Raw genomic sequence first — 115,343 nt, 5'->3', positions numbered from 1 at the left:
CCGACGCTCGTGCGCCACGGCCGCCCGGAAGGATTCCTGTGAGTCGGCGACCACATCGGGCAACCCGGCGCGGTTACGTACCTGATTGATGAGATTGAAGGCTTCGCCGCCTTGTTGAAAGCCCACTTCGTTTAGCGCTTCGGCCAGCATCAGCAACGCATCGCTATAGCGGTAGATCGGAAAATTGTTACCCGTCTGGTATCGTACGGCGTGGGAGCTCTGGTACTTTTTCACGTAGGGAATTACGTCACCACTGGCCGAATCGGTGTAAAAGCCGACGGAAGCTTCTTTGCGCAGGTCGCCTTCTTCGTACGAATCGAGCAGGTCCTGCGTCGGGATGTTCCACCCGGCAAATGCGCCACTGGCTACCGCAAACCCGGCGACGGCATCGCCCGAGTTGTAAGGGGCAAACGTGTAGATAAAGCCGCTGTATTCGCCGTTGGGGCCTTCCATGTACTGCACTTCGAAGATCGATTCGACGCCGTTTTTCATGGCAACGGAGAAGTTATCGGCATAAGAGGCATACAGTTGATACTGGTTTGAGGCTACCAGCGCCTGCAACTCGGTGACCGCATTGCTGAACTGCTGTTGCGTCACGTACACTTCCGCCAGCAGGCATCGGGCAGTCCCTTGCGTTGCACGTCCTAGGTTGGCTGCGTTGTAGCTGAGGGGCAAATTATCCCTAGCCTGCATCGCATCTTGTACAATGGCGGCGTAAACCTCAGCAACCGACCGGCGCTCAGCCGTGTTGAACGATTCAGCTACGCTTTGGACCTCTGCCAACACCAGAGGGACTTCACCGAACACACGCACCAGGTTGAAGTAGTAAAAGGCACGCAGGAAATGCGCCTCACCCAACACCTGTTGGCGGGTAGCGTCGTCGACCGGCGCGTCGGCTATACGTCCGATGATCACGTTGCAGCGCGAGATGGCCTCGTAACTGGCCGAAAAGAATGAACCGAGGTAGGTATTGTCGGGCAGCTCTCGGAACGTGTCGATCTCTTCCAGCGCAAAGCCGGAGCGGTCGCCGGTATTGTACTGGTACGACGTATTGTCCGAACGCATCTCGGCCAGCGCCCAGAACTGATTGTTGTAAATTCCCTGCAGGGGCTCGTATGCAGCATTAAGGGCCTGATTGAATTGCTCGGGCGTCTGGAAGAAGTTGTTGCCCGACTGGTACGTCTCCGGCTCAATGTCGAGGTAGTCGTTGCCGCACTGCCAGCAGAGTCCGGCCGCAGTAAACAGAAGAATATAAGTAAGTTTTTTCATGGCGGGTAGGGGTTAGAAACGTAGGTTGACACCGATTGTATACGTGCGCGCCACCGGGTAGCTGGTGTAGTTGACGCCGGGAGCGAGGGAGTTGCTGCCGTTGTAACTCACTTCGGGCCAGCCGCCGTGGTAGGGCGAAAACATCAGCGCGTTTTGTACACTCAGGTAAGCCCGGATGCTGCTGATCGCCTTGGTCGTGAGGGTGTAGCCCAGCGTCACGTTGCGTACTGATACGTAAGAAGCATCTTTCACCCAAAGTGAATTGACTTCCCGTGCCAGGGCCGTGCTGGCCACTGTCGTCGGCAGCAAACCATTGCCCGGTTGTTCTGGCGAACGGTAGCGGTCCATCACTTCCGCTTCCACATTAAATACGCCGTCCAGGTTGGTTGTAAAGCGTTTGTAGAGGTCCATGATCTGCGCCCCGTACGAACCGTTGGCCAGAACCGACAGGTCCCAGTTTTTAAACGTGACCCGGTTGGTCAGCCCGAAGGTGAACTTCGGGTACGGATTGCCGATTTGCGTACGGTCGAGGGTCGAGATGGTGCCGTCGCCGTTCACGTCGCGGTACTTGACCGTCCCGACAATCTGCCCCGACTGGTGCGGCGAATTGTCCAGCTCCTGCTGGTTCATGAAAATGCCTTCGAACTGGTAGCCATAGAACATGCCCATGGGGTTACCCACAGTCGAAATGTTGGTGCTTACGTCGCCGGAAATGATCTGCTCGCGGTCGCCCAGGTCGAGGACGGTGTTGCGGTTAAAGGCAATGTTGAAGTCGGTATCCCATTTGACCGCCCGTTCGGGCGTGTTGCGCGAGCTGATGGTGATTTCTACGCCCCGGTTCAGCACGTTCCCAATGTTGGAAATGATGCTGCTATAGCCCGACGAAGACGGAATGCTGATCTGTTGCAGCATGCTCTGGGTGTAGCGGCGGTAGTATTCGCCCACCAGCGAGACGCGGTTGTTGAAGAAGCTGACATCCAGCCCGATGTCCAGTTGCTTGGAGCTTTCCCAACCCAGGTTGGCGTTCGAGAGAGAGTTGAGGTAAAAGCCGTTGGCCAGCCCGCCGCCCAGCACGTAATTGTCGCTCACGATGCCCGGAATGTAGGTGTAATTCCCGATCGAGTTGTTGCCGGCCAGCCCATAGCTTGCCCGTAGCTTCAGGTCGCCAACCCAGGGGTTGGTCGGAAAGAAGCTTTCCTGCGAGAGGGTCCAGCCCGCCCCGATGGAAGGGAACGCCGCCCAGCGGTTGTTCGGGCCGAAGCGGGAAGAGCCATCGCTCCGAATGGCAGCGGTCAGGATGTACTTGCTCTGAAACGAATAGTTGACCCGACCCAGATAAGAGAGGAGGCGCCACGCCTGCACATCGGCCGTCGCCGTTACCTGATTGGCGGCGTTGATGGTCTGCACCACGTCGTTCGGGTAGCCCGTGCCCGAGGTCGTGTTCGACTCCATCCGCTCGTTCTGAATGGTGTAGCCCACCAGCGCGCTCAGTTCGTGCTTGCCGAACGTCCGGTCGTACGACAGCGTGTTTTCGTTCAGCCAGTTGAGGCGCTGAGAAGATCCTACGTTGCCGGTGGCCAGTTGGGGCGGTGGGCTGCGGAACGACCCGACGTAGGAAGGTAGGAAATAATTGGAGCGATCGGCATTCAGGTCGACATTGAAGGTCGACTTCAGATGCAGCCCGGTAAGGATTTCAACGTCCGCGTAAATGTTCGACAAAATGCGTAGTGAATTCTGGTTGTTGACTGTATTGACCAGCGCGTTGACGGGGTTAGAGTTGGCGAATACATCGGTCGACGTAATCGTGGGCGTAAAGCTTCCGTCAGGCTGGTACACCGGCGGCAGGGGACTGTTGAGCAACCCTTGTGTCAGGAGCGCACTGTTAAAGTGTCCTTCCGTATTGGCAATTTTCCGCAGCGTGTACGAAGGGTTCATGTTGACGCCTACCGTGACGCGTTCGTGCGGATGGCCCTCGAAGTTGACCCGGAGCGAGTACCGCTCGAACGAAGAGTTCAGTACGGTGCCTTGTTGGTTGAAGTACCCGGCTGAGACCAGCGTGCGCCATTTTTCAGTGCCGTTGGTCAGCGTCAGGTTGTAGTTCTGCATGGGCGCCACGCGCGTCATTTCTTCGAACCAGTTGGTGCCGGCCCCCAGGCTGGCGGGATTCTGGTATTCGGCCGGAACGGTGCTCGGGTCGAAGGGTACACCCTGGTAGGCCGCCATGTCTTGGCGGTGCTCTACACGCCATTGGGCAAACTGTTGGGCGTTCATCATCTTGATCTTGTTGCGGTCGGGAATTTGTTGCAGCCCGACGTACGAGGAAAACTCGATGGACGAGATCCCCGCTTTTGCTTTCTTGGTCGTAATGAGGATGACCCCGTTCGAGCCCCGCGAGCCGTAGATGGCCGTCGACGAGGCATCTTTCAGCACGGTAATCGATTCGATGTCGTCCGGATTGAGGGTGCTGAGTGGATTGGAAAACTGGCTGTAGTTGTTGGTGACCGGAAATCCGTCGATGACGTAAAGCGGATCATCGCCCGCCCCGATGGAACCCGAGCCCCGCACACGAATCACGACTCCGCCGCCGGGCGCGCCCGTGGCTTGTTTCACCTGCACCCCGGCCACCTGTCCGGAGAGTTTCTGGTCGGCGCTGGTCAGAGGAAGGTCTTTGATAGCGGCTGTTTTCACCGTAGCAATGGCACCCGTAACGTTCCGGCGCTCCTGGTTTCCATACCCGACGATGACGACCTCGTCCAGGGCTTTTACATCGTCCTCCAGCGTAACGGAAATTACCGATTGCTGGCCGACGGCAACCTCCTGCGCCAGGTACCCGACGGCACTGAAGACCAGTACGGCGTTTTCCGCCACGTTTAACGTAAAGTTGCCTTCTACGTCCGAGATGGTGCCGTTGCTGGTGCCTTTCTCCAAGATGTTGACGCCCGGAACGCCTTCGCCCGAGGCATCGACTACCCGACCACTGACCCGCGCTTCCGGTCGGTGCAGGACCGGCAGAGCAAACGCAGGCGGACGTTGCTGCAGGTTCAACTGTTCTTCGAACGACTGCCGCTGCGGATGTGGATACCGGTGTGGCGTCGAGGGCTGCGTCTGCCGCACAATGACGTAATAATGTTCGTCTACCTTGCGGTAGCTCAGGCCGGTTTCCTGCAGAAGTTCTTTCAGGATTACCTCCACGTTGTTTGACTCACGGGGGTGTACTTGAACTTTTCGCCCTTCCAACAAGTCGGACACGTAAGTGAATGTGATGTTAAATCGTCGCTCTAGCACCTGCAATTCGTCCCGTAACGATCGCGCATCGGGCTGTGCAAGCGGTGACGTGGTGGGCGGATGGGCATTGGCCATCACGAGCGACTGAGCGTGGAGGGGAAGGGCAGTGCTCATAAGCATGAGCAAGGCACAGACCTCTCTTGTGAAACACGGTAGTGCGTACTTCATGGTAGGGGTGTTTGAGATAAAAAGGAGTTTGCCGCTAATGCAGCAGAATCTGGTCTTTCTGTTGTTCGACCTGCAAGCCGGTGGAGGCCGAAAGAACGTCCAGGAGTTTCGTCAGTTCTCCGGTCGGAAAGGTGCCGGTCAGTTGCAGGTGAGCCGTGGCCGAATCGGGTAGTCGGACCGGCAGGCCGTACAACTCTTCAATCCGCCCGGCAATTTCCTGAAGCGATGTATTGTTTAAAATCCACTGATGTTGTTTCCACGACGAATAGCGTTCCGGATTCACGATGCGCTGCTGGACTTCATGGGTGCGCGGCAGCACCTCCACCAGATCGCCGGGCTGCATCAGAATCTCGTGCGGGTGTTCCTTCACGCGCAACCGGACCGACCCTTCTTCCAGCATCACCTGGGTCTGGTCACGACGCTGCCGGACGTTGAATTCCGTGCCCAGTACTTCGACGTGGACGTCTTCGGTATGCACGACAAATTTTACCCGTCCTGTGGCAGTTTGTTGCTTCCGCACAGAAAAGAACGCTTCGCCTTCCAGGTGCACTTCCCGCGTGGTGCCTTCTTCCCAATCGGCCGTGTAGGTCAGCGAAGAGTGGGCATTCAGAGTAACCCGGGAACTGTCGGGCAACCAGAATACTTTCGTTTCGCCAAAAGCCGTTTCGACGCGCACGGTTTGGGCGTGCAGGAGCCAGAAAAGCGCGCTGCCCACCACCATGATGCCTGCCAGTACGGCGGCCACGCGGGGCAGCCAGGGCCTCAGCGAGTGCGACCGGGCCGTCTGATCACGGCGTTGCCGAAGTTTCGTTTGCAGCCGGGCGACCTGCCGGTCGATTTCCGCGTCCGAAACCTCCCGGTCGGAGGGCAGCGCTTCCTGAAACCGTAAGCCGGCCAGCGGATCATTCGTGCGTTCTTCTTTCCGGCGTTTAGGGCGGAAGTCCCAAAATAGAGAACGGCGGGAAGAAGAGCGGTCGGCTTTCATCTGTGCAATAGGCTTTCAGAGAAGGGATACGGGGATCTTCTTTTTTACCCAGCTTTTCAGAAAAAAAATTAAAAAAGCTGTTTTAGTGCAAAAACCACCACAACAGGGGCAGCGCCAGACTGGAAAGTTCCAGGGCAATGCGCAGGGCCTTATCCTGGCGAAGCACGGCAAAAGCGCGTTGCAGGTGATTGGCCACCGACTGGTAGTTGATGGAAAGGGCCTCGGCAATTTCAGGCAGGCTCAAGTCGCGGTAGTAGCGCAGGTAGATGATTTCGCGCTGGCGATCGGTCAGTTGGTTAATGGCCTGCACCAGCCGTTCTTTCTTGGCCTGGTCGTGTTCTTCGTCGATCAGAAAATCCTCGGGCGAAAACGTAAAACCCAGTTGCGGCAGGGCGGTCACTTCGTTCAGGCTTTTCAGCGGATATCGTCGGGCCGTATCCAGAAAACGCAGGATGCGGTGGCGGTATGCTACCAGCAGGTAGGCCCGGACCGAGTGGACGCTGGATAGCTGAGCACGCTTGTCCCAGAGGTCCAGAAACAGTTCGTGAATAAGATTCTGGGCTTGGTCGTCGTCGTGCAGAAGACGGCAGCCGTACTTGAACAGATCACGGTAAAAGGCTCGGTAAAGGCTTGTGAACGCGACTTCATCACCCGCTAAAAATGTCATCCACAGCGCTTCGGGACTGGCGGTACTCATGGTGGTGGGAGGGAATAGGTAAGCTTTGCCGCTCAAGCTAGAAAATTCCTGCCCGTTCTCCAAAACCCCCGATAGACTTCCGGCACCAGGCGTTATCCCAGCGCCGACGTGGGCGGCTTCACTTCCGCCAGAAGTCGCTCGGTTACCTGATCGGACAAGATGCCCTCGGCTTCGGCCTTGAAGCTCATCAGCAGGCGGTGGCGCAACACGGGGTAAGCCACATGCCGAATGTCCTCGGGCGTGACGGCGTAGCGTCCGTGGAGCAAGGCACGTGCTTTGGCCGTCAGAATCAGGGCCTGGCCTGCGCGTGGCCCCGCGCCCCATTGCACCCAGTCGTGTACGAACGCCACCGCCGTCGTGGTCGGGCGCGTGGCGCGGACCAGGTGCGTCACCCAGCGGATCAGGTCCGGACTGATGGTCACGTCGCGTACCAGTTGCTGCAGTTGCATCAGGTCTTCGCCGGAAAGGACGGAGCGGACGTCGACCCGGCGGCTGCCGGTGGTTTGGTGCAAGATGTTGAACTCTTCTTCTTCGCCGGGGTAGTCGAGGCGGATGTAAAGCAGAAAGCGGTCGAGCTGGGCCTCTGGCAGCGGAAACGTACCCGACTGTTCGATGGGGTTCTGCGTCGCCAGGATGAAGAACGGCCGGGGCAGGGGGTAAGTCTGTCCGCCATAGGTTACCGAAAATTCCTGCATGGCCTCCAGCAGCGCCGACTGCGTTTTGGGCGGCGTCCGGTTGATCTCGTCGGCCAGGATGATGTTGGCAAACAGCGGCCCCCGGTTGAATTTGAAAAAGCGTTTGCCCGTCGTCGCGTCCTCTTCCAGCACCTCCGTCCCGACAATGTCGGTCGGCATCAGGTCGGGTGTGAATTGAATGCGCCGGAATTCCAGGTGCGTCGCCTCCGCCAGCGTGCGGATCATGAGCGTCTTCGCCAGTCCCGGCACGCCCTCCAGCAGCGTGTGCCCCCCGGCCATAAACGTGATGAGCAGTTGCTCGATGACTTCTTCTTGTCCTACGATCCGCTTGCCGATTTCCTGCCGCAGCATCGCCAGTTTTGAGATCAGTTCCTGGATGGTTTGTTCTGTGGTTTCCAGTGGGTTACAAGTTTAGGGTAGTAGTGATCGTGGATGGGTGCAGTGGTTACTAGGTTGCAGGTGTAGAACGTTGGAAGGTTAAGGAGTTCAGACCGGGCCGCCAGGCAGTTTAAACCTCAAACGCTCTGCTCTCCGCTCCATGCGCTCTGCGCCCTCATTCACTCATTCTGTAATTCACTCATTCGTTCATTGTCACGCCCCGACCATTGCGTACATCACGATGTTGACGCCGAAGCGGGTGTTGTCGACGGCCAGCCAGCGTTTGTTCCGAAAGTCGTAGTCCCACTCGCAGCCGTAGTCCTTGTTGCTGTACAGCACGCCGATGCGGCCGTTGATCTCAATTGCCTTCAGGTAGTCGTGGACGAGGTCGTCGCCCCAGCCGTTCAGCTCTACGGACGTGTTGGGCGGCCCATCTTCGAACTCGAAAAAGGCACGGTAGAGGGGATGGGAATTCGGGATTTTCTTCAAGGCGTTGGGACCGAAGATTTCCGCCATTTCCGCCTCGAACGACTTGGCAAACAGCCCGTCGATGTCGTGGTTGCAGTCGTCCACGAACACAAACCCTCCCCGGTCCACGTACTGCTTGAGATTCCGGCGCTCCTGCGGATCGAACTCCACCAGCTTGTGACCGCTCAGGTAACAGAACGGTGCTTCGAACAGCTTCTCACTGCTGAGCGGAATCACGTTTTCCTGCGTGTCGACCGGCACAGTCGTGTACTCGATCAGCGAGTTCATCAGGTTGGAGGGCATGCGTTGGTCCGTGTTCCAATCGCCCGAATTGTACTGCAACCGCGTGAAGAAAAACCCCCGCGGCGGGACGAGGGCGTGTGTGGCCCCCCGCGCGAAACGTTGGTAATTCCCCAATTTCGGGTTGATCGTACCGGCCATACGTGACAGGTGTGAAATGGCAAAGTGGTGAAATGGCGAATGCAAAAGAAGTGCGTGGTCATCGGCAACCATCACTCCATTGCCACACCACCACCTCACCACATAAAATTAAACTGCGTCGGAGAGGCTGGTGAAGGTAAAGTCACGGATTTTCATGACCGGCACCAGGTTGCCGTCCACACGGTACTGCTTGCCGAGGGCCTCCAGGTTGTTGAGCATGATGACCGGACTCTCGTTGAAACGGAAGTTTTTCAGCGGATACTGAATTTTGCCGTTTTCGACGTAAAACAGCCCGTCGCGGGTCAGGCCCGTGTAGAGGAGCGTCTGCGGATCGACCGTGCGGATGTACCACATGCGCGTCACCAGAATGCCTTTCTGCGTATCACGAATCAGGTCCTCGATGGTGCCCGAGCCCCCTTCCATGATGAACGAACGCCCGAAGGCGACTGGTTCAACGCCTTGTTGCTGAGCCCAGTACCGGTCGTAGAACAGGTTTTTTACCACCCCGTTGCTGATCAGGTCCATCTTTTTGACCGGCAGGCCGTCGCCCGACCACGTGGCGGTCGGCAGGTCCGGATTCTGAGGATCGATGTAAATGTGGACGCGTTCGTCTAACAACTTTTCGCCCTTCCGGTTTTTTCCGGGCTCGCCCTTTTTGCTCAGGAAGCTGCGGCCTTCGTCGGCGGTGCGAGCCGACATGTTGAAGACCATGTTTTGCAGCAGATCGACCGAGGCGGCCGGTTCCAGAATCACGGTGTATTTGCCCGGCTCGATGGCCTTGGCGTTGCGCGATTGCAGCGCCTTTTCGATGGCGATCTGCGACGCCTCGGCGGCGTTGAACTTACGGACGTCGTTGTAATCGCGGCTGACCCAGCCTGAGCCGGTGCCGTCGTTGGTGCGCATCGTGACGGTGAAGTCCATGCCCGTCTCCTGGTTGTAAGCAAACAGCCCTTTCGAGTTCATCATCGACGAGAACCCGGCGGAATCCTGCAGGAAGCCGGCCGCCGTGACGTCTTTTTTCCGGGCGGGCTCGATGCTGCTGGCCGCTACCTGCGCACGGTAGTCGGGCGTAATGTCGGCTGTGGCCTGCACGAACGTCGGCGACTTCTGGTACTGTTGCGGCCCCAGCACGGGCATGTACTCCGGATTTTCCGGAGCCAGCTGCGCCAGTTCCTCCGAGCGGCGGACCGCTTTTTCGAGCGAAGCATCGTCGAATTCGTTCACGGTAGCGGTGCCCGCTTTCTTGCCGAAGGCCGACTGCACTACCAGCGACGTGTTGGTTTCAGAGCCACTGGTCGACACCGTGTTGCGGGCGTAACGGATGTTGCCCTGCGTGCTGCCGTTGAGGTTGGCTTCGCACTCGTCCGCCTTCGAAAAGCCGATCACTTTCTGAAGAATCTGTTTCGCTTCTGCTTCTGATAATATTGCCATGATAGAAAAGTATTCGAATGGTAAAGAGGTGAAGATGAATGACTTGGTTGGCGTTGGTTTCGCCGTTACTGGAAGTTAAATCCTCCGTTCGGTGTTGATCACGTTGACGCCGTCGAAACGGGCGGTCGAGCTGCCGTGCGAAACCGAACTCGACTGGCTGGGCTGGCCCTTGCCGTCGAAGAACGAGCCTCCCATCCGGTAGTCGCTCTCGTCACACACCTGCGAAAGCGAGTTCCAGAACTCTTTCGTGTTGGCCTGATAGGCCACGTCGCGCAGCATGCCGGTGATCTGTCCGTTCTTGATTTCATAGAACAACTGGCCACCGAACTGAAAGTTGTAGCGTTGCTGGTCGATGGAGTACGAACCATCGCCGATGATGTAGATGCCGTTCTCGACGCCCTTGATCATGTCGGCGACCGAGCGCGTTTCCGCGCCAGGGGCCAGCGAGACATTGGGCATGCGCTGAAACTGCACGCTCGACCAGGAATCGGCATAGCAGCAGCCGTCGGATTCCCGTTGGCCCAAAATGTGCGCCTGATCGCGGATTTTCTGATAATCGACCAGAATGCCGTTCTTCACCAGATCCCAGCGTTTCGTTTTCACGCCTTCGTCATCGTAACCGACGGCCCCGAGTGAGCCGGGCTGCAGCTTGTCGGCAAAAAAGTTAACCAGCTTGCTGCCGTATTCGAACGACTTGGTTTCCCACTTGTCGAGCGTAGCGAACGAGGTGCCGGCGTAGTTGGCTTCGTAGCCCAGCACGCGGTCCAGCTCCAACGGGTGGCCCACCGACTCGTGGATCGTCAGCCAGAGGTGCGACGGATCGAGCACCAACGTGTATTTGCCCGGCTGCACCGTTTTGGCCGTCAGGGCTTCGCGCGCCTGTTTGGCCGCGGCCACGGCATCGTCCACCAAATGGTACGTGTCTTTGTACACCACCACGCCGCCGGGCAGGGCCAGCCGATCCTGTGTCCGTCCGTCGAGGTATTCGTAGCCCATGCCGACCGGGTTGCCCAGGCTCTGGCGGGTCTTGAATTTCCCTTCTTTCGGGTCGATGCACGTCACCGTGAAACTGGGCCAAGTGCGATGTACGTCCTGGTCAATGTAGCTGCCGTCGGTCGAGGCGAAATACTTCTGTTCGTTGACGAGGAACAGGCGGCTGTTGACGTAGTTCGCGCCCGCTTCCATGGCTTTGGCATTGGCACTCAGCAGCAAATCGGCCTTCTCCTTAACCGGTACTTCAAAGGCGTTTTTCTGAATCGGGGTTTTCCAGCTCACTTCACCGTAGCCTTTGACGGGCACAAGTTGCACTGGCTCTTTCTGGATTTTGGCGTTGGCCTTGGCAATGGCGATGGCCTGTTGCGTGGCTTTCTTCAGCCCGTCGGGCGTTACGTCGTTGGTGGCGGCAAACCCCCAGGTGCCGTTGGCGATCACCCGAATCCCCGCTCCGAACGACTCGGTATTCACCACATTTTGCACTTTGTCCTCCCGGGTAATCACAAACTGGTTCAGGTAGCGCCCGATGCGGCAGTCGGCGTAGCTGGCGCCCATGCCTTTGGCCTGGTTGAGCACCACGTCGGCCAGCGCCTTTTTCTGCGTTACGTCCAGGAGGGGTTCTAGTAACGCTTCCGGTGCCACCGATTGCCCCATCACGGGCCAGGGTACGAAGGCCGCTCCGGCCCCAAATCCCGCCAGGCGGGTAAAATCGCGTCTATTCATGGTCTAAATTTTACGGGCCGTGTTGATGACATTGATAGCGTCGAAGCGCGAAGTCGGGCTGCCGTGCGAGACCGAGCTGATCTGCGAAGGCTGGCCTTTTCCGTCGAAAAACGAACCGAACAGACGGTAATCACTCTCGTCGCACAGTTGCGTGAGTGAGTTCCAGAACTCTTTCGTATTGGCCTGATAGGCTACGTCTTCGAGCATGTTGGTGACTTCGCCGTTCTTGATTTCGTAGAACAACTGGCCACCGAACTGAAAGTTGTAGCGTTGCTGGTCAATGGAGTAGGAGCCGCGTCCGGCGATGTAGATGCCGTTCTCGACGCCCTTGATCATGTCGGCGACCGAGCGCGTTTCCGTGCCGGGGGCCAGCGAGACGTTGGGCATGCGCTGAAACTGCACGCTCGACCAGGAGTCGGCGTAGCAGCAGCCGTCGGATTCCCGTTGTCCCAGGATGTGCGCCTGGTCGCGGATTTTCTGGTAGTCGACCAGGATACCGTTTTTGATGAGGTCCCACCGCTTGGTTTTGACCCCTTCGTCGTCGTAGCCTACTGCACCCAACGAACCCGGTTGCGTTTTGTCGGCGAAGATGTTGACCAGCTTGCTGCCGTACTCGAACGACTTGGTTTCCCACTTGTCGAGCGTAGCGAACGAGGTGCCGGCGTAGTTGGCTTCGTAGCCCAGCACGCGGTCCAGCTCCAGCGGGTGGCCCACCGATTCGTGGATCGTCAGGCCCAGGTGATTCGGCTCCAGCACCAGCGTGTATTTGCCCGGCTGCACCGATTTGGCGGTGAGTTTGGCTTTGGCCTGTTGGGCCGCCGCGACCGCATCTTCCACGATATCGTACGAGCGATTGTAGAGAATCAGGCCGTTGGGTCCGGCAATTTTATCTTCCGGTTTTACGTCGAGGTATTCGTAGCCCATGCCCATCGGGGCGCTGAGCGCCTGCCGGGTACGGAAACCGTCTTTGCCCGTCGCCGTGGCGGAAAACGTTGGCCAGATGCGATGGATGTCCTGGTCGATGTAGCTGCCGTCGGTCGAAGCAAAGTACTTCTGTTCGTTGACCTGGAAGAGGTTGCTGTTGATGAAATTAGCACCTGCCTCCATGGCTTTGGCGTTGGCGTTCAGCAATAAATCGACCTTCTCCTTAACCGGCACTTCAAAGGCGTTCTTCTGAAGTGGGGTTTTCCAGCTGACCTCCCCGTAGCCTTTGACGGGCACGAGTTGCACCGGTTCTTTCTGGATTTTGGCGTTGGCTTTGGCAATAGCGATGGCCTGTTGCGTGGCTTTTTTCAGCCCGTCGGGCGTTACGTCGTTGGTGGCGGCAAACCCCCAGGTGCCGCTGGCGATCACCCGAATCCCCGCTCCGAACGACTCAGTGCTGACGATGTTCTGGACACGATCTTCGCGCGTAGAAATAAATTGATTCAGGTAGCGCCCGATGCGGCAGTCGGCGTAGCTGGCCCCTAGGCCTTTGGCCTGGTTGAGCACCACGTCGGCCAGCGCCTTTTTCTGCGCCACGTCCAGGAGGGGAACCAGGGCCGCGGCCGGATCGATGGCGCGGCTAAACGCAGGGAGTGGCACCATGAGTGCGCCCAGACCAAAACCGGTCAACTGTACAAAATCTCGTCGATTCAAGGGAAAGAAAGGTTAGCGTAAAAAATTGACCACGTAATATAAATAGTACATTTAATCAAAACTACACACGGCGGCGAAGTTCTGCAGGCTGAGTGGAAAGTTGATTAGCGGCGTGTGGTAGAGGTGCAGGTGCCGGTCATCGGGAAACGTGGTGGAACCCGTTAAAAATAGCGTAACTTTTCCGTAATAAACTTACGCCTCCGAAAATAGTACGAAAGCCCAAGTCAGGCAAGATGGCGTCTGAACTTTTGTGCACTTGAGCAAAGGCATCTCTCTTTTCCGCAAAGAATTCTACTTTACGTCGCATGCACCACCACCCTCGCCATTTCTTCCTTTTTATCCTGTTGACAGGTTGCCTTTGGAGCGGCTGTCAATCAAGTCAAAGTGTTGATCATCAGCGAGATATATCGGGTGACTCTATTTCTCCTTCAACCGCGTCCCGCTACCACATCCTCTGGATTACGGCCGAAGACATGAGTCCGCACCTGGCGGCGTACGGCGATTCTACCGCGCATACGCCGAACCTCGACCGCCTCGCCGCTGAGGGGGTGCGGTATACGAATGTGTTTTCGGTATCGGGTGTGTGCGCGCCGAGCCGGTCGGCGTTGATTTCGGGCATGTACCCGACCTACATGGGAACCGACAACATGCGCACCATGCCCGTAACGGACGATACCGACCTGGAAGCGTACCGGGCGGTGATTCCGGCCGAGATCCGGTTGTACCCGGAGATGCTGCGGGCGGCGGGGTGGTACACCACCAACAACAGCAAAGAGGATTACCAGTTCGATGCGCCGCCTACGGTGTGGGACGAGAGCAGTCCCCGGGCCCACTGGCGCAACCGCCCCGTAGGTGCGCCGTTTTTTGCCATTTTCAATGCGATGGTGACCCACGAGTCGCAGATCTGGGCACGGAAAGACTGCACGCTCTACGTCCAACCCGACCAGGTGCCCGTCCCGCCGCTGTACCCCGACAACCCTGTAATTCGGCAGGACCTGGCCCGCAACTATTCCAACATCGTGGAACTGGACCGGTTTGTGGGAGAGCGCCTGCGCGAGGTGGAGGAGGCGGGTCTGCTCGACAGCACGATCATCTTCTTCTATACCGACCACGGCTCGGGACAGGCGTATTACAAACGCGAGGTGTACGACCGGGGGCTGCGCGTGCCGATGATCATCCGTTTTCCCGGAAAAAAGAACGCCGGTTCGACCGACGACCGGCTGATTTCGTTCGTGGATCTTGCACCGACAGTGCTGTCGCTGGCGGGGTTGCCGGTGCCGGACTGGATGCAGGGACAGGCTTTTCTGGGGCCGCAAACTGCCGCCCCGCGCAGATATATCTATGCCGCCCGCGACCGCATGGATTCCGAGTACGACATGGTGCGCACCGTGCACGACGGACGCTACCAGTACGTGCGCAACTTCCAACCCGAAAAGCCGAACCTCCAGAACATTGCCTACCGGGAAAACATGCCGATGATGCGCGAGATGCTGCGGTTGCATCGGGCGGGCCAGTTGAACCCTGAAGCGGAGCGGTGGTTCCAGACCAAGCCCGAAGAAGAACTCTACGACTATCAGGAAGATCCCTTTGAGCAACACAACCTGGCGACCGATCCGGCTTATGCCGAGAAGCGGGCGGAGTTGCGGGGTGCGCTGTACCGCTGGATGTTCGCGACGGGCGACAAAGGATTTATTCCGGAAAAAGAGCTGCGCGAAATGATGTGGCCCAACGGGCGCCAGCCCGTTACGGCGGCTCCCACCTTTGCGCAAGAAGATGGACGGTGGACGCTGACGTGCGCCACGCCCGGTGCGTCCATCGCTTACCGACCTACGGGAGAAGCACGCTGGCGCGTCTACCAGCAACCCTTTGCCGCGGCCGAACCTGCGGCGTGGGAAGCTGTCGCGCTGCGCATTGGCTATACCTTGAGCGATACTACCCGATTCCGCTAACTTTGAACGCACCGATGCACCCGCGCATCTCCATTTTTAAACCATACCGATGAAAAAACATTTCACGTCTGGCCTCGCCCTCTGCCTGTTGGCAACCCTGTGGTTTGCGCACTGCGCTCCCCGGCCGACACAAACCGCTTCCACCCAAGCAAATGCCGTCGCCAAAACGACGGGAGAACCGGCTCCGGCCGACCCCGCACGGTTCGAAGGCGAAGTGGCCGCTTACGAAGCCATTGACCAACAGACTGACGCTACCGGCGGCATTATGCTGGTGGGGAGTTCGAGCATTCGGAAGTGGGAGACGATGGAACAGGACCTGGCCCCGTTGCCCGTCATTCCGCGTGGCTTCGGGGGATCGACGTTCTACGACCTGCTGCATTTTTACGACCGCCTGGTGGTGCCCCGTCGGCCGGACATCCTGGTGGTGTACGAAGGCGACAACGACATCGCGCGCGGCGAATCACCGGCCTATGTGCTGGAAAATGCCAGAAAGTTTACGGCCCTGACCAAAGAAAAATTACCGGATGCGGAGATTTACTTTCTGGCCATCAAACCGTCGGTGGCGCGCTGGCAACAGTGGCCGCAGATGGAAGAGGCCAATCGGCTGATCGAAACGTTTACCAAATCGGACCCGGCGTTGCACTACATCGCCGTCGACGAAGTGATGATGCAACCGTCGGGCAAAAAGGTGCGGGACGATATTTTTATCGAAGACAACCTGCACATGAACCCCACCGGCTACGTGCTCTGGACCGATAAAATTAAGCCGGTGCTGGAAAAAGCGTATCGCGACGTGGCGCACTAACGACCCTATTTCGTCGGAAAACAAAAATCCCCGTCGCAGTGCCACGGGGATTTTTGTATAAAAGAAGGTTTGCTTCTTAGGCTTGCGTGCCGCCAAACAGCCTGCGTTTCAGGAAGTAAAACACCCCGGCCACCCCGGCCGCCAGTACTTTCCAGAATTTGAGGAGCAGCGCGAAAAAGCCGGCTTTTGCCAGAATTTTTCCGGTGATCAGTCCCCCGATGCCGTACGCAGCCACTTTGTCGAGTTCCGGATTGAAATCGGCGTACCGGTTGCCCTCCGTAAAGTCGACGCTGGCCAGAATTTTATCGGCGTCCTGTTGCACGGCCGGCAACGCATGAATGTTGCCGATCGCATTGAGGACCAGATACCCACGACGGCCCAGCACCCGAATGTTGTAGTTCAATGTATTTTGGTCCATTCCTTCGAAGCGAAGTTCTTTGGCCCAGTGTAGCTTTTTGTTGGCCAGATCGTAAAATGGCGGCGCGGCCCAACCGACTAGCTCTACCGTAGGGTAACCCGCTTCCTGGCGTTGCTGATTTGCGGTTCGGGCGTCTTCCTGCATCTCTTCCAGCAGGTCTTCGTAATCCAGGTCTTCGGCGTCTTCGTCCGAAATGTAACCTTCCTCCGAATACGAAATTTCCACCGCGAACGGCATGTCGTCGCTGGCCGGGCCGTAGCCGTCGGGGACCAGCATGCCGAGCGTCGACTCGTCGGGCGGATTCCCCCACAGGTCGCTCAAGACGTACTTACTTTGCTCGGCGTCCAGAAAGCGGTAGCCCTCCGGCACCTGAATGCGGGCGAGGTCGTCGCCGATGGTGACTTCGCCGGTTTCGTAGCGAAACGACTCGTTGATCTGCGCGATCTGCAGGGCGGTTGAATCGACCTCCGGGACGTCCGGTTCGGCGAAGCCATAGGCCGAAAAGCCACCGGTGCACAACACCGTCGCGAAAAGGCCCGAAACGAACATGCCCGTGCGGGAATGTGTAGAAAATACCATACGAATTTGTTAAGCGGTTAAAAGATGAACACAGATGAGCGTATGTAGTAACTTTCGAATATAGTAGTTTTTTAGACAGATGCTGCAAGATTGCCCGCGTACGCATTGATTTTTTCGATGGGTAAGTGCTAACTGACTCACCCTAAGGCACAACAAAAAAGGACGCTCTCAGAGCGTCCTCGTGACCTAAATGTAAAATCTATGGGTAATTAGTGTTCTTCTACCTTGCGTTCCGGACCGCGCGGGCAGTTCGGCTCGTGTGGCTTTTTGCACGCCTGCAACGCGTTGGCTTGACAACGGGGGCAGGTTCTGGGCGTTTCCCGAACACTCTTGTCTGTCGTTTTCATGATCGTGAAAGCTTGGTTATGGTTGATTGTAAGAGACTTAGGGGATTTTGGTTTCAAAAAAGCCTTAATTTAAAATCGATCTGAATAATTTCAGGAACGTTTGCAAGCCGATCCGGCTTGTAGGTCGGGAGCCTTTTTGGGGTAATATTGTGGAACTCTGTATGCAGCCCTATGCACGACGACCCGGTCTGTAGGGCACATGATCAATTCGTATGTTCAAGAAACTCAAGCAACTTTTTTCAGGGGAACGGCCGCAGCACCACTTCCCCGAAGTGGTCGTCAAGCGCATTGTGCGGGAAACGTCCGATACCATTAGTTTGTATTTCGACCTGCCCGAAGGCTATACCTATAAGCCGGGGCAGTTCATCACGTTCGTGTTGCAACTGGACGGCAAAGAAGTGCGTCGCTCGTATTCGCTTTGCACGTCGCCGCACGTCGATGCCGAAGCCGGCGTCACGGTGAAACGCGTGGACGGCGGGTTGGTCTCCAACCACCTCAACGAACACCTGAAGGAGGGAGACCGCCTGCAGATCATGGCGCCCGACGGGAAGTTTACGTTGGCGCTGGAGGCCTCCAACGCGCGGCACGTGGTGATGTTTGCCGGAGGAAGTGGCATTACGCCGCTGATTTCGCTGACCAAATCGGTGCTGGCCCAGGAGCCGCAGAGCCGGGTGACGCTCGTGTACGTGAACCGCGTGCCCGACGCCATCATTTTCCGCACGACGCTGGACGAACTGGAGGCCATCTACGCCGACCGGCTGCAGGTCATCCACGTGCTGAGCCGCAGCAACGACCTGGAAGGCCTGACCCACGCCGTAGCGGGTCGCCTGTCGGGCGACGTGTTGCGGGAGGTGCGGGCGCGCATGGCCCCTCGTCCGGAGACAACGGAATATTTTGTTTGCGGACCCGACGGCATGATGAAAACCGTGCTGGAAGAATTACAGGCGTGGGGTGTTCCGAAAACGCAGATTCACCGCGAAAGCTTCGTGACCAAAACCGACGAAGTGGCCCTGGCCGCGGCGCAAAAACAAGCCGGTGCCGCCCATGCGGGGCGACAGCCGTACGTGGTGAAGGTCATTTTGGAAGGCGAGGAGCACGTCATCGAAGTGGCGGCAAACCAGAGCATTCTGGAAGCGGCGCTGGACCTGAACATCGACATGCCCTACTCGTGCCAGAGCGGCATGTGTACGGCCTGCCGGGGGCGCTGCCTGTCCGGCAAAGTTTACCTCGACGACGTAGAGGGCCTGTCCGAACAGGAGATGGCCCAGGGATACGTGCTGACCTGCGTGGGGCATCCGCTCAGCGAAGACGTGGTCATCGAGATCGGCTGATCGCGGTCGGAAGACAACAACGAGTTTACGCTACTGTGCGCAACGCTAACCGCTACTTATCACTCTCATGAGCGTTTTGAAAGACCGACACGTCGTCCAGAAGCGGCGTCATTACCTGCCGTCCGATTTTGAGATTACGTCCTGGAAGTCGGTAGAGTCCTTTTTTCAGGAACTGGAAGCGCGCACGATCGAATCGGGTGCGCAGTTGCGCCACTGGCTGCGCGATCGCAGTGAACTGGAGGCCGCCCTGTCGGAAGAGCTGGGCTGGCGTTACATCCACATGACCTGCGATACCAATAATCCGGAAAAGCAGAAGCGCTTTCACGATTTTGTCGAGCACATCGAGCCGAAGGTCGCACCCTGTGCCAACCGGCTGGACCGTAAGCTCTTAAACAGTCCGTTCGCGCACGAGCTGGAAGAAGAAGCGTTTCAGGTGCTGTTGCGCAACGTCAAGAAAGACTGCAACCTGTATCGGGACAGCAACATCGAGCTCAACATGCGCATCCAGATGGAGCAGCAGCAGTACGGAGCCGTGGTGGGGGGCATGACGGTGATGATCGGGGGGATCGAGAAGACCTTGCCGCAAGCGTCGGATTTGTTGCAGTCGACCGACCGTGCCGTGCGCGAGTCGACCTACCGGCAGATTATGGAACGGCGGGCTGCCGATTCCGACCGCCTCGACGAATTGTTCAGTTCGCTGATCACTATGCGGCACAACCTGGCGGTCAATGCCAACTGTCAGGACTACCGGGAGTACATGTTCCTGGCCTTGGGGCGCTTCGATTACTCCATCGACGACTGTTACCGTTTCCACGAGGCCGTGGCCGAGGTGGTGGTGCCCATGATGGACAAGATTCGCGCCCGGCGGAAAAAACGGCTGGGCCTGCAACAGCTTCGCCCGTGGGATCTGGCCGTCGACGAGCTGGGACGCGAGCCGCTGCGGCCTTTTCATTCGGTTAAAGAACTGGTCGACAAGGCCATTACTACCTTCGGGGACATCGATCCTTACTTTGCCGAGTGCCTTTTCACCATGAACAGCATCGGCCACCTGGACCTGGACTCACGAAAGGGCAAAGCACCGGGCGGCTACAATTACCCCCTCGACGAAACGGGCATTCCGTTCATTTTCATGAACGCCACCTCGAGCCTGCGGGACCTGACCACGTTGATGCACGAAGGCGGCCATGCGGTGCATTCGTTTCTGACGCGCGACCTGGAACTGACCTTCTTCAAACATCCGCCTTCCGAAGTAGCCGAGCTGGCCTCCATGAGCATGGAGTTTCTGAGCATGGACTACTGGCACCACTTTTTCGACGCGTACGATCTGCGCCGGGCGCGCCGTCAGTTGCTGGAGCAGGTCTTCGAAACGCTGCCCTGGGTCGCAACGGTCGACAAATTTCAGCACTGGATCTACAGCCACCCCGACCATCAGCCGCAGGAGCGCACCGCCGCGTGGCGCGACATCTTCGGGCAGTTCGACGGCGACGTGGTCGACTGGACCGGCCTGGAGCATTACCGCGACCTGATGTGGCAGAAGCAGTTGCACATCTTCGAAGTGCCGTTCTATTACATCGAGTACGGCATTGCTCAACTGGGTGCGGTGGCCATCTGGAAAAATTACCGGGAGCGTCCCCGCGAAGCCATGCGGTGTTACAAAGAGGCCCTCTCGAAGGGCTACACCATGCCCATCGGGAAGATCTACGAAGCGGCGGGCATCCGCTTCGACTTTTCGGTCGACTACATCCAGGAACTGATTGACTTCCTGTGGGAAGAACTGGAGCGTGACGACGCCTGATCTTTTTGGAAAATGTAAGCCGGGGGACAAAACAAATGTCCCCTTTTTTCTATTCTAGCACTTGAACCACATCGCTACTTTTATGAACAACACGTACTACAACCCCGCCGACCTGAGCAAGTTTGGCAACATCACCGAGTTTCAGGAAACGCTGGGGAAGAAATTTTTCGACTATTACGGCGAGGTATTCAAACCGGGGGCGCTTTCGGCGCGCGAAAAGGCGCTGATTGCCCTCGCGGTGGCACATGCCGTGCAGTGCCCGTACTGCATCGACGCCTACACCACCGATTCGCTAGAGAAAGGCGCCGATGAGGCACAAATGATGGAAGCCGTCCACGTAGCCGCGGCAATTCGCGGGGGCGCTTCGTTGGTGCACGGTGTGCAGATGATGAACAAAGCCAAGGAAGTAAGCATGTAGCGTTGGGCAGTGGGCCGTCTGCAGTGGGCAGTTGGCGGTGTACAGTTTGCAGTAAACAGTGCTTGCCGGAATCTCTGAAGCACGCGCCATTGCTTGCCAGAAAGCAGTAGGCCGCTTGTCTTGCGTACCAAGGCGTGTCAAACGCTCCGCTTACACCGTACGCTATACGACGCGCGGCCTGGCTTCACCTCGGAACTTTTAGCGCTCAACTTTTAACTCTCAACTCCTCACGCCTCGTTCAACCAATTTATGGCCAAGTCACTTCTTGCCCAGCAGCACGCGCTGGCCGATACCCATCATCAGCGGCAGATTCTGAACCGTCCTGATCCGGAGGGTGCATTTCCGTCCTTTGGCGAGCGGCTGGCGGCGGTGGGACATGCGCCGTTGCGCCCGGCGCGGACGGAGATTTTTCAGGTGAACCTGGGGAAAATGTGCAACCAGACCTGCAAGCACTGTCACGTAGATGCCGGACCGGACCGGAAGGAGATCATGACGCGCGAGACCATGCAACTCTGTCTGGATGCACTGGCGAAGTCCGATCTGCAAACGGTAGACCTGACCGGTGGCGCACCGGAAATGAATCCGGATTTCCACTGGTTCGTGGAGGAGATTCGTCGGCTGGGCCGGCGGGTGATGGTGCGTTGCAACCTGACGATCATCGTGGCCAATCCGAAGTACCACGACCTACCGTCGTTCTTTCGGGAACACGGCGTAGAAGTGGTATCGTCGCTGCCTCATTTTTCGGCCCGCCGTACGGATGCGCAGCGGGGCGAAGGCGTTTTCGAGCGCTCGATTCGGGCGTTGCGAATGCTGAACGAAGTCGGCTACGGCAAGGAGGGAAGCGGCCTGCGGTTGAACCTGGTCTATAACCCAAGCGGTGCTTTTTTACCAGGTGATCAGGAGGAACTGCAGCAGGAGTTCAAGCAAAAGTTGAAGCAGGAGTGGGGCGTCGAATTCAACCAGTTGTACGCCATCACCAACATGCCCATCAGCCGTTTTCTGGAGTATCTGTTGCGGAGCGGCAATTACGACGCCTACATGCACAAGCTGGTCGCCGCTTTCAATCCGGCGGCGGTGCCCGGCGTGATGTGCCGCAACACGCTCTCGGTCGGTTGGGATGGCTTTCTATACGACTGCGACTTTAACCAGATGCTGGACCTGACCACCGCTGACGGAAGTCCCCAGCACGTCCGGGATTTTGATGCGGCGGCCTTAGAGACTCGTCCTATCGTCGTGGGGCAGCACTGTTACGGGTGCACCGCCGGGGCGGGATCAAGCTGCGGCGGTACCACGACCTGAGTATTATCAGGATCACGCGTGAGAAGGGGGGACGAATGCAGGAGGTCTGCAGCGGATTCCTACTTTTGCAGATATCACCCGGCCTTGCAAACGTTCCGCTTATGAAAACCAAACGCATCGTTTTACTCAGCCTCGTCGCCCTGCTGGTGCTCATCCAGTTCATCCGTCCGGAAGCCAACGCCGGTGAGGAAAATACGCCGCGGGACATTACGCACGCCGTGGAGGTGCCCGACAACGTGATGGTCGCTCTCAAAACTTCGTGTTACGATTGCCACTCGAACCACACGGTGTATCCCTGGTATGCGCAGATCAATCCGGTCAGCTGGTGGCTTAATCATCACATCGAAGAGGGGAAAGAAGAGCTGAATTTCTCGGAATTTGCTTCGTACGCGCCCAAGCGCATGGACCACAAACTGGAAGAGATTGTGGAAGAAGTAGAAGAGGGGCACATGCCCCTTCCGGCCTACACGTGGCTGCACACCGATGCCAACATGACCGACGAGAAGATTGCGCTGATCAAGTCCTGGGCTAGTGCACAGCGACAAAAGCTGGGCGTGAGCGCTACTAACAAGTAAGCGTGCGTTATTTGGCCTTGCCGAGGCCGTGGCGGTCCAACAGATACACCAGCGAAGCCATGGCGGCGGCGCCTAACTCCAGTTCGCGTCGGTTGACCGCCTCGAACGTGTCGATGTTGGTGTGGTGGTAATCGAAGTACCGTTGCGGATCGGGCAGGTATTCCATCAGCACGGTTCCCTGCGCTTCCAGCGGCCCGATGTCGGCCCCGCCGCCCCCCGCAATCATCTCGTGAAGTCCGTAAGGTGCCAGCAGAGTCACCCAGCCCTGCATGCGTTTGAGTTGCGCCGGTGAGGCGTTGGTTTCAAACCCGCGGGGCGTAAACCCACCCCGGTCCGATTCGATGGCAACCAGGTGCTTTTCGCGGTTCGCCTGGGCGACTTCGGCGTACTTTCGTCCCCCACGCAGGCCGTTTTCTTCGTTCATAAACAGCACCGCCCGGATGGTGTGTTTGGGCTTGATTCCCAACGATTTAAGGATACGTAGTACTTCCATTGCCTGCACGCAGCCTGCCCCGTCGTCGTGCGCGCCTTCGCCCAGATCCCACGAGTCGAGGTGCCCACCCACCAGAATCACTTCGTTCGGAAATTGAGTGCCTTTGATTTCGCCGATCACGTTGTAAGACAAGACGTCGTCCAGCATCTGGCAGTGGGTTTCGAAATAGAACTTCAGGTCGGGTTCCAGCGTCAGTTGCCGACTGAGCCGGTCAGCGTCGTTTGTGCTGATCGCCACGGCCGGAATTTTGGGAACATCGGCTGCGTAGCGCAAGCTGCCGGTGTGGGGAACGTCGTCGAGGCGCGTGGTCATGGAACGGACCACGACTCCCACCGCGCCGTATTGGGCAGCGGCCGAGGCGCCTCCGCCCCGTTGGTCGACCGCGCCGCCGTAGGCTTCAAAGGTGTTGACCAGCGCAGGATCGAACGGCCGGTTGAAAAACACAATCTTGCCTGCCAGTTGCGCACGACCCAGCGCATCGAGTTCTTCCAGGCCGTGTACTTCGACCACTTCGCCAACCACGCCTGCCGGACCCGTGCCGATAGAATTCCCTAACGCACAAAGGTTGACCTCCTGACCCGCGCCGGAGCGCTGCGAAAGGATGCGCCCCTGTTCCCGCGCGCCCCGCACCCAGTGAGGCACCATCACTTCCTGTAAATACACCCGATCCAGGCCCAACGTATCCATTACCTGGCGTCCCCACTCAACGGCAGCGGCGGCTTGGGGCGAGCCACTCAACCGGGCCCCGATCTCTTTGGTCAGGAAGCGGAGGTTCTCGTAGCTCTGGCCGTTTTGCAAAGCCTCGTTGTAAATTTTTTGGATGGTGGCGGCGTCGTCGGTTTGCGCAAAGCTTGCGGTAACAAGTACAAAGAAGGAGAGGAGCCAGTAAAAACGAATCATAGTGAAAGGAAAACGTGGGTTAAAGCGCGACGAAGGTACCCATTGTGTGCAGAAAAATGGCAGGAGGAAGCGAAGTAGCTCTGCAGAGAATACCTGCGGCCTAACGGAGTAGGTCAGAGGGATGGAAAGCAAAAAGCCGCCGCGGAACCCGCGGCGGCTTTTTCGTGGGAAAAGCAGGAGTGCCTTTCCGTCATGCTAACCCTATTTTATCACCTTTAGCTCAACTCTTCGGTTCCGCTGGCGGCCCGCTTCTGTATCGTTCGAGGCTGCCGGGCGGGTTTCCCCGTAGCCTTCGGTCAGGATATGCGTGGCGCTGACACGCTTCTGCACCAGATACAGCTTGACAGCTTCGGCGCGGTCGCGGCTCAGTTTCAGGTTGGCCGCGTCGCTGCCCACGTTATCGGTGTGGCCGTCGATGCGCAGGCGATAGGCGCTTTTCTTGATCAGGATCTTGGCCAGATCGTCCAGGTTGGCTTTCGAATCGGCGCGGATCACGGCTTTGCCAGATTCGAACTCCAGGTGTTCGAAGGCGGCGCGCAACGTCTCTTCTTCATCCTGAGTCAGGTCGGCCAGCTGATCGGTTTCGGCCACTTTCACGAGCGGACATCCGTTGTTTTCCGGCGAACCGAATTGCGACGGACACTCGTCCTCGTGGTCGACTACGCCGTCGAAGTCTTTGTCGGGGCAGCCGTTCATCTTCGCCGAGCCGCGTACCGTTGGGCAGGCATCGATGTCGTCCGGCAGGCCGTCGAAGTCGGTATCCGGACAACCGTTCCACTTCGCAATACCCGGCAACTCAGGACACTTGTCGTCTGGATCGGGCACTTTGTCGCCGTCGGTATCGGGGCAACCCTGGTATTTCTCCGGACCGGCCAGCGTCGGGCACTTGTCGTCCTTGTCGGCTACACCGTCGCCGTCGCTATCGGGGCAACCGTTGGCCGTAGCCGAACCAGCCACGTCGGGGCAGAGGTCGTCGTGATCGTTGATGCCGTCGCCGTCGGTATCGGGGCAGCCGAACAGTTCAGCACTTCCCGGGATGTCTTTGCAGCGGTCTTTCGAGTCGATTACGCCGTCGCCGTCGCTGTCCGGGCAACCGCCCAGGTTCGCAGGACCTGCCAGGTTCGGGCAGCGGTCGTCGCGGTTCAGCACACCGTCGCCATCGGTATCGGGGCAGCCGCCGGTTTCCCAGGAACCCGCCGCTTCCGGACATTGGTCTTTGCGGTTCGACACGCCGTCGTTGTCGCGGTCTTTCTTACGCAGGTTGACGCGCCCGATCGGAATGGAAGCGCCCATGTAGAAATCCATGCCGTGCGAGCGACTTTTGCCCATCAGGCCCGCCAGGTTGTCCGAGCCGGCAAAGACGGGACCGAGGCGTACCATCGGACCGAAGTTGAAGTTGAAGAAGTTGTTGGTCAGCGACATGGGGAACGCGATTTCCAACCAACGGAATTCTACGCGAGGAGTCACGGCAACGTAGGTGTTTTCGCGCATGCCGACAAAATTGCGTCCCCGCAGGCTTTGCATCCAGGTCGCATTGATGTACAGGCGGTTGGCGACTTTAACGTCGGCCTGTAAATTCAGTGCCGTAGGCAGTCCTGCGTTAAAACGCTTTTCGCCGGGTGTGATGCCCAGCAACGAATCCACGTACGTTTTTACATCTTCGAAATCCTCAAACTCTTCGCCTTCCATGTCGGTCATGTAAGCCGAAGAAAGCATGCCCGTCTGGGCGGTGTAGGTCCGGACGTGGTCGCGGTTCGAATAAGAGATATTGCCGACGTCGAGCAACGCGGCGCTGAGCCGGAGGGTATACTTGTTTACTTTTCCATCGGTACGGGGTTGCCCATCCAGTTTAAACTGGTGGTCTTCAAAATCCGGGCGGTACTCGTACACCAGCCCGAGGTCGGCTCCGAAGCCACGCCCCGACGGAGAACGGAAAAACGAGTTGCCGTCGATCGTCTGGTTCTCGCTGGTATAGCCCATCGCCAGGTTGGCCTGATGGATTTCCAGCGAATCGGCCGAGTAGACGGTCAGGTCGGTACCCTGGTTGTGCATGTAGGCTGAGTAGACGCCGTTCAGCAACTTGAGGGTAACGCCCGATTTGATGAAGTGCGGACCTTCTTCCATGTACACGCGCGCGAACGTCACGCCATATTCGGTGTAGGCATTGACATTCGCCATGTACTGCGTATTCTCTTGTTTTACGCCAAACAGGTCTTCATGATCCATCTGGTAGCGGAGGGTACGCGCGAGGCTTTCCGTCATGTTGTTGACCTGGAAGGCGGTGCGCAGCCGCGTAGACAGGCCGATGCTGTTGCGCTGGTTCCAGGCAATGAGCAGCGAAGGGCCACGCACGTCTGCACCGAGGTGCATCATCTTGCTCCGGCCATTGATCTTCTCGATCAGGAACGTGTTCTCAAATTGTACTTTTCCGTCAGCGTTCAGGTACTGTTCCGGGACGCGATCGCGCAAAATCGCCCAGGGCGAGAAAGGCGCATTGTACTGGAAATAGTTGTTCGACAGGTTCACCCCGGCGGTGCCAAGGTTGAAGTGAACGAGATACCGCGAGTCGGCGGCATTGGCGGGATTCATGTAGATCCCGTTGGTACCTGCGTAGTTACTGTTCGCAATACCCAGGTAACTCTGGCCGTATAGCGGACCTCCGAGCAAGAGTGCCGCTCCCCAGAGCCATTGGTACAATCGTTTCATGCGTTAATCTTCAGGTGAAAATAGCGTCAGAGAATCAAGCAGATGATTCCGGAAACGAAAGTAGCAAGGCTTAAGAGTCTAGTTTTTATAATGTTACAATAATTGGTACATGACTTTGGTAACCCCGGAATGTAGGCTGAAAACACGCCGGTAGGCGTGGCGAACCACTAGAGTATAGCAAAGTTGCGGCAACAAAATGTCACCAATTCGGCAGGGTGCCGGTCCCAGCAAGGGGAGACGGGCGCTACTCGCTGAGCTCGAAAATGGGCAGCGGCTGCCAAGTGGTATACGGCTCGCCCAGCACCTGCAGATCGTCGCCGTGCTGCTTCAGGAACAGATTGTAAGACTTGGCCCATTCGTCGTACTCGTTGCGGTAGAGCAGAATGCTGTCGTCAGCCTGTTTGATCTCCCGCGCCAGGTCAGCTCCGTTCTTGTAGTTTTCGAAGCCTGGCGTCGTGGCGGCCAGCTGAAAAGCGCTCCGCAGCAGCGAGTCGGTCGCGGCGTCGTACCGGTCGATGGCGGCCGATTCTGCCATCGATTGCCGGTCGTACCGTTTCGACAGGATAGCTTCCTGTTGCATGCGTACCCGTTCCAGGGCAATGGGGTCGGCGCTGTCCGCGTAGGAAAGCTCCTGCAACAGTCGACCGACGTTGTAGGCCTTCACGTCGTCCGAAACCATCATCACCTGCCAGTAGTGGTCAAGGCTGTCGCGCAGCGAATCGGCCTGCGTTTGCAGTTGGGCCAACTCGGCCGGCGAAGAGGTCTTGTTACAGGAAGCGGCTCCCAGCAAAAGGGCGAGCATTAGAATGGAGAAGGTACGCATAGCACTGAGTTTGAGCTTCGAAAGTACCAAATTTGATCTAACCATACGCTTTTGAGAAGAAAGGAAGCGGGCCGAACAGGGCAACTTCTCTTCTTGTACGGACAAACGAAGCGATTATTTTACGTCGGCGAGCGAAATGAGTTGGGCGGAGGGTTTCAGGTGGACCTGGGCCATCAGCTCGCGGTTCAGTTCGAAGCGGACCCGGTCGGACTCTTCGTCCAGAAAGATGTGAATCATGCTGCCGGTTTGCTTGAGCGATCCCCAGCCGTTGCTGACCAGCAGCACCGGATCGTGTTCCAGTTGAGCGGCGATGGCTTTGAGGGAGCGTGTTTCGCGTTCGGCCACAAACAACAGGTGACAGGCGCGGATGGCCTCCAGTTGGCTGGCGTCGCCGATCTCCCGGATTTCGATTTGCCGTGCGCCCAGCTTGCGCGAGGCAGCCAGCAGATGCAACTCCGGCGTTACGTCGGTTTTGCCCAGTACCCCGATCACAAAATTGCCGTTGCTGGCCTGCGGCGGCCACTGAATATACTTGGCAAAGCTAAACACGAACACCGTCGTGATTTTGCTGTTAATCTCCTGTGCCTGAGCGTATCGGGTCTGGCCGAAGAGGGCGATGAGCATGGCCAGGAAGAGGGCGCGGTAGAGCTTGGTCATGGTGGCGGCTAGTTGAAATCCAGGGTGTACGAAAGGCGAACGACCCACTCGCGGGCGGTGCCGGGCAGGGGCGCGTGCCCACCGTCGTAAGGTTGCAGAAACGTGTAGCGCTGGTTAAACACGTCGTAAACGCCCACGCCGGCTTCCAGGCCTTTGGTAAGGAAGTGCTGACGTTGTACGAACACGTTCGCCAGGTAGGTGGGGGCAAAGCGGGCGAGCGATGCGTCGGCCAGGTAGGCGTAGCGCGCGCTCGACACGGAGGCCGTGGGGCTGAGCCGCCAGTCGCGGAACAGGCGAAAACTACTGTTCAGGTTCACCCGGTGCACCGGAAACGCCAGCCGGGCGTGTGGCTGGTCCGCTACCTCGTACGCTTCGGTCTGCTTTCTGCCGGCGGCCGAGTAGAACGCGTAGTTGAGGTGAATAAAACCCCACTCGGTCTTCACGTTGTATTCCACTTCCAGGCCCCGGCTGCCGGTCCGCTCGTAGTTGGTGTACCCTTCCGATTCAGTGGCTTCGTCGTAGAAATAAAAGATGGGGTCTTGCGTATTCATGTCGAACAGGTTGGCGGTCAGGAACATCGACTTCGACAGTTGCAGGCCCGCTTCCAGTTCGATCACCCGGGTACGCTCCGGCAGAATGTGGCCGTCGAGGCTCAGGTTGACGTTTTCCAGACCGGGGGCCCGGAACGAATTCCCGTACAACAATTTGCCGTGGAAGTTGCCCCACTGGCGGGTGATGCCCAGCCGGGGCACGAACGCCGATCCAAAGGCATTGTTGTGGTCGTAGCGGGCGCCGATCGTCACGTTGGCCAGCCGGTGCCGCAACAGCGCCTGGCCGAACAACGCTTCGTTGGTAAAGGCCAGCGTCGGTTGCTCGTTGTAAAACACGTCGCCTTCCAGACGACTGAGGGCGCGGTCGCGAAAAAACTCACCGCCCATGGTCAGGGCAATCTGCCGCGACGGTGCGTACGAAACGAGCACCTGCCCGCGTAACCGTTGCGCCGTGCGGTCGTAGGCGGTGTATTCGTCGGTTTCCTGGCGGTTGCGGTATGGCGTCTGCTGTTTGAAGTTCAGGCGCGGAACAATCTTGAGCTTGGACGTCACCGCCCAGTTGTACTTCAGTTCATGATAAAAACTGACAAAATCGTTGCGGTACGGGCGACTCAGGCTCACGCCGTAGCCGTCGCGTGTGGTAGAGCGGTAGTGGTCGGCAAGGGTCCGAAACTGCAATCCTTTGTAGTGAAGCGACAGATTCAGGTTCAGCGGATCGAGCCGGGCCTGGTCCATCATCGCAAACGTACCGGGGTGGTACAGCGTATCGAACCTGATGCTTTCGTGTTCCAGAATGGTGTCGATGCGGGCAATGGACCCTTCCACGCCCTGAAAAACGCCGTCGCTGCGGTGGCTCTGGCCCGCAAACAGCGCCACCTGCACGCCCACGTCACCCCACTGTTGCCCGCCGGATACGCTCACGTTGCGCCTGGCCGTGCCGCCACGGATGTGTCCGTAAGTGGTAGTGACCCGGAGGCCGTGCAGGTCAGCGGCGTCGTGGGTGATGATGCTGATCACGCCATACTCGGCGTAGCCCCCGTAAAGTGCCGAACCCGGCCCGCGGATGATCTCGATGCGTTTGATCTGACTGACGTCGAAGTGGTTACCCAACTGAATGGTGGCGTACAGGGTTTCGTTCATCTCCTGCCCGTCGAGCAGCAGCAGAATTTTGCCCTCGGCCGCCCAGTTACCGCGAATGCCCAGCCCCACCGTGTTCTGCACGTCGACTCCGAAGTCCATGCCTGGGACGAGCCGCAGGACGTCGATCAGGTCGCGGGCACCGGAAGCGGCGATTTCTTCCTGCCGGATGACCGTGATGATGCCCGGCGTGTTGCGGAGCGCGAGTGGTTTCTGCGAGGCCACTTGCGTCATGGCATTGAGCTGCTTTTCCAGATCGCTGGCCAGCGCCGAATTTTTCATGTCGGCCAGCTCTTCCAGCGGCATGGAGAAAAGGTCGGTCGTGTCGGCCGATTGGGCATACGCCAGCCCGGGTACGGCAAGAAGCGTTATCCAGAGTTGGAGGGCGCGTAAGTGGCTCATAGCAAGCGAGATGTGATGGCTTGTGTGGACAGTTGCTACAAATGTTGTCTTTCTGCAGAGCATTAATCTGTCGATTCTCCGAACGAAGCGTCATATGTACAGAAACGGTTGGGTTCAGCAAGCACAACAAAAAGGACGCTGGCAGAGGCCGGGAAGGTGCACAACTTGCTTGGGCGAGGGGAAGGAGAGTAAAAGGTTGATTACTAGCAAATTAACCTGCGTGATTTTCAGAGAGAGTTTCGGCCGGACCCACGAGGGAGTGGAGTGGCCTGCGTTACAGAAACCAGAGCGCGGGAGAGGAAAAGCGAGCTAAACCGTAGTAAATCAGCCACAAAGCGAACAGGCGATGACGCCAAAAGGGCTGGCAGCAAAGGCGTGCTCGCATCGTGTGCCGGCCGACATACTTACTTTTTTTCCGCACCTTCGTACCAAAGAAACAGCAACCGCTATTTGTATGAGTTCTTCTTCCGATGCTTCCGCTACTTTTCTAAACCGGCTCAACCTGATTTACTACGGCCTGCTGTCGATGTCTTTGATCGTCTTCATCTACAGCTATTTGGAGAATCAGGAGATGGCGCGGGTGACGGTGATCAATTACGAAAACGATCCGCACATGGCGTGGATTCTGCGGGCCACCATCGGCATCACGTGCCTGGTCGACGCCATTGCGGGCTACCGGATGTTTCGCCGCATGATCGGCCAGGTACGACCGGAGGCGCCGTTGCCCGAAAAGCTGGCCCGCTACCGTCGGGCTTTCCTGATTCGGATGATGCTTTACATCGCCGCTTCGCTGTTGCTGGCCATCTTCTACTACTTCAGCGACGACGGCTTCTTTGCCGTGCTGTACGTCATTCTGTTCGTGATCATCGCGGCCTGGCGGCCTACGTTGCAGGACATGCACAAGCGACTCTCCCTCACCGACGAAGACCTCGCGCAGTTGTCGCCGAGCGATGTCGTGACGTAAGAGCTACGCATCTTCCTCAAAACAAAAAAAGGCAACCTCCGCAGAGGTTGCCTTTTCAGCATCAGAAATACAAGGGGGTATCGTTAAAAGCTCAGGCGGATGCCACCGCTGATTGCCTGGAGGTCAGGACCAAACCCTTCGTTGAAAAGCGGGTTGAGGTCGTAGTTGGCAAACAACGTCAGGTCGCGGAACCCGATTTCGCCGGCCACGCCGTAGCGCCAGCTGTTCAGGTAGAAGTTGGTATGTTCCTTATCTTTTTCGCTTCTGCCGTTGTCGCGGTCGTATTTGATTTTGGAGTGGCTGCCCAGCCGGTAGCCGATGTAGCCTCCGGCGGCGATGCGGAATCCGCGGCCGAATTTCAGACCGACGCTGGCCGGTACGTTCAGGTACGAGGCCGTCAGCTTACTTTTCTGCAGGTTGCGTACGGTATCGACCGGGAAAGTCACCATCCGGGCCGCCGGATCTTTGATGATCTGCACGTTGTCCTGGAACATAAAATTGTACCAGCTTACGGAGAGGCCCGGTTCGAAGTACAGCGGGCTTTTCGGTCCTCCCATCCGTACGCGCCAGGAGTAGCCCAGGGCCACGTAGCGTGATCCCAGCGGCCGCAGGCCGTACGGTTGCCCCGTGGCGTCGGGCGTTTGGCCGTTTTCCAGGTAGTTATTCAGGCCCAGGTCCAGGATAAAATCTGAGTCGACCCGGTGGTTGCGCCGTTTGGCGTGGCGGTCATGATCATGGTCGTCGTCATCATCGTCGTCGTTGTCGGAGCGGTGGGCGTGATGAGATTCCTGGTACGTATCGTCATCGTCGTCATCATCGCTCAAAACCACGTCGTACTCGATGCGGACGCTGCCGTTGCCAAAGGTTTTGATGACTGTCCGGCGGCGCATGGACGTGGAGTCTTCGTCGTAAATCACTTCCGTGTCGTTGTTATCTGCGTAGAGAAGCGAATCGAAACGTTCGACCAGTTCGTCCATGTCGTATTGCCGCAGTTGCTCGAGGTCTTCGCGGCTTTCGACGTAGATGACCATTTTGCTGTTGTCGCCGAACTTTACGATGACGGTGTCGGTGTAGGGCTCAGAGAACGCCCGCGCGGGGGCCGAGAGGCTCACCAGGGCCAGAAGTGCGAAAATTATATAGCGTTTCATGGGTTTAAGCTTGGTTTAGTCTTGGTGTTTTTCTTTCCGAAACGGGACGTGCGCCAGCAAGTCTTCTTTGTCGATCGGAATGATTTGGTTTAGTTCAACTTTTTCGCCGCGAGCGGCTTTTTTCAATTGCCGGAACACACCGCCCAGGCCTTGCGCGGTGGCATCCTCGTCAGGAGCCGCCTGTGCTAACAAGCCAGCGTTTTCGCTCCGGCTCGGCCGCACCTCGATTTCCAGCGTAGTGCCGGTGGCGCGGGGTTCTACCGGAGCACGTTCGGTCGTGGCCGGGGCCGACGCTTCTTCCGTCAGGGCGAGGGCTTCGGGCTCCCGCGCCGGCATTTCGAACGGTTGAAGGGTCTTTTCCGGAACGGTGACCGGGGCGTTTTGCTGCCTTGTGCCGGCCGAGCGCTGTGCCAGTGTAGGTGCCGCCGCCGCCGCGGGCGCAGTGGCCGGTTGCGGCGAGGGAACCGCCGCGGGTACTGTGGTCTGGACCGCTACCGTCGGGGCGGTTTGGAGCCGGGGGCGCAGGGCCGTCGCTACCGTATCGCCGGGCAACACGGCATGGGCCAGCCCCGTGGCGGTGTCCGTCATTTCGGTAGGAGCGGTTGTGCCCGCCAGCCGATCGCCGTCCGACGCGTTTTGGTACGTCTGTACGCCCACCCAGACACAGAAGGGCAACAGCACGGCGGCGGCGGCGGCATACCACCAGCGCGGGTGCTTCCCGGCGGTCATCACTGGGGCCACGGCTGCCGATTTCTCATCGGCCAGCGTAGCTTCCAGGCGATTCCACAGGTGGGGAGCGGGCCGACGCGTGTGGTGGGCTAGCTTGTCGGCAAACAGCCGATCCAGTTCTTCGTCACGATTCTCTTGCATGGCTAGCTTTTTTTTTAGAGTACAGGTCGCTTTTCCGCAGGTATTCCTGCAACAGAACGCGCGCCCGACTGAGTTGCGATTTTGAGGTACTTTCCGAGATGCCGAGCTGGTCGGCAATCTCTTTGTGCGAATAGCCTTCGATGGCGTACAGGTTGAACACCGTGCGGTAACCGTCGGGCAACTGGCAGACCAGGTTCATCAGGTCTTCGGCTTCCAGCGAGGTGTCGACTGTCCGGTAGTCCGGCTGGTACTGTAGGGCTTCTACTTCTGTATGGACAAACATCAGGCGGCTTTTGCGCAGTTGCATCAGCGCTTCGTTTACCATAATCCGGCGGATCCACCCTTCGAAACTGCCGTTCCCTTCGTACTGATGCAGGTGTTGGAACACCTTCGTAAACCCCCGCACCAGCGCGTCTTCGGCTTCGTAGTCGTCGCGCAGGTAACGTTGGCAAACCACCAGCATCTTCGGCGCGTAGTGTTCGTACAGGTGCCGTTGGGCGGCCCGAACGCCCGCTTGGCAGTCTTGTACCAACTCCTTCTCGTGAGTATACTGGCGATCCGTACGAGTAAAACGCAGCTTCATTGTTTCCGAATTCAACACCAAGATGCAGGGCGGGGGAGGAAGGTTGCACGGCCCTGAAAAAAAATTGCCGCAGAAAGCCCTGATCTGTTACATGTCAATAGGGGGATATGTAAATTTATTTTCGTGATTTATCTGTATTTCAGTGTAATCAAATAACTTTACCGTTAGTCTTTTATCATTTATTTACCTATTATTTTATGAAAACCGGCAAAGTAAAATTTTTTAATCGTGAGAAAGGATACGGGTTTATCGTATCCGATGAATCAAACGAAGAGGTGTTCGTCCATTCCAGCGGCCTTGTGCACGAAATTCAGCAGAACGATCGTGTCACGTACGACCTGAAGCAGGGGAAAAAGGGCTTGAACGCGATTAATGTTGAGAAGATTGCGTAACGAACGGCTTAACTTCTAGAAGACAGCTAATACCACTTTACACGATACAACACCTTTTTTAAGTTAGTTTGTATGTAACAAAAATCCCCGGTCTGGACCACCGGGGATTTTTCGTTTTTCGGCTTGTAGCACCTGCTTTAGTGGAGCTTCATGCTGTCGATGATGCCCTGAACGCGGTCGTCGAGCTGCTTGGAGACCTGCTCGTACGCATCGCGGCTTTCCAGTTTTTCGCGGACGCTGAAATAAAACTTGATCTTGGGTTCGGTGCCCGACGGGCGTGCCGAAATTTTGCTGCCGTCTTCGGTGATGAACTGCAACACGTTCGACTTCGGCAGGCCGGTGGGGCGGGTTTCGCCCGTCAGCAGGTTGCGGTCCTGGTCCATTTCGTAGTCGATCAGGCGCACCAGCTTCGACCCGTTGATGGTTTCCGGCGGGTTGGCCCGCAGGTCGGCCATCATCTGCTGAATCTCTTCCGCGCCTTCTTTGCCCTTCCGGGTCAGCGAAATCAGCTTCTCTTTGTAGAAACCGAATTTCATGTAGATCTCCAGCAGCAGATCAAACAGGCTGAGGTTTTTATCTTTGGCGTAGGCCGTTACTTCGGCAATCATGGCGCAGGAGATGATGGCGTCTTTGTCGCGCACAAAATCGCCCACCAGGTAGCCGTAGCTCTCTTCGCCCCCCGCGATGAAGGTCTTCTTGCCTTCGTTTTCCTTCATGATGGCGGCAATGAACTTGAACCCGGTCAGCACGTCGTAGACCTCCACCCCGTAGTGACGCGCCACGTCGGCCAGCAGGTCGGTCGTCACGACGGTTTTCACGATGTACTCGCGTCCTTCCAGCTTGCCGGCCTGTTGCCAGGCTTCCAGTAGGTAGTAGAAAATGAGGGAGGCGGTCTGGTTGCCGTTCAGCAGTTGCCACTCGCCTTTGTGGTTTTTCGCGGCGGCGCCCACGCGGTCCGAGTCGGGGTCGGTCGCCATAACCAGGTCGGCGTTCAGGTTTTTGGCCTTGGTTACGGCCATGCTCATCGCTTCCGACTCTTCGGGGTTGGGGTAAATCACCGTCGGGAAGTTGCCGTCGGGTTGCGCCTGTTCTTCCACCACGTGTACGTTCGTAAAACCGACGCGCGCCAGCACCTTGGGGACCATCGTGATGCCGGTGCCATGGATGGGCGTGTACACGATGCTCAGATCTTTCTGCCGTTGAATCACGTCCGGAAATACCGAAAGGCCGGCAATGCGGTCGAGGTACTTCTGGTCGATGTTTTCGCCGAGGTAATGCATCTTTGACTCGTCGCCCGTAAACTTCACGTCGCCCGGATCTTTGATGTTTTTCACCTCCGCGATCACGTTCTTGTCGTGCGGTGCCACCATCTGCGCGCCGTCCTGCCAGTAGGCTTTGTAGCCGTTGTATTCCTTGGGGTTGTGCGAAGCCGTGATGACCACGCCGCTGTGACAGCCCAGCTCACGAATCGAAAACGACAGCTCCGGCGTGGGGCGCAACTCGCGGAAAAAGTAGACCTCGGCGCCGTTGGCCGTGAAGACGTCGGCCGTCACGCGGGCGAAGTAGTCGCTGTTGTTGCGGCTGTCGTGGGCGATGGCCACCTTGATGGTTTCGCCGGGAAAGCTTTTCGCCAGGTAGTTGAACAACCCCTGGGTGGCCATGCCGACCGTGTAGCGGTTCATGCGGTTGGTACCGGGGCCCATCAGGCCGCGAAGCCCGCCGGTGCCAAATTCCAGGTCTTTGTAAAATGCATCGATCAGGTCTTTTTCAGAGCCGCGCTCCATCAGGGAGCGGATCTGCCGTTTGGACTCTTCGTCGTAAGCGCCGTGAAGCCATTGGTCTACGCGGCTTTGCGTGGTCATATCCATGTCGATCAGTTATTCTGTTATTGGGTTTAGTACGTGTTGGTTAAAGGGTTGTGTGCTGTTTTGCAGCCGACAGGTGTAAGGTTGAACGTGGAAAGGAGCGCAGAGTTAACCTTCGGGTCCGGCTTCTTTTCATCGTTCTACGGCCTGGGCGGCGGGGCGCGGTGTGCTCGTTGCGGCGGCAGGTGGCGCCTCACAAACTTAATTTCATTTTTTAGATAATTCACAGCACGCCCGCTAAACCGCAAAATCTTGCTCGGGGCGCCGTTGCTGGAACGCACATGACGGGAAAAGCCACCGCTGTCTGCACCAGCCCAACGGCCCACGACGACGGTTGGTGGGCGGTTTTCGGCCGCTGGGCAGAAATATTTTTGCAAAGATGCGGTAGTATTTTCAGCTTTGTATTTTGTAACCCTATTTGGAATATATATGAATACCAATCAGCTCGACAACGACCTGATAGCGCTGGTGGAGAAAAAAACAGAACTGAGCCAGATGCAGTATAACGACGAGCGCTACGACGAAGTGGAAGACGAGCTCCATCAGATGGAAGACGAATTTCTGAGTCACTACGGGACCTACCTCGAAGAAGCTTTTCATGTAGTACACGACGAATTTTGCCCTGACAACGACGTGCTGCTGCCCATCGCTTACCTGGCGAAAAAGTACCAGAAAACCAAAGAAAAGCGTAACGGCAAGCCTACCTACGACGTCAGCCAGAACGAAGGCGTGCTGGTAGACGCCGACGACTATCCCAATATGATCACCCGATTGGTGCTGGTGCCCAACCCGACACGAATCCTGCTGCTGACGAAAAGTGGTACCAAAGAAGTGGTCTGGCAGGTTGAGTAAATCACGTTTTTTCCGGCCCGTGCCGTACTGGCTTGCGCTTTCCGGTGTGTTGGCAGGCATCGCTTGCCAGCCCTCCGGAAAGCCGCAGGACCGTGCCACTACCCCTGACGTCGCCTCCGATACCGCCGCGCCGGTGTCCGTGATTTTCGATACCGACTTTGGTCCCGATTACGACGACGTGGGTGCTCTGGCGCTGTTGCATGCGCTGGCCGACCAGGGACGCGTACGCATTTTGGCGACGGTGGCCTCCAACCGGCATCCGCTGGTAGCGCCCAGCATCGACGTACTCAATACCTATTTTGGCCGTCCGGATTTGCCGATCGGCGCGCCGCCGGCGGGCAGTGTCAACTTGGGCGCTGTCCAGTACTGGCCCGATACGCTGGTGGCCCACTATCCGCATGCCGTCGCCTCCACCGGCGAGGTGTCAGATGCCGTTACGCTCTACCGCCGCGTGCTGTCAGCCCAGCCCGATACCAGCGTCATCATCGTCTCCGTCGGTTTTCTGACCAACCTGCGTGACCTCCTCCAGTCAGCTCCCGATTCGCTGTCGCCGTTGCCGGGCGAAGCTTTGGTCAAACAAAAAGTAAAACAATGGGTGGCCATGGCCGGGCGCTTTCCCGAAGGGCGGGAGTTCAACGTCTACACGGACTCGACGGCCGCGCGCGAAGCAATCGAGCACTGGCCGACGCCGATTCTGTTCAGCGGGTTCGAAATCGGGCAACGCGTCAAAACGGGCCTGCGGTTGGTGGCCGATGGTCCGGCCGAAAGCCCTGTGCGCCATGCCTTTGCCATCAGCATGCCACTGGCCGAAGAAGATTCGGCCGGGCGGATGAGTTGGGATCAGACGGCAACGCTGGCCGCCGTGATGAGCCCTGCGCCGTTCTATCGGGTGCAGCGGGGGTATTTTGTGTCCCAACCCGACGGCAGCAACGGCTGGCGTGACGATCCGAACGGCCCACACGCCTACCTGGTCGAAAAGACGGCCCCTGATTCGGTGGCCCGGGTGATCGAATCCCTGATGATGCACCAGCCCGATACCAACGGACGGTGATGAAAAGCGGGCGGATGGCTCAGACGTTGGCGACCCGGTAAGGTTTGATCTCGTACGTTTCCCAGACGCGCCCCGCCACGTAGGGGTCGGTGCTCAGAAAAGCTTCCAGCTCTTCCTGCGTCGGAAAGTCGAAAATGGCCACGGAGCCGTTCATCTTGCCTTCCGCATCCAGCGTTGCGCCCCCAATCACAAACTTGCCGTCGGCTTTCAGCTTGCGAACATTTTCCAGATGAGCTTCGCGCACGGACATGCGGCGTTCCAGCGCCTGCGGGTCGGTGTAATCGTGGGCCGTTACAATGAACTGGGGCATAGGGGAGTGGGTGATTGGGTTAGGAGTTGAAACGTGTAAAGCTCAGCGTTGAAAGTGAAGCGTGCGTCTCATGTTCTGTTCCGCGCTCACGTTTTCATACGCGGCCCGCTGTTTTCTGGTCGATGTTCTCGCCGAGGTAGTGCATCCGATGCACCACCACCTGCCGCCTGGCTACCGAAAACTGCTCACCGACCAGCGCGCCGCGCCGATGCACTTATTTAAAGGCCTGGATGCCGGTGATTTCCTGACCGAGAATGAGCAGGTGGATGTCGTGCGTACCTTCATAGGTCACAACCGATTCCAGGTTCATCATGTGGCGCATGATGGGGTAATCGTTCGTGATGCCCATGCCGCCGAGGATTTGCCGGGCTTCGCGGGCGATGTTCAGCGCGATCTCCACGTTGTTGCGTTTCGCCATCGAGACCTGCGCCGTGGTGGCTTTTCCGGCATTTTTCAGTTGGCCGAGGCGCAGCACCAGCAGTTGCCCTTTGGTAATTTCGGTCAGCATTTCCGAAAGCTTCTTCTGCACCAGTTGGAACGATGCAATGGGTTTGCCGAACTGATGGCGTTCCAGCGCGTAGCGGCGGGCCGTGTCGTAACAGTCCATCGCCGCGCCTAGTGCCCCCCAGGCAATGCCATACCGGGCGGAGTCGAGGCATTTGAGCGGTGCACCGAGGCCGTCTTTGCCGGGCAGGACGTTTTCTTTCGGGATTTTAACGTTGTCGAAGACCAGTTCGCCGGTGATGCTGGCGCGGAGCGACCACTTGCCGTGGATTTCCGGCGCCGAAAAGCCTTCCATGCCTTTCTCCACAATCACCCCTTTGATGCGTCCGTTGTCGTCTTTGGCCCAAACGACCGCCACGTCTGCTTTGGGCGAGTTGGAGATCCACATCTTGCTGCCGTTCAACACGTAATGGTCGCCGGCGTCGCGCAGCGTAGAGCGCATGCCGCCGGGGTTGGAGCCGTGGTCGGGTTCGGTCAGACCGAAACAGCCGAGCCACTCGCCCGAGGCCAGTTTGGGAAGGTATTTCTGCCGCTGTGCTTCCGAGCCAAATTCGTAGATCGGGAACATCACGAGCGACCCCTGCACCGACGCCGTGGAGCGCATGCCCGAGTCGCCGCGTTCGATTTCCTGCATGATGAGCCCGTAGGCAATGTAATCGAGTCCGCCGCCGCCGTATTCCGTCGGAATGGTAGGGCCGAAGGCACCGATCTCTCCAAACTTGCGCACGATCTCGTAGGGGAAGTGGGCACGCTCGGCACAATCTTCGATGATGGGCGAAATTTCACGTTTCACAAACTCGCGCATCGTGCTGCGAATCAGCTTGTGCTCGTCGGTCAGCAGATCGTCGAGGTCGTAAAAATCCGGCGACTCAAACAGGTCTGGGGCCTTGCGAGTGCGCTGGGTATCAGGTGTTTGTGTAGGAATCATGCGGCAGAGTTGGAATTAGCTCAATCTATGCTCAAATTTACGCATTTATATCGATCGTGTCGGGGCCCATATCCCGGCAAAGAAGCGGCTGTGCCGCGCTAATATTCCCCTTATGTCCGATCCGAAACCTAAGTCTTCCGGCACTCCGTCGGCAGCTTCTTCCGAACTTGATCCTGATCTGCTGGACAAAATCCGGGCACTAAAAGAGAAGTATGGCACCACAGGACAGGATTTACCCGCCTACCTGGAAGGCCTGCTTTACACCGACTACCTGAATTACTGGGACTACATTCACCTCGATGCGCTGTTGGGACTCCAGACGCCCCGTACGGAGTTTCCCGACGAGATGGTGTTCATCGTCTATCATCAAACCACGGAGCTGTACTTCAAGCTGGTGCGCTGGGAACAGGAACAGCTCGCCGACGATCCGCACCTGACGGCCGAGACGTTTCTGATGCGCCTGGAGCGCATGAATCGCTATTTCAAGATCCTGATTACCTCGTTCGAGGTGATGGTTGAGGGCATGGAGCCGGCGCAGTTCCGCAAGTTCCGGATGGCCCTGTTGCCCGCCAGTGGGTTTCAGTCCGTGCAGTACCGGTTGATCGAACTGGCCTCGACCGATCTGATCAACCTGGTGAACCGCGACCAGCGGGAGGGCCTGCGCGGCGCCTCGCTGGAAGCGATGTACCAGGAAGTGTACTGGAAGCGCGGCGCGACCGAACTGGCCACCGGCGACGAAACGCTTACCCTGCAACATTTCGAGCGAAAATACCGCGACGAACTGCTGCGGACCGCCCACCGCTTCCAGGAAAAGAACCTGTGGCAGAAGTACCTGACGCTGGACGTGGACGATGTTCAGCGCGAGACGGTCAAAGTTGCCATGCGGGCCTTCGACCTGAGTGTGAACGTTACCTGGCCGATGGCGCACCTGCGTTCGGCCGGCAAGTACCTGCATCGCGAACCGGAAGTGATTGCCGCCACCGGCGGAACCAACTGGCAGAAATACCTGCCTCCCCGCTTCCAGCAGCGCATTTTCTTTCCCGAATTGTGGGAAGAATCCGAGCGCAGTGCCTGGGGGACGCGCGCCATGTCGAACGAAAAGCGCAACGGATATGTCGCTTCTTCGGAAGAGACTTCGCCCAAATCTGACTAACTTACAGCTACTTCGCTCACCCAATACCGATTCTGATGCGCGCTAGTTGGCTATGGTGTCTGTTGACCTGGGGAATGCTAACGGGAACCGCGGCGGCGCAACAGCTCACCACCCGTTGGTACGACGACGAGCATACGCATCTGAAATCCCGCTTTTTTGTGGCTCCCGACGGACAACTGTGGGGCAGTTACGAGCAATACTATTCTCATGGCCTGCTGATGGTCAAAGGCCAGTACGAGCGCGGCGTCGCGACCGGCACCTGGACCTGGTACCACGAAAACGGCAAACCCCGCATGCGCGGCTTGTTGCGCGCCAACCAGCCCGTAGGGCACTGGCAGTACTTCGACAAGGAAGGCCGGCTGGAACAGGAAGGCAACTGGGAGGCCGGACGCAAGGTCGGCGAGTGGCGCTTCTACCATCCCAACGGCACCCTCAGCGAGCGAGGCGTGTTCGCGGGTGAAACGCGCATCGGAGTCTGGCGCGGGTACGACGCCGAAGGCAATCTCCTCAACGAACGAACCTATCAGGGCGACGTGGCGCGCTACGTAGGGTATTATCCTTCGGGCGAGGTGCGTGCCGAAGGCTGGTTGCACCACGAAGCCAGCGACAGCCTCTGGCGCTATTATCACGAAAACGGACATTTGCAGGCCATCGGCGAGGAGGCTAACGGCCAGCGCGTAGGGCCTTGGCGCTTTTTTCACCCGAACGATACGCTGGCTGCCGAAGGCGGGTACCGGCAGGGGGCCAAAGACGGTACCTGGGTGTATTACCACGAAGACGGGTCGGTCAGTGCACGGGGCACCGAACAAGCCGGATTGAAAGAAGGGGCGTGGGAGATGCTCTACCCCAGCGGGAAATTCAAGGCGCAGCTGCACTTCAACAACGGCAACGGTCCCTACGAGGAGTACTATGAGAACGGGATGCTGAAAATGCGCGGGCAAATGCAAGAAGGGGTGCCCGCTGGTGCCTGGGAATTCTTCAACGAAAACGGCTGGCAGGAGGGCAAAGCCCAGTACGAACAGGGGCAGGGCCACTACGTGGGATTTTATCCGGACGGCAAACTCAAAACCGAAGGCGCCATGGAAGGGTTCGAGCGGGTCGGCGAGTGGACGTTCTATACGCCCGAAGGTCTGTTGGCCGGCTATTATCAGGCGTACCAAACGCCGTCGATAGAAGCCACGCTGGCCGTGCGCGATTCGCTGGGCCCGGTCGATAAGCCCGATCTGATCTTGCGTCGCCGTCGTTTGCGCTACTTCCGCCCCCGGGTGAACGAACTGCGTACGGTCATCGTCAGTACCAACCCGCTGGCGACCGCGTTCGGGCAGCTGCCGCTGTCGATCGAGTATTACCTGGAAAACCGGCTGGGCTACGAGCTGGGCATCAACTGGCTACGCAATCCCTTTTTCTACAAACCCTCCGACGCGTACCTGAATCGTCCGTTCCGCACGGGCTATGCTGTCGAGTTGCGGCAAAAGCTTTACCACCCTGGCGGTCTGCTCGACGTGTGGTATTGGGGGCAGGAGTTGCAGTACGTGAACCGAACGCACCAGGCTTTTGTCCGCGATTCGGTGGGCCAGCTCAGTTCCCCTCGCCTGCTGGCCGCCCGCGAAAAACGGTATGCGCTCTCGTTCCTGATGGGCGCACGCCAGTTCTGGCGATGGGAGGGGGCGCATCTGGCGCTTGATTTCTACGGGGGCGTCGGCATTGGGTACCGTACCATCGAACGCGACTGGGAGATCGAGAACCCCGAGTGGCGGTCGGTCTTCAAACGGCAACTGAACAGCCGTGTCATTGTGCCGGTGCGGGTGGGCGTCACGGCCGGGTACTTTTTCTAGCGCCGCTCAGGCGCAGCGAGTCTGCCCACATGTCGGGAATCTCCAAGGGCAAGCGCCGGGTTCGATAGAGATTTGCGCCATGAAGACGCTTTTTCTCCTTCTGCTGTCGGGCCTGTCGTTCCACGCTTCGGCCCAGGCATTTTCCCGCCCCTGGAACCTGGACGTGCACCTCATGCCGCTGACGTACCTGGACCCGCTGGCGCGTCACCGGTTCGGGGCGGAAGTCAGCACTGTGCGCTGGGGAGTAGCACTGGATGTGGGTACCGGCCACGGCCTTACGGCCCGCGGAATGGGCGTGGCTTCGTCGTATCATTTTCTGGAAATCCGCCCGCAGGTGAAGTACTATGTTCCGAATTCGACCTCATACCCGACGCGGATGTACGTAGGGCTGGAAGGATTTGCGCTCCAGAGCCGCGCCACGTTACACGATGGGCAGTACGAACGTTGGGAGGGCCGTCACTACGAGGGCATGATCGCGTTCGAACGGGCCGACTATCATCGACAAAAATGGGGTGTGCAGGCGCTGGTCGGTGTGCAATACACGTGGGCGCGGCTGCGGGTAGATGGCTACACGGGGGTAGGCTTTCGGCAGCGGCAAACCACCTTTGGACACGTGCTTGGTCCGCGAGAAGAGGCGGCCGTCAACGACTTTGATGTGCTGGGACATGACCGATCCGGACGGGCCGCCGGGCTTAACCTGGCGCTGGGCGTCAAAGTGGGGTACGTCGTCCGGCAACGCTTCTGACCCTTTGGGGAATTGCGGGGCCGGGAAATGCCTGATCAGCACCGGAAGAGTTCGTACCTTTGCACTTTACCGTTTTAAGGATCACTACCTTACCCGGATGCACCAGCAACATACCCTCATTCTTCCGCCGGACCTCGCGTACCAGGAAGACGCCCTGCGCGACGAAGTACGCCGCCGCTTTTCCCTTTCTTCTGACACCGCCGTGCGGGTCGCCCGCCGTTCCATCGACGCCCGCGGACGTCAGGTGCGCGTCAACGTCACGGTAGACGTAGGCAATGCATTGCCGCCACTTATTGACTTCGTCAAAGACTATCCCGACGTCTCGCAGGCCGATCCGGTCGTGATCGTGGGGGCGGGGCCAGCCGGGTTGTTTGCGGCCTTGCGCCTGATCGAGAAGGGCCTGAAACCTATTGTCCTGGAACGGGGGCAAGACGTGCGGATGCGGCGGCGCGACCTGGCAGCGATCAACAAAGAACACGTCGTCAATCCCGAATCCAATTACTGTTTCGGGGAGGGCGGGGCCGGCACGTATTCGGACGGAAAGCTGTACACGCGCTCCAAAAAACGCGGCGACGTGCGGCGTATTCTGGAAATTATGGTCGCCCACGGCGCTACGTCCGAAATTCTGGTCGACGCGCATCCGCACATCGGCACCAACAAGTTGCCCAACCTGGTGATGGCGCTTCGCGAAAGCATTCGGGACGCCGGGGGCGAAGTCCATTTCGATACGAAAGTCACTGACCTGCTTTTGCAGGAAGGCGAGCTGCGGGGTGTGGTCACCCAGGCGGGCGACCGGATCGAAGGGTTGGGCGTCATTCTGGCGACCGGCCACTCGGCGCGCGACGTCTTCGAACTGTTGCACCGGCGCGGCGTCTACCTGGAGGCCAAACCGTTTGCAATGGGCGTCCGAGTGGAGCACCCGCAGGCGCTCATCGACCGCATCCAATACAACTGCGAAGACCGGGGGCCGTACCTGCCCGCTTCGTCGTACGCACTGGTGTCGCAGGTCAATTTCGAGGGACTGAAACGGGGTGTCTTTTCGTTTTGCATGTGTCCGGGTGGGTTTATCGTGCCCGCGGCCACCGCTCCCGGCGAGGTTGTCGTCAACGGCATGTCGCCTTCCCGCCGCGATTCCAGGTACGCCAATTCGGGCATTGTGGTCTCCGTAGAGCCGGAAGATTGGCAACGGTTCGCAGACCTCGGACCGCTGGCCGGGCTGGCCCTGCAACGCGAAGTCGAGCAACGCGCCTGCGCCGTGGCAGGGGGAACGCAAAACGCCCCGGCCCAACGCCTCGGCGATTTTGTGCACCGCAAAGTCTCTTCTTCGTTGCTCGACACTTCCTACCAACCAGGCCTGACTTCCGTGGTGATGGACGACGTGTTGCCTCCGTTCATCAGTGAGCGGCTGCGCCGCGGCTTCCAGGATTTTGGCCGGAAAATGCGCGGCTATTTCACCAACGATGCCCAGATCGTCGGGGTGGAGAGCCGTACGTCGTCGCCGGTGCGCATTCCCCGGGATAGAGAAACCCTCGAACACGTTCAGCTCAAACGACTTTATCCCTGCGGAGAAGGGGCCGGGTTTGCCGGAGGCATCATGTCGGCCGCCCTCGACGGCGAACGCTGCGCCGAAGCCCTGGCCGTGCTGTATGCGAAAAAAGCTTAGAGCGCGAAGGTTCTTACGGACCAGACCTTACATAGAAACTCCTGACCAGCTTTTGCCGATCAGGAGCTAATCCAGTGAAGCCGACGTAGGCGCTTATTGAATCACGACTTTCCGAACGGCCCGACCTTGCTCGGTTTGCAGTTCGAGAAAATAAGTGCCTGCCGGCGTCTGGCGTACGTCCAGCTGACCGTGCGGTTGGGTCAGCGTGGTCTGCTGCATCAGCTGCCCCGTGAGCGAAAAGAGCCGGACCTGGGCCTGGTACGTCTCCCGAGGCAGCGCAACGTTGAGCGTACCCTGCACCGGGTTCGGATACGTGTGCCACGTGTCGGTGGTGAGTGCATTGCGCTGCGAAGTCACTGCGTTGTAATAATCGTACGATTTGAGCCAGAGCGCCCACTGTTCTGTTTCCTGATCCCACACATACTGGGAAACCGCGTTGCGTTCGCCGGTCTCGTGGTAAGTGAAGCGATACTGGGACAGCTCTGCCCACACGCTATCGTATGCATACCAGACGTATTCGGTGGCTTCCAGTAGTTGGCCGCTGGGGGTGTACGCATAGGTAATCTGCATTTCGCCTGTCCAGTCGTCTTTTGCATCATCCCATTTGTAGCTGGTCCACGAGGCCAGGTGGTCGTTTTCGTCGTAGGTCACGTGCTGTTTCGCGATCGGCTCCATCGTCTCGGTAGCACGATCGAGGAGTGTCTGTACCAGCGTAACGGCACCTTCTGCCTCGTACGTGACCTGACCTTCTACGTACCCTTCGACCAGTTCGTCGTCGAGCCAGTAGTCGCTCGTAAAGCCTTGCCAGGTGCCGTCTTCCTCGTACGTGTAGTTGACTCGGCTGTAGAAACGGTCCTGCCATTGGTGCTGATAACTGTTCCAGGAAAACAGGTTGAGTTGCGTGAGCTGACCAGCTTCGTTATATACATTCGCTTCTTTTCGAATCCCGGTCCAAAGGCTATCGTCTTTGTCCCAATTATAGGATGCATCGCCGAGCCACAGCGATTGCACATGGGCCGGGTCATGATACCCTCTGGTGAGGTGCCAGATTACCTGCGTAGAAGGGGATGGGGCCTCCGTGGGCCGAGATTGCGCTTCTGAACGGGTGTAGTGTACCCAGTTTTCTTCGGTTGCATTCCACTCGTACCCATTAAGTAGCTGGGTAGAGGTTTCGCCCTGAGTGGTTACGGTAGGAATGTATTTAAGACTCTTTACCGAATCCTCCGGAGAGTGAAATCGGTAAGCTACCGTGCTGTCTAACCGAAGCGGTGCCTCGGCCGGCGGAAGCGCCAGCATGGGGTGCTTTGGGCTCGCCGACGGCGGCAGATCGGCCGTTCTGCCGTTGGAGAGGTGCGGCTGGGTTTGGGCAAACGCCAAACCGGTAGCGAACGAAAGTGCGGAAAACGTAAGGGTACGAATCATGTACGGAGCGGTTTAAAGAGGGGATTGAGAAAAATAGAGATGCGTGCGTCAGCGAGCTGCTGCCAACGTGCGGGTAAATGTAAGAACCGCAGGCAGGCAACCGACGGTAAAATCGACGCAGAGCTTACATGGTGGGGCGTGATCCTAAAACGAACGCAAAAGGCTCGGGGAGGGCCAGGAGGGAAAGGCGCTGGGGAAACGGGGCGATCTTCACCGACGAATACTACACCAAAGGGCGAGCGGGTGCAGGTCCTCTTCGCCGGTGTAAAAAAAGAAATCCCTCCCGCCACCACGTAGACTGCCGTCAAGTTAACAACAGCCGACACGGCGCGGGAGAGATCTGAATAGTTTGAAGAGAAGTCGGTTTACCGCTCGAACTGAATCGTGCGCAGGGTAATGATGTCTTCGTTGGGTTTGTCGCGCTTCACGACGACGAAATAAAGGTCGTGCCTGCCCTCAATGGGCTTGTCCAACACACTCGTCACGGCCCCGGAGCTTTCGCCGGTGGGCGTGTAGGCCACGCGGCTGATTACCGGCCCGGCGTACGAGTCCATCCGCACCTCGATTTCTCCGGCTTTGTTCCACGACGAGTAGCCGTAGGTGAACTGTTTGAGATGCGTCAGGTCGATGTTCCGCAGCATGATGTACGATTTGTGATCGCCCTCGCCCAGGCGGCCGCCCCAGTTCGTAAAGCCCTTGTATTCGTCGGCATCGGCGGTGTTGAGGCGGGCAGGGCGCAGGGTAATGACCTCCGCACCGGTCAGCGGTCCGACGGCCGTGCCGCCCTGGTCGGTGTAAGTCGCCACCAGCGTATACCGACCGCGCGGCTCTTTTTCCGCGTTATGATCGCGCAGCGGCAACGCACCTTGGGCGGGCAACAGCGCCTGCGCTTCCTTCGGTTCGCCGAGCGAGAAAATGTAGCGGACCATCTCTTCCGCATCTTTTTGGGAAATCTGCGGGTGCGCACTCATCACGTACTGCGTGCCCCAGTTGCCGCCGCCGCCCTGAATGATCTTCTGTGCCAACATGGCCTGTGCGCCAGCCTGGTCGTGGTAGCGTTCGGCGACGGCCGTAAACGACGGACCGACCGATACTTTGTCGACGGTGTGGCAGGCTTTGCAGTCGCTGCTGGCGATGAGCGTTTGCCCCAGCGAGGCAGACGCTGCCGTGGGTGTTTCCTGGTGCCCCAGTTGAGGGGCCTGCGGCAGAAGGCTCGGCTGTGGGTTGTAAGAGTACGTAACCTTGATGTTTTTCGGGTCGATGGAGGCGTCTTCCGGGTCGGTTACCTGCACGGAATAGTGAAACGGTTCGCCTTCCCAGTAGAACGATTTGTTGTTGGGCGTCCGGATGGTGACGGTGGGCGTGGTGTTACCCACTTTCACGGAAAGGGTGTCCATCGCCACCGCGCCGTCCTGGTCGGTGACCTTCAGAATGGCTTCGTACGTGCCGGGCTGGGTGTAGGTATGCGTGGCGCGTGCCGTGGTGGCTCCTACCGTTTTTCCGTCGAACAGCCACTGGTACGTCAAACGGTTGTCGTCGTCGGGATCAGTGCCGCGTCCCGTAACGGTCACCGTCAGCGGCGCTTCACCGGTTCGTTCCCGTAGGACCGTCGTGTGGTAACGCCGGTCGGAGGTCAGGTACGACCGTGATTGCGCCAGCGCGGTGGCAGTCGAGTCGTAGATGCTCGCACTGGCCACGGGCGGGCGGTTGCCCCGGTTATATTCGATCTTGACCAGGCGGGCGTCTTCGTTGTCGATGCCGTAGATGGACCCGTATTCCAGCATGTACATCACGCCATCCTGACCGAACGCCAGGTCGATCGGGCGCCGGAAATCGCCGTTCGACGCCATGAACGGCTCCACGCGCAGGTAGTTGTCGTTTTCGTCCACCCGCAGGGCCATCACCCAGTTGCGCATCCACTCGAAGATGAACAGCGCGCCGTCGTAGTATTCGGGGAATTTGGTCGGCGAATCGGAAGTTGGATCGAAGGTGTAGAACTCACCGGCCATCGCGCTGCGGCCGCCCACGCCCAATTCGGGGAATTCTTCGGAGGCGGCGTAAGGATAGTAGAGCATCGCCGGTTGGGCCGGGGGTAGTTCGCGCAGGCCGGTGTTGTTGGGTGATTCGTTCACGGGCGCCTGGGGATTGAATTTGGGACCGGCTTTCTCCGTCGCGAAATCCCAGTCGGCGTAGGCGTAATTGTTCCCGATGAAGTAGGGCCACCCGAAGTTACCGGCTTGCTTTGCCTGGTTGAATTCGTCGTAGCCACGCGGTCCCTGAATGCTGTCGTTGCCGGCGTCCGGTCCGATTTCCCCCCAGTACAGCACCGACGATTTTGGGTTCACGGCGATGCGGTAGGGGTTGCGCAGCCCCATCGTGTAGATTTCCGGACGGGTCTTGTCCATCCCTTTCGGAAAGAGGTTGCCTTCGGGAATCGTGTAAGTGCCATCTGCCTCGGGATGGATGCGGAGAATTTTTCCTTTCAGGTCGTTGGTGTTGGCGGCGGAGCGTTGCGCATCCAGGCTGTAGTATTCGTCGCCGGGGCGCTCGTCGATGGGCGCGTAGCCGTTGGAAGGGAAGGGGCTGGAACTGTCGCCGGTCGAGAGGTACAGGTTGCCTTCTTTGTCCCAGGCCAGCGAGCCGCCGTGGTGGGCACCGGAGTTTTTCTGCACCGGCACGGTCAGAAGCACCTTTTCGGAAGCGAGGTCGAGCGTGTTGTTGGGTTGCAGCGTGAACCGCGACAGCCGGAAGTCGATCGGTTCGCGGTCGGTCGGCGGCGTGTAGTAGACGTAGAGCCAGTGGTTGTCGTCGAAGTGCGGGTCGAGCGTCAGGCCGATCAGGCCCGTACCCCCTTGCAGTGCTACCGGAAACTGATGCACCACCGAGGCGCTTTGCGTGCGCGGATCGTACATCGACAGCTTGCCGTTTTTCAGTTCCGTGTAAAACACCCGCCCGTCGTGCGCCACGGCCACTTCCATCGGGTTGTCGAGGTCGTTGACCAGCACCGTCTTCACGAAGCGATTCTCTTCCGGCATTACCTGCGCGTAGGCTTTTGAGTAATCCAGCTGCGGCTGCCCGTCGGAGGTGCCTTTTCCCATGGCGTACTGAATGCCCCCCATCAGGTGTTGCAGGAACTGCGGTTCGGTATAGCTCTCTTCCGTGTGGCCGAGTCCGGTGTAAAATGCCCGCCCCCCGTCGAAGTCGTGGTACCAAGCAATGGGGTGGTTTGCGCCGTTGGTGCCGCCCTCGTACGTGTTTTCGTCGAGGTACATCAGCACGCGAATGCCCGGGTAAAACGATCGGTAGCTGTACCACTCGTCGCTGCGTTCCCAGTGCGCGGGCAACCCCGCCGTGGCCGGATGATTCGGATCGACGACATCGACCGTGGCCTTCCGCACGTTCGGGTCGCCGGGGTGGTTGGCGAAGTGTGCGCCCACCAGCTTGTCGTACCAGGGCCACTCGTATTCGGTATCGGCGGCGGAATGGACCCCGACAAAGCCGCCCCCCGCCTGAATGTAGCGCTCAAACGCGGCTTGCTGTTCAGGATTCAGGACGTTGCTCGTCGTGTTGAGGAAAATCACCGCCCGGTAGTGCCACAGGCTGTCTTCCGTAAAATAGGCCGCGTTCGTCGTCGTATCGACCGCAAATCCTCCTTCGCGTCCCAGTTGTTGCACGGCCGCGATGCCGTTCGGAATGGAAGAGTGGTGCCAGCCCCGCGTTTTCGAAAAGACGAGCACGCGCGCGCCGGCAGGGGAGGCCGTGCGGGCAGTCGTGGCCTCCTGCGCATTTCGGCAGGCATTCAGGGTGAAGAAGACGCAAAGGGCACCGAGCACGGCCCGGCGGAAAAATGTGGTGGACATAGGGGTGGGTTACGTGGGTTGTCGACCCGGCGAAGGCAACGGTTCGCCTTCTACACAAGTCGGGTTTTTACGAGGTAAACTAACAAAATCGTAGCGAAGCCCGATGGTACGGGCGTTTCGAATAATTTCATACGGGTACGGAATAAGGGCCTCTGTACCCAAGAGAGGTTTCGTCACCAAAACTTACTCTGTCGGGTAGGGCGCCATGCGACCACGCTTCAAAATGTACCGGATAAATCTGAAGAAAATTGGTGCGGAGCCAAAGGGAAGAGGAACGGCCGGTATCGCTGGCAACGTCCATCGCCAGGGCGAAAAAATTAAGGCACAACCTGGAAAACCGGTGTCGATACGTTGAATCGCTCCTGTTGGGTAGGCCCTTCCGCATCGATCCACAGGCGAATTTCACCCGTCTGTGCATGCGCGGGTACCCGGACCTGAAGGGAATCCGGGGTGCTTCGTACGAGCGGCTCGAATGGGCTGGCACCCGGTTCGGATTGATAGAAAGATCCGTCGGGTTCCATGAACGCTACTTTTACATGATCGGCATCCTGACCCAAATGTGCTCCATAGAGGGTGATGAGTGTGCCTACTGATCCGGAATCCGGCACGATACGGGTGACGACCGGAAGCGGATTTTCCGTGACCCGAAACAGGAACGTCGTCGGCGCAACGTCTTGGCGGCTCAGCGTGACTTCGTGCTGGCCAAACGGAAGGCCGGTGGGTACTTCTACGGTGAGTCGGGTGGGCGTGGCCTGCGTAACGGCGGCCCGCACCTCGCCGAACATCACCACGTTCTCGGCAGCCACGGCGCTGAAGGGTGAGCCTTCGAGCACAAACGTAGAACCCTTCTGGCCCGCTAGTGGAGTGATCGTATCGAGCTCAAAAAAGAGCTGAGGTTCTTTAGGCTCGCAACCTAGTGCAAAAGCTAGCAGAAGAATGTAAAGGGGCCATCTTGGTTTCATTGGCGTACGAAGTAGAATGGGAGTGACCTTTCATATTCAAACGCAAATAAAGCACAAAAAGCGTTGTGCTTTGGACGAAATTTTTGCGGTTCGGCGGGCCGTTGCGTATGCAACACAACCATAGACAAGAAACAACTTGTGGGTTACTGAAACGGGGCCGTTTCGGCTAGGCTTTCCGCCGGAGTTCCAGCACGGTGATTTCCGGCCAGATGCCCACGCGGCCCGAAAACCCTATGAACCCAAAGCCCCGGTTCACGTAGAGGTAGCGCCCCGTATCCGGGTCCTGCGCCAGGTCGGCCCAGTGCGGATAGCGGTACTCGACCGGACTCCAACGCACAGTCGGCGTTTCGATGCCCATCTGCATGCCGTGCGTGTGGCCCGAAAGCGTCAGGTGCACGTGGACCGGATGTTTGCGGACGATTTCGTCCCAGTGCGAGGGGTCGTGCGACAACAGGATTTTAAACGAGTCGGGGTCGACGCCTTCCAGCGCCTTGTTGAGGTCGCCCTTCTGAATGAAACCCTGTCCCCAGTTTTCTACGCCCAGGAGCGAGATTTTCTGCCCGTCTTTTTCCAGTGTCACGTTTTCGTCGAGCATCAGGCGGTAGCCCAGCTCCTGGTGGTGATTTTTCAGGCGGTTCATGTTCGCCTCCCGGTCGGCTTCGCTGTCCCACTGTACATACTCGCCGTAATCGTGGTTGCCCAGGATGGAGAACTGCCCGAAGGGCGCGCGGAGTTGTTGGAAATGGTTGATCCAGGGGACGATCTCTTCCGCGACGTTATTCACGATGTCGCCCGTAAAGACGAACAGGTCGGATTGTTGTGCGTTGGCCAGCTCGATGCCCCGCCGGACGGCCTCCCTGTTGTCGAAACTTCCGGAATGGATGTCGGACAGTTGCGTGATCGTGAAGCCGTCAAACGCTTCGGGCAGGTCGTCGAAGTAGATCGTTTTCCGGTGGACCGTGTAGTCGTACTTGCCCTTCACAATGCCGTAGAGAAACGAAAAGAACGGCAGCGCAGCCAGCCCCATCCCGACCTGACTCACGAACCGACGCCGGTCGGGCAGAAACTTGCCGGACGCGCGGCGGCGGACCAGACCACCGATCAGCCGGGTCAGGTCTTCGAACAGGAGAACCATTCCCCAGACCAGCTTGGTGATGAAAAACGTCAGGAAAATGCTGAAGACCCAGTAGGCCACCCCACCCAGCGAGCGGCGGTCGCCCACGGAGAAGAGCAGGAGCAGGGAGATCGTGACGCCCAGGGTTACGATCCAGAAGCCCCAGCGCACCGCCCGCTTGGCCCGTTCGGAACGCCAGTTGCGAATCAGCACGTCGATCGAACGCGCCACGTACCGATCCAGAAGCAGAGAAAGGGAAATGATGATTACGACCATCATCAGAAAGCCACCACGCATGTGAATAAACTATTTTTCGGCAAGTTAACCGGAGAATGTAACCCGAAACGGATAAAATTGGTTGCAGAGGTGGCTCGTCGGGATAAAAGGTCAGAATGAACTTCCTGAGGGAGGAGCCGTATTTACCAATACATTTTTAGAAAGAAACCCGTGCCTCCGGGCCGTGGCTATTTTTTATGAGACAACCCAAAAAAACCGTCGTGCTGGGCGCGACTCCCAATCCTTCGCGCTATGCCTACCGGGCGGTGCATGATTTGCTACGCAACGGCCACGAAGTGATTCCCGTCGGGCTGAAGCGTGGCACCGTGGCCGGCCTTGAAATTCAGAACGACCAGCCCCACATCGACGACGTCGATACCGTGACGCTCTACGTGGGGTCGCGAAACCTTGCCCCGCTACACGACTACATCCTGGGCCTGAATCCGAAACGGATCATCTTCAACCCCGGTACCGAAAACGACGAGTTGGAACAGAAAGCCCAGGAAAAAGGCATCGAAACCGTAGAGGGCTGTACCCTCGTGATGCTCTCGGCAGGAAGCTACTGAGCGTAAGGAAATGAGTGAATCAGTGAATTACTGAATGAGTGAATAGCGCAGGGCGCGTGGGGCAGAGGACAGTGAGTGAGATAGCGATTGAGTGAATGCGTGGATGAGTGAGTAGGCGCTTGGTGCATGGAGCGGAGGGTAAGAATGACGTCCGATGGCGGGGCCGGAGGAGCGTCCCGCCGGGGAACCGCTCCCGCCTAGGCTGGTCATCAAACGCAAGCGGCCGTCGGTCGGCTGGCTGGGCACAAGAACCGTCTGTAGTGGGCAGTCGGCAGTCTTTGTAAACAGTGCTCAAGGGGAGTATGGCGCATCTCCAACGCTATCTGAACTTTCAGCTTTAAACTCTAAACTTTGAACTCTTCACTCCACCACTTTTCAACTTTCTAACCCTTCAACTCTCCACTTTTTAACGCTTCATTTTTCCGATTCAAACCCGATGCGGACGTGGCGCCGGTGCAGCTGGCGGAGCGTTTCTTCGAAGGGCGGAAACCACGGTTGCGTGCGGTCGATGGGGTTGTGAAACAGGTAGAGGCAATCGAGGGCAGAGAGGTGGAGCAACGCCGACGGAAATTCGGTGATGTCGTTGTGCGAGACGTCCAGGTCGCGTAGGGCGTGCAGGCGCAGAATGCCCGGTGGAAAAAAATCGAAGAGGTTATGCTGCAGGTGCAGCACTTCCAGGTGGTGCAGGCGTTCCAAACCCGATGGCAGGTCCACCAGCTGGTTGTGGTGGAGGTACAGCTTTTGCAGGCGGGGCAGGTGTGTAATCGACTCGGGCAAGTAGGGCAGGCGGTTGTGCGAGAGATACAACACTTCCAGGTGCTGTAACCGGTCAATGTCCGGGGGCACTTGCGCAATCTGATTGTAGTAGACGTCCAGTTCCCGCAGGCGGTCCAGTTCCAGCACGCAGGGAGGAAACTCGGTCAGGTGGTTGTGGTAGAGAATCAGCGACCGGAGCGAATCGAGTTGTCCCACCACCGGGCAGACCTCCGACAATTCGTTGTTGGCCAGCGAAAGTGCCTGCAGGTGGGAGAGGAGCGTCAGTTCGGCGGGCAGCTCCCGGATGCCGTTACGCACCACATTGAGCGACCGGAGGTGCGACCCCAGCGCCCGCAGCGGCAACTGGCGCAGGTCGGCCAGTTGATTGTCGTTCAGGTGCAACTCCTGCAGCGCGCGCATGCGCCCTACGTTTTGGGGCAGGGCGGTCAGCGCATTGCGGTTCAGGAACAACGCTTCGAGGCCGCGCAGCCGTGGGTAGCGCCCGCGCAGGTGCGTCAGGTCGTTGTCCTGCAAATACAGCGTCCGGAGGGTGCGGTTCCGGCGAATTCGCAGTCGTTTGCCCGCCAGTTGATTCTTCGACAGGTTGAGCGTGTGAAGCGAGTCGAGGCGTTGCAACCGCCGGGGAATGGTGCGAATCGTATTCCCCGCCACGTTCAGTTCCTGCAGGTTCGGAAAACGGTACACCACGTCAGGAATCCGGGTGAGTCCTTCGTCGCGCAGCACCAGCGTGGTGACGGTGTCGGGCCGGGTGGTGGTACGGGCGGCTTCCCCGCCACGGAGCGTGCCGTGCTGCTGTGCCTGAGCCAGGCCAACTGCCACGAAAGAAGCAAGAAACCAGACAAACGCGCGCATACAAAAAGGGTCCTGACCAAAGATAGTCAGGACCCTTCAGGTTGTCAACTAATTGTTTAGTTGTTAGGCTGTGCTTTTAAGGTCAGCCGCTGTGTCGGCGTTGTCGGGTCGTTCGTGTACAACACCACCGAATAGCTACGTGCGCTGGCTTCCGGCGCTTCATTCATCGTAACCGACAGCGTGGTGCTCTGCCCGGGGGCCACTTCCTGCGACGTCACTTTCGGCGTCAGGCAGGCGCAGTTGGTGCGGATCTGGTGAATTTTTAGCGGCTTGCTGCCCGTATTTTTCAGCTGGAACGTGGCCGGGGCACCCTCGGCCAGCGGCTGGGTCATCTGGTCCAATTCCAGGTGGGCGTGCCGTTTGGCTTCTTCCGGCGTCATGTCCCGCGCTTCGTCTTCGATGGAGCCCAGCACAAACAACGGCAGGTAATTATACTGATCGCCTTCGCGGTACGGAAGTGTCAGCGAGTAGTTGAAGTAGCCGTAGCCTTCGCGTTTGGTGCCGTCGAAAACCACGTGGACGAAGCCCGTGTCATTCGGTGCCAGGGCCTGGGGCGTGACCGAAATCTTCGCCGGAATGACGCCGGGCGGCACCGGCTGGAACCGGATGGTGTCGTTGCTCTGGTTGAAAATCCGAAATGTGCTTTCCTTCTGCCCGGTTTTGGGCACCATGCCCAGGTTCAGGTAGCGCGAATAAATCCGCACGTTGCCCAGCTTGTCGGGAAAATAATCTTCTACCGTCCGTTCGCGCGGAATTACGTTGCCTTTGATGTGGAAGAGGCGGCGCACCGGATCGGCCGTGGAGTTGACGATGAGCGGGCGGTTGAAACCACCCGGCCGCCCCCGGGGGCTGAACGTCACTTCGATTACGCCTTCTTCGCCCGGAGCGATGGGCTTGCGCGGAAAGCGCACTTCCATACAGGTGCAGTCTTCTTCCACGTCGAGAATGTAGAGCGGTCCGCTGCCGGTGTTGGCAAACGGAAAACGGGCCACTTGTGGGCCGTCTACCTCCTGGATGGTACCGAAATCGTACGTGAGGTCAGTAACTTGCATTGTGGGGTATTGCGCCCACACAGAACCGGACCAGAGAAGCAGGAAGAAAGCAAAGAAAGTGCGCATGCAGGGTGTAACGTCTTGTAAGAGCGATTGAACAAAAATAGGTGTCACTTGAATAAAAGCAATATTATGCCGGTTAATATTTCCCGACGGGCGGTTTTCCTTCTCCGCTTCGGCCGATCCGTTACTTTTGCGCGCATTTAACCATCGAAATTCCATCATGTCGAGAATCCTGACTGGCATTCAAAGCTCCGGCAAACCCCACCTCGGAAACCTGCTGGGAGCCATTTTGCCGGCCATTGCGCTGTCGCGTCAGCCCGATGCACACGGGCGGTTGAACGAGTCGTTGTATTTTATTGCCGATCTGCATTCGCTCACGACCATCAAAGAAGCCGACGTGCGGCAGCAGAACACGCTGTCGGTGGCAGCGGCCTGGCTCGCGTGCGGGCTGGATACGAGCCAGCACATTTTGTACCGGCAGTCGCGCCTGCCCGAAGTGTGTGAACTGACCTGGTACCTCAATTGCTTCACGCCGTTCCCCATGCTGGCCAATGCGCATTCGTTCAAAGACAAATCGGATCGGTTGGCGGACGTCAACGCCGGGCTGTTTACATATCCGGTGTTGATGGCGGCGGATATTCTGCTATACGACGCCGAGGTGGTTCCGGTTGGGCGCGATCAGCGTCAGCACCTGGAAATTACGCGCGACATCGCCCAGGGTTTTAACAATCGCTACGGCGAAGTTTTCGTAGTGCCTGAGGCTCAGATCGATGAGCGGGTAATGACCATCCCCGGCCTGGACGGACAAAAGATGAGTAAATCGTACGGAAATACGATCGACGTGTTCCAGCCCGTCAAAAAACTGCGGAAAAACGTCATGCAGATCGTCACCGACAGCACGCCCCTCGAAGATCCGAAAGACCCCGAAACCGACACGGTCTATCAACTCTATTCGCTGCTGGCCACGCCCGAACAGACCGCCGAAATGGCGCGCAAGTACCGCGCCGGCAACTACGGCTACGGGCACGCTAAGCAGGAACTGTTCGAGTTGTTCGAGGCGCATTTCGCCGAAGAGCGCGAAAAGTTTGAGCATTACATGAATCACCCGGAAGAGGTCGAACGTATTCTTCAGGAAGGGGAACACCGCGCCCGCCTCATCGGCCAGAAGGTGCTGGAGCGCGTTCGCGGGGTGTTAGGATTTGCATAAAATCAGGTCACCTTCGGGTGACTTTTTTGCTTTCTGCCCGATACATGGCTGAAACCCAGTCCCATCGGGGGTGGGTGTGCTGGAAATTCCTGTTGAACGACCGAACCGCAAGCGTATGACACAGAAACTACTCTTATTCGTGCTGGTATGGCTGGTATGGGCCACCCCGGGGCAGGCGCAGGACCGCTCCCGAACCAACAACAACCTCCTGGTAAATGTCTCCACTCCCGGCAGTGCTTACGAGTACCAGTCGCGGAAAATGACCGGGAAATTTAACAAGAACCTCGACCGCTTCGAGTTCGAAGTGCCTCTTGTTTCGTTTCTGAGTCGTAGTGCGCCTCCGTTGTCGGAGTTGCTGCTGCCTGTGCAGGAACCGCTGTCCGACCAGAAGCTGTTCATCAACCTGAAACTGCCGGACCGTGCCCTGAACCTGGGTGATTTTCGGGGAAACCGGCGGCTGGAACTACAGGGTGAAGTGCGCGTGGGCGACATCACATTCAACACGCCGGTCGAGGTAGAAGGCCTGTTCCGGAACAATTCGGAGATGATTCTCAGCTTCGACATTCCCCTCACCGGCGAAATTCAGGCCCTGCGCGACCTCCACCTGGAAGAGATGCACCTGATTGCGCAGGATGTGCGCCTCTACTACGTCGTGTTCGACTGATACAACCGACGTTATCTTCTTAAAGCCGCGTTTCCGAAAGGGAAGGCGGCTTTTTTATGAAAAGGGAGTACCCATCGGAGTTTTCTGCCGTAGAATACTCCATGACACAGAAAAACCCAACCTCAACCAAAAAACCTGAAGTTGTAGTAATCACCGGAGCTTCGGCTGGCGTGGGACGCGCCACCGCCCGGGAATTTGGCAAGCGCGGTGCGAAAGTAGCGCTGCTGGCCCGCGGCGTGGACGGCCTGGAAGGGGCCAAACGCGATGTGGAAGTGATGGGGGGAGAGGCGCTGGTGATTCCGACCGACGTGGCCGATGCTACCGCCGTGGAAGCGGCCGCGCAGCAGGTGGAAGAAACGTTCGGACCAATCGATGTGTGGGTGAACAACGCGATGAACAGCGTTTTCGCCCCTTTTAAAGAAATTATACCCGCCGATTTTAAGCGCGTCACCGAAGTGACCTACCTCGGGCAGGTCTACGGCACCATGGCGGCACTGAAGTACATGCAGACCCGCGACCGTGGCACCATTATCCTGGTGGGGTCGGCGCTGGCATACCGCGGCATTCCGCTCCAATCGGCGTATTGTGGGGCCAAGCACGGCATCCAGGGCTTTTTCGATTCGCTGCGGGCCGAACTGAGCCACGACAAAAGCAACATCAACCTGACGATGGTGCAGCTCCCCGCCATGAATACCACGCAATTCGGCTGGGTAAAAACCCGCTTGCCCCACAAACCCCGCCCGATGGGGACGATCTACCAGCCCGAAGTGGCCGCACGCGCCATCACTTACGCCGTCGACCATCCGCGTCGCGAGTATTTTGTGGGCTACCCGACGTTTCAGGCCATCTGGGGCGACAAAATCTGGCCCGGCTTCCTAGATTGGTACTTAGGCAAAACCGGTATCAAGGGACAGCAAACCGATCAGCCCGAAGCACCCGATCGCAAAAACAACCTGTGGGAACCGGTACCCGGCGATCACGGTGCGCACGGCGATTTCGATGCCGAAGCGTGGGAATATTCGCCGGAAATGGCGCTGAGCCGCAACCGCGAGTGGATAGCGGCCGGACTGGGCTTTGCCTTGGCGATGGGAGCCGTGCTGATGGGCGTTAAAAAAGGACGCTAATATTATTTTTTGATAAGTCTAAAAATATAGATTTGGTGCGCTAAATTTGTGCAGATTTAGCAACTAACGTATGGCGCTGTCTTTTTCGGACCAGTCTTCGCTCCCGGAAGGGGGGGCATCGCTGGAAGAAGTACACGAAACGGTCGAGACGTCGGAGAAGAAAGGGTTTTGGCGAAAGCTGATGGCCTTTGTCGGACCGGCTTACCTGGTGAGTGTAGGGTACATGGACCCCGGCAACTGGGCAACCGACCTGGCCGGTGGGAGTCAGTTCGGGTACAAGCTGATCTGGGTGCTCTTGATGTCGAACCTGATCGCACTGCTGTTGCAGAGCCTGAGCGCACGCCTAGGCATCGTGCGGCGGCGCGACCTGGCACAGGCTTCGCGTGAATCGTATCCGAAGCTGATCAATTACTTTCTCTATTTTCTGGCCGAAGTGGCCATTGCCGCGACCGACCTGGCCGAAGTCGTCGGGATGGCCATCGGGCTGCAACTGCTGTTCGATTTGCCGCTGTTGATCGGCGTCAGCATCACGGTGCTCGACACGTTCCTGTTCTTGTTTCTGCAACGGCTGGGCATCCGCAAAATGGAAGCCTTCATTCTAGCACTGATCGGCGTGATCGGTCTATCGTTTCTGATCGAAGTGGTGCTGGCCCGCCCCGAACCCGCCGAAGTCGCCAAAGGCTTTATCCCGTCCCTGCCGAACGAGCAGGCGCTGTACATCGCCATCGGCATTATCGGGGCGACGGTGATGCCCCACAACCTGTACCTCCATTCGGCGCTGGTCCAGACCCGGAAAATCCGGCGGACGCCCCGAAAAATGCGGGAAGCACTGCGCTTCAACGTGATCGACTCGCTGGTGGCGCTCAACCTGGCCTTTCTGGTCAACGCGGCCATTCTGGTGCTGGCGGCGGCTACCTTCTTCCAATCGGGCATGTTCCATGTCGCCGAGATTCAGGACGCACACCAGTTGCTGGAGCGGTTTCTGGGGACCCAGTGGGCACCGATTCTGTTTGCCGTGGCGCTGATCGCGGCTGGACAAAGTTCGACCATTACCGGTACGCTGGCCGGACAAATCGTGATGGAGGGCTACCTGAACCTGCGGCTGCAACCCTGGCTGCGCCGCCTCATTACGCGGCTGATCGCCATTGTGCCGGCCTTTCTGGTGATCTGGCTGATGGGCGAAGAAGAAACCGGCCCGCTGCTGGTCCTGAGCCAAGTGGTGCTGAGCCTGCAACTGGGCTTTGCCATCATTCCCCTGATCCATTTCGTGAGCGATCCCATCACCATGGGCACGATGGTGATCAACCGGGGCGTGAAAATTCTGGCGTGGGTGTCGGCACTGATCATCGTGGTGCTGAACGCCAAGCTGACGTACGAGGAGATCTCGGCATGGATGGTGGCGGCGGGCGACCAGGCCATCTGGCTCTGGCTGACCGTGGTGCCGCTGGCGGTTTTTGCGGGGGGCGTATTGCTGTACATCACGTTTCAGCCGCTGTTTCAGCCGCAGCGCAAACCTTATTCGCACATGCCGCACGGGGGCGACCGCCCGCTGGTGCACCTCCCCGAATTGCACTACCGGCGCATCGCCATTGCCCTCGACTTTTCGTCTGTCGATCCATACGTACTGCAGCACGCGCTTTCGCAGGGCGAACCGCACACGGAATACCTGCTGATTCATGTGGTGGAAACCGTCGGAGCACTGGTGATGGGCCGGACCATCCGCGATCTGGAAACCGCCACGGACCGGCAGTACCTGGAAGCCTACGCTGAACAACTGAAGGAGAAGGGGTACAAAGTGCATTTCAAACTCGGGTACGGCAGCCCGAAAACGGCCATCGCCGACCTGGCGCAGGAATGGGCCGCCGATCTGCTCGTAATGGGCGGACACGGCCACCGGCTGTTCAAAGACATTCTGTTCGGTACCACCATTGAGGACGTGCGGCACCGCGTCACGATGCCCGTGCTGGTGGTACGCGAGCCCTGAACATGTAAAATCGTGTAACGTTTTCGGAGGGTTGTACGAATGTAAGAGAGGAAAAAGACTAGTTACCTGATAATCCTCCTTTCGTACATGACGACGTTACAGCACTCCCTGGGCAAACTGGGCTCCATTCTGGGACGGGGCATTCTGGCCGGATTGGCCGGTACGGCCGCGATTACGGTCTCGCAGATGATCGAAATGAAACTCACGCACCGCTCGGCCAGCGAAGCCCCCGTGCGGATCGGCAGCGAAGTGCTGGGCGTAGAACCCACCGGCAAACCTCATCCGCTGCACGAAAAACAGTACGGCAACAAAGCCACTAAAGACGCCCACACGGCCCGTTTTGCGCAGATCATGCACTGGAGTTACGGCACCAGCCTGGGCATTTCGCGCGGCTTCGTTGCGGCCACCGGCCTGAAAGGCTGGCCCGCCACCGCCGTCCATTTTGCCATCGTGTGGGGCACGGCGCTCGTTATGCTACCCAGCACCAAACAGGCCAAACCCATTACCGAGTGGCCCCCGGAACAGATCGCCATCGACTTCTGGCACCACGCCGTCTATGCCCTAGCGGCCGGCGCGGCTTACGACGCCATCGACGTAGACTAAGCTACCTCGGCGGGCGTAGGCAGATACAAGAAGAAGCCTCTGTTATGCAATGGAGAAAGATTCTCTGGTGCTCACGACTCAAGCGTTACGAGCACAGATAGAAACAATACGGTCAGCGACAGGAACCTCTGCCGAGATGGCGCTTCTGTTGACGGAGATCCAGGAACGACTCAGGGCGTTGGAGCATGCGTTAGCGCTGCCACCGGTAGCTCCTGACAAAGGGGCCGAATTTGCCGCACACTTCAATGTAGGCGCGCTCAACCTGGCAATTTTGCTGGTGCGGGAAGACCGAAAAGCGCTGGTACCGCTGGCCGAACGCATTCGTCTGTTGTCGGAACAATTGCGGGCGTTTTTTCCGGACCCACCGCGCCCGAGCCGTTTTTCGCGTTGGAAAGCCCGGCTCGGGCGGCTTCTGTCAAGAAAGTCGTAACTTTTGCAGGGCGGCGCACGCCTCCTCCACTGTAGCCACTCTGCCGTATGCGTTTTTCCACTTCTACTCTTTTTCAGGCCCCCACGTCCGACCGACCGCATTTCTGGTTCGGCCTTTTTGCGTTGGTGGCCGCAGGGTTGACGGTGGGGCAGGATTTTCTCCACGCAACTTACCACGCCTACGCGTTTTACCTCTCCGAATCGTTCCTGTTCAGCAGCTTCTGGGGCCTGTTTTTCCCCCTGTTGTACTTACAAACCCACCTCGCTCGAAAATACCAGACACGGAACGGGAGGCACGTGGGCGTGATGCTGGCCCTTGTGCTGCTGCACTTGGCGCTGGCCCCGCTGGTCATCACCGTGCTGTCGGGTATGCTCCTGGACCATACGTATGACTACACCACGGGTCTGCGCTACACCCTGGCCGAGGATGTCTACAAATGCCTGCTGGTGTACGGGCTGGCCGCGTGGGTACACGTTTGCGACCGGTCTATTCCTGCGGCCGCTGCCCGTACGACGGAACCGCAGCCGGTGCAGCGCCTCGCCGTGGGAACGGGACAAAAAACGCGGGTCATTCCGGTGGAAGACATTCTGTTCATCAGTACCGAACGGCCCTACCTCGTGCTACACACCGCCGGAGAAAAGCACCTCCACGCGTCGTCGCTCACGCAGCTGGCGGCGCAACTCGACGCCCGGCAATTCGTTCGCGTCCACAAATCCACCGTCGTGAACCTAAAGAAAGTGGTATCGTACCAATCGCGACGGAACGGCGACTACGACCTGACGCTGCAAAACGGCGCGGTGGTGCGGATGAGCCGGCGGTACAGCGGCGACTTCAAAGCCCGGATGGGGTAGCCCTTACGCCTCCGGTCCGCCTAAAAACGCCACCGGTCCGCCCATTTCCCGCCCCCGGGCGTTGACAGCGTGCCGGGGAAAGGGGATTTTCCGGACATGCTAGATCGTCACTCCCTTCTCTTTTTTTGCTGCCTTTGCCTGAGTTTCACCCAATGTCAGGGACAGCCCCCCCGTGCCGCCGTGACCGGAGAGCGTATCGGCGGACCTTGCGAAACCTGCGAACTGATGTACATCGCTCCACCCGACCAGATCGACGCGGTCGATACCAGCGCGGGTTGGTGGGAAGCGGGGCAGAAGCTTCTGGTGACCGGTACGGTCTATCAACCCGACGGTCGTACGCCCGCGCCGAACGTCCTCCTGTACTACTGGCAAACCGACCACCGTGGCTATTATGCGCCTAGCGACGACATGCCAACCAGCACCGCGCGTCACGGGCACATCCGCGGCTGGCTGAAAACCGACGAGCGGGGGCATTACGCACTCTACACGATTCGTCCGGGGCCATATCCGAACCGCGACATTCCGGCGCATATCCACGTGTTGGCGAAGGAGCCCGACCTTCCGAACGAGTATTACATCGACGAGTGGGTCTTTGACGACGACCGCTTGCTGACGGGTGCGAAACGCCGGGCGTTGGAAAACCGGGGCGGCAGCGGCGTGCTGCGCGTGGAGGAAACCGACGGAAGGCAAGTCGCGGAGCACAACGTTGTGTTGGGGCTGCACATTCCCGGTTATCCGAAACGCGGCACCTCGGAAGGCGGGGCGCGGTCGGGACTGCACATTGGCGAGGACCAGCCGTCGTTTACGCCATTCCATGCGTGGGGACCCGACCGGGGCACGCGCACCTGTCCCGTCTGCAAGTACGGCCGCCACCAGGGCATCCTCTACTTTGTGGGCAACCACCCCGATTGGGACGAGATACGCCTGTGGTTGCAATTTCTGGAAGCAGAAAGCGTCCGGCGAAACGAATTTCTGAAAGTCTACTTCGTGTACGGCAACGAAAACGGCTATGAGCAAGCGGCCCGCGTGCGGGAATTGTCTGACCTCGGCGAGGCGCTGTCGCTTCAACACGTTGCCCTGACCTTCGTGCCTTCCTTTGCCGATACAGCCTCCGACATCCACCTCAACCGCCTCAACCCGGACGTCGGCAATACGTTCGTGGTGTACCGCCGCAGCAACATCGTGGAGAAGTGGATCGACCTGAAACCCACCCCGGTGAATTTCCAGCGCATCAGCCGCCTGCTCGACCGGACCCGCAGTCCATCCGTCGCACTGCCTGACCCGGCGATCCGGTGACCCGGCGGCGCACGGAGATGATAAAGTTGCACCACTCCGCCACCCACGAGGGGTATAGGGTAGAGAAGTGCCTGTGTATCAGCGCAATCGTCGGATTTCTACAACGTTTTTTGGGGCTATAACGGCCTTCTTTGTCCCCGTAAATAAAGGACTTATGAAAACGTTCGTTGAATCGATCCAAAGGCCGGTAGGCATGTGCTTGCCAAAGCCCCTCCTTACCCTGTTTGTGGTCATCGTGGCCGTGAGTGCCATGACGAGTTGCACCCCCCACGAAGATCCGGTAGACCCCACGCCACAAACCCAGGTGCCCGACGAACTGGTGGGTGCGTGGGACGACGGCAGCCTGGATTTTGTTCGGTGGGAAAACTATCCAGCAGGCTACTGGGCCGGACGCAACGCCGTCCCGACCCGAGAGGCCATGGTGTTTCAGAAGAATGGGGAGGCCAGGTTTTACCGGTATGAGCATGCCGGCAACCTCTATGAGGAACTGATCGACTGCTCCGGCACGGTGGCGTTCCACGGAGATGGAACCTTTACGTTCTACCCACTGCGGGGACGCAAGCGGTTCCACACGTTTCTGCATCCGGAAGATGATGTAGACCGCGCCCTCACCAGCGAAGAGCTGACCCAGCCGAAGCTGGCCGGCAAGCGGGCGTACGTATACGACGGCTCGACGACGCCCCCGATCGTGCGCATCACCGTGCCTGGTTCGGCACCCTACAATTGGTACAAGAAGGAGTAATCCGGCGAGGAGGCGGTGCATTTGTAGCGAGAATCCCGTAAACTGCGGTCACTTTTATCCCACTAACCCATACGCCACCATGGATTACCGCTACCTGGGCCGCTCCGGCCTCAAAGTTTCGACCCTCACCCTCGGCACGATGACCTTCGGAGGAAAAGGCAAATTCGCTTCCGTCGGCAATTCGGACGTCAACGAGGCGCGCCGCATCGTCGATGCCTGCGTGGAGCGGGGCGTTAACCTGCTCGACACGGCCAACGTCTATTCCGGCGGCGTCTCGGAAGAAATCATCGGCGAGGTGCTGAACGGCAAACGCCCGAACGATTTGCTGATCGCCTCGAAGGCCCGGCTGCGCAACGGCGACGGCCCCAACGACAGCGGCTTTTCGCGCTACCACCTGATCCGCGAGTGCGAACGCAGCCTGAAGCGCCTGCGCACCGACGTGATCGACATTTACTTCATGCACCAGTGGGACGGCAGCACGCCGCTGGACGAAATGCTGGAGACGCTCGACACGCTGGTGAAACAGGGGAAAATTCGTTACATCGGGTGCTCGAACTTTTCGGGGTGGCACATCATGAAGGCGATGGAAACCAGCCGCGCGAACCACTGGCAGCGTTTCGTCACGCAACAGATTCATTATACGTTAGAGGCCCGCGAGGCAGAATACGAACTCCTGCCGATTGCGGTCGATCAGGGACTGGGCGTGCTGGTGTGGAGTCCGCTGGCCGGTGGATTGCTCTCGGGCAAGTACCGCCGCGACCGGACCCAACAGGAGGGAACCCGCTTCACCGGAGGCTGGACCGAACCACCCATCCGCGACGAAGCCCGCCTCTGGGACATCGTAGACGTACTGATGGACATCGCCGACAACCGGGGCGTCTCGGGGGCGCAGGTATCGCTGGCGTGGTTGCTGACCCGCCCGGCGGTGTCTTCGCTGGTGATCGGTGGGCGGAACATGCAACAGATCGAAGACAACCTCGCCGCGGCCGAACTGCAACTCACCGACGAAGAACTCACACGCCTGAATGAAGTGAGTCAGCCGCCGCTCATTTATCCGTACTGGCACCAGGCCAACCTTGCCAAAGACAGCTTCCAGGCCCCTGACCAGGCCCTGCACCACCGGGTGTAAGCACCGGGATGGAAGGTATCCCGCATCGGATCAGCTCGCTGTCTGCGGTTCGTTGATTTCGTTTTCCTCTTCGCTGGCTGAGGCGTAATACAGCGAATTCAGGTAGAGGATCTCGATCACCAGCACGACCAGCACCCCAAGCAGATAGTAGAGCATGGCGGGTTGGAATGCGATCAGGGCAGAGAGGAGGAACACCGCCGCCGTGAGCACCAGCGAAAGGCGGAAGCGGCGTTTGAGGGGCCGGACCCGTTTCAGCACTTCCACGAGCCCCATGATCAGGCTGATGCTGGTCAGAAACACGGCCACCGCGTAGCCGAACAGGGGACGCAGGGCCCGCGCCTCCTCGTGCGGATCAAAAAAGGAAGTAAAACTCACCGCCATCAGCCCTAGTGTGATCAGAGGGGGAATGTACAGCAGCTCCAGGGCGGACGCTTTGATAAACCCTTTTTGAGCCTCGCCCCGCCAGACCAGCGTAAAGAAAATCCACCACAGGGCGAAGATGATGGCGAGGGCCAGAGCGAAGTTGAGCCAGGCCAGGAAATCCATCTCTTGCGTATCGCTGACCCCATTGATCACGCCCAGCACCAGTTCGCCGAAGACGATGATGGTAAACAACCCCAGCCGCTCGAACATGCTGGGCGTCATGTCTATGTTTCGTGAAGAACGGCGCAGCAACCCTTGCGAGATGAAGGGCGGGGCGTAATTGCAAACAAGCACCACGGGCAACAGCCAGGTCAGCCACCGCTCGGGAAACACCAGGCTAAGTCCCATCAGCCCCAGCGACAACAGGTACAGCACGGTGTACGGCCGACTGTAGGGGCGGTGGGACGGGTCGTAAAAACCGACGCTCCACCACAGGTAGGTGATGAAAAACTGCATGACCATGAAGACGACCGTGACGTGGACGTGGTTCGGGTCCGGCAGCGACAGCGTGATGCTGAGGGCAGCAATGATCATCATCTGCCAGAGGGTCATCAGACGGGTACGCAACCCTTCGTTGCCGTGCAGGTCGTAGTACAGACTGCCGTTCAGCCAGCCCCAGAAAATCAGGCAGAATAGTCCGGCGTATTCAAAAAAGCTCCCCAAGCTCACGTGCTCCGAGAAATGGTGCGTGATCCGGGATATGGCAATCACGTAGACCAGGTCGTAAAAAAGCTCGAGCCAACTGACGCGCCGGTCCCGCTCGGGTTGATCAAACTTTTTGGGCGGCCCCCACCACGCGGCCGAACTGAAACCGAAGTGCATATCGAGAAGAAAAGAGATGAACCGGTGATCAGGAGAGGGCTGACCACCGGCGTGTTGTGATTCAGCGTTGTAGAAGTACTTTCTCACGTTTCGAGAGGCGGTAGCTCCTGAAAAGCGAAAGTACGGAACAGAATGAGGATTGCCACCGCATCGATTCCCGGATGCCCTTCGGTGTTTTTGCTAAAGCAAAGCGAATTTCGGCTAAAACGGTCTGCCGGCGGTCGTCGACCTTTGCCTCATCAACAACTAAATAGATGATGAAAGCAATCAGAATTCACGAATTTGGCGGACCGGAGGTCATGCGCCTGGAAGAAATCGAACGGCCGGTTCCTGCTTCCGACGAAATTTTACTAAAAGTGTATGCCAGCGGGGTGAACGCGGTCGACTGGGTCGTTCGCCAGGGGGGAACCGAAGCGATGAAACCGTTCCTGACCTTACCCATGACGCTGGGGTGGGATGCGGCCGGCATAGTCGAAGAAACAGGGGCCGACGTGACGACACTGAAAAAAGGCGATGCCGTGTACGGGGTACCTAATTTCCCCGGGGATGGGAGTTACGCCGAATACGTGGCCGCCAAGGCCAGTCAGTTTGCTTTGAAGCCCAAGCGCCTCCGTTTCAACGAAGCCGCAGGTGTCCCGCTGGCCGCGCTAACGGCCTGGACGGGCATGTTTGCCGCTGGCAAGCTGGAGGCAGGGCAACGCATCCTGATCCAGGGGGCTTCCGGAGGGGTAGGAAGTTTTGCGGTGCAGTTTGCCAAAGCCAAAGGAGCGTACGTCATCGGCATCGCTTCCGCCCGTAATCACGCGTACCTCAAACAATTGGGGGCCGATGAAGTCATTGATTATAAAACCCAATGCTTCGAAAAGTTGGTGCGCGACCTGGATGTGGTGTTGGAGGCATCGCCCCTCCGAGATAATCAGGAGCGATTGAAAGCCGTACGCGTCTTGAGAGAAGGCGGCATCTTCTCCAGCGTCAACGTCGATTTTCCGTTCAATGAGGAAGTGATGGCCGCGCTGGCTCAGAAACAGGCCCAAGGTGAGCTTGTCAATAACCAACCCCGTCAGGAATGGTTACAAGAGATCGCCCAATTGATCGACGACGGCCACGTGCGGGTATCGGTCAGCAACGTGTTTCCGTTGGCAGAAGTGGCTGAGGCCCATCGTGAAAGTGAAACGTGGCATATACAAGGGAAACTGGTGTTGGAAATCAGAAAAGAAGAGGAACGTGGATGAAGCATTTTAAAACGATCAGCGAATTTCATCGGTTCAGGGAATTACCCCCGCCGCAGCATCCGCTCCTCAGTGTCTTCAGGGTGGACGACGTGAAACATTTGCATCCGGACGAACCGACGAATTTGGTGTTCGATTTCTATGGCATCTCCCTCAAACGAGTGGCGAATGTCAAGGTAAAGTACGGACAAGAGCCATTTGATTTCAACGAAGGCATCCTGTCGTTCATGGCTCCCCAGCAGGTCATCAGCCTGGCGTTCGAGCGGGACGAAGAAATTAAGCAATCGGGATGGGTGATCTACATTCATCCCGATTTTTTATGGAACACACCGCTGGCTAAAACCATCAAACAATACGATTTCTGGGACTACACGCTCCGGGAGGCCCTGTACCTCTCCGAAAAAGAAGAAGCAACGATCAACCAGATCATCGAAAACATTCAGCGGGAATACCAGGCGAACCTGGACCACTTCAGCAAGAAGATCATGATTGCGCAGCTCGAAAGCCTACTCTCGTACGCCGAGCGGTTCTACCACCGCCAGTTCCTCACCCGCGAAAAGGCGAATCATCAGCTTCTGACGCGTCTGGAAACCCTCCTGGAAGACTATTTCGCCAGCGATGACCTTGCGCGGCGCGGGCTGCCCACCGTACACTACGTGGCCGACCAGCTCCACCTGTCGCCCAAGTACCTGAGCAGTGTCCTGCGCGTGTTGACGGGACAAACCACCCAGCAGCACATTCACGAAAAGCTCATCGCCAGGGCTAAAGAACAACTCTCCACCACAGACCTCACCGTGAGCGAGATCGCCTATGCGTTGGGGTTCGAACACCTGCCGTCGTTCAGCAAACTCTTCAAGATCAAGACCAGCCAGTCACCCCTGGAATTCCGGCAGTCATTTCAGTGAAGTTAAAAGCGAGTTGGCCGTCAAATCGCTCTCGCAACTAGCAATAGCTATTGTATTAGCAGCTGTTTTAATGTCCACTATCTTTTATTGCTTGTTCATGTCCAATTGCAATCAAGTTGTAAAATTTACTGTCTGTTAATTTTATTGAGTCAAATTTGTCTGGAACGCTTTTGTATTGAGGATGTATCTCATGAAAGAAAAAGTAAAAGAAGGATTCAATCTCTTCTTCCTTCTTTGCTTTTAAGATTTCATAAGCCAAATCTACATTGCTCATGATCAGCGGTCTTAAATTATGCTGAAAAATATTGACTGCATCTGCTTTCCATTCTCCATTGATTCCAACTTTAATTGATTTTTTTATCTTCTCTTCTATGGAAATCTTGTCAGTCAACTTGGGTTGCAGGTAAGGTGAATAGGCTTTTGCCAAATTGATTCTAATTCTTTCATTTTTGCTTGGCTGCTAACTTGTCTATATCAACGTAAAAATAGCGAGTTATACCTGCTTTTTGATGTGGCCCACTACCGTACAATGTAGCGCAAAACCACCACGATTTTGCGGGGTGGGGGCGGGGTGCTGTTTTATTCAGTGAGGGGCAGGCGGTTGAGGTAGTCCCGGAGCAGGTCGGTGGCGGGGCCTAACGACGCTTCGTCGACGATCAGATGCTTGATGTGTCCGTACCGGCAATCGCCTATTTTTTTGGCAATGACTTTTAAGGTTGCGCGGTGTTTGATGGCAAACGCCTTGACGGCTGCGAACGAAACCAGCTCGTCGCACGGGTCGATCAGGATCGTGAGGGGGCCGGGGTGCTTCCGCTGCGCCACGGAGCGGATGCCCGTCGCCAGCGTATGGAACAGGCCGATGGGGAGGGCGGGGTACACGCGGTACGCTTTCGGGGTGAAACTGGGGAGGACCACCCGGCCGAAGCGTCGGCAGAGGGGCAACAGACGACGCGAGAGCGCGTTGATCTGGATCGGTGGTGCCAGCAACAGGTACCGGTCAAACGTAACGTGATAGCGGTGTGCGATTTCCAGCCCCACCAGCGCACCCATCGAATAGCCGATCAGAACACAGGGTTGCGCCGGACGGTTGCGTACTTCCTGAAGGGGGGCTTGCAGGTCGTCTACCCAGTCTTCCCAGGTAATTCGGTGCAACGCGTGATGGGGGCAATGGGCCTTCGAATGGCCGCGGAGCTGCACATTCACCACCCGGATGCCTCGCGCCGTCAACTGGTCGATGAGCCATCCCAGGCTATCGGGCCTGACGTTGAGGCCGTGGATCAGCAGCGCGGTGGCTTTGCTCTCTCCGACCGGGGTATGAAGGGTGTAATTCGCTTTCTTCAATAACTTGCTGTTCAATCCAACCATCCGTGGGTCACCGGCCAACGTGGAGGGGGTGCTTCCGGTTGCTGTGGTTTCCGGGCGTGGTGGGGCACTCCATCTTGTGGTATTCTCCTGCATTGTTAGGCCGTGCCCTTTTTCCTGCGTATTTTCATCAGTACGAGCCGTATTTAGGTACCATGATCAGGTATACTTCGTTTCTCACACTTTGTTGCTGTTTTTTCTTCAACTGCCCCACTTTTGCGCAGTACGACACGCTGGTACACGACGGGCTGGAGCGGACCTATCTGGTGCACCTGCCACCCAATTATACGGAGACGGAAGCGTGGCCGCTGGTGGTGGCGATGCACGGCGGCGGGGGAAGTGCCTTCAACCTACAAGACCAATCCGGGCTGAGCGCCAAGGCCGACGCCGCGGGGTTTGTGGTGGTCTACCCGGAGGGAATCAGGGGCGGGGCGTTGAACATCCGCACCTGGAACGCGGGGTGGTGCTGCGGTCCGGCCAGTAGTGGCAACGTAGACGACGTCGGCTTCCTGACGGCGTTGCTCGATACGCTCACGGCCCGGTACGCCCTCGACACCACGCGGATCTACGCCACGGGCATGTCGAACGGCGGGTTCATAAGCTACCGCCTCGCCTGCGAGCGCTCCGACCGCATCGCGGCCATTGCGCCGGTGGCCTGTTCCATGAGTCTGGAAGCGTGTACGCCCGGCCGCCCCGTACCGATTATCCATTTTCATTCGTCCCAGGACGGCAGTGTGCCGTACCGGGGGGGCGTGGGCGACGGCCTTTCGAACCACTACAACGCGCCGCAGGATTCGGTGCTAGACGCATGGGCGGCGGCGAACGGGTGCCGTCCGGTGGCCGATACGCTGGTCGATACCGACGAGTACCTCCTGACCCAATGGACGGATTGCGACTGCGGGGTGGAGATTCACCGCTACCTGACGCACGACGGCGGGCACTCCTGGCCGGGTGGCAACCAGACGCCCATCGGCGATCCGCCGTCGCACTACCTCAATGCCACCGACCTGATGTGGGACTTCTTCCAGCAGTACACGCTGGCGTGTGCGGAACCGTCGGGTGCGGGCTTGTCCTCCGAAATTCGCGCCGTGCACCTGTTTCCCAACCCGTCGGCGGATATCGTGACCGTGCAGGGGCGGCAGATTGTCCGGGTACGCCTCCGCGATCTGGCCGGGCAGGTACTGTCCAGCCGTTTCTACCGCCGCGTCGATCGGGTGGAAGTCGACCTCCGCAACCGTCCCGCCGGGGTCTACGTCGTGGAAATCACCTCCTCCGACCGCTCCCGCGACACGCGACTGGTGGTGAAGCAATAACAGAATCATTGAATCATTGAATGCGCGGGGCGCTTGGCGCGAAGGGAAGAGGGTGATATAAATAAGGCATGTCGAGGTCCTTTTTCTGCCCTCTCGTGCACTTATTATCGCATTATGCTTTTGTTACGTTTTCGTGCCTCCGGCAAGCCTTAGCGGTTTATCCTTTGTCGGCATCGACAGCGGGCCTTTTCGTGACCAGTGGACCGACAGCCCTTGGCATGTGGACGCCCCGTAAGCCTGGAACTTCAGGCGCCCTTTCGCGCTTTGCGCCATTCGCTCATTCAGTGATCCTCTCATTCAATCATTCTATCCAGCTAACAAGTAGAGTACAGAACAGCTAATCGTGCGGATACGGGTACATTAGGTTCGCATTTTATCATCCAACCCAACCTTTATACATGGAAGCTCCTGTTCAAAACTTTAAGTACGTAGACTACTTGTGGGACGATCAGAAGGCCCAGGCGCTGGAAGGCGACGAAGTGGCGCTGCTGCTCTACCGCTCCAATATCCTGGGTGCCGACCTGCGCATCACCAACTACGGCGGCGGAAACACCAGCTGCAAGACGATGGAAAAAGATCCCCTGACGGGAGAGCCGACCGAGGTAATGTGGATCAAAGGATCGGGGGGCGACATCGGGACGCTGAAGCGGAGTGGCCTGGCCGGGTTGTATGTAGATCGCCTGCGCAACCTGCAGAACGTTTACCGTGGCATCGAGCACGAAGACGAGATGGTGGCGCTGTTCAACCACTGCATCTACGACCTCGACTCCAAAGCGCCGTCGATCGATACGCCGCTGCACGGGTTTTTGCCGTTCAAGCACATCGACCACCTGCATCCCGACGCACTGATCGCCATCGCGGCCGCGAAAGACAGCCAGAAGATTACCGAGGAGCTGTGGAACGGAGAGATGGGCTGGGTGCCGTGGCAGCGTCCTGGTTTTGACCTGGGGCTGCAACTCGAAAAATGCCTGCGTGACAATCCGGGCATCCGGGGCATCGTGCTGGGCGGACACGGCGTGTTCACCTGGGGCGATACGTCGTACGAGTGCTACATGAACAGCCTGGAAGTGATCGAAAAAGCGTCGGAATACCTGGCGGAACATACCGGAAAAGACCGTCCCGTTTTCGGGGGCGCGCGCGTCGAATCGCTGAACGAAGAGGCACGCAAAAAACAGGCGGCCGCCCTGGCTCCGGTCCTGCGTGGGTTCTGTTCGAGCCAGCAGCGGATGATCGGCCACTTTACGGACGACCAGCGCGTGCTGGAATTCATCAACAGCCACGACCTCGACAAGCTGGCCCCGATGGGCACAAGTTGCCCCGACCACTTCCTGCGGACCAAGATTGCCCCGCTAGTGCTGGACCTGCCGGCCGACGTAGAATTGAGCGACGCGACCGCCATCGCCGAGCAACTGGCCCCCGCGTTCGAGGCCTACCGCAAGAACTACACCGACTACTACGAAAACCACAAGCATCCGAACAGCCCAGCGATCCGCGACACCAACCCGGTGATCATCCTGTGGCCCGGCGTGGGGATGTTCTCGTTTGCGAAAAACAAGCAGACCGCGCGCGTTGCGTCTGAGTTTTACATAAACGCCATCAACGTGATGCGCGGTGCCGAAGCCGTGTCGGAATACACGTCGCTGCCCCTGCAGGAAGCGTTCGATATCGAATACTGGCTCCTGGAAGAAGCCAAGCTGCAACGCATGCCCAAGCCCAAAACCCTGAGCGGTAAAATCGCGCTGATCACCGGCGGCGGTGGCGGCATCGGGCGGGCCATTGCCAACAAGCTGGCCGACGAAGGGGCCTGCGTGGTGCTGTCCGATCTCTACGAAGAGCGTTTGCAGGAAGCCAACGGCGACTTCGGCCGGGACGTCTCGACCTATGCGGTCGCCGACGTGACCAACGAAGCGTCCGTGAGTGTGGCGTTCGAGAAATCGGCGCTGGAATTCGGCGGGGTTGACATCGTGGTGAACTGCGCCGGTCTGGCCATCTCCAAACCCATCGAAGAGACGACGCAGGACGACTGGAACCTGTTGCAAAACGTAATTGTCCGCGGGCAATTCCTGGTGAGCCAGCAGGGCGTCGCCATCATGCGCAAACAGGCCCTCGGCGGCACGCCCCTCGGTGGCGATATCGTGAACATCGCCTCGAAAAACGGCTTGGTCTCCGGTCCGAACAACGTGGGCTACGGCACCGCCAAAGCGGCTCAGCAGCACATGTCGCGTCTCCTGGCCGCCGAACTCGGCAAAGACAAAATCCGCGTGAACGTGGTGAACCCCGATGCGGTGATCGTCGGCAGTAAAATCTGGGAAGGCAAGTGGGCCGAAGGCCGCGCGAAAGCCTACGGCGTCACGGTCGACGAACTGCCCGCGTACTACGCGAAACGCACGCTGATGAACGAAATCCTCTATCCCGAAGACATTGCCAACGCCGTCCTGGCCTTCACCAACGGCATCCTGAGCAAAAGCACCGGCAACATCCTGAATGTGGACGGTGGGGTAGCGGCGGCTTTTGTGCGTTAACCACTCAAATCGATACAAGGAGGGAATGGACTTCGGTCATTCCTTCCTTTTTTGTACCTTCATCCTCCTTTTCTCAACCTACTGCCCATGCAACTTTCCAAAGCCCGGATTCAGGAACACAACCAGCCGCTTCTGGCGTCTCACCAGCTTAGGCTGAACCTGTTGTCCGAAGAACTTTCCGAACGAGGCGTTGCGGTCCGGGACCTGATTCAGCGCCTGGTCGACTTCCAGGTCGCCATCCCGAGTTGGGCGCTGGGCACCGGCGGGACACGCTTCGGGCGCTACGCCGGGGTCGGGGAGCCGCAGTCGCTCGAACAGAAGATCGAAGACGTTGGGTTGCTGCACGCCCTCAACCGGTCGAGTGGCGCCATTTCGCTGCACATTCCGTGGGACATTCCCGAAAATGCCGCGCACATCAAAGCCCTGATGCAGGAGCACGACCTCGCGTTCGACGCGATGAACTCCAACACGTTTCAGGATCAGCGCGACCAGCAGCATTCGTACAAGTTCGGCTCGCTGTCGCACACCGACGCGGCCGTGCGCAAACAAGCGGTCGAGCACAACCTGGAGGTGATTCGCTACGGTGAAGAACTCGGCTCGAAGGCGCTGACCGTCTGGCTGGCCGACGGTTCGAGCTTTCCGGGACAGCGGAACTTCCGTACAGTGCTGCAAAATACCTACGAATCGCTCCGGGAAATCTACGCGGCCCTGCCCGCCGACTGGAAGGTATTTGTGGAATACAAGCCGTTTGAGCCGTATTTCTACTCGACGGTCATTCAGGACTGGGGCACGTCGTTTCTCCTGGCCAACAAGCTGGGCGACAAGGCTTACACGCTGGTCGACCTCGGGCACCACCTGCCCAACGCCAACATCGAACAGATCGTAGCGACGCTTCTGATGGAAGGCAAGCTCGGCGGGTTCCACTTCAACGATTCCAAGTACGCCGACGACGACCTGACCGTTGGGTCGATCAAGCCGTACCAACTGTACCTGATCTTCCTGGAGCTGGTGCACGGCATGGACGATCCGCAGACCAACAATCCGCCGATCTCGTACATGATCGACGCCAGCCACAACCTGAAAGATCCGCTGGAAGACCTCCTGCAATCGGTCGAGGCCATTCAACTGGCCTACGCGCAGGCATTGCTGGTCGATAAACAAGCGCTGGAAGCCGCCCGTGCCGACAACGACGTGGTCGGGGCGCAGGAGATTTTACAAAACGCATTTCGCACCGACGTGCGGCCGCTGGTCCGGGAAGCCTTCCGCCAGGCGGGGGGCGCGCTCGATCCGCTCGGGCTCTACCGCAAGCTGGACGTCCGTCGGCAACTGTACGACGAGCGAGGGGTGGGCATCGCCACCGGTTTGTAAGCAACCCACGGCTGGCACTTCCAAACAAACCATCAATTTGTCACCAGGTCTTCTCCCATCCCAGAGAGCCTACGCCAGTCAACCAAGTGCTTGCAAAACGTCCTTTCGTTCAACGGAGCGGGTTCTTCTTTCCCCGGAAGAGCCCGCTTTTTTTTTGAGTGCCTCGCTCTTATGCATGGGCCTTGCCCTACCGATTTGAGTGCTTTTTCATAAACGCTCTGATCTGCGCGATGATCGCTTCTCCGTCTTCCTCTAATGCAAAGTGCCCTGTATCATATACATGGTAGTTCACCTGCTTCACATCTTTTTTGTAGGCTTGAGCGCCGCGTTCCGGGAAGTATTCGTCGTTTTTCCCCCAAACTACCAGCAAAGGGGGCTGGTGGTCTCGTAAGTACTGTTGCCATTGGGGATAGAGGGAAACGTTGTGTTGGTAGTCGTACCACAGGTCTAAATTCATTTGATGGGCATGAGGCCGAAGCATGCGCAGGTAATCCAAATGCCAGGCATCAGGATTGACATGCTCGGGATTTCGGGTGCCATGTGTGTATTGCCATTTCAGACCTTCCAGTGTGAACGCGGGCAACAGCGCTTGTTCGGTTTGTTCATTTCGGTGGTCCCACAGGTCCTTGATTCCTTGCCAGGCCTCGCCCATGCCTTCTTCGTACGCATTGCCGTTTTGCGTGATGATGGCGGTTACTTGTTCGGGATGTGCCGTCGCAATTCGAAAGCCAATGGGAGCGCCATAGTCCTGCATCATGAGGGCATACGAAGTGAGGCCTTTCAAGGCTATGAACGATTGGATCGTGGCGGCCAGGTGGTCGAATGTGTAGGTGTATTCGTCGGGCGAGGGAAAGTCGCTGTTACCGAAGCCCGGGTAATCGGGCGCTATTAAATGGAACTCATCCGAAAGGTGGGTCAGCACTTTTCGGTATTGGTGTGAGGAGGCAGGGTAGCCGTGTAGGAGTAGAATCGTGGCGTTTTCGACGTTACCCGCCTCACGGTAGGCGATGTTCACACCGTTGACATTCAAGGTCTTATATTGAATCTGGTTCATGGGAAATGGATATGTTGTGATTAGGTTAGAAAACTTCTTTAAGGGACAAATCACAGATGTATATTTTTATTACCGAACGTTTGGTAAAATTTGTTGGTAAATTTTTTACGTCTTTATGTAAGTACGTTCAATCGTGCGTAACGTGTCTTCGAAGAGAGTTGGGTCGTTCAGGCCGCGCGCTACCACTAAGCTCCCCTGCAAAGAAATCAGGGTTTGTAATGCTTTTTGCTTCGCCTCTTCCGGCGAAAACGCCAGCGCTAAACCGACTTTCTCAAACGCAGCTATCCATTGATGCATACCGCTCTGTATCTGGGCCTCAAACAATTCCAGACCGGTTTGCATGGACAAGGCCCGCAGGATGCACACTTCTTGCCCGCCTTTGTATAAGATTCTGATTTGAGATAGCCCTTTCTTTAATCGGATGGTGGGGGGATCGCCTTCATGGGTCAACGTTCGAAACACATGTTCTTCCACCCATTCCTGGAGGTGGGCGAAAACAGCTTCGGCCATCTCTTGTTTCCCCCTGGGGAACCGATGGTAGAGACTCGCCTTCTGTAGGCCAGTGGCTTCAGACAGTTCCTTCAAACTCGCACCTTCGTATCCCTTAGCACGAAAGGTCTCCGCCAAGGCTGCCAACACGTCGTGGTCCGATACTTTTTGTGGTCTCATGGTGCAAACGTACGACTAGACACGTTATTTACCAAACGATTGGTAAATAACTGTGTATGCTACCTCATTTGCTCAGTGGCTCTAAACGACTTGGCACCAGGCAGCTTTCAGAAATGCGTCCGTTAATCGTGCCTGGAGCTGGGTAACGGTACGGGGTAGCGGGTTGATCACCACGGAATGGTTCCTGTTTCCGGGTTGGTTTCCTCGCTGAAGAATTTACCACTAGGGCCGTTTTGATCAATCAATGCATAGCGTACAATCCGGTTTCCTGCAACCGCCACTTTTCCTCCATGGTGGAACGTGAAGTCGGTGCTTGTATACCCGGGACACACTGCATTGACTTTAAAGGCAGTATCGCGCAACTCATAAGCCAGATGAATGGTGTACATATTCAAAGCGGCCTTTGATGCGCTGTAAACCGCATATTTTGCAACGCTATACGCGGGCCAGTTCGGGTCGCTTTGTAAGGCAAGCGAGCCCACGCTGGTACTTACGTTGACAATTCTAGGTTCCGGCGATTTGCGCAGTAGATCAATGAAGGCCTGAGTAACGCGTGCCGCCCCAATTACATTAGTGTCGAACGTGGCCATAAATTGCGAGGAGTTGGCTTCAAGAGCGGTATAGGGACTTCCTCCATTAATGCCAGCGTTGTTGATAAGCACGTCCAGGGAAACGGTTGTTTGGCCGATTGCGCGGCGAGCTGCCTGTACCGAATTATCATCGGTAACGTCTAGCGCTACGAATTCCACCTGGGTCAGCCTTTCGGCTCTCAATGTTTCAACCGCCTCAAGTCCCTTGGCTATATCACGACTTCCAAGGTAGACGTAGAATCCCTGTTGCAGGAGCTGCCTGGCTGTTTCGAAACCGATGCCTTTGTTGGCTCCGGTAATTAACGCTTTTTTCATTTTTCTTCTGTTTGACACGTAATGCAGCAAAGGTGGGTAGGTTCCAAATGCAACAGCTTATCAAATGGTAAAAAGCGATCAGCGGAGGTTCTTGCGTATCCGGCTTAACGATTGTTGGGTAACGCCTAGATAAGAAGCGATGTAGGTCAGGGGAATGCGGTTGATGAGCGAGGGATGAGTTTCGAGGAATGCCAGGTAACGCGTCGTCGCATCTTGCGAAATTACCGGTCCTTTTCTGGATTTCTGGTACATACAGAGCTGCACCATTTTGTTTTTGATGTTGTCCCAAGCAACAATGATGCGGGAAAGGTCTTCCCAATGCTCTTTAGAAAAGACTAAAAGTGTACAGTCGGTACAGGCTTGTAAGTAGTCTGAAGAGACCGTGTTCGTCTCAAAATTGACATAATCAACCACTAAGTTGTTTTCACTAATAAAACAACGGGTGATTTCCTCGCCTTGGTTCGTGTAATAGCAACCCCGAACAACGCCTTCCACCACAAAGCCGACTTGTCGGGGGATTTTTCCGGCCTCCGAAAAATATTCGTCTTTTCGAAGGGCTGATTTTTTTGCTTTGCTTAACACAAGGTCAATTTGCTGTGTATTGAGATGGCCAAACTGTAAAATATATTCTACCAATTCTTTCATACAGTAAGCTGGCAAAAGCTCCTTGGTACTGATTTACCATTTGATAAAAAGCGCCCGGATCAAAGCACAAGAGCGTAATTCGTTACGGATGTTTTGGGAAAACAGCTATTGAATTTTACACGTCTGCCTGCAAGAGGCTCCTGTTACCTCTTGGCTATTAGTCGCATGCAAACGCTTGGTCAATAATTTGCCTTTCTTGTTTTCGGTCGGATTTCCGTTGGTCGGACTTCACGCTTTGCTGGTACTGATGCTTGTCACCGGCGAAGTGCTTACAACGCTCGGCAAGATTTTCATTTGTTCAGGTTACAATATGCCCTGGACGCGGAAGGATCATTCTTTTCGTCCGACGAATCTGGTTACCGAGCCTTTTCCGTTATGGTAAAGCCCTTCGTGCAATTGAACTTCTTTTTCTTCCAGTTGCAGAATTTCATACTTTTTAAAGTACGATTTCAGTTCGTCCGTTGAAAGCAAGGTTTCCAGGTCTGCAGGTCCTCCAATTTTAGGGTCCGCGTTTCGATACGCGAGGTGATTTTTTCCAAAGGCCTCAACTAGTACAATCCCGCCTTTTTTTAATTTTCGATCGAGCAATTGATGATATTCCGATTTGAGGTTCGGCGGGAAATGCGCATAAATAAGCGCTAAGGCATCAAATTGGCCATCTTCGAAATTTAAGTCGGGCAGTTGTCCAACTTGATAATCAATCGAAACCTTATTTTCCTTTGCAAGTTTCAAGGCCTTGTTTTTCCCTTCAACGCTTATGTCGAAGGCGAAAACTTCCCAACCGAGTTTTGCGGCATACACTGCATTTCTGCCTTCGCCTTCCGCTCCAAAAAGGATTTTGCCAGGTTTAAGTTGATCGAGTTGTTCTTTTAGGAATTCATTCGGTTGGGTGCCATAGGCAAATTCCTTTTGCCGATACCGGTCGTTCCATCTGTCCAGCCATGTGTCTGTCATTTTTTGCTTCGTTTGTTTTCATTGCTACCAACGCTAGAGGGAAGAACCGTAGCCGATTGCAGGAGACAACCTCATCCGCCCGTTTCAATTTTGAGGCGGGTTGAAGCCGCTCGCACAGACACTTGCCCGGCTATTGTTTTTACATACTACTTGCGTTCGTTGGTTTATGTCGTTTTTAAAAGCCACAAATTTACAATTGATGACAAGTCTGTTTTTCCATTTTTAATTTCGAACATATTTTTAAATGTGACAACGGCTCTGTCGTTTTCCTTCCACGTTATAAGATTGGAATCAGTCTGTATGATTCTTTCTTTGGGTTGTTCTTGTTTTTTCGCTCCGCAATGAAAAATTAGTTGTAGTTGCTTTGGGGGGTGCACCCTCATGGTAATGCGGTCTTGGTCATCGACACTGTAATTAGGTCCATTCCACTTTATGTTTTCTGACAAACTGCTTCCTGCTTCTAAAATAATTTCTCTTAGTAGTTCAATCTCTTTTCTTAAAGGATGATGTAGGGTGTCAAGAAATTCTGTGACTTCAAGGTTTAATCCACTCATGGTTAATTTTTAGCGATGTGTGTGGTTTGATTCAGACGGAGCGTTTGCGTTTAAACTAGCTTGCGAACAAAGGCTCTCTGCGTGCTGTAGGCACGTCTCTCCCTCTTGTGTCTACTAGGCGTCAAGCCTCATTTGTCCCGTTGCCTGTTTATCCTTTGGAACAAATTTAGGAGGTTGTTTTTGTGATGTTGAAGGTCAAATGCGACAAAATGAAGGGGGATTGCGCATGCTTATCTTTTTGGAAAGGTCTCGTCTCCCCAGGGACCGGTAATCACCAGGGCAAGCCAACGGCAGGGATGGTGGCGGTTGGCGTTTCTTATGCAAGTTAGCATGCATGACCGTTGGAGCAACTTCAAGTTTAAGTCTTACTCCTTCATCTGCATTCTTGACCAAATCAGCGGGTTTTTATCTGGTTAGCGGCACACCTGTCTTCGTTTTCAAGTTAAAGGTTCTGTCGTAGGCGCGAAAAGCGTCTGTACTCGGAATCCAGCCCGATTTGCTGGCACCAAGCGTGTGCAATTGCAATCCGATACACACGTATCATAAGGTGGAGAAAATTGCTACTTTTTGAGTCCTGCCGGTAGGCTTCTGAGGCCCGGTTACTCGTTCCGGATGCGGCCGCGTTCTTCTTCCGAGCCGGTGGGGCGCTGGTGTTTCGGCGGGGTGCCCTGGCGGCCGAAGGTGTAGGCATAGCTCAGCCGGAAGATGCGCGAGAGGGACGATTCGGTGCGGCTGTACACTTCACTTTGGAGGGAAAACACCTCTTCGGTGACGCGGCCGAAGTAGGAGGTGATCCGCAGGGTTTTGAACAGGTCGGTCACCGTCAGTTGGAGCGTGCCGCCCCGTTCCCCGAGTTCTTTTTTCAGCCCCGCGTTCATCTGTCCCATGCCGTCGACGCGCACGGAGCCGTTGTATTGCGCAGCATGGTACCAGCCGGAAAGTTCCAACGCGAACCGGGCCGGGAGCAGGAAGGTATGGCTGCCGTTGAACGAAAACGTCCCGTAGATTTTCTGCGCGGGTTGCTCGGTGTGGGCGAGCTGGAACTGCCGTCCGCTTCCGATGAGCGTGTGGGTGGCGCTCCACCACGGTGTGAGTTGCAGCGGTAGCGTGGCCTGCAAGGTAAGGTTGTGCTGGTAGGCCAGGTTTTGGGGCGAGACGTACATCAGCGTGCCCTCCGCGTTGCGCGTCATCTGGTACTGAGCGATGGGCCGGTCGTCGTAACTGTAGCCCAGGGAAACCGCGTAGCCCCGAACCTGAACCCCCAGCGTCAGGGCGTGGGTAATGACGGGCCGGAGCAGCGGATTGCCTGTGAAAACAGACACCGGATCGGTATAGACGAGGTAGGAGGCGAGGTCGTTGTAGGTCGGGCGGCTGATCCGCTTGGTGTAGGAGAGGTTGAGGCGAGAGGCATCGGCGAGCTGGTGCGACAGCAAAAGGGACGGAAACAGGTTGTGTTGTCGGCGCAACGTGATGCCGTCGGCCTGCCGGATGTGCCGGTCGGTATATTCGTAGCGTAGTCCGGCGGTGAGTTGGGTAGTAGCGCGCGGTTGCCACTGAAAAGAGGTGTAGCCTGCCCCGATGCGCTCGCGCACCTGCAACCGACTGGCCGTGCGGGCTTCGTCGAGCCAGCCTTCCTGCGGCTCGTAATGGGCCAGCCCTGCCCGCGTGGCGTTGGCCGAAAAAGTGCCCTTGCCGCCCGCCTGCCACAGAAGTCGCGGGTTCAGTGGCTGCACGTAATCCAGTTTCACGACGCCGATGTGCATCCCGGTTTGGCTGGTGCCGCGCAACTCGCTCCGAAACGCAGCGCCCTCGGGCCGCACGGGCACGCCTTCCCGGTTCGAGAACGCATTGTGCACCTGATTCGGGCTGGCGTTCTGGTAATAGAGGTAATCCACTTCTCCCGTGAGCCGCTGGCCCTCGTTTAGTTGGTGATCCAGGTACACATGCGCGTCCAAGTTGCGCCAGCGGTTCTGTCCTTCGACCGTCGACCGCATCACCAAAACGGAGTCCGGCTCGCTGCGGTAGTGGGCAAACGAGTAGACCGACGCGGGATTGTGGGCCTGGTTGTAGGTCAGGTCGCCGCCCAGCGTGGTGCGTTCAGTGAAGTCATGCTCCAGCCCGAAGCGGAAGTTGTGGCTGTTTTGCGTACGGCGGTTCTGGTTGAGGAAGTCCACGTCGAGCGCACCACCGAGGGTCGGCATGTCTTGCGTCGAGCGGGCGAACCACTGGTGAAAGGAACGGTCGTGCATAACCGCATAATTCCCGGACAGGCGGGTAGCGCCCCGGTTGTGGGCCAGGTTCACGCTCGCGGTCCCTTTTTCGCCCCAGCCGTAACCGACCGACACCGCCGCGGAGCCGTGGGTACCGTCGTCTTGTTCTTGCTTGAGTACCAGGTTGAGGATACCCCCGCTGCCCTCCGCATCGTATTGCGCCGACGGGGCATCGATGATTTCCAGCTTTTCCAGCTGGTCGGCGTTCAGGCCGCGCAGCATTGCCATCACGTCCGCCGCGGGCAGGCGCAGAAGCTTTCCGTTGAGCATCACCGTCACTCCGCTTTTTCCGTTCAGCATGAACTGCTGGTTGCGGTGATCAAGGGTCACACCCGGCGCACGTTCCAGCACCTGCAAGGCGTTGCTGCCCTGAGACAGCAGACTTTCGCTGACGTTCACCACGGTGCGGTCCGCTTCCCGCTGAAACAGGGGCTTTTCGCCCCGCACCACCACGCCGTCGAGTTGTACAGTCGCTTCAGGCAGTACTGACGTGCCGATCGCAAGGTGCTCGCCAGGAGAGCGAACGTGGAACGGCTCCGACGTCCAGGACTGATGCCCGACGGCGCTGATGTGGAGTCGGTACGTGCCGATCGGTACCGACGCGAAGTGATACGCCCCCGCCTCGTCGGTGACTACCCCGGCCGCCAGTGTGCTGTCGGGGTGAAGCAGCACAACGGTCGCGTAGGGTAGTGGCGACTGGTCCGCCGCGAGGCAGGTGCCGTCGATGGACGCTTGCCCGTGGAGGGTGACGGAACTCAACAAGCAGAGGAGCATGAAGTCGGTTCGCATGAGCGGGTGGGGTTGGGAGGTGGGTACCGAGCGCAGCCGGAGTTACAGCAGCCAGTCGTCGGCCGGCACGTCGGCCGGGGGCGGGGGCGTCTCCTCTACTTGAAGAGAAGGAAGCGTGACCCGTTCCCATGCCAGCGAAACGGTTTGTTTCTGCACGGTACGACCGCGCTTGATTTCCACCTGGTAGTCGCCGGAGGGCAGGGGCGTCAGGTTAAAACTGCGAACGTAGCTGCGGGCCTGCACCTTGTCGTGATGCAGCGTGTGTCCCTGCGCATCTTTCAGCCAGATCTGCACGACATCCCGCTCGGGATTATCGAAGGTGACTTTGAAGCGGGCCGTACCGGCCACGGCAAAGACGTGGGCCTGAAACCGGGTCGGGGTGAGGTGTGCCGGAGCGGGGAGATCCGGTAGTGCCGAAACCTGCAACGTGGTGGACAGTAGGTGATTTGACCGCAGGCGGGCGTGGGTTTCGTTCAGCTTCCGTACGTTGCGTGGGGTCAGCTTGAGGTACTGGCCGGGCAGGGTTTCCTCGTAGAGCAAACGGTGCTGGTCGTCGAAGAACTGCACCCGGGTCAGGCGTTGGTCAGGGTCGGTATAGACGCGCCAGTGGTCCTGGGGACTGACGTAGGCGGGGAGTGACGTCTCGGTGTGCTGCGCCCCGGCGGCGAGCGGGGCGACGATCAGCAGAAGGGCAGAAAGAGCGTGTTCCAGTTTCATGGGAAAAAGGTGAAGTGAAAAATGTGATGTTCGGACGCCGCAGCACGAAGCAGCCGGCAGCGGCTCCGAACAGAAGCGAAGAAACCGAGTGGCACACGCTTTTAAAAATGAGGTTGACAAGAGGCGCACGTAAATTGACAACCGGTCGGTCTGGCGCAAAAGGGGAGACGCCTACCCGCCAGGCGAGTGGTGGTGTAGCCATTCCTGCCGGTCATCAACAAAGGTCGACCGGTGGTGTAGCGGCGGCGAAGCGAACGCGGTTCTTTTCTTATCTTACCGGATGGATTCGTGAACGAATGATGAGGAACCTAGCGTCTGACACGACCGCCACCCTGCCGGCATCCCTCCGTTGGGTGGTGGATTACAAACTCTACCACCTGTTTTTCTGGGGCTTCTACCATTTTATGTGGTGGTCGCTCGCGGCGGGCAGTCCGCTGGAGGCGGTGCGGTCCATCCTGGAACTGCCCCACTTCGTGAAGTACCTCTCGTACGTCGTCTTTCAGGCGCTGGGTGTGTATTTCAACCTCTACGTGCTGATGCCGCGTCTGCTGGAGCGAGGGAAACTGGTGACCTATCTGCTGGCGCTGGCCGCGCTGATTTTCGTCGTGGCGGGCTGCATCATGGCGGGCTATTACCTCGGGGCGGTGTGCGAAGGAGGGACGGTTAGCGAGGTGTACCACTTCGATAGGAACAAGCTGCACCTGATCTATTTTCAGAGTCCGTTTTCGTCCACGCTGGCGGCCATGACGCTGGCGATGAGCATCAAACTCACCAAAAACTGGGTGCAGAGCAAACAACACCAGCAGCGGCTGGAAAAGGAAAAACTGGAAACCGAACTCAAATTTCTGCGGGCGCAGTTCAACCCGCATTTTCTGTTCAACACCATCAACTCCATCTTCTTTTTGATTCATAAAAATCCCGACAAAGCGTCCAACTCGCTGGCGAAATTCTCCGACCTGTTGCGCTACCAACTCTACGAATGCAACGAGGCGTTGATCCCGCTGCGGAAGGAGATTTTCTACATCGAGAACTTCATCGCGCTGGAAAAACTGCGGCTGGACGATCAGGTGCAGGTGAACTATTCACTCGATTCGCAGGCGACCGACCATCTTCTGATTGCACCGTTCATTCTGATGACGTTCATCGAGAACGCCTTCAAGCACCTGTCGAGCGAGGACGAAACGACCAACTGGATCGACATCCGTTTGCAGCTGAATGGGACACACCTGACGTTGCATGTGGCCAACAGCGTGTCGTGCGACCGAAAGCGGGAGGTGGTGGCGTACGGCGGCATCGGGCTGCCCAACATCGAACGACGGCTGACGCTGCTCTACCCCGACCAGCATCGGCTGGACATCCGTCCGCATCGGGATCGGTTCGAGGTGACCTTGCATTTGACGTTGACCGAAACGGCCGCTTCTTATAAATCAGTAGCCATCGAAAACTGGGTAGAAGGATGATCCGTTGCGCGATTGTAGACGATGAACCGCTGGCGCGGGAAGGCTTGGCCGATTACGTGGCCGAGATCGACTTTCTGCACCTGGTCGGGGTGTGCAAACATCCAGTCGAGTTGATGAACCTGATGGAACGCGAACCGGTCGATCTGATTTACCTCGATATCCAGATGCCGAAATTGAGCGGTATCGACTTTTTAGAGATGACGCCCCACCCGCCGCTCGTGATCATGACGACCGCCTACCCGAGCTACGCGCTGGAAGGCTTCCGCCTGAACGTCCTCGACTTTCTGCTCAAACCCATCACGTTCGACCGCTTCATCCGGGCCTCGCAAAAGGCGAAAGATCACGCCCGGCTCCTTGCACGCGAAGGCGCTCAACATGCCCCGGAACCCGACTACTTCTTCATCAAGTGTGAGAACAAATACGAGAAGATCTACTTCCGCGACATCCTCTACATTCAGGGCATGCAGAACTACGTGCAGATCTTCACCGAACAGGGGATGTACCTCACGCTTCTCAACCTGAAGGACATCGAACAGAACCTGACCGGGCAGCCCTTCATCCGCGTCCACAAGTCGTACATCGTCAGCATTCCCAAGGTCGATTCCCTCGAAACCGCCGACATCGTGGTGCGTTCCCACCGCATCCCCGTCAGCCGCAACTACCGCGATCAGGTCCTGAAACAGGTGGTCGGCAATAAGTTATGGCGGCGGTAGGCGGGGCCTTCCACCGGATTTTTGTAGTTCTGTAGAGGCCACGCCTGTGCATCGTTTCGCCCGACGGGCAGTTCGCAATTACCCGATCTTTGCCCCATGACGTTCAAACTCTATCCAATGAAATTGCTCAAATTAGGCTTCTTCGTGCTTGGCTTCGCCCTGTGGCTGACTTCCTGCCACGAGAAGGGACGAGCGCAAGGCACCGTTGACACAGATGCCATGATGATTCGGATTGCAGAACTTACCATCGATTCCACTTACCTCGACGAGTACCTCGCGATTCTGAAAGAGGAGTCCGCGGCCTCGGTCCGGGTGGAGCCGGGCGTGATCGCCATTTATCCGATGTTCGAGCAGGAAAACCCCACCGAAATCCGGATTCTGGAAATCTACGCCAGCAGAGAGGCGTACGAAGCGCATTTACAAACCCCCCACTTCCAGCATTACAAAACCACTACCCTGCATATGGTCAAGGACCTGCGCCTCATCGAGATGGCCGCCATCGACGAAGCGACCATGCCCCAGGTGTTCCGCAAGCTCAATCCCTAGCAACCATTTTCCTTCTGGTGCAGTTTGGCCAGCCCACTTTTCACGGGTGCAGTGAAGTCAAATTCTATGCTCAGGGCGTCTGACGAGAAGGCAGAGGCTCCACGTCGTGCTTCTTCTCCCACTTTTCCAACAGGTTCAGGATCGGCAGCAAGTCTAGTCCTTTCGGGGTGAGGCTGTACTCCACACGGGGCGGCAGTTCCCGGAACTCTTCCCGGATCACGATGCCGTCCGCCTCCAGTTCGCGCAGCTGTTCTGTCAAGACTTTCCGGGACACGATGTCGATCACGGCGGCCAATTGCCCGAAGCGAACTTTCCGGTCCCGAATCACCGCTACGATGATCGGTTTCCATTTAGAACCCAGTGCGGACATGGCACTGGACAGCGGACAATCGCTGATGAGTAAGCGCTGATTGCTCATGGAGATTCTGGTTACGATGAGGTTACTAGTATCTGACTTCGATGGTTACAAATGAAAACTAACGTTAGTTCCTTTGTGTAACCCATTTGAAATCATACAAGATAAGCACTTTTTATGCAACGTTTCATGAATAAAGTCGCCCTGATTACGGGCGGCAACAGCGGCATCGGGTTTGCCACCGCTCAGCGATTCATAGCCGAAGGCGCACAGGTCCTCATCACGGGCCGAAAGGCGAACGCAGTCAACGAAGCCGTGGCGCAGCTTGGAAACAATGCCGTTGGCCTTGTGTCGGATACCGGAAAGATGGCGGACATTTCTCAACTGGCCGAGGCAGTTCGTGCGCATCACGACCACCTCGACGTGCTTTTCATCAACGCCGGAGTATCGCTCGGTGTGCCCATCACACAGGTGAGCGAAGCGCAGTACGATACGCAATTCGACATCAACGTGAAGGGGGCTTACTTCACGATCCAGCAGTTACTGCCGCTGATGCGCGACGGCAGCGTCATCGTGCTGAACGCATCGGCCACAGTGCATCGTGGTTTCCCCGGCAACTCGGTCTATGCCGCCACCAAAGCGGCGCTCGTGGCCCTGGCCCGAACGCTCTCGGCGGAGCTGCTCGACCGGCGCATCCGCGTCAATGCGATTAGTCCCGGCCCGGTGACAACCCCGCTGTACACCAAAATGGGGATTCGGGAAGAACACCGGGAAGCTACCCTGCATGCCTACACCAACATGGTGCCGGTGAAGCGTTTCGGCACGCCGGAGGAAATCGCGTCCATTGCCACGTTCCTCGCCTCTGATGAGTCCTCGTTCATCGTCGGGGAGGAGATCATCGCCGGGGGCGGCATCGGCACGTTGTAGCGAAATTGTCCGTTAAGTGCCACGAACCCTCGGCGTTGGTAGTCGGGTCCGAGGGTTCAGGTTTTTCGTTCATTCGTTCCGAAGGGAATCCACAGGATTGGCGACCGCCGCCTTGAGCGACTGATACCCAATGGTAAGCAGCGCGACCAACAGCGCCAGACACCCCGCCAGAGCAAAATGACCCGGACCCAATTCGATCTGATAGGCAAAGTCGTGAAGCCACTGGTGCATCCCGTACCAGGCCAACGGCGTGGCAATGACAAAAGCGATCAACACCAGAAGCAGAAAGTCTTTCGACAACAGCAGCGTGACGTGTTGGGTAGAAGCACCCAGCACTTTTCGGATGCTGATTTCCTTCATACGCTGGGCGGCGGCGAAGGTAGCCAGTCCAAACAGCCCCAGGCTGGCAATGAACAGCGCGATGGCTGTAAACGCACCAAACAGGGTAGCAAACCGCCGGTCGGCTTTGTACTGCGCGTCGAACGCGGCATCGGCGAAATCGTAACTGAATGGATTGCCCGGAAACTGTTTCTGGTAGATCGCCTCGATGGCCGCCAGGGTTCCCGGCAAGTGGTGGGTGCTTACCTTCAGGCTGATCTGGCCGCGGCTGGACTGATAGAAAAAAAGGACCGGCTGGTTGGGTTGGTGCGCCGAAGACCAGCGAAAGTCTTTGACCACGCCCCGGATCACAAACCCATCGCCGCCGGGCGTGATACGCTCCCCCAGCGCCGCTTCGTTGTTGGCAAAACCCAACGCACGGGCCAGGGTTTCGTTGATCAAGACCGACTGGTCGCCACTGTCGGGCACGACCATGCCCTCGTACAAAGGCGCTCCGGCTATCACCTCCAGCCCGTAGAGAGGGGCAAAATGCGAATCGATTCCCGTCCCACACACGTCGGTGCTGGTCGAGGGATCGGCGTTGGCTCTGTACATCTCGGTTTGCCATTCAAAGCCGCGTCCGGGCGTTGTACCCGATATACTGACTTCTTCCACGGCAGCAAGCTTGGTCAACTCTTGTTTCAGCGTGGCCATTTCGGCGGCGCGGTCGGCCCCGCTCTGCCGCACCTTCGGGCCTTCTATCACCAGGACTTGGGTAAGATCGAGTCCCGTTTCCAGTTCCTGCATGTAGCGAAGCTGGGCATAGACGACGAGTGCACCGGCCAGCAGGGCAATGGAAGCGGTGAACTGCACCACGACCAGCACCTTCCGCAGCGATACCCTAGCCGAAAACCGACTCGTCTGCTGCTTGAGAATGGACAGGGGCTTGAACGAAGCCAGGATGAATGCCGGATACCCCCCTGCGAGTAGGGTACTGCCGACAAACATGACCACGACGCTGACCCAGAACTTCCCGTCGCGCAGTAAATTTCCATCCAGGGTGACGTCGGCCACGTGATTCACCAGGGGGATGACCTGTGAAACCAGCACGGCGGCTAACAGGAGAGAAATGACGTTGACCAGGGCCGATTCCGTCAAAAATTGTCCGATCAATTGTGCTTTCTGTGCCCCTACGGCCTTGCGAATGCCCACTTCTTTGGCGCGTTTGGCAGCGCGTGCCGTCGTCAGGTTGATGTAGTTGACCAACGCGATCAGGAGCGTGATGTAGCCGATGATGCTGAAGAATGTGACGATCTGCCGATCGCCCGTCACGGTAGCCGATGCTGTGATCTCCTTGTTCAGGTGAATGTCGGTCAAGGGCTGTACGTAGCTCTCGGCTTTCATATCGCCAGTGGTAAACTCATCCGCTCGGTGTGCGCGGTAGGTCTTGACGATGCCCGCTTCCACCGCTTTGGTCGATACCGAAGGCGTTAATTGCACATAGGTGATAAAGTTGGTCCACCCCCAGGGCGCATCTTTTAACTGGTATTGTCTTCTGGTCAACAAGTCCTGCATCGGCAGCAGAAAATCGAACCGGAGGGACGAGGTGGCCGGTACCGCATCGAGCACGCCGACCACGGTGTAGGTACCCGTTACCCATCCCGTAAATTCGATGAGTTTTCCCAGGGGCTCCTCGTCGCCAAAATACTTCCGGGCCATCTCGTCGGTGAGCACCATCGTGTGGGGCTGGTGCAGCATCTGTGTCCGGTCGCCCTGGAGCAACGGGAAATCGAACATCTGCAGGAAGGAAGAATCCACAAAGAGTACCTGGTTTTCAGCGAACGTACGTGCTTCGTTGCCCGCCTGGTACGTAAGAACCGCCTCCCCGTAGTTGGGGTGGACGCGTGTGTACTGCTCGATTCCCGGTACTTCTTCGGCCAGCGTTGGTCCTAACTGGAAACCATGATTCGCGTCAAACTTTTTGTCCTGATCTCCTTCGGTCAGACGGATGGCCACCCGGTAGAGTTGATCTTTCTTCTGGTGGAATTGATCAAAGCTCGTTTCGTACTGCACAAACAGAAGGATCACCAGAAAGCAGGCGAGACCGACCGCCAGGCCGGCGATGTTGAGAAACGAATAGAGCTTCTGAGCGCGGAGGTTGCGCCAGGCGAGAAGGAAATAGTTGCGTAGCATGGCGGAGAAAAGAAGTGAGGAGGGAGAAGAATTTCGTTTGAATGCGGAAAAGCGTAAATAGCTGAGGACTTCTCTGCGGTATCGGCGTCGGGCGTCGGCCGCCCCGGCTTGCCGCACACGGAGGGCGTAGCGTTCATGTAGGTCGCCAAGTACCTCCTCGTGATCGTCGCCATACCACCAAACCAGGAGCCGGTCGAGCCAGCGCGGGGGGCGGGGGAAGTCGGGGGAAGGGCGCATGGTTAGGTCAGTCCAAGGTGAGGTAAGGCGTGCGGCGCAATCCGGTCCCAGAGGCGGTTCCGCACGTTCCGCACAGCGTGGAGAATGTGACTCCCGGCGGGTGTCACTTCGTAGAGGCGCTTGCGCCGTCCGCCCCGTTCGGGCGTGGCGTCCCCCATTTCGGAGCGGACCATGCCCTTTTTCTCCAGTCGTTGCAGGGCAGCGTGCACCGCCCCGGTGGTGACGGTCCGGCCGGTTTCCTGTTCCAGCTCTTCGGCAATGGCGACCGAGTAGGCCTGCGGCAGGAGGACCGCTACGGTCAGGAGCACGACTTCTTCAAATTCACCTAAATCACTTCGTCGCATAGGAGAGAGGAGATTACTTCCATTTCCGTATAACAAATAAGCTGCCAGAAGAGGAAAACCATTTCAGCGCTTCATTTGGGCGACTTCCAAAAACAAAACTGTCCGTAAAGGGACAGGCAGTGTCCACATGGAGACAGTAGGGGAGAACAGGGGACGAGGCCAAAGCCCTGCGGCCTAGCCGAGAAGTTCAGGGCTCATTTTTATTCTACACCTCCGGCGGATATCTTTGGCATTCTCCCTTTGCCTTCTGCCTCGTGGTCAGGCACTTTCCCGTCAAAATAGAACCTCACTCGCGTCGCTTATGCTTTCACATGCCCTGCGCATTGCCCTTCCCCGCCTCACCGATGGACTACTACTTTCTTGACTCGTTTTTTGCCCGGCAATACGCGCAGGAAGAGTGGTACGGCCAGGTATTTCTGGTGGCGGCCGGGTTTGCGGTGTGCCTGGGCCTGTTCGGGCTAACCTACTACACCGTCGTGCGGAAGCAGAAGGAAATCGGCATCCGGAAAGTGATCGGCGCTACCGTCATGGACCTGTTCGGGATGCTGTCCCGCAGCTACGTGGCGTTGCTGGTACTCGCGTTTGCCATCGCCACGCCGCTCACCTACTTCCTGCTGGAACAGTGGCTCCGGCGCTACGCATTTCGGACCGAGCTGGGGATCGGAATTTTTGTCTGGCCCTTTCTACTGCTGGCTCCGCTGGTGCTGCTGACGGTCGGTTCGCTGACGGTCAAAGCGGCCCGCGTCAATCCTACCGAATCGTTGCGGAGCGAGTGAGTAGGCAGTCGTGCACGGTGCGGTGGCGGGTGGCTGCACGCTGGTGTCGGGTGGCTGCAAAAAGGTAGGCATTTCCCCCGGGCTTGCGTATCATTCGCTTTTTATCGGTAGCGCTTGCGATTATGTGGTATACGGAACTCCGGGCCGGATTTCGGGCTCTGTTCAAACAGAAAGGGTTTGCCCTGATCAATCTCCTGGGGTTGGGGCTGGCCCTGAGTGCCTTCTTGCTCATTGGGTTGTACACCTCTTTCCAGTGGAGCATCGATGCGTTTCACCAGCATCATTCGACCCTCTATGCCGTACACCAGCGTACGTTTCAACACGGAGAGCTGCTTGCGGAAAGCAACGAAACCTATCAGGAAGTGGGCCCGCTTCTACAGCAGCATCTACCCGGGGTGGTGAACATGACGCGTGTCACCTGGCCGTTGGAGCAACTGGTGCAACCGCAGCACACCGCCGCGTCCGAGGTCTTTACCGAAAGTCAGGCGCTCTATGTCGACTCTTCCTTTCTGCTGATGTTTACGTTTCCGCTGGTGGCGGGCGATGCCGACCGGGCGCTGACGCAACCGCATTCGGTGGTCCTGACGGAAGCCACGGCGCAGAAGTACTTTGGGGAGCAATCGCCGCTGGGGAAAACGCTGCTCACGACCGATGCCTGGGGCAGTGAGGTGAGCTGGACCGTGACCGGAGTCGCGCACGAGGTGCCGGCTCATTCCTCGTTGCAGTTCGATCTCCTGTTTGCGTCCCGATTTGAGCAGGATACTGCCGAAATGGTATTGCCCGACTACCAGACCTTTGTGCAACTGGCCGAGACCGCCGATCCCCAGGCGACCGCCGCCAAGCTCGATCGCGTTGTGCTGCCACTACTGGGCCGTTGGGCACGTGCCGCGGACCGAACCCTGGCGCTTTCGTTACTTCCGCTGGAAGAGCTTTACTTTGATCAGCATCCGGACCGGCGAGAAGCGGTCGCCATCGCAACGGGCATGGCGTTGCTTATTCTGATGATCGCCTGGATTAACTTCGTGAATGTTGCCGTAGTGCAGTCGCTGGACCGCGCCAAAGGCATCGGAGTGCGTAAGGTAATCGGCGCTTCGACGGGGCAACTGAGGCGACAGCACATCGGGGAGAATCTGGCCTTGCACGGACTGGCGCTGCTGCTGGCCCTCGGGGGAACCCTGCTGGTACGGCCGTGGCTTTCGGGTTGGGTCCCGTTGCACGGCCCGGCTTCTTTTTCTGTTCTCTCGGCCCATTCGCTGGCGATGTTCGGGTTTTGGGGGGTAGGAACGCTGGGTGCCATTTTCTACGTGGCCTGGGTGACGTCGTCTTACGAGCTTCCTCTGGTCGTCAAAGGAAAATACGCGCACACCCGGAACCGGACCACCACCCGAAAAGTCTTGGTGGTGGTGCAGTTTGCCAGCGCCTTTCTTCTGATGGCGGGCGCGCTGGTCATGTACCGGCAGTTGCAGTTCATGCGGAACGCCCCGCTGGGCATCAACCTCGAACAGACCCTGGTCCTCAAGGCCCCGAAGCGGCACGAAAACAAGGAGGAACGCTACTCGGCGTTTAAGGCCGAGCTGCTTCGGCAGACGGCCGTCCAGGCGGTCTCTTCTACGTCCATCGTACCGGGGCGCGACATTGGGCATCAACTGAGCTTTCGGCGCCAGGGTGCGGATGAGGCGATGCAACGGACGCTGGCAGTCGTGGTGGTTGATCCGAACTTTGTGCCGGCCTTTGCCATTTCGCTGCGTGCGGGGCGTAATTTTTCCGAAGGAAGCTGGAAGAGCTGGCCTCAGGTACTCCTGAACGAAGCAGCGGCGCAAGCGTTGGGGTTCGCGCAGCCGGAAGAGGCCATCGCGCAACAGATCGTCGACCAGACGACCGGAAAGGCGCTCACGGTCATTGGGGTGGTGCCCAACTATCACCAAAAATCCTTGAAACAGGCGATTGTCCCGCTGGTGTATCGCTTCCAACCCAACAGTTGGGGGTATTGTGCGATCAAGCTGCGTGCAGAACGCCTTGCCTCTCCGCAGGGAGTGCAACAGGTGATGGACCAGATCGCCCAGGTCTGGCAGGCATCTTTTGAAGACGAACCGTTTGACTACTTTTTTCTCGATGCTTACTTCAATGCACAGTACGAAGCCGACGAGCAGGTGAACGCCGTCGTGACGGGCCTGACGCTGCTGGCCCTCGTAATTGCGGGCATCGGGTTGTTCGGGCTGGCTTCCTATGCGGCGATGCAGCGTACCAAAGAGATGGGCATCCGCAAAGTATGCGGGGCTTCGGTCGGGTCGTTGCTCTGGCTGCAAACGAAAAACTACTTGCAACTGGTGCTGCTCGCCATCCTGATCACCATCCCCATTGCCAATTATGGCCTGCAGCAGTGGCTGCAGCAGTACGCGTTTCACCTGGAAGTAGGGGGGCTCTTTTGGCTGGTGCCGGGGCTGGCCTTGCTGGCGGTCGCGTGGGCAGCCGTGGTGGTACAGGCAGCAAAGGCGGCCCGGACCAATCCCGTCGAAAGTTTACGACACGAGTGATCCGGACCCTGCCTTTCCGGGAGGTAACTGCCGACGGGGGCGTTACTTCGCTTTGCGGAGGTAGATGCTGCCGTTCATGGTTTTCATCATAAACTCCGGGCCGCCGCCGTTGATGTTGCCCTGCACCCAGTTTTCGACCGAAACGCGGTAGACCCCATTCTCGGTGGATTTCTCGATTTTCGGCTGGTTTTGCGATACCGACACGTCGAAGTCGCTGAACACGTCGCCCATGTCGGACTTGAGTTTCAGCGTGGCTTTCAGGCTGGCCGGAAACGTGACGTCGATTTTGCCGTTCAGCGTCGAAAACGCCATCGGTGTGTTGGGGGTGATGTTCTTGAAGGTGGCGGTCAGGTCGCCATTGACCGTGTTGGCCACGACCGAACCCGATACGTTTTGCAGCTTCACCCAGCCGTTTACGTTGTCGATCTCCAGTTCGCCGTTCACGTTCTCGACCGAAATGTTGCCGTGGTTCACCGTACTGGCCTTCACCGAACTTTGGGTCGGTACCTGAATTTCCAGATCGACGACAGATTGCCAGCTGTTGCCCAGGTCGATGTGCACTTGGTTGTTTCGTTCTTCCGCCGTCAGTTCGAACGAGCCGCCCGTCGAAATCCGCCGCATGCCCGTGGAGGCCGTGGGTTCGTTGCGGTCGTTGTCTTGGCCGTTGTTGAGGTTGAGGTTCAGGGTGCTGTTTTGGTCCTTGTCTTTCTCTTTTTTTGCGCGGGGGGTGGCCTTCACCACGACTTCCTTGCCGCTGGTGCCGACGATCTGGATCGAGCCGTTGACGAGCCCGACTTCGATCTTGGCCGCCTGGCCTGGACTGGAAAGCGGAATCGATAGGGTTTGGGAGGCGCCAGCGGCCGATCCCTGGGTAGAAAATTGCGCCGCGAGGGGGGCACTGAACAGGGCACTGAGGCCCAGTACGAGAAAAGAACGCATGGTTTTATGAAGGATCATGTTGGGTTATCGGGTTTGTTGTTGGACATAGACGTTGCCGTTGAACGTCTCGAAATGCAGGGTTTGGCCGCCTTTGCCGATGCGCACGGCCGTGTCCTGCGAAACGCGGTAGACGGTGCCGTCGCCCTCTTTTTGTTGGTTGCGCGTCACCTCGGCGGGCAGGCGTTGCACTTTCGGGAAATCGGTGTAGAAATCGCCCTGGAAGCTCTTGAACTTCAGGTCGGCGGAGAGGGATTTTGGATAATTCACCTTGATGTCGCCATTCAGCGTGTAGTACGACGAGGCGGCCGGTGGTGGGGTCAGGTAATGGGCTTCCACGTTGCCGTTGATCGTCCGGGCGTCGGTGGCCCCTTTCGCATTGGCGAGGGTGATGGCCCCGTTCACGTTGTTGACGTGCAGGGCTCCGGTTACGTCTTTTACCTCCACATCGCCCCGGTTCACGGTCGCAACGTCCAGGTTCAGGGCATAAGGCACTTTCACGGTAAAATCAAGGGTGAAATCGTAGTGGATTCTCCGGTTGTTGTCCTGGTTCCAGCGGTTCCGCTGTGGGCGGGTGTCGAACGGCTCGGCGATGTAGGCCATCAGCGTGTCGCCGACCTGATCGAACGCGAGCCGGAATTCCTGTTTTCCCTGGTCCAGCGTAGCCTGGTCGTCGGCCGTCAGCACCTGATGGACTTCCAGTTGCACCTCGGTACCGGCGTAGCCTTCCACGCGGATAAAGCCGTTGATGTTGTAGATCGCCAGCGTGGTCCGGTCCGCCGCCCCGGTGGGCGTAAAGGTGTGCGTGATCGTTTTCTCCCACGCGGGGGGCGTCGATGGCGCCTGTGGCGTCGCGGAGTGGCACAGCAAGGCCAGTCCCGCCAGAAAGGGGATTGCTTGAGGATTCATAAGAGGGTTAGGATGAGAGGGTTATGCTTCGGAGAGGGCTTGTAGGCTCTTCTCGATTTTCGTTTTTACCAGGTCGTTCAGGTTGTCCTGTTGCAGAAGTTGTCGCAGCGCGTCGACCGACCGTTTTTCCTGGAGTTGCACCATCGCGTCGGCCAGCGCGGCCTGCACCAGCGGCGACTCCTGATGCGACAGGGATTTCACCAGGCCTTCCCGCACGTGCGGGTCGTCGGCCAGCGCGACGAGGGCTTCGAGGGTGACCAGCCGCACGTTTACGTTGGGGTCCCGGTTGAGGGTAGTCAGCAGCGCTTCCAACACGCGGTCGTCGACCTGATGAATCTCTTTCGTGTAGCTGACGGCCCGCAGCCGCTCCGACGCCGACGGATTTTCGAGCAGGGAGAGCATCATCAGTTCCTGCATCTGCTGCACTTCGCTCGTCAGTGCCTGGATCTGATCCTGTTGCGCCGGGTTCGTTGCAGGAGGGTGGTTTAGGAAGTAGCCCGCGGCCAGTCCCACACCGATCAGACATACGCTGTAGGCCAGACGAACCACCGGAGGCGATACCACCCACGACACAAGTTGCGCCCACCAGTCGGATGCCTGCCAGCGCGTTGCTTCCTGCGCTTTGAACGTGGTGAGCATCGCGTCGAACCGGACCCGCGCCTGGTCGCTCGGCTGTGGCGCGGGAAGGTGTCCCAGGTGTCGCCAGAGGTGCCGGACGGCGTGCAGTTCTTCCCGACAGTCGCCGCAGGTGGCTATGTGCGCTTCCAGCCGCAGTTGCTCCGGCGGGGGCAGTTGATCCGTACACCAGTCGACCAACCGCTCTTTTACTGCTTCACAGGTTATGGGCTTTTCCATTTTCGATCTCTAAAAAAAGGCTTCTCAACTTGTTCAGCGCCCGGTGCACCCGCACCTTCACCGCGCCCTCGGTCGTTTGCAGCACCCGCGCAATTTCTTCGTACTTCAACTCCTGAAACCGGCTCAGCACCAGCACTTCCCGGTACTCGTCCGGCAGCGCGTTCAGCGCTTCCTGCAAGGCATCCAGTTCCTGCGCCTGGGCCAGCGCGGCGTCGGCTTCCGGGCCTCCGGCCAGCTTCTCAGCCACGTCCGCGACATCTTTCGGATAACCCGCCCGCCGGATTTGCTTGGCGTGATCGGCCAGCGCATTCCGCGCCATCTGGTACATCCACGCCCGGAATTCGCCTTTGCCAGTGAACGTATGCCGGTACTTCAGCATCCGGTAAAACACGTTTTGCACCAGGTCTTCGCTCACGTCTCGCTGACCGGTCATGCGGAACAGAAACCCCAACAGAGGCCGATGGTAGCGCTCGAAGAGCAGACTCATCGGGTCCAGGTCGCCCGCCTTTACACGAAGCATCAAGGCATTGTCCGTAAGCGCAGTCAAGGGAGCGATTGTTTGATGAAGTTGGGTTCGATGAACGGGATACCGCCGAACGGGCGGAAGGTTACAGGGAAGATGAAAATTTTTTTGAAAAGGCAAAACAGAGGGTAGGAAAGTGGCCGAAGCGGTACTTAATAGGAGAGGGAAGGGCAACGCCAGGCAGCGACAAAAGAAAGAGGGTGAATTTTTTCTTTTTATTTCGTTTATTTTCTTTTGTTTGCTATTATTGTGAACGTTCAGGCCGCGTGCTTCGGCGCGAGCGCTACGGAAATTACGCACGTGCTGCGTGAGAACTGCTTTTCTTCCAGACCACCCATGCCCACCAAAGTTTTACTTCCCAACCAGCGCCGCGACAAAATCCTCGAACTTCTGAAAGAGGACGGGTCGGCCAAAGTGGCGGCTCTCGCCAAGCTGTTCAAGGTGACGGAAGTGACGATCCGGCAGGACCTCGACAAGTTGGAGCGCGACGGCCTGGTGGTGAAGGAACACGGCGGGGCCTACCTCAAAAACGTGGAAGATCAGGTGCGTACCGTGTCGCTGGCGAACCAGACGAACATGGACAAGAAAGAGCGGATCGCGCAGAAGTGCCTGGAGTACATCGAAGTGGGCGATACCATCATCCTCGATTCCGGCTCCACGACTACCGAGATTGCCAAGAAACTAGTGGGATACAGCCAGTTAACGGTCATTACCAACGCCCTGAACATCGCCCTGATGCTGGGTGCAGAACCGGGCATCGAAGTCATCATGACCGGCGGGGAATTCAAGCCGCCGACGCTGTCGCTGACCGGGCAGAAGGCCGCCGATTTCTTCAAAGGGTTGAACGTGCAGAAGCTTTTTCTGGCTACGGCGGGCATCTCCCTCAAGGCGGGTCTGACTTACCCGAGCATCTCTGATCTGGTCGTGAAAAAGGCGATGATCGACGCGGCCGAGACCACCTACCTGGTGGCCGACTCGACCAAGATCGGGCAGAGCGCGCTGGCCAGCCTGGGGGCGTTGTCCCTCATCGACTACATCATCACCGACGCGGGCATTGAGGAGAAAGACCAGCACGTATTTCATGACCACGAGATCGAATTGATCATCGCAACCTAATAAAACAACCGAAAGTAAACGAAAGGAATGAAAGAGAAACCTGTTCTGGGCGTGATCATTGGCAACCGGGATTTTTTCCCCGACCGCCTGGTAGCCGAGGCCCGCGTCGAGATTCGCGACGTCCTCAACAAACTACAGATTACGCCGGTCATGCTTGACGAAAACCAGTCCAAACTGGGCGGCGTCGAGACGTTTCAGGAAGCACAGCGCTGTGCCGATTTGTTTAAACAGCACCGGGACGAGATCGTCGGCGTGCTGGTCGTCCTGCCCAACTTTGGCGACGAAAAAGGCGTGGCCGAAACCCTGAAACTCGCCAAGCTGGATGTGCCGGTTCTGATCCAGGCCTATCCCGACAGCCTCAACCAACTGGACGTGGCGCGCCGCCGCGATGCCTGGTGCGGCAAGATTTCGGTCTGCAACAACCTCTACCAGTTCGGTATCAAGTACACGCTGACCGAGAAGCACGTCGTCAGTCCGCAGGATGAAACGTTCCAGCGCGATCTGCAAAACTTCGTGGCCGTTTGCCGAGTGGTCAAGGGCCTCCGCAACGTCCGCATCGGGGCCGTGGGTGCCCGTCCGGGGGCCTTCAACACGGTGCGTTACAGCGAGAAGATTCTCCAGCGCCATGGCATTTCCGTCACGACGGTCGACCTTTCGTCGATTCTAGGGGCCGCCGAAAAAATGGACAAAGAAGCCGCCACCGTCAAGGAACGGATGGAGAAGATGCGCAACTACGCCGCGATGGGCCGGACGCCGCAGGAAGCGCTGGTGCAGATGGCGAAACTCGATGTAGCGCTGACCGACTTCATGGAGGAAAACGCGCTGGACGCCACCGCCATTCAGTGCTGGACGTCGCTGCAACAGAACTGGGGCTGTAACGTCTGCACGAGTATGAGCATCATGAGCGAAAACATGCTGCCGAGCGCCTGCGAAGTGGACGTGACCGGCACGTTGAGTATGTATGCCATGCAACTGGCCTCCGGCTCGCCGAGCGCGCTGGTGGACTGGAACAACAACTACGCCGATGACGAAAACAAGTGCGTGCTGTTCCACTGCGGCAACTGGGCCAAGTCGTTCCTGCCCGACATCGAAGTGAGCACCGCCCCGATTCTGGGCACGAGCGTCGGCGAAGAAAATACCTACGGCGCGCTGGCCGGACGGACCCCCGCTTCGCCGCTGACCTACGGGCGCATCAGCACCGACGATACGAAGGGCATCATCAAAGCCTACATCGGCGAAGGCCAGCTGACCGACGATCCGCTGAATACGTTCGGTACCCGCGCCGTCGCGCAGATCCCGGATTTGCAGGGACTGATGAAGTACGTCTGCCGGACCGGCTTCGAGCACCACGTGGTGATGAACGCCTCTAAAACCGCCGACATTCTCAAAGAAGCGTTAGAGAACTACATGGGCTGGGAAGTCTACCAGCACGTATAATTGAAATAATCAGAAGTACCACTTTTAGGTTGTCCACACATTCATAAACGTGGTACTTCTAAAAAGCATACTAAAACCTATTGACACCCACCCTCATGTTCAATCCGATCAAACGTACTGTTGCTAGCGTCTTCCTTCTCCTGACGATGGGAGTCGTGACTTCCGTTGCCGCGCAGGGAGGACCCTCGGCCGACGAAGGCGATTACCTCAACAAACGCTGGAAAGACGTGGCGACCCGGATGCCGGAGGCCTGGTACGGTTCAGACGAAGCCAAACAGGTGGCGGAGAACGTCTTGCTGGCACAAAAAGAGGTCGGCGGTTGGGCAAAAAACAAGCCCTATCACCACCCCCTTTCGGAGGGAGACAAGGCCGCTCTGCAGGAAGAAAAAGGGGAGATCGGGGCGACGTTCGACAACGGCGCGACCATCCAGGAAATGCGGTTTCTCGCGAAAGTCTACGCCCACCTGCAGGACCCACGCTACAAGGAAGCGTTTGAGCAAGGACTCGACTACATCTTCGCATCGCAGTACGACAACGGCGGCTGGCCGCAGTTTTTCCCGGTGCGGACCGGCAAAAGTGTCGCGTATTCGGGGCACATCACCTACAACGACAACGCGATGGTACGCATCCTTTCTCTGTTGCAGGAGATCGCCGCCGGCGACGAAGCCTTTGCGCCGTTGCACCTGAGCGGCGACCAGAAAGCGCACGCCAAAAAAGCGATGGATAAGGGCGTCCAGTGCATCCTCAATACCCAGATTGTGGTCGACGGGAAACCGACCGTGTGGTGTGCGCAGCACGATGAAAACACCCTGGCCCCGGCCAAAGCCCGTGCCTACGAATTGCCGTCGTTCAGTGGCTCCGAATCGGCCGACATTACCCTGTTTCTGATGAGTCTAAAAAATCCCTCGGAGCGTGTGGTGGCTGCCGTGGAGGGGGCGGTCGACTGGTTTGAGACGCATAAGGTCGAAGGCATCAAACTGGAGCGGGAACAGGATGCCGATGGCAAGCGAAATTTGATTGTTGTGAAGGACAAAAAAGCCGCTCCGTTGTGGGGGCGCTTCTACGACCTGGAAACCGAACAGCCGTTCTTCTGCGATCGCGATGGCATCAAGAAGCCCGCCCTGGCCGATATCGGTTACGAACGCCGCAACGGCTACGGGTGGTACACCAACAATCCCGCCGATGTGTTGGAACACTACCCGGCCTGGCACAAAAAAGTAAATGCCCACTAAATAGAATCAAAAAGGCATCGACAGGAAACGCCCGTGCTGATCCAAAGATGCCCACTAAAACATGACGCTGATGACGCCTAAAGAACTGGCCCGTAAATCGGTCGACTATCGCAAGAAAATTCTCAAATACATCTACAGCGCCAAGGCCGGTCATACGGGCGGCAGCCTTTCGTGCGTCGACATCCTGAACGTCCTCTACAACGACGTGATGCAGGTGTCGCCCGAGAACTTCGCGTCACCCGACCGCGACCGTTACATCCAGAGCAAAGGCCACTCCGTGGAGGCGCTCTACGTGGTGCTGGCCGACCAAGGCTTCTTTCCGGAATCGGACCTCGAAACCTTGTGTCAGTACCAGTCGCACTACATCGGGCACCCGACTAAAAAGGTCAACGGCATCGAACAGAACACCGGCTCGCTGGGCCACGGCCTGGCGCTGAGCGTTGGCACCGCCCTGGCCGCGAAGCTGGACAAGCGCGACTACCGCGTCTTCACGCTCTTGGGCGACGGCGAACTGCCGGAAGGGTCCAACTGGGAGGCGGCGTTGCTGGCCGCGCAGTACAAGCTCGACAACCTCTGCGCCATCATCGACCACAACAAATTGCAGATCACCGGCCCGACCTGCGACGTCTGCAACACCGATCCGATCGACGCCAAGTTTGAAGCCTTCGGATGGGAAGTGAAGCACGTCGACGGACACGACTTCGCACAGTTGAAAGAGACCTTCCAGAGCCTGCCGTTCCAGGGAGAGAAACCGAGTCTGGTCATCGCCCACACCATCAAAGGACGCGGCATCTCATTCATGGAAAATCAACTCAAATGGCATCACGGCGTCCCCAGCCCGGAGCAATACGAACAGGCACAGGAGGAGTTGAATGTCTTGAGTGAGGCGTTGTGAGTCGATAAAGTAGAACAGGATGAATCTGATTTGGATCTAGATGCTGTTTTGTGTGCTAACCAGCGAACAAGCGCCGTCTCGGGTAATCGTGGAAGGAACAGTACGCTGGGAAAATGAGCCGATGCCCGGTTGTACCATTAAGGTGCTCGGCACGTCCATCGAAACGACTTCGGATGTCGAAGGAAACTATCGAGCGGTGGTAGCATCAGAGGAGAAGGAGTTTGAGGTTGAAATCGCCTATCCCGGAAATTTGAGTGCGATCACGCGAATCACACAAATTGATGCATCCGAAGAAAATGTAAGCCTCGGGACGCTGCCTGTATTCATGAATCAAATGATTGATTCCGTAGCCTATCAGCAACTGAATGATGCACAGCAAACAGATTTTCGACCGATGTATCACTGGGATCAGCTTCTTGGGTACGTCAGCAAAAGCCGAGTCGATACAGTAAAAGTTGATCTGACATGCCCCTTTCGTGATGATAAACTCTTGCCATATAAATACGATTCAGCAAAAAACGCCTTCGTTTTAGACTACAGAGACATAATCGATTGTCGATAGAGAGATGCGCAGCGCCCTGATCACCAATAACTGATTAACCAGTAACTAATAAGATGGGAGAAACCATAGCAAACCCTCACGTTTCCGAGAAGCCGAACCTGGAAGTGTTTTCCAGCACGTTGCAGAACCTGGCGCATGACGACCGGCAGATTGTGGTCGTCACCAGCGACTCGCGTGGCTCCGGCAAGCTCGTGCCCTTCGGTCAGAAATACCCGGAACAAATTATTGAAGTCGGCATTGCTGAGCAAAACCTCGTGGGCGTGGCCGCCGGGCTGGCCTCCACCGGAAAGAAGGTCTTTGCCGTGTCGCCGGCCTGTTTCCTGACGGCCCGTTCGCTCGAACAGATCAAGGCGGACGTGGCCTATTCGGACAATCCCGTGAACGTGATCGGCATCAGTGCCGGGGTGAGTTACGGCGCATTGGGATCGACCCACCACAGCCTCCACGATTTTGCGGCACTGCGGGCGATCAACAACATTCTGGTCGTGGCCCCCGCCGATAATTTCGAGACCGAACAGGCGATTCGTGCGGCGGCGGCTTTCCCACACCCGGTCTACCTCCGCTTCGGGAAGAAACCGATGCCGCTCCTGTCGGAAGAAGAGACCTCGTTCGAGTTTGGGAAGGGCCGCGTGATTCAGGAGGGCGACGACCTGACGTTCGTGGCGACCGGCGAAACCGTCTGGCCCGCCCTGCAGGCCGCCCGGAAACTGGAACGGGAGCAGGGCCTTCGCGCCACCGTCATCAGCATGCACACGATCAAACCCCTGGATGAGAACCTGTTGGCTCGCGTCGCCGCGAAAGGCGCCCCGATGGTCACGGTCGAAGAGCACAGCGTCTACGGTGGCCTCGGCGAAGCGTGCGCGTCGTTCCTGATGCAAAACGGATTGGCGTTGCCGTTCAAGATCATGGCGATCCCCGACGAATACACCGTCACCGGCTCGCAGGGGGACATCTTCCGGCACTACGGCCTCACCGAAGAAGGCATCGCCGAAACCGCGCTGCAACTCTGTAAGTGAGGAAGGGATGATCGGAGGTCTGGATAACCGGAAACCGATTTTCCCCTTTATGTCATTTCGAGCGTAGCAAGAAATCTTGTTGCAAAAAGTAGAAGATCTCGACTCCGGTCCCGGTCTGGCGAGACCCGGCGGGGCACCGCCCCCGGTCACTACGCGAAGCTCTGCTCGAGATGAGAAAAAATGGTTTGATTCTGGAGAGAGAGAAGCAAATGATGAAGATCAAATTCACTTATAGAGTAAGCAGTGTTTCTTTCTGTATAGCTTTTCTGATAGGATTTGCTGCCATGGGGCAAACGATCCAGACTGGAAAAAGCTATAGTTATGTCACTCAGAATGAAAGGTATTCGCTTTTGATCCGAGAGGATTCTACTTACGAGTACAACTATTGGAATCATTTAGGTGTGACAATCACTGACGTGGGAAAGTGGAAGGTCACTTGCAATCTGTTGATACTAAATTCTAGTCAAAGTATATCGGTAAATAGACGGCTAAAGAAAAGAGAAAGTAAACAGCGTACTGACCTTTTCATCAACAGTTGTTTTCCCATACTTGATAACGAAAAGTTATTATTTGAAAGGGGGACTCGCAAAATAACATTAGCGAGTTAAGCCAGAATAAATACTTGTATCAAAAGGTAAAAGATCTCTCGCAAGAGTTCGAGATGAAAATTGGTATGATAGACCGGACTTGAAACCTGTTGCCTGTGCCCTTCGACTAACAACCTTCTTCTGACCCATTTGTAATCACCAATCTGCAATTTCCCCACCTCATGCACCACCACTCCCTCACTTACTATCTTCTTCTGTTGCTCTTCCTGCCGCTGTTGAGTTGGGCGCAGGAACCTGCCCAGAAGCGACGCGTCCTGATCCTGACTGACATTGAAAACGAGCCGGATGATGCCATGTCGATGGTGCGGTTCATGCTCTACACGAATCAATTCGACACGGAAGGACTGGTGGCCACGACCTCTACGCACCAGCGCGACAAAGTAGCCGACTGGCGCATCCGCGAGATTGTGGAAGCGTACGGCAAAGTGCGCGACAACCTCCTCAAACACGAACCGGGCTATCCACCAGCCGACACCCTGTTGAGCCGGATCAAGCGCGGCTACGCTGATTTTGGCATGCAGGCCGTCGGGCCGGGCAAAGATTCGGAAGGGTCGGCATGGATCATCGAAGTGGTGGATCGCGACGATCCGCGTCCGGTGTATGTGCCAGTATGGGGTGGAAGCAACTGCTTGGCGCAGGCCCTTTGGAAGGTGAAAATGACCCGTTCGCCAGAGGAACTCGACCGGTTTGTGTCGAAGCTGCGCGTCTACACCATTTCTGACCAGGACGACGCCGGACCGTGGCTACGCAAAACCTTTCCGAACCTGTTTTACATCGCAAGTCCCGGCTACCATGCGGCCGGAGCCTACCACTACGCCACCTGGAGCGGCATCAGCGGCGACCAGTTTCACGGACGGTTCGGCGGGGCAGATTTCAGCCTCGTGAACAACGACTGGGTGAAGGAAAATATTCAGAACCACGGTCCGTTGGGTGCCCAGTATCCCTTGATCGAATACCTAATGGAAGGCGATACGCCGAGTTTCCTCTGGTTGATCGAGAACGGACTGAGCGACCCGGAACACCCGAATTGGGGAAGCTGGGGCGGACGCTACGAATTGTATCAGCCCCGCACGGAGAAATGGTTCTACGAGCCCGAAACCCGTCCGCTCTGGACCGACGCCGTCGACGAGGTGCTGGGCCACGACAGTGCCTACCACACCAGCAACAAGGCGACGCTCTGGCGGTGGCGCGAGGCGTTTCAGAACGACTTCGCCGCCCGCATGGACTGGACCGTTCAATCCTACAAAAAGGCCAATCATCCGCCGGTAGCCAAACTGGCTCACGACCACATGTTGACCGTCCGGGAGGGCGAAACGGTGCAGTTGAGTGCCGAAGGGTCGAGCGATCCGGACAAAGACGCCCTGCGGTACGAATGGCTCTATTACCCGGAGCCGGGCACCTACGCGATGCGCAAACCGATCCCGCTGGAAGGGAAGGATCAGAAGAAAGCCACGTTTGTAGCGCCGTCGGTGCCGGAACCGCAAACGATACACATCATTCTGAAGGTGACCGATGCGGGAACGCCCGCCCTGACGCGGTATCAACGGGTGATCGTTACGGTCCTCCCGAAAGCGTTATAAAGGGAAGGGAAAGGGTCTCTTTTACAGTAGACAACTTTCTCATTGACTTGTCATCTCGAACGCATGCGGTCCGCCGCAGCGGTGAGAGATCTCCTTATTTCTGGAACGAGATTTCGGCCCCGGCCGCCCGGTCGCGTTCGCTCGAAATGACAATAAATGGGAAAATAGAAAATAGAACTAACCAACGCCACCACGATGATTGCACTAAAATTTAGTAAACACCTGTTCCTGATGCTGCCCTTGCTTTGGCTGAGTGCATGCGGTGAAAAGGGCGGGGAGGCGCAGCCCAAGAAGGTAGCGGTGATCATCTCGACCCTGAACAATCCCTGGTTCGTGGTGCTGGGCGAAACCGCCGCCGCCGAGGCCGAGGCGCTGGGCTACGAAGCCAAAATCTTCGATTCGCAGAACAACACGGCGCTGGAAACCGACCACTTTGAGAACGCCATTGTTTCCGGGTTCGACGCCATCCTCTTCAACCCGACCGATGCGGACGGTTCCATCGTCAACGTGCGGAAAGCCAAGGAGGCGGGTATCCCGGTCTTTTGCATGGACCGTGAAGTGAATACGCCCGATGCGGCCGCGTCACAGATTCTCTCCGACAATTACTCCGGCTGCGTGGCCATCGGGAAGTACTTTGTGGAGACGATGAACAAGCGGGGCAGGTACGTGGAGATTCTGGGACTGGTGGGCGACAACAATACCTGGAATCGCTCGAAGGGCTTTCACAGCGTGGTCGATCATTACCCCGATCTGGAAATGGTGGCGCAGCAAAGTGCGGACTTCGACCGGAACAAGGCGATGGAAGTGCTGGAATCGATCCTGCAGGCGCATCCCGACATCGACGCGGTGTTCTGCGGCAACGACGCCATGGCGATGGGTGCCTACCAGGCGCTTCTGGCGTCGGGGCGGGGCGACAAGGTGAAAGTGTTCGGCTTCGACGGGGCCGACGACGTGATCCATTCCATCGCGGAAGGAAAAGTGATGGCGACGGGGATGCAGTACCCGAAGGAGATGGCGAAGACCGCCGCGCAGTATGCTCACCAGTATTTCGAAGGAAAGAAAGAGTTTCCACAGAAGGTGCCGGTGGCGGTGGAGCTGGTGACGCAGGACAACGTGAACGAATACACGAACTGAGATGCAAAAGGGAGTCAAATACGCGATCATCGCGGCCGTAGCGCTGCTGTTGCTCTACAACTCGGTCTACTTCCGGAAACTGAGCGAAGTGCAGGCCGAAGCGACCACCCGCCAGTTCGACGCGAAAGCGTACGCCGAACGCATGTGGACCGAAACCCTGCCGCCACGCCTGCAAGAGGCGCAGGAACTGGATACGCTGGTTACCCTCCTGCGCACGCAACCGGAAGCCACCTTTGAGAAGCACTCGAATGCATTGGGCATCGGCAACCTGCGGTATTTCCTCGTGAAAGGCGAAGGCACCCTGACCGCCATCCACGAAAACGACATGACGCTGGCACTAAAAGGGGGGACAGACGTGCGACTTGCTACCGAGTTCATTTTCGGGAATGCCGTGCGCGATGCGTCGGGACTGGTCGACATCCAGGAATTCGACAACACGATGGACATCAACTACATCTCCGAAGAACTCAACGCCATCATCCGGCAAAACGTGGTACCACCCTTCAAGCAACAGGCGAAGGTCGGAGAGCAGGTCCACTTCACCGGAGCCATCCAACTCAACAAAGCGCATTTGGATCTAAAGAGCATTGAGATCATTCCCATTTCTCTTGAAAGCCAACCTTCCAGCGTATCTGAAGAAAACTCATAGCACGTTAAACTTTTAACTCAAAACTCTTAACTCCCTCCCCATGCTCGTTGCCGAACACATCACCAAGCGATTTGCGGGCGTCACGGCGCTCGACGGCGTCAATCTGTCGTTTCCCGGTGGGCAGGTGACGGCGGTGCTGGGGGAAAACGGAGCAGGCAAGTCGACCCTGATGAAGATCCTGTCGGGAGTCTATGCCGACTACGAAGGGCAGGTGCGGTACAAAGGGGAGGTGGTGCGGTTTCAGACGCCGCGCGAGGCGCAGGACGCGGGCATCGCCATCATCCACCAGGAACTGAACCTGATTCCCTACCTCTCGGTGCAGGAGAATATTTTCCTCGGGCGGGAGATGCTGACGCGCTGGGGACTACTCGACAAAAAAGCGATGCGCGCGAAGAGCCAGGAATTGTTGAGGCGACTACAACTCCCGATCGACCCTGATGTGAAAGTGGCCTCACTCAAAGTAGGACAACAACAGGTGGTCGAGATGGCGAAAGCCCTGTTGCTCGACGCCGAGGTGATCATCATGGACGAACCCACGTCGGCGATCAGCGACAGTGAGGTGGAAGTCCTGTTCCGCATCATCGAAGACCTACGCCGCGACGGGAAAGCGGTGGTCTACATTTCGCACAAGCTGGACGAGCTGTTTCGCATCGCGGATCGCTACGTGGTGTTGCGCGACGGTCGCTCCATCGACGCGGGCGAAATGCAGGGTATGACGCCCGATGCGCTGATCCGCAAGATGGTGGGGCGCGATGTGCACGTCATCCAACGGGAGACACCCGCCACCACACATCAGACGCTCCTGAAAGTTGAGAAGCTGTGTCTGAAACATCCCGTTCGCAGGAACGACGATCAATTGAAAGAAATCTGCTTCACGGTCGGGAAAGGGGAGATCGTGGGCTTGTTCGGCCTGATGGGGGCCGGACGTACCGAGTTACTCGAAACCCTCTTCGGCCTTTACCCGAAACGTTCGCGGGGCATGATCCACATGGAGGGCGAGGCGATGACATTCCGTTCGCCGCAGGATGCGATCCGGGCGGGACTGGCCCTCGTACCGGAAGATCGGAAACAGGACGGGTTGGTGCTGGGCCTCGACGTGAAAACGAACATTAGCCTAACCAACTTGGATCAACTGGAACGGATGGGCGTCGTGCTGGACGGTGGCAGCGAGACGGCGATGGCGAAAAAATACATCGGCCACCTGGGTATCAAAACGCCTTCGGAGACGCAGCTCGCCCGGAATCTGAGCGGGGGAAATCAGCAGAAAATCGTCCTGGCGAAATGGATGGCGACGCAACCGAAACTCCTGTTGCTGGACGAACCGACGCGGGGCATTGACATCCACGCCAAAAATGAAATCTACAAACTCATCGTCCAGCTCGCCCGCGAGGGAATGGGTATCCTGGTCGTCTCTTCCGAACTGCCGGAAATCCTGGCGCTGTCCGACAGGATTCTGGTGATGAGCGAAGGTTGCCTGACCGCCAACCTGCCGGCCAAAGGCGCGTCCGAAGACCAGATTCTCAAAGCCGCCATTCCCGCCTCGACGGAGGTGGCGGTTGAAAAATGAAAAAAATCCAAAGCTGATGAAATCGAGAGATAGCCTACTCATCTACTGGCTTCAGCATCATGCTGAAGCCACACGAACACAGGGAAGTTTTCAACTTCCCGCACTGTATACACTTCCTTTTTCAGGAAGTTAAAAACTTCCCTGTGTACATAAGTTTCAGGTACAACCTGAAACCAGGGACAGGCTTTATGAAAGTCCTGAAACCTGTTGTGAATAGTAGAAGCTAAACAAAGTCGCTTTGCGACGAAAAAAATAACTTATGGAACTCACCGCTCCCACTACGACCAATTACCGCACGTACCTCGTCAAGCTGCAATCGCTGATTGCACTGTTTGTCTTGTGTCTCCTAATCGGATTGCTGTCTGATCGATTCTTCACGATCGACAACGGCTGGAACGTCCTGCGTCAGATTTCTGTCAACGTCTGCATTTCGGTGGGGATGACCCTCGTGGTGCTGACCGGCGGCATTGATTTGTCGGTCGGCTCGATCCTGGCCCTGTGCGGAGCGGTGACGGCGGGCTTGCTCAAAAATGGCATTCCGTTCCCATCGAACGACCTCTACATCGGCTTTACGGTGCTGGGTGGCTGCCTGGCCGGACTGCTGACGGGCAGTTTGCTGGGCTGGTTCAACGGCTGGACGATCACCAAATTCAAGATTCCGCCGTTCGTGGCGACGCTGGCGATGCTGACCATTGCGCGCGGCCTGACGATGCTCTGGACGGAAGGGTTTCCCATCACCGGTCTGGGCGAAAACTTTGCGTTTCTGGGGACGGGCTGGTTCCTGGGCATGCCGGTGCCCGTCTGGATTTCCGGGATCATCGTGTTGCTGGCGGTGGGCGTCACGACCAAAACGCGGCTGGGGCGCTACATCTACGCCATCGGCGGGAGTGAAAGTGCGGCTCGCCTCTCCGGGGTGAACATTAACCGTATCAAAATCATCGTCTACAGCATCGCTGGAGCGCTGGCCGCGGTAGGTGGCTTGCTGGTGACGTCCCGGCTCGACTCGGCCCAGCCCAACGCGGGCATCAGTTACGAACTGGATTCCATCGCGGCGGTGGTGATCGGCGGCACATCGCTGTCCGGTGGGCGGGGCAGCATCCTCGGCACGGTGCAGGGCGCCATCATCATCGGGGTGCTGAACAACGGGCTGGTACTCCTCAACGTCTCTCCGTTCTGGCAGCAGGTGGTGAAAGGCGCGGTGATTCTCCTGGCCGTCATCATCGACAAAGCCAACTCCAAATCCGAGTAACGAGCTCCGTGCTCCTCTGTGCTCTTCATGTCTCCGTGGTAAAAAAGTAAACTCCATGACCTCAAAATACATCCTGGCGATTGACCAAGGCACCAGCAGTACCAAAACCCTCGTCTTCGATGCGCAAGGCCGGGTACAGGCCCGCGGCTCCGTGCCGCTGAAAACGCAGTATCTGTCCGACGGTTGGGTGGAACAGGAACCGGAAGCGATTCTGCAAAATGTGCTGGACTCGGTAGAGGCGTGTCTGGAAGATTTCAAAGCGAAAGGAGGGAAGGCGGAAGAAATCGCCGCCGGTGGCGTTTCGAACCAACGGGAAACCCTCCTGATCTGGGACGAAACCGGGACGCCGCTGCACCCTGCCATCGTGTGGCAATGCAAGCGTTCCATCGGGGTATGTCAGCGGCTGGCGCAGGCGGGGTTCGGAACCCGGATCAAAGAGAAGACGGGCCTGTTCATCGACCCCTACTTTTCCGGCAGCAAGGTGATCTGGCTTTACGAAAACGACGCGCGGGTCCGACAGGCCATCGACGAAGGACGCGCTTACTTCGGGACGGTCGATACGTGGTTGCTCTACAAGCTGACGAACGGAGAAAAGTACCTGACCGACCATACCAACGCCTCGCGCACGCTCTTTTTCAACATCCACACGTTGGCGTGGGATCAGGAACTGCTCGATGCCTTCGGCCTCTCGAAACTGAAGTTGCCCGACGTGCAGCCGTCGTCTTCTCATTTCGGAGCGTCCGATTTCGGAGGACTTTTTCCGCAGTCCCTACCCATCACTGCCATGATCGGCGACTCCCACGCGGCGGCATTCGGCGAAGGCTGTTTTGAGCCGGGGACGGCCAAAGCGACGCTGGGCACAGGCTGTTCGATCCTGAAAAACATCGGTCCCGTTGCCAAGCCTTCCGCCCACGGCATGGTCACGACGCTGTGCTGGAGCACGGAAGAACGCATCGACTTTGCGCTGGAAGGCGTCATCGTCACCTGCGGCGGTACGATCGAGTGGCTTAAAAACGAACTGGGCCTCATCCGGGAAAGCCGGGAGACGGAAGCCCTCGCCACGGCGGTGCCTGATAACGGCGGTGTTTACCTTATTCCGGCCTTCAGTGGTTTGGGTGCGCCGCACTGGCAGATGGACCGCAAAGCTTCCATTTCGGGCCTGACCTTCGGCAGTACGAAGCAGCACTTGATCCGCGCCGCCCTCGAATCGATTCCTTACCAGATCAAAGACGTGATCGTCGCGATGGAACAGGACACCGGCTTGTTGCTGCAGGAACTGATGGTCAACGGCGGCATGACCGCCAACGGGTTCGTGCTACAATTCCTGGCCGATTTGCTCGGCAAGTCGGTCGTGAACCAGGGCATGCCCGACGTCTCGGCGCAGGGTGCGGCTTTTCTGGCCGGCTTGAAGGCGAACGTTTATCCGAGCCTCGACTACCTCAAGCAACTGAAGGCAGATCCCGCACGGCTATCGCCTGCCGCCGACCGAAGCGCCGTCGACCGGGCGTACGCGGGGTGGCAACAGGCGGTGGGAACCGTCGGGCAATCGGTGGCTTCTGTCTAGGTTGCGCTGCGATCCGTTCGCAATCGTTTCAGGAGGCCAGGTTGTCAATCAATTACCCTATTTCTGCATTGCTGGGTATAATACTGCCAGTTTCTACTCCCTAGTGTAACATCTGGTAACTGTACTCCTATGCATCTGAATTCTTTTGGGTCCCTCCGGGTGGGGATCGGACTTGTCTGCGGGCTCTTTTCCTGCCACATGCTTCTGGCGCAAACGCCCCTCATCGGCAACGTGCCGGGGCGCAGCACGCAATCGCTCAACGGCACCTGGCACTACATCGTCGATCCGTACGAAACGGGCTATTACGACTACCGCTACCAAGAGCGGAAGGAAACCGACGGCGAGGCCTACTGGAACAATCCCGTTCCCAAAAACAAAACGGACCGGAAAGAGCACGCCTACGTCGACGCCAACACGCTAGAGGTGCCCGGCGACTGGAACTCGCAAGCGCCTGAGTTTCTCTACTACGAAGGCACCGTCTGGTACCAACGTACTTTCGACGTGGCGGCAGCGCAGCGGCAGGGTCAGCGGGCGTTTCTTTACTTCGGGGCGGTGAACTACCAGGCCGAGGTCTACCTGAACGGTCGTAAACTCGGTAGTCACAAAGGTGGCTTTACGGCCTTCAACTTCGAGATTCCCGACACCCTGTTGCGCGACGCGGACAACTTTCTGGTGGTGAAGGTCGACAACAAACGCGCTCCCGACGAGGTCCCGACGGTCAACACCGACTGGTGGAATTACGGCGGCATCACCCGGGACGTGCATCTGATCTGGGTACCCGACACCTTCATCCAGAATTATTTTATTCAACTGGAGCGCCCGGCCGACGGGGCCGCCCCCCGAAAGCGAAAAGTACCGGTGGCCGGATGGGTCAAGCTGAACGGCGCACCCTCGGGCGGCCAACTGACCGTGGAAATTCCCGAACTCAAGGTCCGTGAATCGTTTCCGGCGACGGGCGATTCCGTCGCGTTTCAACTGACCCTGCCGTCCGTAGAACTGTGGTCGCCCGAATCGCCGAAGCGGTACGAGGTCCGTTTCCGGATGGGAGAAGACGAGGTCTCGGAACGGATCGGCTTCCGCACCATCGCCGTGCAGGGGAAGGACGTGTTGCTCAACGGGCAACCCATTTTCATGCGGGGCATTTCCGTGCACGGCGAAATTCCTGATCCAGGTCGGCGGGCCAACAGCGAGGACGATGCCGCGCAGTTGCTGGGTTGGGCGCACGAGCTGGGCTGTAACATGGTGCGCCTGGCACACTACCCGCACAGCGAACAGACGACGCGCCTGGCCGATTCGCTAGGCATTTTGGTCTGGTCGGAAATTCCGGTCTACTGGACCATCGACTTCGGCAATCTGGCGGTGCTCACCAAAGCCAAGCACCAACTGCACGAGATGATCGCCCGCGATCAAAATCGAGCCAGCATCATCATCTGGTCGGTCGGGAACGAGACGCCGGTCAGCCCGGTACGTACCGCGTTCATGAGCGATCTGGCCAAAACCGCCCGCGCCTGGGACGGCTCCCGGCTCATCTCCGCTGCGCTGGAGGTGCACTACACGGGTGGGAAAAACGTGATCGACGATCCGCTGGGGCAATACACCGACCTGGTGTCGGTCAACGAATACCTGGGCTGGTACGGCGGCCTGCCCGACAACTGCCGCACGGCCATCTGGGAAACGTCCTACGACAAACCGCTGTTCATCAGCGAAACCGGGGCGGGCGCCAAAGCCGGTTTCCACGCCGATTCGCTGACGCGCTGGAGTGAAGAGTATCAGGCGTGGTACTTCCGCGAACAGGTGGCGATGATGAAGCGCATGCCCGACAACTTCGTGGGCCTTTCGCCGTGGGTGCTGGTCGATTTTCGCTCCCCGAAACGCAACAACCAGTACCAACAGGGCTGGAACCGCAAGGGGCTGATCGGCTCGGACGGACAGAAGAAAGAAGCCTTCTCGGTACTGAACGCGTACTACGAAGAAATGAAGGCCCAGCCTACCTCCAGAAAGAAGCGATAAAGAAGCCTTCTACATGAAAAAAGCCTGCGCTGTACAAACAACGCAGGCTTTTTTGTGAGGGGACAAGCGATTTACTTGATCGCCACCGGGACTTCCATGTTTTCCCACTGGAGCACCAGCCCTTTGTTGTTGACTTCGTAGGCCAGCCGCTCGTGCATCTCTTTTGCTTTCTTCGGCTTCACCGTAACGCGCAGCGCATCTTCGCTTTGGTCGTACTTGTACGCGCCCCACTGTTCGGCCACTTTGTTGAAGACGATGGTCCACTCTTTTTCACCAGGAATGGTGAAGAAGCTGTACTTCCCGGCGGGCAGCGCCTTGCCTTCTACCATAATGTCTTTGTCGGTTTCGAAGGTAGTCGCTTCGTTGGCACCGGCACGCCATACTTCGTTGTACGGTACCAGTTCGCCCCAGACGGTGCGTCCTTTTACGGCCGGGCTGCTGTAGTTCACGGTGATGTTGGCACC

96 protein-coding genes (2 of these 96 cut by a window edge) are annotated in these 115,343 nt (G+C 57.7%); 50 read left to right on the top strand and 46 right to left on the bottom strand.

The window, feature by feature from the left end:
* From BLR44_RS16950 to BLR44_RS16910, 9 genes are all read right to left on the bottom strand, one after another.
* Nucleotides 1-1,269, bottom strand: partial view of a RagB/SusD family nutrient uptake outer membrane protein gene (locus BLR44_RS16950; RefSeq protein ID WP_089684125.1) — the 5' portion only. Its footprint begins 186 nt before the window's first position; the window shows 1,269 of its 1,455 coding nt (coding positions 1-1,269); it begins with the start codon at nucleotides 1,267-1,269; the stop codon falls past the left edge of the window.
* A gap of 12 nt (nucleotides 1,270-1,281) precedes the next feature.
* Nucleotides 1,282-4,668, bottom strand: coding sequence for a SusC/RagA family TonB-linked outer membrane protein (locus BLR44_RS16945; protein WP_176956085.1), 3,387 nt, complete (start codon nucleotides 4,666-4,668; stop codon nucleotides 1,282-1,284).
* 88 nt (nucleotides 4,669-4,756) lie between these two features.
* Nucleotides 4,757-5,707: a FecR family protein gene (locus tag BLR44_RS16940; protein WP_089684121.1), complete on the bottom strand. Its 951-nt coding sequence runs from the start codon at nucleotides 5,705-5,707 to the stop codon at nucleotides 4,757-4,759.
* Nucleotides 5,708-5,789: 82 nt separating this feature from the next.
* Complete coding sequence (locus BLR44_RS16935) at nucleotides 5,790-6,404, bottom strand: RNA polymerase sigma factor (protein WP_143017343.1); 615 nt, start codon at nucleotides 6,402-6,404, stop codon at nucleotides 5,790-5,792.
* Between the two features lie 92 nt (nucleotides 6,405-6,496).
* Nucleotides 6,497-7,450: an AAA family ATPase gene (locus BLR44_RS16930; protein ID WP_089684116.1), complete on the bottom strand. Its 954-nt coding sequence runs from the start codon at nucleotides 7,448-7,450 to the stop codon at nucleotides 6,497-6,499.
* Nucleotides 7,451-7,690: 240 nt separating this feature from the next.
* Complete coding sequence (locus BLR44_RS16925) at nucleotides 7,691-8,386, bottom strand: DUF4159 domain-containing protein (RefSeq protein WP_089684114.1); 696 nt, start codon at nucleotides 8,384-8,386, stop codon at nucleotides 7,691-7,693.
* Nucleotides 8,387-8,494: 108 nt separating this feature from the next.
* Entirely contained in the window at nucleotides 8,495-9,817 is a 1,323-nt protein-coding gene (locus BLR44_RS16920; RefSeq protein ID WP_089684112.1) for a TldD/PmbA family protein, read from the bottom strand.
* A 75-nt stretch (nucleotides 9,818-9,892) separates the two neighbouring features.
* Nucleotides 9,893-11,533: a TldD/PmbA family protein gene (locus tag BLR44_RS16915; RefSeq protein ID WP_089684110.1), complete on the bottom strand. Its 1,641-nt coding sequence runs from the start codon at nucleotides 11,531-11,533 to the stop codon at nucleotides 9,893-9,895.
* Between the two features lie 3 nt (nucleotides 11,534-11,536).
* Nucleotides 11,537-13,171 (bottom strand): TldD/PmbA family protein, encoded by a 1,635-nt coding sequence (locus BLR44_RS16910; RefSeq protein ID WP_089684109.1) that lies wholly within the window; start codon nucleotides 13,169-13,171, stop codon nucleotides 11,537-11,539.
* Between the two features lie 305 nt (nucleotides 13,172-13,476).
* Between BLR44_RS16910 and BLR44_RS16905 the strand changes: the two genes are divergently transcribed.
* Together BLR44_RS16905 and BLR44_RS16900 are read left to right on the top strand one after the other, a co-directional pair.
* Complete coding sequence (locus BLR44_RS16905; protein ID WP_089684107.1) at nucleotides 13,477-15,120, top strand: sulfatase family protein; 1,644 nt, start codon at nucleotides 13,477-13,479, stop codon at nucleotides 15,118-15,120.
* 49 nt (nucleotides 15,121-15,169) lie between these two features.
* Nucleotides 15,170-15,925: a GDSL-type esterase/lipase family protein gene (locus BLR44_RS16900; RefSeq protein WP_089684105.1), complete on the top strand. Its 756-nt coding sequence runs from the start codon at nucleotides 15,170-15,172 to the stop codon at nucleotides 15,923-15,925.
* Nucleotides 15,926-16,001: 76 nt separating this feature from the next.
* Here the strand turns inward: BLR44_RS16900 and BLR44_RS16895 are convergent, their stop codons facing one another.
* The gene (locus BLR44_RS16895) at nucleotides 16,002-16,922 is read right to left on the bottom strand and encodes a DUF2167 domain-containing protein (RefSeq protein ID WP_089684103.1); all 921 of its coding nucleotides are present in this window, start codon (nucleotides 16,920-16,922) and stop codon (nucleotides 16,002-16,004) included.
* Nucleotides 16,923-17,481: 559 nt separating this feature from the next.
* On the opposite strand from BLR44_RS16895, the gene BLR44_RS16890 reads away from it, so the two are divergent.
* The 5 genes from BLR44_RS16890 to BLR44_RS16870 all read left to right on the top strand — a co-directional run bounded on the left by BLR44_RS16890 (nucleotide 17,482) and on the right by BLR44_RS16870 (nucleotide 22,687).
* Nucleotides 17,482-18,600 (top strand): ferredoxin--NADP reductase, encoded by a 1,119-nt coding sequence (locus tag BLR44_RS16890; RefSeq protein WP_089684101.1) that lies wholly within the window; start codon nucleotides 17,482-17,484, stop codon nucleotides 18,598-18,600.
* A gap of 67 nt (nucleotides 18,601-18,667) precedes the next feature.
* Nucleotides 18,668-20,395 (top strand): M3 family oligoendopeptidase, encoded by a 1,728-nt coding sequence (locus BLR44_RS16885; protein WP_089684099.1) that lies wholly within the window; start codon nucleotides 18,668-18,670, stop codon nucleotides 20,393-20,395.
* Nucleotides 20,396-20,477: 82 nt separating this feature from the next.
* A complete protein-coding gene (locus tag BLR44_RS16880) occupies nucleotides 20,478-20,813 on the top strand; it encodes an arsenosugar biosynthesis-associated peroxidase-like protein (protein WP_089684097.1) in 336 nt (111 codons plus the stop codon).
* 249 nt (nucleotides 20,814-21,062) lie between these two features.
* On the top strand, nucleotides 21,063-22,112 hold the full coding sequence (arsS, locus tag BLR44_RS16875; protein WP_089684095.1) for an arsenosugar biosynthesis radical SAM (seleno)protein ArsS: 1,050 nt from the start codon (nucleotides 21,063-21,065) through the stop codon (nucleotides 22,110-22,112).
* A gap of 101 nt (nucleotides 22,113-22,213) precedes the next feature.
* Nucleotides 22,214-22,687 carry a heme-binding domain-containing protein gene (locus BLR44_RS16870; RefSeq protein ID WP_089684094.1) on the top strand — a complete coding sequence of 158 codons (474 nt, stop codon included), beginning with the start codon at nucleotides 22,214-22,216 and terminating at the stop codon, nucleotides 22,685-22,687.
* Between the two features lie 7 nt (nucleotides 22,688-22,694).
* Here BLR44_RS16870 and BLR44_RS16865 read toward each other — a convergent pair whose 3' ends face one another.
* From BLR44_RS16865 to BLR44_RS16845, 5 genes are all read right to left on the bottom strand, one after another.
* Nucleotides 22,695-24,080 (bottom strand): M20/M25/M40 family metallo-hydrolase, encoded by a 1,386-nt coding sequence (locus tag BLR44_RS16865; RefSeq protein WP_089684091.1) that lies wholly within the window; start codon nucleotides 24,078-24,080, stop codon nucleotides 22,695-22,697.
* Nucleotides 24,081-24,281: 201 nt separating this feature from the next.
* Nucleotides 24,282-26,786, bottom strand: coding sequence for a DUF5723 family protein (locus BLR44_RS16860; protein ID WP_089684089.1), 2,505 nt, complete (start codon nucleotides 26,784-26,786; stop codon nucleotides 24,282-24,284).
* A gap of 244 nt (nucleotides 26,787-27,030) precedes the next feature.
* Nucleotides 27,031-27,609, bottom strand: coding sequence for a hypothetical protein (locus tag BLR44_RS16855; protein ID WP_143017341.1), 579 nt, complete (start codon nucleotides 27,607-27,609; stop codon nucleotides 27,031-27,033).
* 114 nt (nucleotides 27,610-27,723) lie between these two features.
* Nucleotides 27,724-28,266: a YfiR family protein gene (locus BLR44_RS16850; RefSeq protein WP_089684084.1), complete on the bottom strand. Its 543-nt coding sequence runs from the start codon at nucleotides 28,264-28,266 to the stop codon at nucleotides 27,724-27,726.
* A gap of 8 nt (nucleotides 28,267-28,274) precedes the next feature.
* Nucleotides 28,275-30,356, bottom strand: coding sequence for a TonB-dependent receptor plug domain-containing protein (locus BLR44_RS16845; RefSeq protein WP_176956084.1), 2,082 nt, complete (start codon nucleotides 30,354-30,356; stop codon nucleotides 28,275-28,277).
* Between the two features lie 454 nt (nucleotides 30,357-30,810).
* Between BLR44_RS16845 and BLR44_RS16840 the strand changes: the two genes are divergently transcribed.
* Nucleotides 30,811-31,320, top strand: coding sequence for a hypothetical protein (locus BLR44_RS16840; protein WP_089684080.1), 510 nt, complete (start codon nucleotides 30,811-30,813; stop codon nucleotides 31,318-31,320).
* A gap of 83 nt (nucleotides 31,321-31,403) precedes the next feature.
* Here the strand turns inward: BLR44_RS16840 and BLR44_RS16835 are convergent, their stop codons facing one another.
* The 3 genes from BLR44_RS16835 to BLR44_RS16825 are packed head-to-tail and all read right to left on the bottom strand — an operon-like array spanning nucleotide 31,404 to nucleotide 33,921.
* Nucleotides 31,404-32,468 carry an outer membrane beta-barrel protein gene (locus BLR44_RS16835; RefSeq protein ID WP_089684078.1) on the bottom strand — a complete coding sequence of 355 codons (1,065 nt, stop codon included), beginning with the start codon at nucleotides 32,466-32,468 and terminating at the stop codon, nucleotides 31,404-31,406.
* A 15-nt stretch (nucleotides 32,469-32,483) separates the two neighbouring features.
* Nucleotides 32,484-33,338: a hypothetical protein gene (locus BLR44_RS16830; RefSeq protein WP_089684077.1), complete on the bottom strand. Its 855-nt coding sequence runs from the start codon at nucleotides 33,336-33,338 to the stop codon at nucleotides 32,484-32,486.
* Nucleotides 33,322-33,921, bottom strand: coding sequence for an RNA polymerase sigma factor (locus BLR44_RS16825; RefSeq protein WP_089684075.1), 600 nt, complete (start codon nucleotides 33,919-33,921; stop codon nucleotides 33,322-33,324). Before BLR44_RS16825 ends, BLR44_RS16830 begins: the two co-directional genes overlap by 17 nt.
* 197 nt (nucleotides 33,922-34,118) lie before the next feature.
* Here BLR44_RS16825 and BLR44_RS16820 point away from each other — a divergent pair, with 197 nt between their 5' ends.
* Complete coding sequence (locus BLR44_RS16820; protein ID WP_089684074.1) at nucleotides 34,119-34,313, top strand: cold-shock protein; 195 nt, start codon at nucleotides 34,119-34,121, stop codon at nucleotides 34,311-34,313.
* Nucleotides 34,314-34,450: 137 nt separating this feature from the next.
* On the opposite strand, the gene BLR44_RS16815 is transcribed toward BLR44_RS16820, so the two are convergent.
* The gene (locus tag BLR44_RS16815) at nucleotides 34,451-36,181 is read right to left on the bottom strand and encodes a phospho-sugar mutase (protein ID WP_089684071.1); all 1,731 of its coding nucleotides are present in this window, start codon (nucleotides 36,179-36,181) and stop codon (nucleotides 34,451-34,453) included.
* Nucleotides 36,182-36,607: 426 nt separating this feature from the next.
* On the opposite strand from BLR44_RS16815, the gene BLR44_RS16810 reads away from it, so the two are divergent.
* Nucleotides 36,608-37,030 carry a hypothetical protein gene (locus BLR44_RS16810; protein WP_089684069.1) on the top strand — a complete coding sequence of 141 codons (423 nt, stop codon included), beginning with the start codon at nucleotides 36,608-36,610 and terminating at the stop codon, nucleotides 37,028-37,030.
* 19 nt (nucleotides 37,031-37,049) lie between these two features.
* Nucleotides 37,050-38,081 carry a nucleoside hydrolase gene (locus BLR44_RS16805; protein ID WP_089684184.1) on the top strand — a complete coding sequence of 344 codons (1,032 nt, stop codon included), beginning with the start codon at nucleotides 37,050-37,052 and terminating at the stop codon, nucleotides 38,079-38,081.
* Between the two features lie 19 nt (nucleotides 38,082-38,100).
* Here BLR44_RS16805 and BLR44_RS16800 read toward each other — a convergent pair whose 3' ends face one another.
* Together BLR44_RS16800 and BLR44_RS16795 are read right to left on the bottom strand one after the other, a co-directional pair.
* The gene (locus BLR44_RS16800; protein ID WP_089684067.1) at nucleotides 38,101-38,391 is read right to left on the bottom strand and encodes a YciI family protein; all 291 of its coding nucleotides are present in this window, start codon (nucleotides 38,389-38,391) and stop codon (nucleotides 38,101-38,103) included.
* A 214-nt stretch (nucleotides 38,392-38,605) separates the two neighbouring features.
* Complete coding sequence (locus BLR44_RS16795; protein ID WP_089684065.1) at nucleotides 38,606-39,823, bottom strand: acyl-CoA dehydrogenase family protein; 1,218 nt, start codon at nucleotides 39,821-39,823, stop codon at nucleotides 38,606-38,608.
* A 112-nt stretch (nucleotides 39,824-39,935) separates the two neighbouring features.
* Here BLR44_RS16795 and BLR44_RS16790 point away from each other — a divergent pair, with 112 nt between their 5' ends.
* The 4 genes from BLR44_RS16790 to BLR44_RS16775 all read left to right on the top strand — a co-directional run bounded on the left by BLR44_RS16790 (nucleotide 39,936) and on the right by BLR44_RS16775 (nucleotide 45,219).
* Complete coding sequence (locus BLR44_RS16790) at nucleotides 39,936-40,976, top strand: tryptophan 2,3-dioxygenase family protein (RefSeq protein WP_089684063.1); 1,041 nt, start codon at nucleotides 39,936-39,938, stop codon at nucleotides 40,974-40,976.
* A gap of 74 nt (nucleotides 40,977-41,050) precedes the next feature.
* Nucleotides 41,051-42,811 (top strand): toxin-antitoxin system YwqK family antitoxin, encoded by a 1,761-nt coding sequence (locus BLR44_RS16785; RefSeq protein ID WP_089684061.1) that lies wholly within the window; start codon nucleotides 41,051-41,053, stop codon nucleotides 42,809-42,811.
* Nucleotides 42,812-42,890: 79 nt separating this feature from the next.
* Nucleotides 42,891-43,556 (top strand): hypothetical protein, encoded by a 666-nt coding sequence (locus BLR44_RS16780; protein WP_089684059.1) that lies wholly within the window; start codon nucleotides 42,891-42,893, stop codon nucleotides 43,554-43,556.
* A 97-nt stretch (nucleotides 43,557-43,653) separates the two neighbouring features.
* The gene (locus BLR44_RS16775) at nucleotides 43,654-45,219 is read left to right on the top strand and encodes an NAD(P)/FAD-dependent oxidoreductase (RefSeq protein WP_089684057.1); all 1,566 of its coding nucleotides are present in this window, start codon (nucleotides 43,654-43,656) and stop codon (nucleotides 45,217-45,219) included.
* Nucleotides 45,220-45,312: 93 nt separating this feature from the next.
* On the opposite strand, the gene BLR44_RS16770 is transcribed toward BLR44_RS16775, so the two are convergent.
* From BLR44_RS16770 to BLR44_RS16755, 4 genes are all read right to left on the bottom strand, one after another.
* Nucleotides 45,313-46,641 (bottom strand): T9SS type A sorting domain-containing protein, encoded by a 1,329-nt coding sequence (locus tag BLR44_RS16770; protein ID WP_089684055.1) that lies wholly within the window; start codon nucleotides 46,639-46,641, stop codon nucleotides 45,313-45,315.
* A gap of 365 nt (nucleotides 46,642-47,006) precedes the next feature.
* Entirely contained in the window at nucleotides 47,007-50,501 is a 3,495-nt protein-coding gene (locus BLR44_RS16765; RefSeq protein ID WP_089684053.1) for a ThuA domain-containing protein, read from the bottom strand.
* A 317-nt stretch (nucleotides 50,502-50,818) separates the two neighbouring features.
* Entirely contained in the window at nucleotides 50,819-51,463 is a 645-nt protein-coding gene (locus tag BLR44_RS16760) for an IPT/TIG domain-containing protein (RefSeq protein WP_089684051.1), read from the bottom strand.
* A 166-nt stretch (nucleotides 51,464-51,629) separates the two neighbouring features.
* On the bottom strand, nucleotides 51,630-52,874 hold the full coding sequence (locus BLR44_RS16755) for a metallophosphoesterase (protein ID WP_245706094.1): 1,245 nt from the start codon (nucleotides 52,872-52,874) through the stop codon (nucleotides 51,630-51,632).
* Between the two features lie 176 nt (nucleotides 52,875-53,050).
* On the opposite strand from BLR44_RS16755, the gene BLR44_RS16750 reads away from it, so the two are divergent.
* The gene (locus tag BLR44_RS16750) at nucleotides 53,051-53,419 is read left to right on the top strand and encodes a CoA-binding protein (RefSeq protein ID WP_089684049.1); all 369 of its coding nucleotides are present in this window, start codon (nucleotides 53,051-53,053) and stop codon (nucleotides 53,417-53,419) included.
* A 414-nt stretch (nucleotides 53,420-53,833) separates the two neighbouring features.
* Here BLR44_RS16750 and BLR44_RS16745 read toward each other — a convergent pair whose 3' ends face one another.
* Both BLR44_RS16745 and BLR44_RS16740 read right to left on the bottom strand, forming a co-directional pair.
* Nucleotides 53,834-55,048, bottom strand: a complete 1,215-nt coding sequence (locus tag BLR44_RS16745; RefSeq protein ID WP_089684047.1) for a leucine-rich repeat domain-containing protein — start codon at nucleotides 55,046-55,048, stop codon at nucleotides 53,834-53,836.
* A 56-nt stretch (nucleotides 55,049-55,104) separates the two neighbouring features.
* Nucleotides 55,105-56,166, bottom strand: a complete 1,062-nt coding sequence (locus tag BLR44_RS16740) for a DUF1573 domain-containing protein (protein ID WP_176956083.1) — start codon at nucleotides 56,164-56,166, stop codon at nucleotides 55,105-55,107.
* Nucleotides 56,167-56,323: 157 nt separating this feature from the next.
* Between BLR44_RS16740 and trpS the strand changes: the two genes are divergently transcribed.
* The 10 genes from trpS to BLR44_RS16690 all read left to right on the top strand — a co-directional run bounded on the left by trpS (nucleotide 56,324) and on the right by BLR44_RS16690 (nucleotide 66,133).
* On the top strand, nucleotides 56,324-57,310 hold the full coding sequence (gene trpS / locus BLR44_RS16735; RefSeq protein ID WP_089684180.1) for a tryptophan--tRNA ligase: 987 nt from the start codon (nucleotides 56,324-56,326) through the stop codon (nucleotides 57,308-57,310).
* Nucleotides 57,311-57,425: 115 nt separating this feature from the next.
* The gene (locus tag BLR44_RS16730; protein WP_143017339.1) at nucleotides 57,426-57,974 is read left to right on the top strand and encodes a hypothetical protein; all 549 of its coding nucleotides are present in this window, start codon (nucleotides 57,426-57,428) and stop codon (nucleotides 57,972-57,974) included.
* A 101-nt stretch (nucleotides 57,975-58,075) separates the two neighbouring features.
* Complete coding sequence (locus tag BLR44_RS16725) at nucleotides 58,076-59,098, top strand: SDR family oxidoreductase (RefSeq protein ID WP_089684041.1); 1,023 nt, start codon at nucleotides 58,076-58,078, stop codon at nucleotides 59,096-59,098.
* Between the two features lie 70 nt (nucleotides 59,099-59,168).
* A complete protein-coding gene (locus BLR44_RS16720) occupies nucleotides 59,169-61,082 on the top strand; it encodes an Nramp family divalent metal transporter (RefSeq protein ID WP_089684039.1) in 1,914 nt (637 codons plus the stop codon).
* 87 nt (nucleotides 61,083-61,169) lie between these two features.
* Nucleotides 61,170-61,685, top strand: a complete 516-nt coding sequence (locus BLR44_RS16715) for a hypothetical protein (protein WP_089684037.1) — start codon at nucleotides 61,170-61,172, stop codon at nucleotides 61,683-61,685.
* A gap of 136 nt (nucleotides 61,686-61,821) precedes the next feature.
* Nucleotides 61,822-62,115, top strand: coding sequence for a hypothetical protein (locus tag BLR44_RS16710; RefSeq protein WP_089684035.1), 294 nt, complete (start codon nucleotides 61,822-61,824; stop codon nucleotides 62,113-62,115).
* A 47-nt stretch (nucleotides 62,116-62,162) separates the two neighbouring features.
* On the top strand, nucleotides 62,163-62,966 hold the full coding sequence (locus BLR44_RS16705; RefSeq protein ID WP_089684033.1) for a LytR/AlgR family response regulator transcription factor: 804 nt from the start codon (nucleotides 62,163-62,165) through the stop codon (nucleotides 62,964-62,966).
* 225 nt (nucleotides 62,967-63,191) lie between these two features.
* Nucleotides 63,192-64,262 (top strand): dioxygenase family protein, encoded by a 1,071-nt coding sequence (locus BLR44_RS16700; protein WP_245706093.1) that lies wholly within the window; start codon nucleotides 63,192-63,194, stop codon nucleotides 64,260-64,262.
* Nucleotides 64,263-64,416: 154 nt separating this feature from the next.
* On the top strand, nucleotides 64,417-65,004 hold the full coding sequence (locus BLR44_RS16695) for a hypothetical protein (protein WP_143017338.1): 588 nt from the start codon (nucleotides 64,417-64,419) through the stop codon (nucleotides 65,002-65,004).
* A gap of 79 nt (nucleotides 65,005-65,083) precedes the next feature.
* Nucleotides 65,084-66,133 (top strand): aldo/keto reductase, encoded by a 1,050-nt coding sequence (locus BLR44_RS16690; RefSeq protein WP_089684027.1) that lies wholly within the window; start codon nucleotides 65,084-65,086, stop codon nucleotides 66,131-66,133.
* Nucleotides 66,134-66,163: 30 nt separating this feature from the next.
* On the opposite strand, the gene BLR44_RS16685 is transcribed toward BLR44_RS16690, so the two are convergent.
* On the bottom strand, nucleotides 66,164-67,465 hold the full coding sequence (locus BLR44_RS16685) for a low temperature requirement protein A (protein ID WP_143017337.1): 1,302 nt from the start codon (nucleotides 67,463-67,465) through the stop codon (nucleotides 66,164-66,166).
* 170 nt (nucleotides 67,466-67,635) lie between these two features.
* Here BLR44_RS16685 and BLR44_RS16680 point away from each other — a divergent pair, with 170 nt between their 5' ends.
* Together BLR44_RS16680 and BLR44_RS16675 are read left to right on the top strand one after the other, a co-directional pair.
* Nucleotides 67,636-68,610 (top strand): NADP-dependent oxidoreductase, encoded by a 975-nt coding sequence (locus BLR44_RS16680; RefSeq protein WP_089684178.1) that lies wholly within the window; start codon nucleotides 67,636-67,638, stop codon nucleotides 68,608-68,610.
* Nucleotides 68,607-69,512, top strand: a complete 906-nt coding sequence (locus BLR44_RS16675) for a helix-turn-helix domain-containing protein (protein WP_089684023.1) — start codon at nucleotides 68,607-68,609, stop codon at nucleotides 69,510-69,512. Before BLR44_RS16680 ends, BLR44_RS16675 begins: the two co-directional genes overlap by 4 nt.
* Before the next feature lie 67 nt (nucleotides 69,513-69,579).
* Here BLR44_RS16675 and BLR44_RS16670 read toward each other — a convergent pair whose 3' ends face one another.
* Both BLR44_RS16670 and BLR44_RS16665 read right to left on the bottom strand, forming a co-directional pair.
* The gene (locus BLR44_RS16670; protein ID WP_089684021.1) at nucleotides 69,580-69,939 is read right to left on the bottom strand and encodes a hypothetical protein; all 360 of its coding nucleotides are present in this window, start codon (nucleotides 69,937-69,939) and stop codon (nucleotides 69,580-69,582) included.
* 152 nt (nucleotides 69,940-70,091) lie between these two features.
* On the bottom strand, nucleotides 70,092-70,853 hold the full coding sequence (locus BLR44_RS16665) for an alpha/beta hydrolase (RefSeq protein ID WP_176956082.1): 762 nt from the start codon (nucleotides 70,851-70,853) through the stop codon (nucleotides 70,092-70,094).
* A 176-nt stretch (nucleotides 70,854-71,029) separates the two neighbouring features.
* Between BLR44_RS16665 and BLR44_RS16660 the strand changes: the two genes are divergently transcribed.
* From BLR44_RS16660 to BLR44_RS16650, 3 genes are all read left to right on the top strand, one after another.
* Complete coding sequence (locus BLR44_RS16660; protein WP_143017335.1) at nucleotides 71,030-72,187, top strand: extracellular catalytic domain type 1 short-chain-length polyhydroxyalkanoate depolymerase; 1,158 nt, start codon at nucleotides 71,030-71,032, stop codon at nucleotides 72,185-72,187.
* A gap of 398 nt (nucleotides 72,188-72,585) precedes the next feature.
* Nucleotides 72,586-74,709 carry a bifunctional aldolase/short-chain dehydrogenase gene (locus BLR44_RS16655; RefSeq protein WP_089684014.1) on the top strand — a complete coding sequence of 708 codons (2,124 nt, stop codon included), beginning with the start codon at nucleotides 72,586-72,588 and terminating at the stop codon, nucleotides 74,707-74,709.
* Between the two features lie 87 nt (nucleotides 74,710-74,796).
* A complete protein-coding gene (locus tag BLR44_RS16650; protein WP_089684176.1) occupies nucleotides 74,797-76,077 on the top strand; it encodes a sugar isomerase in 1,281 nt (426 codons plus the stop codon).
* A gap of 187 nt (nucleotides 76,078-76,264) precedes the next feature.
* Here BLR44_RS16650 and BLR44_RS16645 read toward each other — a convergent pair whose 3' ends face one another.
* The 8 genes from BLR44_RS16645 to BLR44_RS16610 all read right to left on the bottom strand — a co-directional run bounded on the left by BLR44_RS16645 (nucleotide 76,265) and on the right by BLR44_RS16610 (nucleotide 84,634).
* On the bottom strand, nucleotides 76,265-77,131 hold the full coding sequence (locus BLR44_RS16645; protein ID WP_089684012.1) for an alpha/beta fold hydrolase: 867 nt from the start codon (nucleotides 77,129-77,131) through the stop codon (nucleotides 76,265-76,267).
* 105 nt (nucleotides 77,132-77,236) lie between these two features.
* Nucleotides 77,237-77,800: a TetR/AcrR family transcriptional regulator gene (locus BLR44_RS16640; RefSeq protein WP_089684010.1), complete on the bottom strand. Its 564-nt coding sequence runs from the start codon at nucleotides 77,798-77,800 to the stop codon at nucleotides 77,237-77,239.
* A gap of 167 nt (nucleotides 77,801-77,967) precedes the next feature.
* Nucleotides 77,968-78,705 (bottom strand): SDR family oxidoreductase, encoded by a 738-nt coding sequence (locus BLR44_RS16635; RefSeq protein WP_089684008.1) that lies wholly within the window; start codon nucleotides 78,703-78,705, stop codon nucleotides 77,968-77,970.
* A gap of 78 nt (nucleotides 78,706-78,783) precedes the next feature.
* Entirely contained in the window at nucleotides 78,784-79,350 is a 567-nt protein-coding gene (locus tag BLR44_RS16630; RefSeq protein WP_089684006.1) for a Crp/Fnr family transcriptional regulator, read from the bottom strand.
* Nucleotides 79,351-79,680: 330 nt separating this feature from the next.
* The gene (locus BLR44_RS16625; protein WP_089684004.1) at nucleotides 79,681-80,304 is read right to left on the bottom strand and encodes a class I SAM-dependent methyltransferase; all 624 of its coding nucleotides are present in this window, start codon (nucleotides 80,302-80,304) and stop codon (nucleotides 79,681-79,683) included.
* A 164-nt stretch (nucleotides 80,305-80,468) separates the two neighbouring features.
* Nucleotides 80,469-80,858, bottom strand: a complete 390-nt coding sequence (locus tag BLR44_RS16620; RefSeq protein ID WP_089684002.1) for a DUF1801 domain-containing protein — start codon at nucleotides 80,856-80,858, stop codon at nucleotides 80,469-80,471.
* A 599-nt stretch (nucleotides 80,859-81,457) separates the two neighbouring features.
* Nucleotides 81,458-83,917: an outer membrane beta-barrel protein gene (locus BLR44_RS16615; RefSeq protein ID WP_089684000.1), complete on the bottom strand. Its 2,460-nt coding sequence runs from the start codon at nucleotides 83,915-83,917 to the stop codon at nucleotides 81,458-81,460.
* Nucleotides 83,918-83,959: 42 nt separating this feature from the next.
* Complete coding sequence (locus tag BLR44_RS16610; RefSeq protein ID WP_089683998.1) at nucleotides 83,960-84,634, bottom strand: hypothetical protein; 675 nt, start codon at nucleotides 84,632-84,634, stop codon at nucleotides 83,960-83,962.
* 296 nt (nucleotides 84,635-84,930) lie between these two features.
* On the opposite strand from BLR44_RS16610, the gene BLR44_RS16605 reads away from it, so the two are divergent.
* From BLR44_RS16605 to BLR44_RS16595, 3 genes are all read left to right on the top strand, one after another.
* Nucleotides 84,931-86,094, top strand: a complete 1,164-nt coding sequence (locus BLR44_RS16605) for a sensor histidine kinase (protein ID WP_245706092.1) — start codon at nucleotides 84,931-84,933, stop codon at nucleotides 86,092-86,094.
* The gene (locus BLR44_RS16600) at nucleotides 86,091-86,807 is read left to right on the top strand and encodes a LytR/AlgR family response regulator transcription factor (RefSeq protein ID WP_089683993.1); all 717 of its coding nucleotides are present in this window, start codon (nucleotides 86,091-86,093) and stop codon (nucleotides 86,805-86,807) included. Before BLR44_RS16605 ends, BLR44_RS16600 begins: the two co-directional genes overlap by 4 nt.
* A gap of 117 nt (nucleotides 86,808-86,924) precedes the next feature.
* Nucleotides 86,925-87,353, top strand: coding sequence for a putative quinol monooxygenase (locus BLR44_RS16595; protein ID WP_245706091.1), 429 nt, complete (start codon nucleotides 86,925-86,927; stop codon nucleotides 87,351-87,353).
* A gap of 70 nt (nucleotides 87,354-87,423) precedes the next feature.
* Here BLR44_RS16595 and BLR44_RS16590 read toward each other — a convergent pair whose 3' ends face one another.
* Nucleotides 87,424-87,771 (bottom strand): winged helix-turn-helix transcriptional regulator, encoded by a 348-nt coding sequence (locus BLR44_RS16590; protein ID WP_089683991.1) that lies wholly within the window; start codon nucleotides 87,769-87,771, stop codon nucleotides 87,424-87,426.
* A gap of 126 nt (nucleotides 87,772-87,897) precedes the next feature.
* On the opposite strand from BLR44_RS16590, the gene BLR44_RS16585 reads away from it, so the two are divergent.
* Nucleotides 87,898-88,635 carry an SDR family oxidoreductase gene (locus tag BLR44_RS16585; RefSeq protein WP_218127105.1) on the top strand — a complete coding sequence of 246 codons (738 nt, stop codon included), beginning with the start codon at nucleotides 87,898-87,900 and terminating at the stop codon, nucleotides 88,633-88,635.
* 69 nt (nucleotides 88,636-88,704) lie between these two features.
* Here the strand turns inward: BLR44_RS16585 and BLR44_RS16580 are convergent, their stop codons facing one another.
* Nucleotides 88,705-91,383, bottom strand: coding sequence for an ABC transporter permease (locus tag BLR44_RS16580; RefSeq protein ID WP_089683987.1), 2,679 nt, complete (start codon nucleotides 91,381-91,383; stop codon nucleotides 88,705-88,707).
* Between the two features lie 2 nt (nucleotides 91,384-91,385).
* The gene (locus tag BLR44_RS16575; RefSeq protein WP_089683984.1) at nucleotides 91,386-91,727 is read right to left on the bottom strand and encodes a PadR family transcriptional regulator; all 342 of its coding nucleotides are present in this window, start codon (nucleotides 91,725-91,727) and stop codon (nucleotides 91,386-91,388) included.
* A gap of 344 nt (nucleotides 91,728-92,071) precedes the next feature.
* Between BLR44_RS16575 and BLR44_RS16570 the strand changes: the two genes are divergently transcribed.
* Both BLR44_RS16570 and BLR44_RS16565 read left to right on the top strand, forming a co-directional pair.
* A complete protein-coding gene (locus BLR44_RS16570; protein ID WP_176956081.1) occupies nucleotides 92,072-92,503 on the top strand; it encodes an ABC transporter permease in 432 nt (143 codons plus the stop codon).
* Nucleotides 92,504-92,625: 122 nt separating this feature from the next.
* On the top strand, nucleotides 92,626-95,037 hold the full coding sequence (locus tag BLR44_RS16565) for an ABC transporter permease (RefSeq protein WP_143017334.1): 2,412 nt from the start codon (nucleotides 92,626-92,628) through the stop codon (nucleotides 95,035-95,037).
* A 42-nt stretch (nucleotides 95,038-95,079) separates the two neighbouring features.
* Here BLR44_RS16565 and BLR44_RS16560 read toward each other — a convergent pair whose 3' ends face one another.
* Genes BLR44_RS16560 through BLR44_RS16545 form a run of 4 tightly spaced genes read right to left on the bottom strand, consistent with a single transcriptional unit; the run spans nucleotide 95,080 to nucleotide 98,284 of the window.
* A complete protein-coding gene (locus tag BLR44_RS16560) occupies nucleotides 95,080-95,976 on the bottom strand; it encodes a DUF4097 family beta strand repeat-containing protein (RefSeq protein WP_245706090.1) in 897 nt (298 codons plus the stop codon).
* 24 nt (nucleotides 95,977-96,000) lie between these two features.
* A complete protein-coding gene (locus BLR44_RS16555; RefSeq protein WP_089683976.1) occupies nucleotides 96,001-96,882 on the bottom strand; it encodes a DUF4097 family beta strand repeat-containing protein in 882 nt (293 codons plus the stop codon).
* 21 nt (nucleotides 96,883-96,903) lie between these two features.
* Nucleotides 96,904-97,737: a HEAT repeat domain-containing protein gene (locus tag BLR44_RS16550; RefSeq protein WP_089683974.1), complete on the bottom strand. Its 834-nt coding sequence runs from the start codon at nucleotides 97,735-97,737 to the stop codon at nucleotides 96,904-96,906.
* Nucleotides 97,715-98,284 carry an RNA polymerase sigma factor gene (locus BLR44_RS16545; protein WP_317042797.1) on the bottom strand — a complete coding sequence of 190 codons (570 nt, stop codon included), beginning with the start codon at nucleotides 98,282-98,284 and terminating at the stop codon, nucleotides 97,715-97,717. The genes BLR44_RS16550 and BLR44_RS16545 overlap by 23 nt, the downstream gene beginning before the upstream one ends.
* A 312-nt stretch (nucleotides 98,285-98,596) precedes the next feature.
* On the opposite strand from BLR44_RS16545, the gene BLR44_RS16540 reads away from it, so the two are divergent.
* The 13 genes from BLR44_RS16540 to BLR44_RS16475 all read left to right on the top strand — a co-directional run bounded on the left by BLR44_RS16540 (nucleotide 98,597) and on the right by BLR44_RS16475 (nucleotide 114,879).
* Complete coding sequence (locus BLR44_RS16540; RefSeq protein WP_089683972.1) at nucleotides 98,597-99,376, top strand: DeoR/GlpR family DNA-binding transcription regulator; 780 nt, start codon at nucleotides 98,597-98,599, stop codon at nucleotides 99,374-99,376.
* Nucleotides 99,377-99,403: 27 nt separating this feature from the next.
* On the top strand, nucleotides 99,404-100,813 hold the full coding sequence (locus tag BLR44_RS16535; protein ID WP_089683970.1) for an L-fucose/L-arabinose isomerase family protein: 1,410 nt from the start codon (nucleotides 99,404-99,406) through the stop codon (nucleotides 100,811-100,813).
* Between the two features lie 80 nt (nucleotides 100,814-100,893).
* Nucleotides 100,894-102,045 carry a pectate lyase gene (gene pelA / locus BLR44_RS16530; RefSeq protein ID WP_245706089.1) on the top strand — a complete coding sequence of 384 codons (1,152 nt, stop codon included), beginning with the start codon at nucleotides 100,894-100,896 and terminating at the stop codon, nucleotides 102,043-102,045.
* A gap of 70 nt (nucleotides 102,046-102,115) precedes the next feature.
* Nucleotides 102,116-102,940 carry a transketolase gene (locus tag BLR44_RS16525; protein WP_089684170.1) on the top strand — a complete coding sequence of 275 codons (825 nt, stop codon included), beginning with the start codon at nucleotides 102,116-102,118 and terminating at the stop codon, nucleotides 102,938-102,940.
* Between the two features lie 88 nt (nucleotides 102,941-103,028).
* Nucleotides 103,029-103,502: a carboxypeptidase-like regulatory domain-containing protein gene (locus BLR44_RS16520; protein WP_218127104.1), complete on the top strand. Its 474-nt coding sequence runs from the start codon at nucleotides 103,029-103,031 to the stop codon at nucleotides 103,500-103,502.
* Nucleotides 103,503-103,555: 53 nt separating this feature from the next.
* Nucleotides 103,556-104,518: a transketolase family protein gene (locus BLR44_RS16515; protein WP_089683963.1), complete on the top strand. Its 963-nt coding sequence runs from the start codon at nucleotides 103,556-103,558 to the stop codon at nucleotides 104,516-104,518.
* A gap of 769 nt (nucleotides 104,519-105,287) precedes the next feature.
* On the top strand, nucleotides 105,288-106,706 hold the full coding sequence (locus BLR44_RS16505; protein WP_089683959.1) for a DUF1593 domain-containing protein: 1,419 nt from the start codon (nucleotides 105,288-105,290) through the stop codon (nucleotides 106,704-106,706).
* A gap of 231 nt (nucleotides 106,707-106,937) precedes the next feature.
* Entirely contained in the window at nucleotides 106,938-107,840 is a 903-nt protein-coding gene (locus tag BLR44_RS16500; RefSeq protein ID WP_245706098.1) for a D-ribose ABC transporter substrate-binding protein, read from the top strand.
* 1 nt (nucleotide 107,841) lies between these two features.
* Nucleotides 107,842-108,489 carry a DUF2291 domain-containing protein gene (locus BLR44_RS16495; RefSeq protein WP_089683955.1) on the top strand — a complete coding sequence of 216 codons (648 nt, stop codon included), beginning with the start codon at nucleotides 107,842-107,844 and terminating at the stop codon, nucleotides 108,487-108,489.
* A 40-nt stretch (nucleotides 108,490-108,529) separates the two neighbouring features.
* Nucleotides 108,530-110,056 (top strand): sugar ABC transporter ATP-binding protein, encoded by a 1,527-nt coding sequence (locus tag BLR44_RS16490; protein WP_089683953.1) that lies wholly within the window; start codon nucleotides 108,530-108,532, stop codon nucleotides 110,054-110,056.
* A gap of 259 nt (nucleotides 110,057-110,315) precedes the next feature.
* Nucleotides 110,316-111,305 carry an ABC transporter permease gene (locus BLR44_RS16485; protein ID WP_089683951.1) on the top strand — a complete coding sequence of 330 codons (990 nt, stop codon included), beginning with the start codon at nucleotides 110,316-110,318 and terminating at the stop codon, nucleotides 111,303-111,305.
* A gap of 55 nt (nucleotides 111,306-111,360) precedes the next feature.
* Complete coding sequence (locus BLR44_RS16480; RefSeq protein ID WP_089683949.1) at nucleotides 111,361-112,869, top strand: FGGY family carbohydrate kinase; 1,509 nt, start codon at nucleotides 111,361-111,363, stop codon at nucleotides 112,867-112,869.
* A gap of 129 nt (nucleotides 112,870-112,998) precedes the next feature.
* A complete protein-coding gene (locus BLR44_RS16475) occupies nucleotides 112,999-114,879 on the top strand; it encodes a glycoside hydrolase family 2 protein (RefSeq protein ID WP_218127103.1) in 1,881 nt (626 codons plus the stop codon).
* A gap of 71 nt (nucleotides 114,880-114,950) precedes the next feature.
* Here BLR44_RS16475 and BLR44_RS16470 read toward each other — a convergent pair whose 3' ends face one another.
* Nucleotides 114,951-115,343, bottom strand: partial view of a DUF2911 domain-containing protein gene (locus BLR44_RS16470; protein ID WP_089683946.1) — the 3' portion only. Its footprint extends 129 nt past the window's final position; 393 of the gene's 522 nt are visible here — the last part of the coding sequence; its start codon lies off the right edge, out of view — the gene reads right to left on this strand; the stop codon is at nucleotides 114,951-114,953.

Source organism: Catalinimonas alkaloidigena (assembly GCF_900100765.1).
GTDB classification, from domain to species: domain Bacteria; phylum Bacteroidota; class Bacteroidia; order Cytophagales; family Flexibacteraceae; genus Mooreia; species Mooreia alkaloidigena.
This window is presented reverse-complemented; position numbering and strand designations above follow the sequence as displayed.

Coding starts and splice junctions, on each gene's coding strand:
- BLR44_RS16925 (WP_089684114.1), bottom strand. CDS start 8,386: ATGGCCGGTACGATCAACCCGAAATTGGGGAATTACCAACGTTTCGCG.
- BLR44_RS16650 (WP_089684176.1), top strand. CDS start 74,797: ATGCAACTTTCCAAAGCCCGGATTCAGGAACACAACCAGCCGCTTCTG.
- BLR44_RS16625 (WP_089684004.1), bottom strand. CDS start 80,304: ATGACAGACACATGGCTGGACAGATGGAACGACCGGTATCGGCAAAAG.
- BLR44_RS16715 (WP_089684037.1), top strand. CDS start 61,170: ATGACGACGTTACAGCACTCCCTGGGCAAACTGGGCTCCATTCTGGGA.
- BLR44_RS16800 (WP_089684067.1), bottom strand. CDS start 38,391: ATGCCCCAGTTCATTGTAACGGCCCACGATTACACCGACCCGCAGGCG.
- BLR44_RS16480 (WP_089683949.1), top strand. CDS start 111,361: ATGACCTCAAAATACATCCTGGCGATTGACCAAGGCACCAGCAGTACC.
- BLR44_RS16675 (WP_089684023.1), top strand. CDS start 68,607: ATGAAGCATTTTAAAACGATCAGCGAATTTCATCGGTTCAGGGAATTA.
- arsS (WP_089684095.1), top strand. CDS start 21,063: ATGGCCAAGTCACTTCTTGCCCAGCAGCACGCGCTGGCCGATACCCAT.
- BLR44_RS16570 (WP_176956081.1), top strand. CDS start 92,072: ATGGACTACTACTTTCTTGACTCGTTTTTTGCCCGGCAATACGCGCAG.
- BLR44_RS16860 (WP_089684089.1), bottom strand. CDS start 26,786: ATGAAACGATTGTACCAATGGCTCTGGGGAGCGGCACTCTTGCTCGGA.
- BLR44_RS16515 (WP_089683963.1), top strand. CDS start 103,556: ATGGGAGAAACCATAGCAAACCCTCACGTTTCCGAGAAGCCGAACCTG.
- BLR44_RS16750 (WP_089684049.1), top strand. CDS start 53,051: ATGAGACAACCCAAAAAAACCGTCGTGCTGGGCGCGACTCCCAATCCT.
- BLR44_RS16865 (WP_089684091.1), bottom strand. CDS start 24,080: ATGATTCGTTTTTACTGGCTCCTCTCCTTCTTTGTACTTGTTACCGCA.
- BLR44_RS16630 (WP_089684006.1), bottom strand. CDS start 79,350: ATGAAAGAATTGGTAGAATATATTTTACAGTTTGGCCATCTCAATACA.
- BLR44_RS16770 (WP_089684055.1), bottom strand. CDS start 46,641: ATGATTCGTACCCTTACGTTTTCCGCACTTTCGTTCGCTACCGGTTTG.
- BLR44_RS16540 (WP_089683972.1), top strand. CDS start 98,597: ATGCCCACCAAAGTTTTACTTCCCAACCAGCGCCGCGACAAAATCCTC.
- BLR44_RS16905 (WP_089684107.1), top strand. CDS start 13,477: ATGCACCACCACCCTCGCCATTTCTTCCTTTTTATCCTGTTGACAGGT.
- BLR44_RS16495 (WP_089683955.1), top strand. CDS start 107,842: ATGCAAAAGGGAGTCAAATACGCGATCATCGCGGCCGTAGCGCTGCTG.
- BLR44_RS16590 (WP_089683991.1), bottom strand. CDS start 87,771: ATGAGCAATCAGCGCTTACTCATCAGCGATTGTCCGCTGTCCAGTGCC.
- BLR44_RS16500 (WP_245706098.1), top strand. CDS start 106,938: ATGCTGCCCTTGCTTTGGCTGAGTGCATGCGGTGAAAAGGGCGGGGAG.
- BLR44_RS16780 (WP_089684059.1), top strand. CDS start 42,891: ATGAAGACGCTTTTTCTCCTTCTGCTGTCGGGCCTGTCGTTCCACGCT.
- BLR44_RS16555 (WP_089683976.1), bottom strand. CDS start 96,882: ATGAATCCTCAAGCAATCCCCTTTCTGGCGGGACTGGCCTTGCTGTGC.
- BLR44_RS16645 (WP_089684012.1), bottom strand. CDS start 77,131: ATGAACCAGATTCAATATAAGACCTTGAATGTCAACGGTGTGAACATC.
- BLR44_RS16485 (WP_089683951.1), top strand. CDS start 110,316: ATGGAACTCACCGCTCCCACTACGACCAATTACCGCACGTACCTCGTC.
- BLR44_RS16810 (WP_089684069.1), top strand. CDS start 36,608: ATGAATACCAATCAGCTCGACAACGACCTGATAGCGCTGGTGGAGAAA.
- BLR44_RS16700 (WP_245706093.1), top strand. CDS start 63,192: ATGTACATCGCTCCACCCGACCAGATCGACGCGGTCGATACCAGCGCG.
- BLR44_RS16600 (WP_089683993.1), top strand. CDS start 86,091: ATGATCCGTTGCGCGATTGTAGACGATGAACCGCTGGCGCGGGAAGGC.
- BLR44_RS16760 (WP_089684051.1), bottom strand. CDS start 51,463: ATGAAACCAAGATGGCCCCTTTACATTCTTCTGCTAGCTTTTGCACTA.
- BLR44_RS16935 (WP_143017343.1), bottom strand. CDS start 6,404: ATGAGTACCGCCAGTCCCGAAGCGCTGTGGATGACATTTTTAGCGGGT.
- BLR44_RS16880 (WP_089684097.1), top strand. CDS start 20,478: ATGAACAACACGTACTACAACCCCGCCGACCTGAGCAAGTTTGGCAAC.
- BLR44_RS16840 (WP_089684080.1), top strand. CDS start 30,811: ATGAGTTCTTCTTCCGATGCTTCCGCTACTTTTCTAAACCGGCTCAAC.
- BLR44_RS16615 (WP_089684000.1), bottom strand. CDS start 83,917: ATGCGAACCGACTTCATGCTCCTCTGCTTGTTGAGTTCCGTCACCCTC.
- BLR44_RS16655 (WP_089684014.1), top strand. CDS start 72,586: ATGGAAGCTCCTGTTCAAAACTTTAAGTACGTAGACTACTTGTGGGAC.
- BLR44_RS16820 (WP_089684074.1), top strand. CDS start 34,119: ATGAAAACCGGCAAAGTAAAATTTTTTAATCGTGAGAAAGGATACGGG.
- BLR44_RS16565 (WP_143017334.1), top strand. CDS start 92,626: ATGTGGTATACGGAACTCCGGGCCGGATTTCGGGCTCTGTTCAAACAG.
- BLR44_RS16730 (WP_143017339.1), top strand. CDS start 57,426: ATGACACAGAAACTACTCTTATTCGTGCTGGTATGGCTGGTATGGGCC.
- BLR44_RS16850 (WP_089684084.1), bottom strand. CDS start 28,266: ATGACCAAGCTCTACCGCGCCCTCTTCCTGGCCATGCTCATCGCCCTC.
- BLR44_RS16785 (WP_089684061.1), top strand. CDS start 41,051: ATGCTAACGGGAACCGCGGCGGCGCAACAGCTCACCACCCGTTGGTAC.
- BLR44_RS16550 (WP_089683974.1), bottom strand. CDS start 97,737: ATGGAAAAGCCCATAACCTGTGAAGCAGTAAAAGAGCGGTTGGTCGAC.
- BLR44_RS16720 (WP_089684039.1), top strand. CDS start 59,169: ATGGCGCTGTCTTTTTCGGACCAGTCTTCGCTCCCGGAAGGGGGGGCA.
- BLR44_RS16740 (WP_176956083.1), bottom strand. CDS start 56,166: ATGCGCACTTTCTTTGCTTTCTTCCTGCTTCTCTGGTCCGGTTCTGTG.
- trpS (WP_089684180.1), top strand. CDS start 56,324: ATGTCGAGAATCCTGACTGGCATTCAAAGCTCCGGCAAACCCCACCTC.
- BLR44_RS16870 (WP_089684094.1), top strand. CDS start 22,214: ATGAAAACCAAACGCATCGTTTTACTCAGCCTCGTCGCCCTGCTGGTG.
- BLR44_RS16725 (WP_089684041.1), top strand. CDS start 58,076: ATGACACAGAAAAACCCAACCTCAACCAAAAAACCTGAAGTTGTAGTA.
- BLR44_RS16580 (WP_089683987.1), bottom strand. CDS start 91,383: ATGCGCCCTTCCCCCGACTTCCCCCGCCCCCCGCGCTGGCTCGACCGG.
- BLR44_RS16895 (WP_089684103.1), bottom strand. CDS start 16,922: ATGGTATTTTCTACACATTCCCGCACGGGCATGTTCGTTTCGGGCCTT.
- BLR44_RS16690 (WP_089684027.1), top strand. CDS start 65,084: ATGGATTACCGCTACCTGGGCCGCTCCGGCCTCAAAGTTTCGACCCTC.
- BLR44_RS16930 (WP_089684116.1), bottom strand. CDS start 7,450: ATGCTGCGGCAGGAAATCGGCAAGCGGATCGTAGGACAAGAAGAAGTC.
- BLR44_RS16605 (WP_245706092.1), top strand. CDS start 84,931: ATGATGAGGAACCTAGCGTCTGACACGACCGCCACCCTGCCGGCATCC.
- BLR44_RS16765 (WP_089684053.1), bottom strand. CDS start 50,501: ATGTCCACCACATTTTTCCGCCGGGCCGTGCTCGGTGCCCTTTGCGTC.
- BLR44_RS16915 (WP_089684110.1), bottom strand. CDS start 11,533: ATGAATAGACGCGATTTTACCCGCCTGGCGGGATTTGGGGCCGGAGCG.
- BLR44_RS16945 (WP_176956085.1), bottom strand. CDS start 4,668: ATGAGCACTGCCCTTCCCCTCCACGCTCAGTCGCTCGTGATGGCCAAT.
- BLR44_RS16845 (WP_176956084.1), bottom strand. CDS start 30,356: ATGAGCCACTTACGCGCCCTCCAACTCTGGATAACGCTTCTTGCCGTA.
- BLR44_RS16695 (WP_143017338.1), top strand. CDS start 64,417: ATGAAAACGTTCGTTGAATCGATCCAAAGGCCGGTAGGCATGTGCTTG.
- BLR44_RS16585 (WP_218127105.1), top strand. CDS start 87,898: ATGAATAAAGTCGCCCTGATTACGGGCGGCAACAGCGGCATCGGGTTT.
- BLR44_RS16535 (WP_089683970.1), top strand. CDS start 99,404: ATGAAAGAGAAACCTGTTCTGGGCGTGATCATTGGCAACCGGGATTTT.
- BLR44_RS16795 (WP_089684065.1), bottom strand. CDS start 39,823: ATGATTCCTACACAAACACCTGATACCCAGCGCACTCGCAAGGCCCCA.
- BLR44_RS16560 (WP_245706090.1), bottom strand. CDS start 95,976: ATGCGTTCTTTTCTCGTACTGGGCCTCAGTGCCCTGTTCAGTGCCCCC.
- BLR44_RS16475 (WP_218127103.1), top strand. CDS start 112,999: ATGCATCTGAATTCTTTTGGGTCCCTCCGGGTGGGGATCGGACTTGTC.
- BLR44_RS16900 (WP_089684105.1), top strand. CDS start 15,170: ATGAAAAAACATTTCACGTCTGGCCTCGCCCTCTGCCTGTTGGCAACC.
- BLR44_RS16640 (WP_089684010.1), bottom strand. CDS start 77,800: ATGAGACCACAAAAAGTATCGGACCACGACGTGTTGGCAGCCTTGGCG.
- BLR44_RS16825 (WP_089684075.1), bottom strand. CDS start 33,921: ATGAAGCTGCGTTTTACTCGTACGGATCGCCAGTATACTCACGAGAAG.
- BLR44_RS16680 (WP_089684178.1), top strand. CDS start 67,636: ATGAAAGCAATCAGAATTCACGAATTTGGCGGACCGGAGGTCATGCGC.
- BLR44_RS16710 (WP_089684035.1), top strand. CDS start 61,822: ATGGCGCTTCTGTTGACGGAGATCCAGGAACGACTCAGGGCGTTGGAG.
- BLR44_RS16755 (WP_245706094.1), bottom strand. CDS start 52,874: ATGCGTGGTGGCTTTCTGATGATGGTCGTAATCATCATTTCCCTTTCT.
- BLR44_RS16705 (WP_089684033.1), top strand. CDS start 62,163: ATGCGTTTTTCCACTTCTACTCTTTTTCAGGCCCCCACGTCCGACCGA.
- BLR44_RS16835 (WP_089684078.1), bottom strand. CDS start 32,468: ATGAAACGCTATATAATTTTCGCACTTCTGGCCCTGGTGAGCCTCTCG.
- BLR44_RS16525 (WP_089684170.1), top strand. CDS start 102,116: ATGACGCCTAAAGAACTGGCCCGTAAATCGGTCGACTATCGCAAGAAA.
- BLR44_RS16490 (WP_089683953.1), top strand. CDS start 108,530: ATGCTCGTTGCCGAACACATCACCAAGCGATTTGCGGGCGTCACGGCG.
- BLR44_RS16855 (WP_143017341.1), bottom strand. CDS start 27,609: ATGCGTACCTTCTCCATTCTAATGCTCGCCCTTTTGCTGGGAGCCGCT.
- BLR44_RS16920 (WP_089684112.1), bottom strand. CDS start 9,817: ATGGCAATATTATCAGAAGCAGAAGCGAAACAGATTCTTCAGAAAGTG.
- BLR44_RS16610 (WP_089683998.1), bottom strand. CDS start 84,634: ATGAAACTGGAACACGCTCTTTCTGCCCTTCTGCTGATCGTCGCCCCG.
- BLR44_RS16775 (WP_089684057.1), top strand. CDS start 43,654: ATGCACCAGCAACATACCCTCATTCTTCCGCCGGACCTCGCGTACCAG.
- BLR44_RS16940 (WP_089684121.1), bottom strand. CDS start 5,707: ATGAAAGCCGACCGCTCTTCTTCCCGCCGTTCTCTATTTTGGGACTTC.
- BLR44_RS16790 (WP_089684063.1), top strand. CDS start 39,936: ATGTCCGATCCGAAACCTAAGTCTTCCGGCACTCCGTCGGCAGCTTCT.
- BLR44_RS16745 (WP_089684047.1), bottom strand. CDS start 55,048: ATGCGCGCGTTTGTCTGGTTTCTTGCTTCTTTCGTGGCAGTTGGCCTG.
- BLR44_RS16575 (WP_089683984.1), bottom strand. CDS start 91,727: ATGCGACGAAGTGATTTAGGTGAATTTGAAGAAGTCGTGCTCCTGACC.
- BLR44_RS16815 (WP_089684071.1), bottom strand. CDS start 36,181: ATGGATATGACCACGCAAAGCCGCGTAGACCAATGGCTTCACGGCGCT.
- BLR44_RS16660 (WP_143017335.1), top strand. CDS start 71,030: ATGATCAGGTATACTTCGTTTCTCACACTTTGTTGCTGTTTTTTCTTC.
- BLR44_RS16830 (WP_089684077.1), bottom strand. CDS start 33,338: ATGCAAGAGAATCGTGACGAAGAACTGGATCGGCTGTTTGCCGACAAG.
- BLR44_RS16595 (WP_245706091.1), top strand. CDS start 86,925: ATGAAATTGCTCAAATTAGGCTTCTTCGTGCTTGGCTTCGCCCTGTGG.
- BLR44_RS16885 (WP_089684099.1), top strand. CDS start 18,668: ATGAGCGTTTTGAAAGACCGACACGTCGTCCAGAAGCGGCGTCATTAC.
- BLR44_RS16890 (WP_089684101.1), top strand. CDS start 17,482: ATGTTCAAGAAACTCAAGCAACTTTTTTCAGGGGAACGGCCGCAGCAC.
- BLR44_RS16635 (WP_089684008.1), bottom strand. CDS start 78,705: ATGAAAAAAGCGTTAATTACCGGAGCCAACAAAGGCATCGGTTTCGAA.
- BLR44_RS16620 (WP_089684002.1), bottom strand. CDS start 80,858: ATGAGTGGATTAAACCTTGAAGTCACAGAATTTCTTGACACCCTACAT.
- BLR44_RS16505 (WP_089683959.1), top strand. CDS start 105,288: ATGCACCACCACTCCCTCACTTACTATCTTCTTCTGTTGCTCTTCCTG.